Source organism: Mycobacterium malmoense (assembly GCF_019645855.1).
In the GTDB taxonomy this organism is placed as follows: Bacteria; Actinomycetota; Actinomycetes; order Mycobacteriales; family Mycobacteriaceae; genus Mycobacterium; species Mycobacterium malmoense.
The window spans coordinates 4,233,129-4,348,471 of record NZ_CP080999.1; the positions used below are offsets into that span (position 1 = coordinate 4,233,129).

Sequence of the window (115,343 nt, forward strand, 5' to 3'; positions counted from 1 at the left end):
CCGGGACAACTACCCGGACGGCAACATGGTCGTGGTCTCCCCCGACTCCGGCCGGGTGCGCATCGCGGAGAAATGGGCCGACGCCTTGGGCGGCGTCCCGCTGGCCTTCATTCACAAGACCCGCGACCCGCGTGTGCCCAACCAGGTGGTCTCCAACCGCGTCGTCGGCGAAGTCGCCGGGCGCACCTGTGTGCTGATCGACGACATGATCGACACCGGGGGCACCATCGCCGGCGCGGTGCAACTGCTGCGGGACGACGGCGCCGCCGACGTGATCATCGCGGCGACCCACGGCGTGCTGTCCAACCCAGCCGCCGAGCGGCTGGCCGCGTGCGGCGCCCGGGAAGTGATCGTCACCAATACCCTCCCGATCGGCGAGGAGAAGCGCTTCGCCCAGCTCACGGTCTTGTCCATCGCACCGCTGCTGGCCAGCACCATTCGCGCCGTCTTCGAAAACGGCTCCGTGACAGGGCTATTCGACGGGGACGCCTAGATGGCCGACACCGTCATCTACCACAACCCCAAATGCAGCACCTCTCGCAAAACGCTGGACCTGTTGCGGGACAGCGGTTTTGAACCGAAGATTGTCGAGTACCTGAAAACCCCGCCATCGCGGAGTGAACTGGCGCGGATGATCCGCGACGCGGGTATCGATGTGCGCGCCGCGGTGCGCAAGCGTGAATCACTGTATGCCGAACTAAATCTCGCCGACGCGACCGATGACCAACTGCTCGACGCCATGGCCGAACACCCGATCCTCATCGAACGACCGTTCGTCGTCACACCGAAGGGCACCCGACTGGCTCGGCCGATCGACGCGGTCCGCGAGATTCTGTGAGACCACTCGCCATCGCCGCCGTGATGGTCGCGCTGGCGACGTTCGCGGTCGGCTGTGGGCCGAAAGCCCCTGATTACCAGTCGATCTTGGGCACGAGCTCGACAACCACCACCTCCGCGGCGACGGGGAAGCCCGTCCCCTTGTCGCAGTATCTGAACGACATCGGCGTTACCGGGCAGCAGGTGGCGCCGGGTGCCCTGCCAGATTTGACGGTCTCGATTCCGACGCCGCCGGGCTGGTCGGCGTTCAATGATCCGAAAAAGATCGCGCCGGAGACGGTGATGATCTCCAAGGGCGGCAAGTATCCGACGGCCAGACTGGTGGTGTTCAAGCTGCGCGGGGACTTCGACCCGGCCCAGGTTGTCAAGCACGGCAACGACGATGCCCAGCTGTTCGAAAATTTCAAGCAGCTCGACGCCTCGACGGCGAACTACAACGGTTTTCCGTCGTCGATGATTCAGGGCAGCTACGACCTTGACGGCACGCGGCTGCACAGCTGGAACCGGATCGTCATCCCCACCGGATCGCCGCCCGCCAGCCAGCGATACCTGGTTCAACTGACCATCACCACGCTGGCCGACCAGGCAGCCGCGCAGGCATCCGACATCGAGGCGATCATCCACGGATTCGTCGTCGCCGCAAAGTAACTGGGCGGCTCGACGGGTTCTACGCCGCGTGAGCACGGTTCACGGTTCCGTTGCCCATCCCTGGACGTGGCTCCCCCACCTGACCGTGGTGAACGGTCTTCTCCCAGAGGAACGGGGCCGTGATCAGCTGGTGCAACGCCCGGCAGGCGGCCAGCCAGTGCAAAAACGGATAAGCCATGACCGCCGTCACGTAGCGGCCGCGAGGGCGCGGGCAGGCCGCGAAGGCGACCGTCAAGGAGGCGATGAAGGTGCCGATTTGCAGCGACGAGACGACTCCCGCATCCACGACAAGTGCGTCGAGAAAACCGTTGTGCCCCAAGGCCCCTGAGATGGCTACGGCAAGCACGACCGGCTGGATCAGGTACTGCAGCGGCGTGCCGAACACGATCACCAGCAGCGCCGCCAGACTCAGCGGCCCAAATCGGCGGGCATTGTTCACCGGGCGGCGGGTGTGAACCAACGCGGTGAGCAGGTATCCCTTGTGCCAGCGCGTGTGCTGTCCGAGCCAGTCGCGGAAGCGATCCGGCGCCTCGCCGTGCGTGATCGTGTCAACGACGTCGGTGCGGTAACCGAGTGCATGACAGCGCATGCCCAAGTCGGCGTCCTCGGATACGTTCCACGCGTCCCAGCCGCCAAGCTCGCGCAACACCTGGGTGCGGAAGTGGTTGCTGGTCCCGCCGAGCGGGAAAGCCGCACCAATCCTGGCCAGTCCTGGCACCGTCAGCCGGTAGCGCAGAACGTACTCCAGTGCGTTGCAGCGGGTAAACACGTTGGTCTGGGCATTACTTTGCAGCAACGTGGCCTGCACGCAGGCCAGGTCGTCGCCCCGCGCGGCGAACATCGCGGCGGCTCGCCTGAGCTGATCGGGCTCGGGGCGGTCCTCGGCGTCGAAAATCACCAGCAGCTCACCACGCGCCAACAGCAGCCCGGCATTGCAGGCACGCGGCTTGGTCTGCGGCGCGCCCGGCGGCAGATGCACCACACGCATGTGCGACGGGGGTTTCGCCGCGCGGATAGCCCGCTGCGTTGCCACGTCACGCCGTTCCACCAGGATCAGCACCTCCAGGCGATCGGTGGGATAGTCAATCCTCGCCAGGCAACGAATCAAATCCCCGATGACGCGCTCTTCGTGGTATGCGGGGATAAGCACCGTGTAGGTGGGAAGCCGCTCAGCGGGCAGTGGCAACGCCGCTCTGCGCCGCCGCGCCCACGGGCTGTGATGCCACAGCCCCGCCAGCACCAAAACCACGGAAATCACGGCGATCAGCGACGTGACGCCCGCCAGGACGATCACGAGCACCGACGGCACCAGCACCCCCATCGCAATTAGCACAACGGCGGCCACGACGGCGGCGCTCTTCTGCCATGCCGTCACCCCGTACCGTGCGGCCAGCGCCGGGTTGCGCTTCGCGAAACCATTCGCGATGTAATCGGCGACCTCGGACTCGCGCTGCAGCAGGACGCGGTCCTGTATGGCCGCCGGATACTCACACAAATCCTCCAGGGCCACAACAGATTCGGCGTGCCGCGGCGACGCCTCGCCGCCACCGATGACCCGTGCTTTTTTATCCACGGCCACGACGGTAACGGCGTGCCCCGAAGGGCAACATCCGCCGATCGGTGGCTTCTTCGGTGGAGACGCACTCCTGCATTTGGAGGAAGGTCCCTGTGGAGAAGGGCAAGATTGGCCGGAAGCGCTGACGGCCGCTCCAATTTCCGCTCCGAGGCGCAGATGCGCTAACCTGACCGGGCGTCACGGCGAGGGTGGCCGACCGTTTGGCCGGCACCGTTATCGACGGAGACCGACTCTTTTGTCGCGACCCTGGCCGTGCCCCCGAACGAGGTAGCGAGCACACAGGAGCGACACGATGGCCAAGTCCGCAGTCAACCAGCTCAAGGTCACGGTGCGAACCGAGACCGGCAAGGGCGCGTCCCGGCGGGCCCGGCGCGCCGGCAAGATTCCCGCCGTCCTCTATGGTCACGGCGCCGACCCGCAGCACCTGGAACTGCCCGGACACGACTTCGCGGCCGTCCTCCGCCACTCGGGCACCAACGCGGTGCTGACCCTCGACATCGCCGGTAAGGAGCAGCTCGCACTGACCAAAGCGCTCGACATCCACCCGATCCGCCGCACCATCCAGCATGCCGACCTGCTGGTCGTGCGTCGCGGCGAAAAGGTCGTCGTGGAAGTCACCGTGGTGGTCGAGGGCGACGCCGCGCCCGGCACCCTGGTCACCCAGGAGACCAACGCCATCGAGATCGAGGCCGAGGCGCTGTCGATTCCCGAGCAGTTGACGGTGTCCGTCGAGGACGCCGAACCCGGCACCCAGTTCAGCGCCGGACAGATCACCCTGCCGCCGGGCGTCAACCTGGTTTCCGACCCGGAGTTGCTGGTGGTCAACGTGGTGAACGCGCCGACGGCCGAGGAACTCGCCGAAGAGGGCGCGGGCGAGGTCGCCCCGAAGGAAGAGGCCCCCGCAGCCGAGGAAGAGCCCGGAGCCGAGGCCACGGCCGAAGAGTCCGAGTAGGCGGCCCGCGACGTGGCCGAACCGTTTTTGGTGATCGGCCTGGGCAACCCCGGAGACAACTACGCCCGCACCCGCCACAACCTCGGCTTCATGGTCGCCGACCTGCTCGCCGCGCGGCTAGGTTCGAAATTCAAGGCGCACAAGCGTTCTGGTGCCGAAGTTGCCAGCGGCCGGTTGGCCGGGCGCCCGGTGTTGTTGGCCAAGCCACGCTGCTTCATGAACGAGTCCGGCCGCCAGGTGGGCCCGCTGGCGAAGTTCTACTCGGTCGCGCCGGCCGACATCATCGTCATCCACGACGACCTCGACCTCGACTTCGGGCGCATCCGGCTCAAGATCGGCGGCGGCGAAGGCGGCCACAACGGGCTGCGGTCGGTGGCGGCGGCCCTGGGTACCAAGGATTTTCAGCGGGTGCGGATCGGGATCGGCCGCCCGCCCGGACGCAAAGACCCCGCGGCGTTCGTGCTGGAAAACTTCACCGCGGTCGAGCGCCCCGAAGTCCCCACCATCTGCGAGCAGGCCGCGGACGCCACCGAATTGCTCATCGAACTGGGGTTAGAGCCCGCGCAAAACCGCGTCCACGCCTGGTAGCCAGCGTCGCCGAGCGTGCGTGTTTGCACACCGACACGCCGCAAACCCTGGCAATCTGCGCACGCTCGCGGCAAGGGGCTGTGCACGCTCGCAGCCAGGAAGCTAGCTGACCAGGGCGACCGAGGTGGACCGCCGCAGCTTGCCCGACGGCGTCTTCGGAATGGTCCCGGGACCGAGCACCACAACGTTGCGCGGGCGCATATCGACCTCGGCCACCACCTCGTGGGCGACCTGATGCTCGATGCGGCGCACCTCGACCGGGTCCTGCCAGGCGTTGGACTCGACGGCCACGGCGAAACTCTCCCGCGAATGCCCGGCGTCGAGGCGCACGGCCACCGCGCAACCCGGCCGAACGCCCTCGACGCGGCAGGCGGCCCGCTCGATGTCGGTCGGGTAGATGTTGCGGCCGGCCATGATGATGACGTCCTTGACGCGGCCGCACACCACGACGTGGCCCTCCTCGGTGAGGTAGCCGAGGTCACCGGTGTCATACCAGCCGTGCTCGTCCTGGGCCGGGATGAAGCCGCCCATGGTGAGGTAGCCGGGCGTCAGCGACTCGCCGCGCAGCTCGATGACGCCGACGCCGCGCGCGGGCACCACGTTGCCGTCCTCGTCGACGACACGGGCCTCGAGGTCCCTCAGCAGGGGGCCGAGAGTGGCCAGCCTGCGGGTGTTGCCCTTGGCGGCGGGCACGGCCCGGCGCAGGGCCGCCAGCAGATCGGCGTCGACCTCGTCGACGACCAGGCCGGCGTTGCACTCCGAGAACGACACGGCCAGCGTCGTCTCGGCCATGCCGTAGGCCGGCAGGATCGCCGAGGGCTTGAGGCCGAACGGCTTGCCCGCGTCGAGCAGGTCCTCGACGTCGGCGGGTTCGACCGGCTCGGCGCCGGAAAGCGCGAAGCGCAGGGTCGACAGGTCGAAATCGCCGGGCTTGGCGTTGCGACGCAAACGCTTGGCGAGCAGTGCGTAGGCGAAGTTGGGCGCCGCCGTCATGGTGCCCTTGTACTTGTCGATGAGCTTGGCCCACAGCAGCGTGTCGCGCAGGAAGTCCATCGGCGTGACCTTGACCAGCTCCGCGCCGAAGTACATCGGGATGGTGAGGAAGCCGACCATGCCCATGTCGTGGAAGCAGGGCAACCAGCTGACCATGACGTCCTTGTCGACGTCGTACTCGGCGCCGATGAACATCGCTTCGGCGTTGGAGTAAATGTTGCGGTGCGTGATCTGAACCGCTTTGGGGGATCCGGTGGACCCGGATGTCAGCTGCATCAGCGCCAGGTCATCCTCGCCGACCTCGACGGGGTCGATCGGATCCGATGCCAGCAGGTCGGCGACGGTGAGGACCTTGATGCCCTTCTCCTCGAGCACCGGGATGGCCACGAGGAAGGGCTCGGAGACGATGACGGCCTTGGCCTCGATCATGCCGATGACGGTCATGGTGTCCTCGGCCCACACGGCCAGGTCGGTGCGCGGTGTGGGCTGGTGCAGCATGGTCAGGCTGGCTCCGCGCATCCACAGGGCCTGCGCCGTGGGGGCGATCTCCACCGGGAGGCCGGCGAGCACACCGATCGCGTCGCCCCGCCCGATGCCCGCCGCGGCCAGGCCGCCCGCGATACGACGGGCGCGCTCGTGGACCTCGCCCCAGGTGTGGCGGACGGGGTGGTGCGGTTCACCGGTGACCATGCCCGTCGTCGCGGTGCGGGCGTTGCGGTACATCTTCTCGGTAAACCTGCTCACAAAAACCTCCTCGGTTCCGGCACTTTACCCAAGGCCCGGGATCTCATGTTCCGCCCGCTGGGTGCCACTTTGTAGCAGGCACGCGAGCACAGTTGGGCAGCGGTTAGGTCTCGAATTGGCGACGAGTCAACGAGTCCGCCGGCATGCCCGGCGGACGATGAAATCGAGTGGTCCTGCTTACCGCTGCTCATCACCGCGAGTTATCTTAAACTCCTCTTAAGTAACTGCCAAACTATTGCACGATTTGAGTTAGATTTCACACCCCGTTCAGACTTCGCTTATCGGCGCCGGCACCACCCGGGCGCCCGGTACCGGCCCGCTGGCGACGCGAACGGTGCGGCAGACGCCCGCCCCCGACAGCTGCGTACCGACGTCGACCGCCGAGGCCGCCGAGGTGCACAGGAAGGCACACGTCGGACCCGAGCCAGACACGATGCCCGCCAGGGCGCCGGCCTCCACCCCGGCGCGCAGCGCCCGTCGCAGGGCCGGGTTCAGGCTCAGCGCGGCCGCTTGCATTTCGTTGCCCAGCAGCGGCGCCAGCCGCTTCGGATCGCCGGCGGCCAGAGCCGCCAGCACCGGCCCGGGCTCGGCCAGCCGCGGCGGAGCCACGCCCTTCCGGGGGCCTTTCCTGAGCCGGTCCAGCTCGGTGAACACCGCCGGGGTCAGCAGCTCACTGTCGGCGAACGCCAGCACCCAGTGAAAGCCGTTGCGGGACAACACGGTCGCCAGCTCCTCGCCGCGACCGGTTCCCAACGCCGTGCCGCCGTGCAGGGCGAACGGCACGTCGCTGCCCAGCCGCGCGGCGAGCATGCGCAGATCGCGGCGCGGCACGTTGAGCTCCCACAGCGAGTTCATCGCGACCAGCACCGCCGCCGCGTCCGCGCTGCCACCCGCCATGCCGCCGGCCACCGGAATGGATTTGTCGATCACGATCGAGACGTCGGGTGCCCGGCCCACGTGTTCGGCCATCAGCTCGGCCGCCCGCCAGGCGAGGTTGCGCTCGTCGGTGGGCAGCTTGCCGGCGCCCTCGCCGACGAGCTCGAGCGACAGCACGTCGGCGTTGCGAACCGTCACCTCGTCGAGCAGCGAGACGGCCTGAAACACCGTCGTCAGTTCGTGGTAGCCATCTTTGCGTCGATCGCCGACCGCCAGGTACAGGTTGACTTTGCCGGGCGCCCGCACGGTGACCGACCCGGTGGGCACCCACTGCGCGGCGGTGTTGCCGTCAGACATTGTCAGCCACCGCAGCAGACTATCGCCGCGACAGGCGAACCACACGCAGACACTTTCGTCAGCTCGCGGAAGCGTGCCCCGAAACCTGCCCCAGCGGTGCGTCCGGGCGGGTGGCGTCGTCTCGTTCGCTGGACCGTTGCAACAGCCGCACGAAGTCGTCGATGGACAGCGTCTCACCGCGACGGGCCGGATCGATGCTGGCGGCCAGCAGTCGATTCGCCGACTCGTTGCCCGAGCCCGCCCACTCGGCGAACGCGTTGCGAGATGTCTTGCGCCGCTGGGCGAAGGCGATGTCCACGAGTTCGAATACTTGCCGCCGGAAGGTGTCGTCGGTGGGCCACGGCGAGGTTGGGTACCGGTCGATGCGAACCAGCCCGGAGTAGACGCGCGGAATCGGCCAGAAGACGGTCGGCGAGACCAGGCCGCAACGACGGACCCGTCCGAAGAAACGGACCTTGACGCTAGGCACCCCGTAGTCCTTGCCGCCCGGCTCGGCGGCTAGCCGTTCGGCGACCTCGGCCTGCACCATCACCGTCATGGTCTGAATCGACGGAAATTCGGCGAGCAGGTGCAGCAGCGCGGGAACCGCGACGTTGTACGGCAGGTTGGCGACCATCGCGGTCGGCTCGCTGGTCAGCTCGTCGCGGCGCAGGGTCAACACGTCGCGGTTGTGCACGGCCAGCCGGTAGATTCCGCTATGCGAATACTTGGCGACGGTCCGCGGCAGCCGCCCGGCGAGCACCGGGTCGATTTCGACGGCGGTGACGGTGTCGGCCCGGTTGAGCAACGCCAGCGTGAGCGACCCGAGGCCCGGTCCGACCTCTAGGACGTGGTCCGACCGGTTGACCCCGGAGGCCGAAACCACCCGTCGCACCGTGTTGGCGTCGTGGACGAAATTCTGCCCCAGAGCCTTTCGTGGCCGAAGTTCGAGCTCTTTGGCCAGATGCCTGATCTCGGTGCGTCCGAGGAGCCGGATGGTCAGCTCGCACCAGCTCTTCCACTGCACACCGGCCACGCACCCCAGCCCTGGCGCTCCCGGGTCACCTCGGCGACGGCGATCTGCTCTTCCCGAGTAGCGAGGTCAGCGCGCGGGGCAAACCGCAGCCCGCCGTTGCGCTCCCAGGTGCCCTGGTCGAACTGCACACCGCCGTAATACCCGTTGCCGGTGTTGATCGCCCAGTTTCCACCGGCCTCGCAGCCCGCGATGGCGTCCCAGATCGATCCGTTGATCACCGAAGGCACATCGGTGCCGGGCTTGGTGCCCACGCGGACCACGGCTTCGCGGGCCGGCGTGATCACGGTGTTGGCGACGGGTATCCGGCCGGTCTCGACGCCGTTGACCGTGGCCACCGCGAACGTCACATCCTGCGTGCCCGGGCTACCCGGGTCTTCGACGACCTGGCGACTCATGTTCATCCCCGGGTCCTCGATCCGACGCGCGTTCGGCGTCAGCGGGATCCGCTCGGTGACCTGCTGAATCCGGTTGCGGGTCACCTGGATGTCCATTCCGTCGACGACCGGGGACGTCGCGCTGGGCACCACCTGGTCGCTCTCGAGCAGCGGCGCGCCGGCGGCGCTCAGCAGGCCCGCGACGTTGGGCGCCGGCAGGTGCACCGTGCGCGCCGCGCCGCCGTCGTTGATGTGGACCGTCTTGGCGCTGACGACCGGCAGCGCCATCCCCGCCAGCGGGACGCGACTGCCGCGGGAGGCCGCGGCCGGGGCGGTGTCGGTCATCGCGAGTTGGGCCAGCGCTTCGTCCACGGTGGACGCCGTCGTCCAAACCTGCTTGGCGTCGTGGCCGTCCAGCGAGATCTGCAACGGCCTGCTGCGCCGCAGCACGATGTTGGCGGCGTCGTGGACCTGCACGCCGGCGGCGGGGTACAGGTCGTCGCGCTCATCGACGGCGAAGCCGTTTTCCTGGACGATGTCGATCACCCGCGACTTCATGGTCGTCACCCGCATCGCGATTCCGTCGACGGTCAGCGTCACCGTCTTGCATGTCGAAACCGCAAACCCGCCGGCGAATCCCAGTACTAAAAGCAGCCCTCCGACTACGAGCCGCAACATCGGTGATGGAGTTTGATGAAGTTTTGTCAATACAGTCAACGCGCGTCTACCCCGACCTTAGCAATCACTTCACGAACTACTACCCAGCAGAAAATGACAAATGGGCCTAGTGGCCCACCCGTTCGATCACAAGACGGTAACGAACCGGCCAATGTTGAGCAACCTCCGGAGCGGCCGTGTTACGGAAGTCATTGCATAAGGACGCTAGTCAGGCGCCAGCCCGTAGACCCGGCGCGCATTGCTAGTGGTGACTAGCGCCAAGTCTTCGGGACGATGATCTAGCAGCTCAGCTAAGGCCCGTACGGTATAGGGCAGGCAGTACGGCTCGTTCGCTGAGCCGCGATAGGGATGCGGCGTCAAAAAGGGCGCATCCGTTTCGACCAGAAGCTGCTCCTGCGGTATCAACGGGACGGCTTCCCGCAGGGCGCGCGCGTTGCGGAAGCTCACCGTCCCGGAAAGGCTGAGCAGCCACCCGGCGTCCACGCAGCGGCGGGCCATCGCGCTGTCCGACGAAAAGCAGTGGAAGATCACGACGTCGGGGGCGCCCTCGGCCGCCAGCACGTCGAGCACCGCGGCGTCGGCCTCCCGGTTGTGGATCATCAGCGGTTTGCCGCACCGCTTGGCCAGGTCGATATGCCACGCGAAGGCATCACGCTGTACGTCCGGCCGCGCGCAGCCGTCCAGGCGCCCAGGCCAATACAGATCCATGCCCGTCTCGCCGACGGCCACCACCCGGGGATGGGCCGTCAGCCGCTCGATCTCGGCACGGGCGGCGTCGTCCAGCGCGTCCGCGCGCGTCGGGTGCAACGCCACCGCGGCATAGACCCGCCGATCCCACTCGGCGGCCCGCGTCACCCAGCGCGCCGATTCCAGGTCGTCGGCGACGGTGACCACCGCGCCCACTCCGACCGCCGCGGCGCGTTCGACGATGGCCCGCACTCCCTCGCTATCGCGGGCGCCGCACGCGTCGAGGTGGGTATGGGCGTCGACGAGGGGCGCCAGCGGCTCCGGGGCGGGCGGCGCTTCTCGTTTACCAGGTCGGTTGGAGCTCACGCGCACACAATAGGGTGGACTCTCGATGAAGCCTTACTACATCACCACCGCGATCGCGTATCCCAACGCCGCGCCACACGTGGGTCACGCGTACGAATACATCGCGACCGATGCGATCGCCCGGTTCAAGCGGCTCGACGGCTTCGACGTGCGTTTCCTGACCGGAACCGACGAGCACGGCCTCAAGGTGGCCCAGGCCGCGGCGGCCGAAGGGCTGCCCACCGCCGAACTGGCTCGCCGCAACTCCGACGTGTTCCAGCGGCTGCAGGAGAGGTTGAACATCTCCTTCGATCGCTTCATCCGCACCACCGATGCCGATCACCACGAGTCGTCGAAGGAAATCTGGCGGCGGATGTCGGCGGCCGGCGACATCTACCTCGACTCCTACTCGGGGTGGTACTCGGTGCGTGACGAGCGGTTCTTCGTCGAATCGGAGACCGCGGTGGCGGGCGAGACCCGGATCGCCGTCGAAACCGGCGCCGAGGTGACCTGGACCGAGGAGCAGACCTATTTCTTCCGGCTGTCGGCGTATACCGACAAGCTGCTGGCCCACTACAACGCCAATCCCGACTTCATCGCGCCCGAGGTGCGCCGCAACGAGGTGATCAGCTTCGTCTCGGGCGGGCTGCGGGATCTGTCCATCTCCCGCACCTCGTTCGACTGGGGAGTCCCGGTGCCCGACGATCCGGACCACGTCATGTACGTCTGGGTGGACGCGCTGACCAATTACCTGACCGGGGCCGGCTTCCCCGACACCGGCTCGGAGTTGTTCCGCCGCTACTGGCCCGCCGACCTGCACATGATCGGCAAGGACATCATTAGGTTTCACGCCGTCTACTGGCCGGCGTTTTTGATGTCGGCCGGAATCGAGCTGCCGCGAAGGGTTTTCGCCCACGGCTTCTTGCACAACCGCGGCGAGAAGATGAGCAAGTCGGTGGGCAACACCATCGATCCGATCGCCCTGGTCGACGCGTTCGGCGTGGACCAGCTCCGCTACTTCCTGCTGCGCGAGGTCCCGTTCGGCCAGGACGGCAACTACAGCGAAGAGGCCATCATCACCCGGATCAACACCGATCTGGCCAACGAGCTCGGCAACCTGGCCCAGCGGTCGTTGTCGATGGTGGCGAAGAACTTCGACGCGGTGGTCCCCGAACCCGGTGAGTTCACCGCCGCCGACACTGAGCTATTGACGACGGCCGACGGCTTGCTGGAGCGGGTGCGTGCCAGTTTTGACTCGCAGGCAATGCATTTGGCCCTCGAGGCGATCTGGCTGATGCTCGGGGAGGCGAACAAATACTTTTCGGCCGAGCAGCCGTGGGTGCTGCGCAAGAGCGAGTCCGAGGCGGACCAGGCCCGGTTCCGTACCGTGCTCTACACCACCTGCGAGGCGGTCCGCATCGCGGCGCTGTTGGTCGCGCCCGTCATGCCCGAGTCGGCCGCCAAGCTGCTGGACTTGCTCGGCCAGGCCGAGGACCAACGGGCGTTCACGGCCGTCGGCGCGCGGCTGGTCCCCGGCACGGTGCTGCCGCCACCGACGGGGGTGTTCCCCCGCTACCAGCCGCCGCCCACCGATTGAGCGACAGGAACACGATATCGACGTCGCCAGCTATCCGGCCCGGGTCGTCAGGGACCTCCGATTCCGCTGCGGCGTCGGCCACATTGGGGAAAAGCGTCCGGCATAGCCCCTGCTATGGGCCATAATCGGCCTGTGGACCGACGACGCAACCAGCAATACAGCCAGTCGCCGACGATGACCTTGAAGCAGCTGCCCGCACTGGTTGCGCTGGAGCGGATCCCGGTTCCCGTGCTGGCAATCGGGGATGACGGCAGCATCTTGTTCACGAACACCGCGTTCGCCGAGATGCTGGGCTACGAGCCCGACGAGGTCTTGACGCTCAGATTCCATCAGATTTTCCATCAGGCCCCGGCCTCGGAGTCCCTACTGTCGGTCGTCCACGCTCTCGCCAATATGGTCGTCGAACTGGCACACAAGGACGGCTCGGTCGTGCGGGCGCTGATGAGCAGGTCGGCGGTGATGCGGGCCGACGATCAATTTGCCCTCGCAGTCTTCCAGGATCTGACCGAGCAGTTGTGGAAAGAAGAGCGCTAGCGCTCAGGCTTTCGCCGCGGGGCCTTTTCACTGAGCCGCCGAGACTGCGGTGGCAGCGACGACGAAAAAGCTAGCGCTGAACGCAGATTCGACACCACAGTCATGTCAGCGGCGTGATCCGCGCCGGCTGCGCAGCACGATCACCCCTGCACCGACGACGGCCACGGCAAGCCACCCGCCGGCAAGCCACCATAGCCATCCCAGGTCCGAGTGGCTCTGGGATGTTGCAGCCGAGCTCCACGTGTTGGTGTGGTCGATGGTCACCGGGTCTTGCCCGGGCACGGACACCACCGCGACGCCTTGCAGCTTCGGCCAGCGCTTGTCGTCGCCGGTGAGCCATCTGAGCAGCTCGTCGAGCTGCGGTGGGGCGCCGTTGGACGTGGCGATCAGCAGCGTGCGGCCGCGGTTGAAGACCGTTTGCACGGATGCGAACCGCAGTGTCGGATCCAGCGTGAGTGTGGTGGGCTTGCCGTCGGACGACCCGGAGGCGTTGACGGTGATTGGCCCGCTGGGCCCCGCGGACACGGGAAGCACGATATCGCGGTGGTTCCACCCGCCGGCGGCGATCACTATCGCGGGATTTGGCGAATCGATCGCTTTTTGCGCGCTCGTCACAACGGTGGCGATCGGTATCGCGCTGAGTCGCTGCAGGATCACCATGATCTCGACGGCGCGCACCGTGTCGTCCAGCGAACGGGGTTCGATGCCCACCTGGACCTGGGGCATCAGCGCTTGCGGCACCGACCGCAGGCCATCCGGCACGGGCGGCGCGGCCGGGCTGGTCTGCACGATGGTGTCGCCGTCAATGGTCAACTTGAGCAGTTGATTTCCAGCGCCGGCGGTGTAGAAATCGCCGCAATGCCCGATGTTGCCCGCGACATCGAGCACTACGTCAAGGCTGGTGTACCGCTGCAGGAGCCGATCCGGGACGTCAACCCAGCGGTCGATGACGCCATGGGCGTCGGTGGGCCAGTGGTCGATGGTCTCGGTGCCGATTATCGCTTCGATCTGGCCGCCGATGTTGGCCGGCGTCGGAGAATACGATCCCTGCAGATGCACCCGCACCGAGTGGACGGATCTGCCAAACCGGGTCTGGTCCAGCCCGATCGACACCCGCGGTTGCAGCGCGCTGGCGCTGGCGAACGGCAGCCCCAGTTCGCGCAGCGTCGTGCTGTTGCCGGGGAATCGAACCTCGGGCGTGAGCGATCCCACAGTGACCTTGGAAGTAAAGGCCAGCGGGGCTATACCGCCGAATAGCAAGGCTATGTCCGATTCGTTGGTTTTCCCCAGCGGTCCCGAGATCAGCAGCCACGGCTCACCTGCGGTGCTTTGAACGGCAAGGCCATCATCGGGTCCCTCTTTGATGACGATCTGGCGTTCCAGCTGCCGCGGCGGCGTCGGCGGCGCCAGCTGTCCTTCCGGCAACGGGACGACGGCAATCTCGGGATTCTGCCTGCCGTAATGCGCGGCGGCGGAGGTGGCCAGCTGAACCGCGGTGTCGGACTCCGCTACCGACGGCGATTGCGGCACGAATATGGTCAGCTTCCGCAGCACCGGCGGCAGGAAATGGGCCACGGTGGTCGGCGGCTGCTCGACCCCGGTGTAGCTGATCGTTCCATCGACCAGACGCAGCGGGCTCCATGGGTAGAGGCAGTTTCCCTCTAATGGCATGAGAGTTGTGCGCATCGTCACGGTCACCGAGTTGCCGTTCACTTCCGCCCCGGCCAGCGGGATGACGATCGGCGCTTGGTCGGTGGCGGGCAGGTTCAGCCTCGCGATGGGGCGTTCGTCCTGCGTGACGGTGATGATCCCCGACCGCATGTTGAGCGGCAGTTGGACAACCGCGTTCAGAGCGTCCGGTACCAGCCCGGGTGGGACCGGCACGGTAAGACGGTGGGTGCTGTCTACGCCCCAAAAATCCAAGGTGGGGGTCGACCCGACGTCGGTCAACCCCACGGTCAGCGTGTCCGCCGCCGTGCCCGAGTCGGCGGGCGCGCCCCATGCGGCCGGGGCGCTCATGGCCAAAATTCCCACCACGCCGGCTAGTGCAACGATCCGGCCTGCGCGTTTACCAAACATCACCGCAATAGTATGCATTGCCGCAGACGCATCAGGGTGGATACCCGAATCACCGTGTTAGAGACCGTGAACGAGCCTATATACAGACCAATAAGGTCTATATATCGATAATTACATACTAAAGGTTGGAAAGGCCGATCGACCCGTCCAGCACGTCGCCACGAAAGGCTGATGAACCCCCACGCGCAGACTTAACCGGTTTCTGATACGCCAACGGCCTCGGTGCGCGCGACAGCGTCCCGGGCGTGGCGGATCGCTTCGCGACAAAGGAATTGCCGGAAATACGACAGCGACCCTTCCGATGCGATGCCGGGAAGCAGAAATTCCCATATCTGACTCAAGCGCCCAGTAAAGTCGCCGGCGATGCCCCCGTCTGTGCGATGACCGGATGCGTTGGATAGCAACCGCGTTCCGAACATGGCGCCGACGATCGACTCACTGAGCACTTCCGGATCCAGGTCATCTCGGAGGTCTCCCTCAGCGATTGCGCGCCGGGCCTCGGCGGCCATTTCCGCCACCAATATCGCGTAGAAGCGCGAGGCCGCTTCGTTGAACCCGCTCAGGGCAGCGGCCAGTTGCTCGGCCGTCCGGGCCAACTTGTCCGAGCCGAGCACGTGCACGACCGCAAACGTGCCGTGGACCATGTTCTCGAGTGCGGGCGAAGCCGATCCACACGCATTGCGCAGGGCGGCGAGGAGGTTGTCGGAGCCTTCTTCGATGATGGCGGCCGCCAATGGTTCCTTCGCTTCGAAGTGGTGGTACAGGGCGCCCTTGGTCATCCCCGTGCGCTCGACGATCGTGCCCCACCCGGCGCCCGTATACCCGACCTCGTCAAAGACGTCGACCGCGGCATCGATAATCTTCCGCCGGGTTACCTCGGATCGAACCTGGCGAGCCATCGCTCCTGCACCTCCGGAGTTCGGTCGATCGGATTAGATTCCGCGCCTCGGCTTCTCATACTTCCTGGGCAGGGGCGTCAAGCCTAACAACTGCCGCTACCGAGGTCCCGATTGTTCGCCTCCATTTTTCCAGGTCGGCGTCAATCGGAAGTCACGTGGGTGGACGTGGCGCTGATCGCAAGTGCTGTGCGCCGACTGATGAATTGCGTGAAGTAATCGGTTCGGTCCGGTTGCAGGATTCCAGCCAGCAGCAGGCTCCAGCTCTTCTCCAGATCGTGAAGAAAGCGCTCCGGATCGCCCAGATCGCTGGTTTGCCGCAGACCCATATAGACGGACACGACGAGGCGTGCGACGTCCTGCGGATCGCACCGTTCGGCGAGATCACCCTCGGCGATCGCATCCCGGACAGCGCTGGCGAGGGCTTCGATCCAGCCGCCCAACAGCTTCGCGTGTAACTCTTCCACCCGCCCGACCGCCTCGACCAGGTGCATGGCCGCCCTCGTCAGATCCTGGTTGATGTCCAGAACGGCTACCAAGAAGGAGGAGTCGACGAGGGTTTCCAGGCCCGAAAGCTCTCGCGCCAGCAGGTCTTGGAACGCGGCGTTACTGGTGACGATATGTTCGTCGATGATCGCCATCGCCAGCGCATGCTTCGAACGGAAGTGGAAATACATTGCGCCCTTGGTGAGTTCGGCCTCGGTGAGGATGTCGTCAAGGCCGACGTCGTGGTAGGCGCGTTGAGCAAACTGATGGGCCGCGGCACGCAGAATCTGTCTCCGAGTGGTATCCGCTCGTCCGCCGGTCGGAGGGTTCTTCATCGGACCTGGAGGGCCCTTTTGCCTCGCATTGAGTAATCGCGATCGCGGCGCGGCATCGCTACATCTGATTTCACCCTGCTCACAACTGGCAGCAGGAGCCCAGGGGCGCAAGGCACGGGCAGCCTAGCGCGATAGTGCATTCACGGAGACTACTGCGTGGACGCGGGCATGCCCTGTGCGGGTGGTCGTGTCGAGGTCGACACTTGTACATCGGGGGATCGCTTTACGTTCGCTATGCCTTCCCCGAGCCGATCGCGCGACGTCGGCGCGTGGGTGCGGTTAACAATCTTCGACCACCCAGCGGAGTTGGCGAGCTCCGAAATGTGAAATACCTGACATCACCAAGATATCGGATTTTCCGTATTAAAAGTATGTAGAATACCGCCCATGCTCATACTGGAGTATCGTACGGCGCCGGTTGGAACACCACAGGCCACCGGCTGTGCGATCACCATTGGGAGGGCGACCGGGGTCGCCTCCCCAACCAGACTGGTCATGCCTGCGCCCGACGCCGCACCGACGCTGACGGTGGGTGCTGCGACCGGCGCAGGTTCGGGCGCCGCCGCCGCGGCCAGCTGACGCGCAGGGGTTCCCAGCGATGGATTTTGGCGCCTTCCCCCCGGAGATCAACTCCGCGAGGATGTATGCCGGTCCCGGCCCCGGCTCGATGTCGGCCGCCGCTACGGCCTGGGACAATTTGGCCGCCGAATTGCATTCCGCCGCAAGCTCTTACCGGTCAGTGATCGCCGGATTGACCACCGGACGCTGGATGGGTTCCTCGTCGCTGGCCATGGCGTCCGCATTCGGTCCATACATGGCGTGGACGGCCGGGGCCGCCGCGCGCGCCGCCGAGGCGGCCGGCCAAGCCAGGCTTGCCGTGGAGATCTACGAGGCTGCCTTCGCGGTGACCGTCCCACCGCCCGCGGTCACCGCCAACCGAGTTCAGCTTGCGTCGCTGATCGCCACCAACTTTTTCGGCCAGAATTCGGCGGCGATCGCGGCTAACGAGGCCGAATACGGTGAGATGTGGGCGCAGGACGCCGTGGCGATGTATCAGTACGCCGCAAATTCGGCGGCCGCTTGCGGCGTGACGCCGTTCGCCTCACCCCCGCAGGTCGACAACCCGGCCGGGATAGCCGCCCAGACCACCGCGGTCGCGCAGGCGGTGACCACCTCGGGAACACAACAATCGTCGCTGGCGGGCCTCGTGTCCTCGGTGCCCGCCGCGCTGCAGGCGCTCGCGTCGCCCGCTTCGGTCACCTCGGGCCTCTCAAGCCTCGGGACGACCCTTGCGAGCTACGAACCCGGCCTGCTTACAAGCATTGAAAACTCGCTGCCCTACGCACTTCCCAACTATCTGATGCTGGGACCGACCCCGCTGTATGGATTATCCGCCGTGCTGTCCATGGCCCAGACGACGCAGGGCTTGATCAATAGCGCAGCCTCGGCCGCGCAAGGGGCGGCGTCGGGGGCGGCGAGCGCGGCCAGCTCGGCGGCGGGTGCGCTCGGATCGCTCGGAAGGGGCGTGTTGGGCAGCCTTGGCAGCGCGTCGGCGCTGGGTCCGATGTCGGTGCCGGCGGGCTGGACCAGCGTGATCCCGGCGGCGCAGGTGAGCGCCGCGGCGTTACCGAACGCCGCTTTCGGTGGCGCAAACGGGTCGCCGAGCCTGTTGAGCGCGCTGCCGCGGGCCGCTTTGGCCGGGTCGGGCAGAACTCTTGGACCGCGATACGGGGTTGTCCCCACCATCATGACGCGCCCGCCGTCGGGCGGATACGCGTAGGACGGCCAGCATGACCTTGTTGCATCGCGGTCGAGCCAGTGGTTCACCAGTAACCGCGCATCCGGTGCCCTTGCCCGGCGGCAGGACGGTACAGCGGTGGGAATACGAGTATTCACACGGCCTGCGGATCAGTGATTCGATGATCGTCTTCGCGTCGGTAATTCTCGCGCAGTACGTCCGATTCGGTGAGGTCCAGAACACGTCCGGTTATTCGGACCCGGTGATGACGCTGTTCTCGTTTCTCTTCGCGGCGCTGTGGCTGTCTTCCCTCGCGATATTTCAAACGAGATCGGCGCGGGTCGTCGGAGCGGGGATCGACGAATACCGGCGGATCGCCAGCGCGTCATTCTGGACGTTCGGAATCATCGCGATGGTCACGTTGCTCGCCAAGGTTGACCTGGCCCGCGGCTATCTGGCGATCGCGCTTCCCGTCGGCACCGTCGGATTGCTGACGAGCCGCCACCTGTGGCGCAAACATATCTGCCGAAAGCGAGCACAAGGCGAATGCCAGACAACGGTATTGGCGATCGGTGACCGACAGGCGGTTTCACACCTCGCGCACGAACTTACCCGCGATCCGGCGGACGGCTGCGTCGTTGTCGGCGTCTGCATTCCGGGATATGGGCCACCCCGCGGCGAAACCCTGACGGTCGAAGGCCGCGAAGTCCCGATTCTTGGTGATGAAACCCACACGGCGGCCGCGATTGACAGCTGCGGCGCCGGCACCGTGGCGGTGACGCAGACGGAGCATTTCGGCGTCCGGGCGATCCGAGAACTGATGTGGCAGTTGGAGACGACGGACGTCGACCTGGTGGTCGCGCCGGGCGTGATGGACGTGACGGAAGCGCGACTGAGCCTGCGGCTGATCGCCGGATTGCCTCTGCTGCATGTCGAAAAACCGCAATACGAAGGGACTCAGCGCTTTCAGAAGCAGGCCTTCGATTTCTGCTTCTCGCTGGCAGCCCTCATCGGGATATCGCCACTTCTCGTCGCGGCCGCCATCGCTATCAAGCTGACCAGCAAGGGGCCCGTCTTCTACCTATCGGAACGTATCGGCATCGATGGAAACCCGTTCACGATGGTCAAGTTTCGAACGATGACGGACAATGCCGACACACAAATCCACCGTCTGTTGTCGCTGAATGAAAGCGCGGGCGGGATGCTCTTCAAGATACGGGAAGACCCTCGGGTCACGCCCGTCGGCAGAATACTCCGCAGATTCAGCATTGATGAGTTGCCACAATTCATCAACGTGATCAAGGGAGAGATGAGCGTCGTCGGGCCGCGGCCCCCATTGCGGCGAGAGGTCGAGAACTACAACGGTGACGTCAAGCGGCGGTTGTTGGTGAAGCCGGGCATCAGCGGGTTATGGCAAGTGAGCGGCCGTTCGGACCTTTCGTGGGAAGAGTCGGTCCGGCTGGATCTGTCCTATGTCGATAACTGGTCGATGGCGGGCGATCTCGTGATCATCGCCAAGACCTTGAAGGCCGTCTTAACCAGCCACGGAGCCTACTAGGTGGCCGCGAGCCATGACTGAGCCGACGGCACAGGTTGGAGTCGTCCCATCGGTGCCGGTCGCGCGGATAGCCCGCGCGTTCTCGATCCAGTTGATCTGCCGGGCGCTGGGGATGCTGGCTTCGGTGGTTTCGGTGGCGATGACCGCTCGCTATCTGGGTCCCGGGCGCTACGGCCAGCTCACCATCGCGATCGCGTTCGTCGGGATGTGGACCAGCCTGGCCGATCTCGGCATCGCCACCGTGATCGTGCGCCGCGTGAGCTCCGGCCGCGGTGACCTTGAGCGCCTGGTGCGCGTCAACAGCGGCCTCGCCCTGGTCTACTGCGTTCCGCTGGCGGCGCTGGCGGCCGGGTCGGGGTTGCTCATCTATCACGACCTCGACGTGCGGGTGATGCTCGTGGTGCTGTCCGGGGGGCTGCTCATCCAGACCATGACGACGCGCTTCGAGCCGGTGTTTCTTACCACCGTCCGGTTCTCCGCGGTGGCAATCTCCGATGTCACGGCTCGGACGGGCACATTGATCATGGTCGCCTGCCTGGTCTCGGCGCACGCGGACGTCGTCTGGTTCGCCGTCGCGCAACTCATCCCGCCCGCCGTGCACCTGCTGATCCAGGGCACCGCGGCAACGCGGCACGTCTCGGTGCGCCCGATCTTCGCGCCGCGGGAGGCCGCCGATCTGGTGCGCGAAACCCTGCCGCTCATCGGATTCATGGTGGTCGGGCTCCTGTACACCCGCGCCGACGGGGTGATCCTCTCCCTGCTGAGCGCCCACGCCGAGGTGGGCGTGTACGGGTTGGCCCTGACGATCGCGTTCAACACCATCGTGGTGTCGCTGATCTTCCACAAGTCGACGCTGTCGACGGCCACCGCGCTATTTGCGCGTGACGTCGCCGCGTTCGCCGGCTTCCTGCGCCGCAGCGTCGAGCTGATGTCCTTCGTGGCGGTCCCGGTCGCCGTTGTCGGCGCGCTGCTGGCCGGACTGTTGATCGCGCTCTTCGGCGACCAGGCGTTCGTCGCCCGCGGCACACCGACGCTGGCGTTGTTGTTCGTCGCGGCAGCTCTGCGATTCGTCAGTGGCACCCTCGGCCAAGGTTTGGTCGCCGCCCATCTTCAGCACGTCCTGTTCTGGTTGACGGTCGCGACCCTCGCGCTCAACATCGCACTAAATCTGGCCCTGGACGGGCGGTTCGGTGCCGTCGGACCCGGCGTCGCGCTGGTGTGCACGGAGTTGTTCCACATGGCAATTTCCAGCCTGTGGCTGCGTCGCAGGTGCGGTTATCGCACGCCAGTGATGTTCATGCTGCGGCTGCTGGTCCCGACGGCGGTGAGTGTCGTTGTGACACTGCTGCTCTCGGATCATCGCGTGGTTGTCATTCTGGTGTGCGCGGCAGTCGCCTACCTGGCCACCAGTGCGGCGATCGGCCCGCTCCGCTGGTCGGCCTTGGGCTCTTTGCGGGCCTCGTTGCGCCGAAGCGAACAGATGCCGTGACCCGTCAAGCGGACCGCGGATATCCGACCCGTCGGGATCGGGCGACCACGAAGCGTCGAATGGACCGCGCATATCTGAAGCTTCCGGCCGGCGACACAGCCGCCGTGCCGTCCACCAGATCGCTTGCGGTGCTGATCGTCAGCCACCAGAGCCACGACCTGCTCGAAATGTGCCTCGGCAGCGTAGCTGAGCATTCGCCTGAGCTGCCCGTTTTTGTCTACCAGGACGGCGACGAGCCAGGTCCGAGCCGCGGGGAACTCGCCGCCCGGCATCCAGCGGTCAACTGGGTGTTGGGGCCGGCGAACGTCGGCTACGCCGCCGCCTTCAACGTGCTGGCCGAACATACGCCGAGCGATGCGGACCTGCTGTTGTTGAGTGCCAATGCCCAGCTGCGCGGACCGTTGAAGCGCACCAGGCAGCTACTCGGCCAGCCAGGTGTCGCGGCGGTTTCGCCGATGGCGGGTGACGCCGCCAAACCCGATCACGCCCCGTGGGACATCGCGACCCGCCAACTGACATTGATCCGGGCGCTGGCCGCGGCCGCCGGCTATTCCAACTCACGACGCGGCACGCCGACCTCACGCCTCTATGCTCGCCAACCTCGCGAGTCACAAAGCATCGACGGCTATTTCGGCGTCGCATGCCTGGCAATCAACCGCGTGGCCTGGAACTCCATTGGCGGCTTCGACGAGGAGTTCTTCCGCTACGGCGGGGAAGCCGACTGGCAGGCCCGTGCCCAGGCAGCTGGCTGGCGCATTCTGCTGGCCGACGAAATCGGCGTCAACCTCGGCAATCCGGTGCCGAACGAATCCGTCTCGACGGCCGAGCGCTGCCGTGATCGGGACTTGGTGCGCGCCAACACCTCTCTGCTTCTCGAACATCAGCACACTGTTCACCACGCGAACGCGTATCTCGTCGGCACGACGCTGTTGGAACGCCTGAAGCGGTCGAACCGCAGTGCACGGAAGAGCGCCGGAGCGCGACGCCGCGACGACTTGCCGGCGATTGTGATCACCACCAACCGCCTGGTCTACGGGGGTGTCGAGCGGCAAAAGGCGTTGTTGGCAACGGAATTGGATCGCCGCGGCTACTCGGTCACCATCGTATGCATGCAACGGCTCGGTCCAATCATCACCGAAATTCCGCAGACCGTGCGCGTGGTGCGCCAGCCCTGGTGGACGCCGATCCTCGACATTCCCCGGGGCCCGGCGGTGCTCATCACCGGCGACACGAACACCGAGACGGGATTTGGAACGTTGTGGCGCGCCGCCGCAGCCGGCCGGCGCTGGCTAGTCGCGCCGCATGTTCCGCCGGAGGAGGACCGGCCGATCTACTCTCGGCCGCTGACCGCCGCGATGAGCCGCGCGGACGGTTTTATTGTGCTGGCGCAACGACATTGGGCGATGCTGAGCGCGCAGCATCGGCTCCGGGTACGACGATTCGTTGCACCCAACGGCATAGCAGTAGCCGATGACCCGACCCCTTCGATCCGGACCGCCGGTGAACCGCTGCACTTGGTGATACTCTCGCGCATCGTCGAGCACAAGAACCCGCATCTGCTGATCGAGGCACTCAACGACTTGGTCGATCTGCCGTGGCGGCTGTCGATTTTCGGTGATGGCCCCGACCGGGAAAAGCTGCAAGCACGAACGCCACTTGCGTTGCGCGATCGGGTGCAGTGGCGCGGCTGGTCAGCCGGCCCCGGGCCCGCGCTGGCGGATGCGGATCTGCTGTGTGTTCCGAGCCGTTCCGAGGCCTTCCCGCTGGTCATTCTCGAGGCGATGGCTCGGGCGATACCCGTTGCGGCATCGGCGATCTGCGCTGTCCCTGAGATGCTCGATTTCGGCAGAGCGGGGTTCCTCGTCGAGCCCGTCTCCGTAGCCGGATGGCGCGACCACTTGGCCCCGATCCTGGCTGACCCCGATGCGCTGCCGTCTGTCGGTCAACGCGGCTACCAACGCCTTCGCAAGCTTTACTCGGTGGAGGCAATGACCGACGCCTACCTCGACGCGATCGGATCCGTGCTGTGAATTCTCCTCGGGTACTGTGGCTTTCACCGTGGACACGGCCGGCGGTGCGGGTGCAGACCGAGGCGCTATTGCGGCACGGGGCCGACGTGTTGCTGGTCACCTCCGATCAACACCCGGAGTCGGACGCGGCCCGTGACTATGAGCTGGTGCTCGATCCGCGGTTTAAAACGGCGCGGAGCTGGCTCCCGACCCTCAAGGCCTGGCAGCACATTCGCCGCTACCGGCCCGACGTCGTGATCGCCGAGATCGTGCGCGATCCACGCTGGATCGTGCTGGCCGGGCGGGGTCCGCGCATTCAGGTGGTGCACGACGACCGGCCACACGACCCCGACGAGCAGCGGCCGGGGTACGAACGTGCGGTATTCGACCGCTGGGGAGCCCGCTCGGCCGCCACCATCACCTACAGCGACTTTGTCGCGACCGCGGTCGCCGCCAACCGCGACGTCGCGGGCACGCCGGTGCACGTGGTACCGCTCGCCAGCGACCTTGACCTGGACCGGGTTCCGCCGTTCATGGGCCCCGAAGGGCGCCGCGACTTCGTGATGTTCGGTCGGCTCAACCCCTACAAGAACGTCGACGTGGTGCTCGAGGCTTGGCGGCGACATGTCGCCGGCGGCGGCTGGCGCGGTGACAACCTGGTGCTCATCGGCGCCGGGGGACTGGACGCCGGCACCCTGCCCGAACACACCGTGTGGCGCTCCGGCAGCTTCCGCTATTCCGACGTCGTCCCCACGCTGGCGGCCGCGAAGGGTTCGATCGCCCACTATCGGCGCGCCTCACAAAGCGGCGTGCAGGTCCTCTCGATGCAGCTGGGCGTCATGCCGATCGTGTCCACCGCCGGTGCGCTACCCGAATACCAGCCGCCGGGCCGCCCGCCGGTCGGCGTCGACGACGTCGCCGGGCTCACAGCCGCCTTCGACGCCCTGGCCGACCCGGTCGCCGCGGCGCAGCAGGGGGCCGACGCGGCGCGGCATTACGCGAACCGATGCGCCGTCGACCTCGTCGCGGAGCGTTTCCTGGACGTTATCGCGGGGGTGCTGGCGCGTCGGCGCTGAGCGGACGGTCGGGCTGTGCGTTTGAATGCGGTCGTCGACGAAAATCGGTGTAGCCATAGGCCTTTCGAGACGTGCGAAAGGTCGAGGCTAGTTCAAGAAACTGTCGGTGCGTTCAAACCCGGCATAACGCAGCCATTCCCCGGCGGCAGCCATCAGTTTGGGAAATTCCTGAAGCTGCAACTCCGGGTAGCGTTCCTTGAATGCGCCCGACGGCAATTTCCGCGCCGTCCCTTGAGTCCACCACAACACCTTCTCGACCGATGGCGTCGGTTCGATTGGCTCAGCGTCGCGTGCCGGCGGATGGATCCGGTTGCGCAGGTTCAGCTTTATCCGGAGCTTGGCCTCGTCCGCCATGCGCCTCTTGATTGCCTTGGCGGGAGGCAACTGTCCAAGCTTGAGGAGCTTTTGCGTCCAGCCCTCTTGGAAATCGGGCTCCGGCAGTCGCTGTATGGTCGATGGGTCCACGCCTATCTCCCGGCAGATTGCACCGTAATACCCTGCCCAGGAATGCGTTTCGACATCGGAAACATTGAACACACCCGACTCAACGTGCTCGGAGCGCGCCAGTTCCACGACGTGTCGGATCACATTGTCCACATGAACGAGATTGCATATCCCTCGGCCTTCGTTGAAAAGGTAGGCGGTACCGTCCACCAAGGCCTGGGCAGGCCCCACCAGCCAACCGGATCCCGGCCCCCAAATCAGCCCGGGCCGCAGGATCACGACCTTCACGGGACCATTGAACTGCGACCGCAACCATGCCTCGGCAGCCGCCTTCTGCCGGCCATACTCGATCCAGTGATCCCCATCCGGCACGCTATCTTCTTGCAGATCAAGCGCTTCGGCTCTGCCGAAAACCTCGCACGAGCTGAAGTGCACGAACAGCGGCACTTCCGCTTCCCGGCACGCCTGGTAGATCGACTGCACATCCCCGACGATGCGCGTGTCATCTCCATTGGTCAGGTTTACCGCCATGCCGCATCCGCGCAACAGCGGGACTAGCGAAGCGGGGTCACTTGCATCGCCGCGCACTGTACGAACGCCGTACCTCGCAAGACGCCCCTGGCTTCGACTCGACCGAACGACCGACACAAGCTGCAGCTCGGCTCGCAACTCTGCCTGTTCAATAAGGCGTGCACCGACATAGCTGCCCGCGCCAATCAGTGCGATGGGCTTCACCCGGCTCTCCAATATTTCGCCCGCGCCGCCTCTTCCTCAGAGTGGGCCAGCCACGGGCAGGCCATCGGTTGCGTGAGCTGATAAGCCTTGTCGATCACCGCTTGGACGCCTGCAGCCTGCACGCCGGTGACAAGGTAGGGCTCGCCATAGGTGATGCGCCGGAGCATGCCGATCACAAGAAGCTCGATGGATTCGAACTCGAAATCGGGCCGTCGCCGCTTCCCTCCACTTCGCTTCAAGTCCGCTGGCCATGTCGTGGTGGCCGGAACGCGCATCCAGCCTTCCCGCGTCTTGCGCCGGTAGGTTCGAATCTCTCCGCACTCAAGCATGATCTCGCCTGAGCTTCCCTGGATCCGCAATCCGTTGTTCAGTGGGTATTCCCAACTGACATGCAGCGTGCCGCGGGCATTGGGAAAAGCCAGTTCCAATTGCGAGTTTGTCTCGACGCCGCCCGCAAGACTATCGTCCACGGCGCTCAGCACCACCGGATCGCCAAAAATCCAGTTCAATTGGTCCAGTAGGTGCACACCTTTGTCGATGAGTGCACCGCCGCCCGCCGTCTCGCGAGAAAACACCGCGCCGCTAGCGGACGGCCAGTCGAAGGCGCCCCCCTCGCGGTACGTGAACCGAAGGTCATCACCGAGGTCACCATTCGCTACCAACTTCGCGACATCGGCAACACTCGAATAGAACCTTCGCGGAAAGACGACGCCGAGTGCTCGCCCCGCATTTTCCGCGGCAGCATTCATCCGGTGCGCATCGGCGGCCGTTGTGGTCATGGGCTTTTCGCAAAGCACATGGCAACCGTGTTCGAGCGCGGCACACGCATGATCGGCATGCAAACTTGGCGGCGACGCAATCAAGGCAAGATCATACGAACCGTTCTCGAGGGCGGAATCGAAGTCGGGATAGGGGCAAGCCTGCTTGAATCTGGCGGCAATCTGCCGGGCGCGCAACATGTTTGGGTCGGCCACACTGACGATCCGTAGTGCATCGGCTTTCTCGAGACGGCGCAGCGCGTAGAGATAATTCCCTTCGACTACTGCCCCAGCCCCAACCAACAGCACCTTGATCATCGACTGCCTTTCAAGGGAATTGAACCGAGTTGGGTCGCGACCAGCTCCGGACCGCAGTTGACGTGGTTTTGGCTCGTATCCTGAGCCCTACCTCGCAGTCCGGCAAACCCCATCGCCGATCCCAGGGCCAGGCCCAGCCCTAAGGCGTCCATCGGCATCTCCGGTAACGGCCAAACGGCTGATACCGCGAGGAGACCGGCCGCGACCGCTGCACTGATCCTCGCCGGTGCCGACGCACAACGCAGCGCCAGGATCACCGGCGTGAGCGCGAACAGCGCGAACACCGCCATGCCCACCGCCCCGGCCTTAGCCAACCACCACAGATAGAACTGTTCTGAATAGGCGGGGTGGAACGTCGAATGGAACTCATCGTCCCCGTCTGGTGGCTGATACGGGTAACCCAGGCCATGGCCGAACACCGGGGCCTGGGCGATAGTCTCTTTAAGTAGGTTGATTTCCCGCAGCCGGTCCTGCGCCGAAACATCCACGGCGAGCGCGCTCGACGAAACCCCGCCGAGCACCCGTTGACTGAAAGCGGCGAACTGATCGCCCAGCCATGCCGCGGCCTTCGATTGCTGTAGCACAAACAGCAACCCGGACACTGTCACCCCAATGACGGCCGCACCGAGCGCGGCGGCGGTGACCGTCCGGCGCACGGTTGCCCAGCTCAAGCTGGCAACGAAAGCAACGCCGCCGGCCACCGCCATAGCGATCAGCGTGTTGCGAGAGAAGGACAGCAGCGAAATGATCGCCGCTGGCGGACCCAACGCGAGATACATTACGGGCCTGGCCCGGCCGACGATCGCGGCGGCGACCAGTGCGCTCAGCACCGCGGTGGCTGGAGTTTGGGTGGACAGGATGAACCGCAGGGCCTGGGCGGCACCCGTCGTGTTTTCCAGGCTTTCCGCCCGGCCAGCCAGCCGGATGGCATGCAACGAACTTGCAATGGCCATGCCCGCCGAAAACCACAGAGTCACGACCATCACACGGATCGACCAGGTGACATGATTGCCGTAGACAATCAACAAGGCCAACACAAATCCGATCACCATTTCGAGCATGGCGGTCGATTCCCGCATCACCACCTTGGCCATGTGTCCAGCCGCGAAACCAGTGATGGTGGAGGACACCACCGTGAGCACCAAGATCCCCGGCAACAGGCAATCGCGGAACCGTGGTCGCACGGTTGGGAGTAGGTAGCAGATCGCCAGCACCGCGGCCACCTGGTACACGTAGATCGTCACCGGGCCAATGACTTTGCCGACCTGCAGGGCTTGTGGCAGTGCAGCGAACGCACCGAACAGCGCGACGGCCACCATGCCTTCGGGTTTCACCCAGTACACGACCACGCAGAACAACGCGCCGGTCAGCACCACTCCCTCGGTGGTCCTGCGCACCGAGAGCACGCCGAACACGAAGCACCCGAACACGAATACCGCCAGCAATACTCCGGTAATCGCCAGGCGATGGCGCTCCGCGAGGTAGGGAATCACGCCGGCTGTCCCGGCGCGGGCGCGTCGGTAGGCTGGACGGGGGTCGCAGGGGCGTCGCCCGGCCGCGGAGAGCCACCCAGCGTCGAGACGATGGCGCCAAAGGCCAGCAACGCGGTCACGGCAAGTTTCCAGTCTGCCCATTCCGGGCAAAGGTACGGAAATCCATTTACCAACCTCTCCCAGCCCACGCCATGCCAAGAGTATCGATTCGCTTTAGTGCATACTCGCGCCCAACACCCAATGCATAGTATGCGGCATCGTCGCATGTCACCGGGATCGCCCTATTCACCTTCTGCCAACAAGGCCGAACGCTGTGCCGGCACCGCGCAGCGGTTTCGCGGGTGAAAGTGTCGGCGGACGGTCAGATACGTCTCCTTCACCCGCAATCGGTGGCGGCGCAGACGGTGTCGGTATACCGCGAGATCGTTTCCGAGGTTTCCGCGCACGGTAGGGCCGCGCCTGCGCGTGCCTGACCGACACCGCCATCCACACCTGGACATACCGAGGATGCGTTTGGCCGTAAAATGGCCGTACGCTAGACGTACGCAAGCCGGGGAAGTGGTGTTATGGACGTGAAGTCTCGCCGGAGAGACCGGCGTATGGAGTTGCGGACGACGGCCGAGGAGCGGGAACTGATTGATCGCGCGGTAAAAGTCAGCGGGACCGATTTGACGGATTTTGTGATCACGCATGCGTCTGCAGCTGCTCGCCGGCTCCTTGCGGACCGAGACCACTTCGGTCTTGACTCCTCGACGTTGACACAATGGGAGAAGATCAACGCTCGGCCGGCTCGGGACTTGCCGGGCCTGCGGCGATTGATGCAGCGCCCTTCGCCTTTTAGCGAGTGAGAACCTACCGGCCGCCCGAACCGCTTTCCGGCCGTCATGATCTGACCCAATTCCGTTGCCGTTCAACCGAGCAGACCGAGTGGTTACGCAGGTATTCCCGGCAGTCAGCGGCGACCGGCACGACACGGGTCTTTGTCGTCACCGAACAGCAGAGAACGCAAGTCGTCGCCTACTACGCCTGGTGCATGGCGCAGTTGCATGGAGATGCGGCCCCCAGCCGGATCCGTCGGGGCGCCGGGCGCTACCCCCAACCGGTGGCTCTGCTTGCCCGATTGGGCGTCGACGCCGGCCACGAACGCGCGGGACTTGGAGCCGGACTGCTCCGGGACGTCTTCGCGCGACTCGCGGAGCTTTCAGACGACATCGGCTGTCGTGGACTGCTCGTTCACGCGGAATCGGCGGACGCACGTAACTTCTATCTTCATCTCATACCTGAGTTCGAGCCCAGCCCCACCGACAACCTGCATCTGGTGTTACTGATGAAGGACATACGCCGAACACTTCGGGACGCGGTCGAGGGCGGAATCAGCTGAGCGAGGATGCTCAACGACGGCGCCGGTGGCCCGCGCGCCCACCGGCAACACCCTGCCAATACTCCTCCAGCCACCCCGTCAGCTCGCGGGCCCCGCCCAGCGCGTCGGCCGGGGCGGACCGGGACCGGGCCGCCGCGATGGCCGCCGGCAGCTCCTCCATTTCTCGCACCACGGTCGCCAGCCCGGCCGCCCCCAGCTTTTCGGCAAGCGGCAGCTGGTGCTCGTCGACGTGCTCTCCAAGCCGCGAGCGGCGGGGGACCACTACCGGATGCTTCCCCTGCTCGACGCACAACAGCGCCGACCCGGCGCCCGCATGGGTGATGACCACGGAGGCGCGCCGAATCTGGTCGCGGACGTTGCCGAAGGACAGGAAACGCTCGAACGAGGCGTGGAGCGGCTCGTACCTGCAAGTTCCGAGCTGCACGAAAAAGTCCTCGCCCACCGCGCTGGTCCGGGCCAGCTCGTCGACCGCGCGCGCCAGCCGGTCGAAGGGATGCACCTCCATCCCCGTGATCACGAAGATCACACGATCCTCCCGTGGTATTCGGTGCGGGGGATCCGGTCGGCCAACTCGGGCCATTGCACCAGGAAGCGTGAGGCGAAGGGCTTGACCATCCGGGCGGTGAGCGAGAGCTCGGTGATGCGGGTGATGGATTCGACGAAGACGGTGGGGATCCGCAGCGGCCAGGCCAGCCAGAGAAAGGGGGCGGCCACGCCCGAACCGGTGGTCACGATCATGGCGGGCCGGTGGCGGATCAGGAGCCGCAGTGCCAGCGCCAGATTGCGCAGAAGGTTAGGCACGTTGCGGACGGTCGGGTGCGCCGCCCAGTAAACCTCCTTCTCGTCACGCAGCAGGTAACGAGCGTCGGCGGTCCCGAAGCTCACCCAGTACCGATCCTTGTCCTGCCAGAACTCTCGCAGGCAAAACATCTGGTAGATATGCCCGCCGGAGGACGCGACGAGAAGCAGGCGGAGCCGATGAGGGTTGCCCACACCTACCACCTGTCCCACCACCTCCGGTGCATCGAGCATGGTCGGCAGGTTGATGGTAGCGAGACCTCTTCTAGAGACGTGCCGACGGCGCAGGAATCGACGAAATCATCGGAATCATCAACAAGCCGGATGCTAACGTACTCGCTGTCGGCCGGAATGTACTAAAACAATAGCTTCTGGACCACTGCGCACGAAAACAAGGGTGTCCGGTATGTCGGCGGCAAGGGATGGGTGAATCGCCGATGCGGAACCTGGCGGGTGAGTGAGAGGCGCAGACCATGATTCGAACGGCCCTCGTCGGCCTCGGAAAGATGGGTCTGTCGCACCTTGCGATCCTTTGTGCGCACCCGGACCTCGACGTGGTCGGCATCTGCGATTCGGCCGGCTATGTGCGCGACGTCCTCGCCAAGTACACCGGTCTGCCCTGCTACGACGACTTCGATCGGATGCTGGCCGAGACGAAAGCCGAAGCGGTTGTCGTCGCCGTACCGTCGAGGCTGCACGCACCGATGGTCGAGAAGGCCCTCATGCGCGGGACGCATGTCTTCTGCGAGAAGCCGTTCGTCCTTGATGTCAGGGATGGTGAACGCCTGGCGGCCTTGGCGGAGAGCGCTCAACTCGTTACCCAGGTCGGCTACCACTGCCGCTTCATCGGCGCCTTCCAGGAGGCGGCACGAATCGTCGCGTCGGGCGCCCTCGGGCGGCTGCACCACGTCCGTGGGGAGGCATACGGCCCGGTTGTGCTCCGCGAAAAAGGCGGCACGTGGCGCGGGGTGAAGGCCGAAGGCGGTGGCGCGCTCTACGACTATGCGTGCCACGCCATCGACCTGATGAACTTCATCGCCGGCGTCCCCCATTCGATCGACGGAATAGTCCGCCACAGCATTTTCTCGCGCGACGTCGACGACGAGGTCTACTGCACGATGCGCTATGCCGACGGCGCAAGCGGTCAGCTGTGCGTGAACTGGAGCGACGAGAGCTTCCGCAAGATGTCGACAAAGGTGTCGGTGTGGGGAACAAACGGCCGCATCACCGCCGATCGGCAGGAGTGCCAAATCTATCTGCGCGAAACGCACCCCAAGCTCCCCGAGCTGACGCAGGGATGGACGATCCGGTACACCACAGACCTCACCGAGGAAGTCTGGTATTACCTGCGCGGCGAGGAATATTCGGCGCAGATCGACTATTTCGCCAAGAGCGTGGAGAACAACCGGGTGAACGGCGAGAACACATTTCGCTCGGCGCTCGACGTCGATCGTGTGGTCAACATGATGACCGGTGCCGCGCCGCCATCGCGGCCCGCGGCGAACGGGTCGCCTCGCGCATTCCGCCGCGGCGTCATTGCGCGCATCAGGAAATCCGCAACCTCAACGGCATCGTGACCATGGACCGTGTGCTCTTCGGGGACAACCAATTTTTCGGCGTCAACCACATGTCCGAGGAGAAGGCGCGCGCCCAGGCGATACGCTTCCAGCACCTCCCGGCTGTGCTCGCGACGCTGGACGACGCCTATCGGGAAGGCATCCGCACGTTCGTCTGCACGACCCACGATCGCGTTGGCGAAATCTGTGATCACTTCCGCGCCAACAAGGTTGAATACCCCGATTACATCTTTTATCCCTGCATGCCCTATGCGCACAAATATGCTAATGCCGTGACCGAGGACGGGATGGTCGAGGCGCTCCGGAAGTTCTTGCCGGACGACGGGATTGTCAGGTCGATGTTCAAGGGCGGCGTCGCAATCGCCAGCAAGGACGTCGAACCGCTGATGCAACTGTTGGTCGATGCCGAGATGAAGATGTTCGCGGGGCTTTCGACGCCCGTCATCTTCATTCAAAACGTCGTCACCGACTTGCTCCTCGGACTCGGCATGGATGAGATCTTCCGGCTGTTCGCCGACCACGTGAAGCGTCAGTACGATGCGGAGCCCGGCTTCATCACGATGAACCTCCCGCGGCTGCTCGATGCGCTCGATAGGCAAGGGATCGAGAACCCCATCGTGTGCGCCAACGTCAACAAGATCGGCTTCCGGATGTGCGGGGGCATAGAGCTTTACGAGAAAACAATCCGCGAACGCCGCTGCCGGCTGATCGCGATGTCGGTCTTCGCCTCGGGCGCAATTGCGCCACGCGAGGCGATCGAATACGTCTGCGGACAACCGCAGATCCAGTCGATCGTGTTTGGCGCGTCCAGCCGTGCGAACATCCGGCAGACAAAGTCCCTGATCGACGAACTCTGGAAAGTTCGGACATGATTCCTGGGCATGCGTGACATGGACCGTCGACGTTCACCCGGTGTCAACTTGCTCAACGGCACACCGGTTCCGGAAGAACAAGCCCGACATGGCAATTCGGGTATGCAAACGGTTGGTTTAGCGTCCGCTCACTGGTATAACCTTGTGCCCGGCGGCATCCGGTCGTGGGGCCTCGAACACAACAGCGGGTGGAAAGCGTTGGTTACGCTGGTCTCCGCCCGTACCCATACCGCATTGCGTTGCTCGGCCCGCTCGACGCGAGACGAGAATGCCGGCACTGCGGCCGCTACGCGACGGAACGGCTGAGCGGGTTTCTGATGTGTGGCATCTGTGGCATCTGGACTGGTGCTGATCCGACAGCCACGCACGGGCGAATCGACCGCATGTTGGACACCATCGTCCACCGCGGCCCGGACACCTCAGGACGATTCGAACGACCCGGGCTCGCCCTCGGGATGTGTCGACTAGCAATCATCGATCTCGCGGGCGGCGACCAGCCGATCTTTAACGAGGACAGATCGGTCGCCGTCGTCTTCAACGGCGAAATCTACAACTTTCGTGATCTACGTGCCGAACTTGAGCGTAGCGGCCACCGTTTCACTACACGTTGTGACACAGAGGTTCTCGTGCACGGCTACGAGCAATGGGGCGACGAGATGCTTCACCGCCTCGTGGGCATGTTCGTCTTTGCTCTCTGGGATGAGAACCGCCGCCGGTTGCTCCTCGCCCGAGACCGTTTTGGTAAGAAGCCCCTCTACTACTCACGTCGTGGCCGCGAGATTGTATTCGGGTCCGAGATCAAAGCCCTGCTGGCTGCGGGTGTGTCTGCGGATCTTGATGACGGCGCTCTCGAGGATTACCTGGCGCTACGCTATGTCCCCGCCCCCCGGACGCTCTTTCGGTCCGTATATCAGCTCCCCGCTGGCCACAAGATGGTCATCAGCGAGGACCACGTCGAGATCCAGCGCTGGTGGCGATTGCGTTACCACCCGAAACTGGCGCTCACGCTGGCCCAAGCGGCCGACAACATCGAGGACCTTACGCGCACGGCCGTGGAGCGACGCCTCGTGAGCGACGTACCGCTCGGCTGCTTTCTATCGGGAGGCCTCGACTCGAGCACCGTACTCTCCTTCATGGCGGAGCTGAGTGGCGAGCCAGTACGCACGTTCTCGGTCGGCTTCGACGAGAGCTGGGTAAGCGATGAGCTGACAGCCGCGCGCTCGACAGCGCGGGCCTTCGGTACGCGCCACCATGAGATACGCCTCGGACCCGACGAGTTCCTGCAACTGATACCGGTGGCGGTCTGGCACCGAGACGAACCACTTGCTGAGCCGTCGGAAATCCCGCTTCTGGCAATGTCGCGGATGGCACGCGAGCATGTCAAGGTCGTTCTCTCGGGCGAGGGGGGCGACGAGCTATTCGGCGGTTACCCGAAATACCGCGCGGACGCTGTGCTGGCCCGCGCGGGTCGAGTCGGGCGGGCCGTCGTAGGTGAGCAGCAGCTGCGTCGCCTGGCCGGCTGGCACCGGTTACCGCGGCGAGCCCGGATGGCTGTTGCAGCACTCGCGACCGCAGCCCCGGCCGAACGCTGGCCAGCCTGGTTCGGTGCCGACCCTCAGGCGGAGCTATCCCCTGACGGCCTGCGGCCGCTCGACTCGGTGCTTGCAGACATCGACGCCGGTCTTGGCGCGCTCGACCGCATGCTCGCGTTGGATGTGGGGAGCTATTTGGTTGACAACCTGCTCGTACGCGGCGACAAGATGACGATGGCGGCATCGATCGAAGGCCGGATGCCGCTGCTCGACCACAATCTGGCGGAGTTTGCGGCCCGGCTGCCGGAAGAGTTCAAGGCCTCCCCCTGGCGCACGAAGATCGTCATCCGCGAGGTCGCTCGTCGACGTCTTCCCCAGTCACTTCTATCCCGCAAGAAAATCGGCTTTGCCGTCCCAGTGGCATCGTGGTTCCGGGGCAGCCTTGGGGACGCTTTGGAGCATCTCGTCGGGCGCGACGCGCGCTCCGAACCCTTGGTAGACCCGGAGCGGGTCCGCAGGGCGCTCGCACTGCACCGGCTCGGTCGCCACGACTTTGGCAAAGAGCTCTGGAGCATACTGACGCTCGACATCTGGGCTCGAGTGTTTCTTGACGGCGCCGAACCGGCCAGCCTCACGTTCAGCATTGAGCGTTGACCGCGCAATCACCCATCCCGTTCCCGAGGCTGGCCACTTCACCATCACCGGCGGCACTTGGTGGCCGCTGACGGCGAGCGAGCAGGTCCTGCCAGCCTGCTGAGTGCCCAAGGGGTTGCATTCCGCGACTCCCGCCGAACGGAGCGTGACAGTCTCCCGTAACTCCGCTCTTGTCATCCAATCCGTCAGAACGCCGTCGTCTACGCCCAGTGAACGAACATCGCTGGGCTCTCTCGACCTTAGACCTGACTTTTATCAAGCGATCGCGGAGTGCAAGGCTAATCCCATGACTGCTGTAGATGCATCGGACCTAGTAGGTCAGGTTCAGTCCAGGAACATTGGCCTGGTCCCACTGGTCAACATCGCGGGCGGGCTCTACCCGAATTTGCTCGTCAGCTCGGGCTTCGACGCCGCGACGTCGCTCGACTCAAGCGGAGCGTGGTCGTGGGACGGCACGGTCGGATATACCCGTGTGGGGTCGGCGACCGCGAGTGCGGACGGAACCGACCAGCCGCTGTACTCCAACCTCATCGAAGTCACCGAAGGCCAGGAGCTGGCCATGTCAATGCACTTCATGTGGACAGGTCTGACAGCGGCGGCCGATACCAACCCGATCCAGATCAGCGCAGCAGCCTATGACACCAACAACAATCAGCTGACCACCGCGATGCTCGCAAGCGTGACATCGCCGGCCTCTTCGTCGGAATGGGTCGAACTATCTGGGATATATACGGTCCCTGCCGGCGTTGCCTACGTTGCGTGCTTGATCGAGCTGACCGCGGATGCAACCGCGGGCCAGGTCTGGGCAGACGACGGCGCGATCGCGCGCCAGGGCACACCAGAGTGGTATCTGAGTCTTCTCACCGACATCCAGAGCAACGCCAACAATCTCCTGTCGCTGTTACAGAGCCTCGGCGCAGACGCGAACTACGCCATAGAGCAAGCGATTTCCTACGTCGAATCGGCACTAACCGGCGTCATTCCGGCGATTGTTGACCTCGGCGACGGTACCGGCAAACTTGTCGGTGACATCATCGACAACGCCGACGGCACAGCAACACTGGTCGAAGGCGCGGCCAATGTGCTAATCGATAACGCTGATGGCACCCTGACGTCGATCGGCCAAACGTTGCAGAACGCGGCCAATGCGGCTGCAGTCACGGCCGCCCGTAACTTGTCCGGCGCAGTGTTAAATGTGCAAGCCACCGTCGACACGCTGATGAACTCCTGGGGAGTCGCTGGCACCAATTTCGTGCAGTCCCAACTGCAAGCGCTAGCCCAGTCCATCCCTTACCCAAACATTCAAGGCGTGCTCGGCCCAGGGGATCTGGGCTCGGCAGTACGTGCTGTGGTCAACGGCGCCTACGCGGGACTGACAGGTATCGCGGATGCCGCCGATATCGGTATCGAGACCCTGCAAAGCCAGCTCAGCGGATTAGTCATGCTGCTCGGATACCGGCCCGACGGGTCGATAGCCGGGGGATCAACGGCAGCGATCGCACAAACGAATAGTGCCAACACCGCCAATCGCGCTGTCACGAAACCAAGTTGGCAAAGCATCGAATCAAGCACTGACTGGGTCTTCCCGCCTGCCCTGATTCAATCACAGTCGCCATTACCCACAGTCGCTGTGACACAAGCGTCCACGTCGATAGGTTTCCTCACCGTGACCGATGCGGGTGTACAGGAAAGCTGCGACTGGTTGGGTTATCCCACCGGCGGTTCGATGAGCACGTTCACAGCGTTCTACCTGAACATTTATCAGCTGAACGTTGCGAACGCGGTGAATTACCCGAACGACTCAGCCAACAACAACCCCAGCAACTTGCCATTCCCGGCTTCTCCTGTGGGAGAGTTGGTTTGGCTGCGCTCGACACCTAATATCGTCGAACTCATAGCGGGCGGCTCAACCCCGGTGTGGAACGCCTACGACTTCGGCGTCACCGACACCGATATCGTCAACTCGGACATCACCACCCGCGGCGTGCCGGGCAGCGGCGACACCGTTCAGGGAGCCACATTCATCAATGCCAACCAGGGCGACGTGTTCGCGGTGGAACTGCAGGTTTACGGCAGTGGCACCTACAACGTTCTTGGCATGAGCAATTACATTCCGTCACATCCCACGGCAATACCCGCCAAAGACGGTGCCTCACGGTCAAACCCGGCGAGCTTCGCCCCAGCGTCGCTTCCCGCTCCTGTAGCGGACCCGACAGAGAGCTCGCCGGTGGGCTATGTAAATAGCACTCCAAATTTCGGTCTGAGTGGCACCACCTCTCAAACTCTGTACCCATCCGTGTTGCAATCGTTCACCTCCAGCGGCACCTACGACCCACCAGAATGGGCCAACTATTTCGACATCGTTATTTGTGGTGGCGGTGGCGGCGGTGTCGCGGGCGCCGCTTTTGTCGGCGGCGTCGGCGGAAACGCCGGCGGGTGGAACCAGCAGCGGCTGACGAAATCCCAAATCTCGGGCGCCGCGTGGACGGTCACGCTCGGCGGCGGTGGAGGAAACGGCCCCGCCGGTAGCTCGGCTGGCAACGGCGGCGCCACCACCGTCGTGGTACCCGGGTGGGGAACGCTATCCGCGTACGGGGGCGCTGGCGGGGTCGGTAACGAAGGCTTGGGAGACGCCTTCGGTGGGCCTGGATGGGGGCCAGGGAACGACTCTTTCCCCAATTACTACGGCGACCCAAACGTCTACTACGGCGGTGCACAGGAAAACTCCCCTCAGGGCAACGGCAACCAACCGGGCGGCGGCGGTGCAGGCGGGAACGCGTTTTTCGCTGTTGGCTCTTATATCTACGGCGGCTTCGGAGCCCCCGGAGGCGCGTTTATCCTGGCATACCAATAGGAGCCTTCATGACAACTAAAGTGATCACCTCTAAACCCCTGATCCGATAACCGGGTTGACCAAATCATTTCTGGGGTGGCAGTTTTCCGGCTCAACGGTTCAAGACGCTTTCGAAGGCTGCAACATTATCTGGACGGCCGCGGCTGGAGCTGGCAGATATCACCTGTTCCCGGTACGGTGACGTGACGACAACACCACCAACGCCGCAATTATGGGCTGCAACGTTCGCGAAAGCCGGGATTACTTCTCTTCAGGTCAAAGACCCTGACTGGATCGCATTCGACGGCACATTCGTGTGGTGCTTGCCGAACAGTGAGATCGGTAATTACATCGTCACCGACCAACAGACAGGAGAGTAGCCCCGTGGCTAGCATCCCGCAGATGGTGTACCAGGGTACGCCGACGATAACAACGAACACCGCACCGCTGTTCGGGGTCATCAACAAATACGATGCGTCGAGCGGACCGCTCTCAGTGGCTCTTCCGGCGCTGTCCAGTCTCAACCCCGGCGTCTCCTGCATTTTGCAGAAGTCGCCCAGTGATCTGACGTCGAACACGATTACGTTCACCCCCAACGGAACTGACGGATTCGACAACGGGGCGTCCGCCGTCTACCTCACGCAGCCCGGTGAAATCAAAGTGCTCCAAAAAATTACCATTTCTGGTGCGAACGTATGGATGATCACGAACACTGTCTCCGACAGCTCGCCCTACTGGGCGTTACAGCCGGCCGGTCAGATCTGCACCCTACCGCGCATCCAACTGAACACTTCCCTCCCGCTTGCCAGTGGCACGCTGCATCTCGCGTATTTTCAGGCCCCAGCCGGAGTTAGCGCCCTGACGATTTCCAATGTGGCCGTCTCGACCGGAGACGTGGCAGCCGCAGGAGTCACCCTGGCGCTGATAGGCATTTTCTCCGTCGATCCCGTCACGGGTGACCTCACGCTTGTCGCTGTATCCAACAGCGCCGCAACTATTTTAGAAGCAGGAACCTACAACAACGATTCGGTGTCACTGACGTCGCCTGTTTCACTGGTCCCAGGCGGCACCTATGCTGTCGGGATCTTGGTCATAGCCTCCACCATGCCGGAAATGGTCGGCGAGTATGTTGTCGGCGACGCGAATAGCGTCGCACCCCGGCTCGTCGGATTCGTCACTAGTTTGACGGAAATGCCGACAACCGTCGCCGCCGCCAGCATCTACAACGAATACCGCCTGCTGTACTTCAGGATGTTCTGACCATGACCATCTGGGTCTACGAAATGGGCGGCACCGGGATAATTATCAGGGGGTACGACTTCGGTAACTGGCCGTGGACTCCTGAGTCTCTCGAGCCCGGTCAGGTGACGCTCGTCACGAATCTGGGCTTTAACATGAATTTCGAATGCGGTCTGGTCTGGTATCCGGCCCAGGCACTTCCGATGGGGCCAAGCGTCGATGAGGGGATTAGCCTCCTGACGGAGGCTGTCAACACCTATTCTCCAAATCCTGGTGACCAGTTCGTGCTGATGGGAATCAGCCAGGGGGCGATGGTGTGCTCAAAGTTTTACGATTCATGGCGCACTGGACCGCGTGCGGATGATCTGGTCGCCGGCATCATGTTCGGCAACCCTGCCCGCGAAGCCGGCCACACGTTCCCCGGCTGCCCCGACCCAGGCGGACACGGGATATGGGAATGGCGCCTCACCGACACCGAAGACAAATGGTGGGAATTCGCGCTTCCTGGGGACCCCGCGACAACACAGGGTGATGATATCGTGGGGCAGGTCTCCACGGATATTTTTGAGTGGATGCAGGCCGATTGGGCTGGCGGCCTTGAATACCTGGACCAGGTCGTTTTAACACACCCGCTAGAAGACATCAGCTTGCTCGACCCTTTCTTCGATATCGTATCGCTCGCCGAAATCTTGTATAAAGATATATACGAGCTTGCTACTGTCCACCTGACCTACGGAAGTCCGACCAGAACGATCATCCCGGGAGATCCGCGCAGCTGTTACGAAATCGCTGTCGACTACATCAACTCGCTCGCACCAGCCGATGATTCAACCGCAATCAACCCAACAGTTCCAATGCCCGTCGCGACGGGCTGGTCAAGTCAACCAGTCCATTAAATAATTAAATTGGAGCAAGGACAAAGGCCAGCAAGACAAGCGGCCCGACAGGAATCAAAATCGGACTGAATAGCGCCAAGGCCCCGACGCTCTCTACCAGAAACAGCAACGTCTCGACGTTCTCGGTGAACGACGCCGCGCTCGACACGTCCGTGTTGGCGTAGCCGTTGGCCGCAGATGTCAGATGCTGCGCAAACTGCTGGATGCCGATCATCCCAGTTTGCTCGACTGCCATGTGAAACTGTTCGGCGTAGGTCGAGAACAGATTCACCAGATTTTGGGACAGCTCGTCACCCGCAGCTGGGGTGATTCCGGTTGTCGACGTAGCTACGGTGAGGTTCGCGACGGCGATGTCGGACCCCACAGTCGCGAGCCGCTGCGCTGCGGTAATCAGCTCATCGGGGGAGACCAGCATAAGAACAAATCCAACCATCTACCCGAGCGTCGCGGGTCAGAATACGCGATTCGGCTCGCGTCTGGTGTCAGGTCGCGGTGCAGTTCCCGAAATGGGTCTGGGTCATGAAGGAGCCAGAGCCATTACATTATTGCTCACTCAAAGCGGTATTGCTTTGAATGAGCAATCGAAAATGATGGACCTCGCCACGATACGCCGATCAACAGGTATGACCCAGACCGAACTCGCCGCCAACCTCGGTGACGGCGCAGATCGAGATCAACCAGCGGGCAGAAATCAGGCTGGTTGAGCGCGGCGGCGAACGGGATGGCGGCAAGCAGTCGCTTTCATCAGAGGATTGGCGCTGGCCGTCCACAATCGAACCGATAAGCGCTTGTCGGAATTACCAGAGCCAACTTTCTGACCAACGGATTAACCTCAGAACCAACACAGCGTTTAATAACAATCGCCAGGAAAAGCGGACTTAAAATCCGCCCAGTGTCGGTTCGAATCCGACTGGGGGCACGCCCCTGGTCCGCGCAAGTCGATACTGGTCGACGAGGCCAACGCCACGCTGAACCGTCACTCAATACACTGACCCATCGTGGGCATGGTGTTTGGCTTGGCGCCGTGGATCGTCTATTGGGTGCTCGTCGGTAACGTCCCCTTCACCACGGCAGCACTGGTCGCGCTCGCGATCGCCGTTGCCGCGTTCGTGATCGAGCGCGTCTTACCTGACTTTTATCAGGCTAGACGGTGATTCTGGACTGAATGCGCCAGGTTGGGAGCACGCTCAGATCGTCGGCAATCTCGTGCACTGCAACAGATTTCAGGACGTTCTCAGTGCAATCCATTAGCAGATTAGGACGCTGCGACGGGTGCAGTGGCCGCCCGAAATCCCCTGAGCAGCGTATTACTGTATTACTGCCCCTTGCTAATTGTTGTTCCGTTGGAGGAGGGCGCGCCTCGACCAAAAGCATGGACCATCCATCCGGCGTTCCGCCAATTGTCCAGATCGATCACGTTACGGGTGTCGAGTAGCCGAGGCATTCGCACATAGGCCCGCAACACCAGCGGGTCGATCATGCGGTACTCGTCCCACTCAGTGGCCAGTACTACCAGGTCAACACCTCGGCAGGCATCTTCGAGGTTTTCGCAGTAGGTCAAGGTCGGAAACTTCGCCCGAGCGTTGGTGATCGCCTTCGGGTCGTGCACCCGTACGTCGGCACCCCGAAGATGCATCGACGCAGCGACATTCAATGCCGGTGAGTCACGAACATCGTCACTATTGGGTTTGAAAGCGGCCCCCAACACCGCAATTCGTTTGTCTAGAAAATCGCCTCCGAGCAACGTGCCAGCCGCGGACACTGCCTTTGCCCGCCGCCGCACATTGATCTTGTCGACCTCGCGCAAGAACGTGAGAGCATCGGCGGCACCCAGTTCGCCGGCCCGGGCGCTAAATGCGCGAATGTCCTTCGGTAGACATCCGCCACCAAAACCTAAGCCCGCGTGCAGAAATTTACCACCGATACGCTCGTCGTAAGATAGTGCCCTACTGAGCACGACCACGTCAGCATTGCTGAATTCGCATACCTCGGCCATCGCATTGATGAACGAGATCTTAGTAGCCAGGAACGAGTTGGCTGCGACCTTGACCAACTCCGATGTTGCGAAATCCATTGTAAGATACGGAATGCCGGCATCGATCAAGGTCGCATAAACCTCCAGCAGCACTTTCTCGGCCGTTTCGGAGGCCACTCCGAATACCAAACGATCAGGATGCAAAGTGTCGTATACGGCTCTGCCTTCCCGGAGGAATTCCGGATTCCAAGCCACCTCAAGCCAATTCGGCTCGTTGAGCCGCGTGAACTGATCCGCCAACCGTTGCGCAGTACCCACCGGCACCGTCGATTTACCGACGATCAGACTCGGCAGGTTCGCATATTCGGCAACCAGTCGGAAAGCACTGTCGACGTACTGCAGATCCGCGGCACTCGAACCGGCCGACTGTGGCGTACCGACACAAATGAAGTGCACCGTTGCGCCCGAAATCGCTTCCTCCGGCAGTGAGGTGAACCGGAGTCTGCCTGAGCTGACCTCGGCCAACAAGAGTTCGACGAGACCCGGTTCGTAGAACGGCGGCCTCCCCGTCGACAACGCAGCGATTTTGTCGGCATCGGTGTCAAAGGCGACTACCTCGTGCCCGAGTCGGGCCATACTGGCGGCGTGCACCGCGCCCAGGTAACCGGTGCCCAGCACACTGATCCGCATTTGTCGCACTTTACGCCTAAACAGTATGGGTAGGCTGGGTCCTCGCTGAATTGTGTGGTGGTACATCGGTGACGACCTGTATTCCGCACCTCATGGTGAGTTCATGACAATCACGGTCTCGCACAATTGGGAAAACACCAGTCTGACAGGCGCTCACAAATATCCACAGCGCTGATTTCTAGCGGCTCTGTCAATGAGTTGTCCAGCCATGTGGCTGTATTCAGCGGACTCCATATTGATATTGGCGGTCGTCCCTACTCCATCGACCCGTTCACCTTTCCGGCAACGCCGGGCACCGTCGACTTAGGCGCCATTGCCGATGTTTCGCTTCGGGTAATCGACCTTCCCCCATTTAATCCGTCCAAGTTTCCGGCCCGAGCGCATCGTTACCGCGATAGTGGGCCTTGAACGCAAAGGACTCCGAGCCATCCGAGCTTCCGCGAGGCGCTCAGCAAGCCGGACCCCCAGGGCGATCCCGAGCAGCGTCGGGTTGGCCTGGCTGGACGTCGGCAGCACGGATGTGCTGGCGACGTACAGCCCGCGCACCCCGTGGACCTGCAGGTGTGGGTCCACGACGCCGCCTTCCGGCGACTCCGACATCCGTGTGGTTCCGGCCTGATGGAAACCCGCCTTCTTTTCCATGTACGCGCGCACCGAGCCCTCGACATCGTCGGTCAGCCACTCCACATACCCCACGCCGTGGCGGCGAAGGTGCTCGTCGATTGCGGCGACGGCCCTGCGCACGCTCTGGTAATCGGCGTCGGAGTAGTGCATGCGGGTGCGAATCCGCCGCATGCCCAGGGCATCTCGCTCGTCGGCCAGCTCGACCCGGCTCTCCCAGTGCGGAAGGTGTTCGCCGTGGTACTGGAGCAGGTATTGATTGTCGGCGCTCTTCACGAAAAAACCCGGCGCCTTCCTGCCCCTGCGGAGGAACCGGGCGTAGTAGAACGCGACCGCGAACCGGATCGACGGGGACAGGTCGCGCACGATATTGCGAAGATGCGCGAGGATTCGAGGCGGGCCGTCCGTTTGGGTGTGTACCTCACGAATCGCCCCCGCGAGCAGGAAGCGGCCGATCGGGGAGATCAGGGTGAGGTAGACGCCCGACAGGATCCCACTTCTGTGACCGGGGTCGCTGATCGGCGGGTTCACCAGCCAGACGGCGGCATTCGGCATCCCGAGTTCTCGCTGTCGGCGGGCATCGATGGTGAAGCGTCGGCGAACGTAGACCCCGTCGTTGTCCCGCTCATACCCGTAGATGATGTCGTCCGTGGTGAAATGCACGCGCGCGACCCGGCCCTCGACGTGGGCCATGTACCAGCGTCCCAGGTGCCCCCCGGCGTTTCCCAGCCCCGCGGGATGGTGGCGGTCCGATGCCAGCAGCAGGCGGGTCGCCTCCAAACCGCCGGTCGCGATGACGTAGTCGGCCGCGACGACCCTCCCCTCCCGTCTATCGAGTGTCTTGACGACTAGGTGGTCGACGGCGTCGCCGGCGTCGGTCGTCACGATTTCGGTGCAGGTGAGGCCGGTCCACACGGTGAGACCGGGGGTATCCCGCAACGCGGCGCGGTACTCGCGCCCGAAACGCGTCGGCAAGGCCCACCGCTCGAGATCGGTCGTGCGCACCTCGCCGTCGGGGAGCCCGGCGATCATGTCCCGGTGGGCGAGCCCCGGGATATCGCGCGCGTTGAATGCTGCCCGACCGCACGCCGCCCACTCACAGGCCCGCTGGAGGTACGGTTCGACATCCTCATATCCAATCGGCCAGGGCGCCTGCTCGGTGATGGGCCGGTCTTCGAAATCGATGGGGTCGAACGCGACGCAGCGCCCACCCCAGAGCGCCGTCGTCCCGCCGACCTGCCGGCGGACGGTCAGCTCACTGCGCGCATGGAAATAGTCATCCTGCCGCGAATCGAAGGTCGCGAGGTCCTGCGCCGCCCGGTTCATTCGCTCCAGGCCACTGTCGATCAGCGCGACCCGCACACCCGCGCCGGCGAGTTCCAGCGCGGTCGCGATGCCGATCGCGCCGGCTCCGACAACCACCACATCGGTCTCGATCGTCGTGCCGGTGGCGAATTTCTCGGGGCCACGGATCACCCGGAGGCACCCGCTCGAAACTCCTTAACGAGAGCGAGGAACCGCGTCAAGATGTCGGCGTCCAGCGGCGCCGAGACCGCGCTCGCCGCTTCGGCGACCCGTCGCGGTTTAGTGGTGCTGTACAGAATCGCCCGGCAACCCGTTGCCGTAGCGGCGGACCCGAGGATCAGTTTCGGGAGCACGCCGGGAGCGAGCGGATCGATCTGGAGGGCCTCGCGCCAACGGCTGGCCAGCCGCGGGTCCGCCCGCAATGCCCGCGAGAGCGTCATAAGCGGCCTGTTCAACACGCCGAACGCGAGGTCCGCGGGGCGCGGCGAAGGGCTGAGCACGTCACTGCGCAGTTGACTCACGCCCTCGGGGGCGAATGCCCGGGCGAAATCCACTTCGAGGCCCTCGTCTTGAGAGACTCCCCAGGCGCGAATCTTGCCCTGCTGCTTGGCGCGGTCGAAGAATTGGCGGAGTTCACCGCCGGCAACCGTGTCCCCGGGCCTCGGGGCGTGAACAAACAGGATGTCGACGTAGTCGACTCCCAGCGCCGCGAGGCTCTGGTCAAGGCTGCGCGCGGCGACGGCCGCGTCATACAACCGGACCGTCTTGACGGCGCCCTGTCGCCGTTTGACAGCCCGTCGGAGCGTCGGCGCTTTTCGGAGCACCGCCCGCGCCGGGGCCTGAAACCGGGCGACGCGCCGAGTCACGCCGCCAACTTCGATGCCGAACTTGGTTGCAACGGTCACGGCGTCGCGGTCGATCGTGCGCAAGAACGCCCCTAACTCCGCCTCCGCCATTCCCAGGCCATACATCCGCGCGGTGTCGAAGTGCGTCATCCCGCCGTCCACCGCGTCGGCTAGGACGGCCATCCGCTCTTTCCGGGACGGCGACCGCATCAAACCGGCACAGCCAAATCCGACCGCGCTCACCGTCAGTTTCGGTCCCGGAAGCTCAACCCGGTCCACCACCACCACAGCCCTCGTAGATTCGGCGAAGCTGCACACCGATGACTTCGGGGCTGCGTGTCGCCGCAATGTGCGCCTGGCCCTTCAACCCGTCACGCTCGGCCAGCTCCGGATCGCGCAGGTAGCGGCCGATCGCCGCCGCCAAGGCGGGAGCGTCATCGACGGGCACGAGCATCCCCGGGTCGGACACAATCCCCGGCGTGCCGGAAATCGGGGTCGACACGGCCGGTCGCGCGCCGGCGAGGGCCTCGGCCACGACCAACGGCATCCCCTCGGCGCGCGACGGAAGCGCGACCACCCGGGCCGACCGGATCAATTCGGGGACCACGTCGGGTTCCACCGGGCCTTCAACCGACAGGCGCTCCGTCGGCGGCGGGGTGTAATCCTCGATGGGACCGACTATCCGACAGCGCCATTCGGGTCCTGCAGCGCCCTCGGCGAGAAGTAACCGCCAGGCCGCGACGAGCGTGTCGACTCCCTTGCGGAGGCCGATGGCGCCCGCGAAAAGCACCACCGGTGGCGTCGAACTGGCCCCGGGCGCGTCTCGATCGATCACGGTCGGGTTCGCGACGATGCCGGTCGACACCGAAGGCGCCACCTCGGCGACGGCGGCGCGCGCGTCCTCCGACAGGACGATCACATAGTCCGCGCGGCTCAACGTGGCACCGACAAAGCGGGGGTGCGACCGGGCGAACTCGGGGAAATCGAAACCATGGACGGTGACGATCACCCTGAGGCCGCGAGCTCTCGCCAGTCGGATCAACGCTCCCTTGCGCAGCCACGCCCCGCCATTGGTGATGTGGAAGTGCGCGATGGTGGTTCGTGGGGCCCGTGCGAGCACCGCCGCGGCGCGCGCGGTCAGAATGAGGTTCCTCGCGTGGTGGTGCCCGTTCCACGTCGAAAGGACTCGGATGGCGTCCGCGCCGATCTTGTTGTCGTGGATGACCCGGATCACGGACTGCGTGCCGCCGACGCTGTGCATGTTGGGTCCTACGTGTGTGACCGCGATCATTGTCGGCCAAGGGCGGGTCGGCGCGCCCGCACGTGGCGGGTGTTCGCGGAGACGTCGACGGTTAACACCGGGCTGGGTACCACAGCAAACTGGACATCCGGTCAAGATAGACCAGGCCGGCCGCGATCCGCTCGACACACGCGCAACGACCGCCAAGCGATAACGCTCCCCCAGGTAGGGGGTCACGCCGGTCCTCTGATCTTTGCCCGGTAGCTCCGGGCGGCGGCCCTGGTGCGCAAGGACGGCCGGGCGTCTGTCAGCACGGTCCCGACGATCTCCGCGTTGGCCGCGCGCAGGGCGGTCAACGCGTCCTTGAGTTCGTCGGCGGTGGTGCGCCTGGCCCGCACCACAAGCACCGTGGCCTGGACGGCGCCGGCCAAGAGGCCGGTGTCGACCGCCGCCAAAATCGGCGGACCGTCGACCACCACCCGGTCAAAGCGTGACGACAGGTCCGCCAGGACGTTGTCGATCACTTGCGGCGGGTACGCGCTGCACGGCAGCGTCTCGCGGCGGGCGGACCGCGATGCGAGGACGAACAGCTTCGGCATCGGTGTCGCCTTCACAGCGGCCATAGCGATGTCGGGGTTGGCCAGCGCGTTGGCCAGCCCCTCCCCCGATTCGACGTTGAGCAAACCGGCGATCACGGGCCGGCGGGTATCGCCCTCGACCAGCAGCACGTCCTCGCCGGACTCGGCGAATGCCCGCGACAGGTTCAGCACCGTCGTTGTGGTTCCTTCGCCGCCGAACGGCGCCGCTACCAGCACGCGGCGGGCTTCGGGCCCCATCACCCTGCGCAGCCGCGCGCGCAGGCCGCGCACGGCGTCGTCGAACGCGACGTCGGCGCCGAACCGCGGCGTGCCGCCGCGCGTTCCAGGCAGCTCGGCCAACGTCGGCAAACCCGAAAGTTCTTCCAGCTTCTCGCGGGTGCGCACGGTGCGATCGCTCGCCTCGCGGGTCAGCGACACCGCGATGCCAAGGAGCACACCCGCGACAAGCCCGATCGCCATGTTGCGCATCGGGACCGGCGACACCGGTCTGCTGGGTACTCGGGGTGGCTCCACCACCCTGGCGTGGGCCACCGGTGTCTTAGCCGTTGGCTGCGCGGGGGCCTCCGGCGGCTGGCCCTGCGTCGGGGTTGTGTCAGCCGGCCGTGGGGTCGCACCGAGCGTCGCGACCATCACGCCGAACTGATCGGCCATCGCGCCCGCCAGTGCCGCGGCCCGCGACGGATCGGTGTCCTTGACGCTGATCGTGAAGAGCATCGATTTCGCGGCGTATTTCACCTGGGTCTGGTTCACCAGGTCATCGGCGCTCATCGGGACCTGGAGCTGGCTGATCGCGCGCTCCGCTATGGTGTGTCCGCCGGCGATCTGGGCGTATGACGACAGCCGTTCTTGTGCGGCCATCGTGCCGCTGTACAACTCGTTGAGGTCGGTAGCGCCGGAAAACGAGACCAGGACCGTGGCCGACGACTGGTAGTGCTTCGTCTGCACTGCCGTGACGAATGCGGCACCGACCGTACACGCCAGCAGGGCGGTCGTGGCGAGTTTCCAGTGCGCCCCGAGAATCCGGACAAAGGTGCGGAAATCCATCCACTAGCCTTCCTGAGCGTACGCTGAACGGATATCGTCGATCCGATTTACTGCGCATCCGCGCGCAAAGCCCAATGCATAGTATGCAACATCGTCATCCGGCAGCATCAAAATCACGATGCCCGGGCAGTCAAAAGCTTTGCCGGCGCCTCTTCCGCGCCCGCTGTTCATTGCCGGGCGGCGGTCAGTACATCGCGCGGGACGTTGAGCGTTGCGAGCGGATACCACCCGGAGCCGTCGCGTCCATCCCGCGCCAAGTGCATGGGGGGATAGTTGACCACGTGCGACGCGCCGGGCTTGTGCTGTTCCCAGTCGACGGACGCGGTGAGCGTGTAGTGCCCCGGCGCCAAGCCCGCGACGTCGACGACGACGGACTCGGTCGACGACACCGGTACCGGTTCCTTATCGGAATTGTCACCGGATTGGCCCTGGACCAGGGCCTTCAATACCACCGTTGCGGGCAGCGTGCGGATCACCGCTCCCGAGAAGTCCACCAGCCGGTAGCTGGGGACCCATTTTTCGGTTGCGGCGGCGGAACCGTAGTTGGTCCAGGTGACACCGACCGTCGCCTTGCCGTCGCGTATCGATTGCGATCCCGGCCGCGCCTCGACCGAATACCGATAGCCGGCGACAACGTTGGTTTGCGCCCACAGCAGATACAACGCGGGATCCATCGGGGTGGTCGAGGCCGCGTCCTCGAAGTTGTGGCTCGATGTCATCGACACGTGGTATTTGATGACGTCGTGCAGGCCCTTTTCGTAGTACTGGCGCCGATCGGCTCCCTTGGGCAACGTGCACCACTCGGTGATCACCGGCGCCGTGACAAGCCGATCCTTCACTTCGGCGACGAGCGGATCCTTCGCCTGCACATAATGTGAGTCAGCCGCTTCGGCCCACGTGTGCAAAACTCCCATCACACCGATGCAATCCGACCGGATGCCGACCGGCGCGGACAGCCTCTTCGTGACATCGTCGGCGAGCAGTTGGCGGGTGATCTCGGGGTTCACCACCGTCGTTATCAATTGTGTGTGAGGGAAGGCGTTGACGTTCGCCGCAACCAGCTGCCGAATGGACGCGGCGGTGATGCTCTGATCGCGATACTGGCTGTAATACCCCAGCTTCGCGACGCTGTCGTCGGGCGCCGGACCCGGCGCGCCCAGCGTGTCACGCAGATACGAGATGTGGTTCTCGCTCCAATCCCCGTAGCCGGAGAACTCGAAAACGCTGAGCCGCTCGTCACCGTCATAGCGGCGGCCCAGCGCGGCGAGCAGCTGACCGAAAGCGTCCAGGTAATGGGGGTCGTTCCAGTTCGGCACCACCTGCGTGATACCGGGCCCCCACCAATAGTGTTGTGGCCCAGGGTAATCGGTGGCCGTCGAACGCATCCAGTCGGGAATCGAGATGTTCGTGTTGTTCGGATAGGTAGTGTCGCAGCAGGAGCTGTAGGCGTGGACACGAAGGGTCATCCGCATGTTTCGGCCGGCCAGTTTCGCCAGCGCGTCGTCGATCACGCTGAAGTCGAACTTGCGGTCGTCGGGAGCGTCGGGTGGCAGCGTGCCCGGGTCGGTGGGCTGCAACTGCCGCCACGAGACACGCAAACTGGCGTCATCGGACGCGGGCCACGCGGGATACCGCTTCTGCGCTGGGTTGCCCTGCGGGAAGAGCGGCACCAAAAGAGATTCGTACTGGCCGCGTAGCGGATTGGGGATCTCCTGCACGGTCAACGGTATGGGCGGACTGCTCACCACGGCCAGCGGCTCGGGGTTACCCCGACCACCACATCCGTTCAGCACCAGCGCCGCGCACGCGGCAACGACCGCCGCGGCCTTCCTCGGCGTTCGGTGGCGCTGCGACACGTTACTGACCATTGGCCTCCGTCATTGAATCGCGCGGGATGTCGAGCGTGGCAATCGGATACAGGCCCGAGCCGTCACGGCCGTCACGGGCCAGCGCCATGGGCGCATAGTTCACCACGTGCGAGGCGCCCGGCTTGTGCTGTTGCCAGTCCACGGAGGCCCGCAGCGTGTAGTGCCCCGGCGCCAGGCCCGTCAGGTCGACGTGCACCGATTCCGTCGATGACGCCGGGACCGCCTCCTCGCGTGACTGGCTGGAGTCGTCGTGGACCAGCGTCTTGAGGTTGACCGTCGCCGGCAGGGTCCGAACCACCGCTCCGGAGAAATCCACCAGCTTGTAGCCGGGCGCCCACTGTTCGGTCGCGGCCGCGGAGCCGTAATTGGTCCACACCACAGAAATGCTCGCCACCTTGCCCCGTATCGACTGCGAACCCGGCCGCGCTTCGACCGAGTAGCGATAGCCGGCGGACGCATTGGCTTGGGCCCACAGCAGATAGAGCTTGGTGTCCATCGCCGACGTCGAATCCCGGTCCGGGAAGTTGGTGCTCGACGTCATCGACACGTGATACCTGATGACGTCGTGCAGGCCCTTTTCGTAGTAGGAATGCGGGTCGGTTCCGTTGGGCAATTGGCACCACTCGGTGATCACCGGCGCCGAGGCGAGCCGCCGCTTGACCGCGTCGACGACCGCATCGTCGGTCCGCACGTACCGCGAGTCGCTGGACTCGGCCCATGCCGGCAGCGGTGACTGAACGCCGAGGCAATCCGAGCGGATCCCCACCGGCGCGGACAGTTTCTTGGTGATGTCGTCGGCGAGCAGCTCACGCACAATCTCCGGGTTCTGCGGGGTCACCACCAATTGCGTGTGCGGAAAGGCGCTTACGTTCGCCGCAACCAGCTGCCGAATGGACGCGGCGGTGATGCTCTGATCACGATACTGGCTGTAGTACCCCAGTTTCGCGACGCTGTCGTCGGGCGCCGGACCCGGCGCGCCAAGCTTGTCACGCAGATACGCGATGTGGTTCGCGCTGAAATCCCCGTAGCCGGAGAACTCGAAAACGCTGAGCCGCTCGTCACCGTCGTAGCGGCGCCCGAGCGCGGCGAGCAGCTGCCCGAAGGCGTCCAGGTATGCCGGGTCGTTCCAGTTCGGCACCACCTGTGTCACCCCGGGTGCGGAGCCATTCGGCGGGCTGGAGTAGCTGGTGGTGGCGCTGGGAATGGCACGCACCCAGTCGGGAACCGCGGTGTTCGTGTTGTTCGGGTAGACAGTGTCGCAACAGGAGTTGTAGGCGACCACCCGAAGGGTCAGCCGCATGTTTCGGCTGGCCAGCTTGGTCAGCGCGTCGTCGATCACGCTGAAGTCGAACCTGCGATCGTCGGGAGCATCGGGTGGCAGCGTGCCCGGATCGGTGGGCTGTAGCTGCCGCCACGAGACACGCAGGCTCGCGTCGTAGGAGGCCGGCCACGGCGGATACCGCTTCTGCGCCGGATTACCTTGTGGGAAAAGCGGGTTCAAGAGATCTTCGTATTGGCCGCGCAGCGGATTGGGTATCTCCTGGGCCGAAGCGGGTATGGCCGGACTGACCATCGCGTTCAGCGGCCCCGGGTTGGTGTGGCTGCTACATCCATTCATCGCCAGCGCCGTGCATGCGACAACGACCAGCCTGCTTTTTCTGAAAGTGTGAGACATCGGGGCGTCAGATCGCACCGAGCGACAACGCCTCGCGGTCGGCGAGGAACGGCATCGGCATCCAGCGCGCGGACAGCAACGCTTCCATGGCATTGCCCGGGACGGGGCGCGATAGCAAGAATCCCTGCGCCCGGTGGCAGCCGTGTTGCATCAAAGTCAGTGCGGCGGCGGGTGTTTCGACTCCCTCGGCGACCAGCTGCAGACCAAAGGCCTCGGCCAGCCCGATGATCGCCCGGACGATGGCAAGGTCGCCGGCGTTGGTGCCCAGATCACGGACGAACCCGGTGTCGATCTTGAGCACGTCGACCGGCAGCGATTTCAGGTGCGACAAAACCGCATAGCCGGTGCCGAAATCGTCGATGGCGATCTGGACCCCGACCTCCTTGAGCTCCGTCAGGGTTTTGCGGGTGGTTTCGATGTCGTGCACCACAGCCCGCTCGGTGATCTCCAGGCATACCGACCCGCTGTCGATGCCGAACTCCTCGATGGTGTCGGCAACGCTACGAACGAAACCTCGGGTGATCAGCTGCACGGGTGACACATTGATGCGCAATATGGCGCCTTGTCCGACGCCGTTGGATCGCCACCGGCTGAATTCGGCACAGGCGCTTCGCATTACCCACCGGCCCAGCTCGCCGGCGAGATTGGTCGATTCGGCGACCCCGATGAACGAGTCCGGCAGCAGCAGTCCCCATATCGGGTGACGCCAGCGGACCAGCGCCTCCGCCGCCACGATGGCGCCGGTCCACAGGTCGACCTCGGGCAGGTAGTGCAGCAGCAGCGCTTCGCTGTCGATATCGCCCTGGAGATGGAGTTCGATGTCGTTGCGGAAGGCGCTTTTCAGCGACATGTCGTCGGTGGACAGCGCGACCTGGTTGCCCTGGCCGCGCTTGGCGGTCAGCACGGCCTCGTCGGCCCGGCGCAGCAGATCGGTGGTGTTGTCGCGCCCGGGCATGCCCACCGCCAGCCCGATACTCACGGTGCGGGTGATCATGTAGCCGCCGATGGCCAGGCGCTCACGCAACATCGCCACGAGGCGACGGGCGAAAAACTCCGCGGTCTCGGCCGACATCGGCTGGTCGGGCACGACGACGAACTCGTCCCCACCCAGCCGGGCGATCATGCTGTGGCTTCCCACGCACACCCGGATGCGTTGGGCGAACACCCTGATGAACCAGTCGCCGGCGGTGTGGCCGAGGTAATCGTTGATCGGCTTGAGCCGGTCGAGGTCGAGGTACAAGACCGCCACAGGTCCGGGGCTTCCCGTCGCGAGCCGTTCGGACAGATGCGCCACCAGCGCCCGGCGGTTGTACAGGCCGGTCAGGTCGTCGTGCTCGGCCAGATACCGCAGCTTTTCTTCGGCCACGATGCGGGCTTGAAGCTGCGCAAACAGGGCGGCAACGGCCTCGAGCGTGTTGATCTCTTCTTGCTTCCACTTCCGGGCGCCGAACTTGACGAAGCCAAGTACCCCGGTGGTGATCTCACCCGAGACCAGCGGTGCGGCGGCCACCGAGGGCGAGACGGGTTGTTTGGCCCTGCCTATCCAGCGCCAGAAGGAGCGGCTGGGCCGATCCGGCCGTATCACCACCGGTTTCCGGCCGTGTTCGCACTGTGCGAGCACCGGATCGGCGCTGGTGAAGTGGACGACGGCCATCGGATCGGGGTCGGGAACGGCGGTTCGCGGTGGCCATTCGGCAACCAACACCGAGGCCCGGATGTCGTGGTCGTGGTGGCGCAGGAAGCTGGCGTCCACATCGAACTGCTCGACGAGCTGGGCGAGTACCTTTTCACTCACCTGGGTCGCGGTGGATCCCGTGGCCTCCATCAGCTGGGTGGCCACAGAGGTGACGACGAGATCCAGGCTGCGCGGCACGGGCTCCTCCGATGTCGGGCACATGTCCCATCTGGGCGCCTGGCCCAATCAGGGGGATGGTCGTCTTCTAATTTGCTTGTCCCAATGCGCAGTTACGCGCATCGAAAAGCCCCGTACTTCGGCGTTGTCTGCTGAGTGTATTCGGCACGGGGCAGGTTACAAATTAGTACAGCGAAGCGTATCATGGGCGGCCCGCCGCGCCCGGCCCCGCGAAGCTTACTTCTTTGCCGAAAGCCTCTAGCGCCATTTCGAGGGTCGCGTCCATGTCCGCCGCCCCGTGGCGTCGAACACCATCTGGGGCAACTGACTGCGCTTGATTCGCTGAACCCCCAAGTGGAACGACGCCGGCATGAGCGCCTGGAGTTCGCTGGAAAAGCGTCTCGGCGGAAAGACTGCGGCGATAAACAGGTTGGGATTCATCGTGCGGGCGACGCGTACTGCGGGTGCCAGATCGCTGTCGGCTGAGACGATCAAAGCTGCGTCGGACATCTTCAGTGCCGCATCCGCGACAAGATGCGCTGCGATGTTTACATCGGTTTCCTTCTCCTCGTATTCGGTCCAGGAGTGGTTGCAGCGACGACACGCCTTTGGCTTCGCTTGGTAGCGGCCGTTGATGATGTCGATCAGACCAGGGTTCTGGTCTGTCAGTGCGGCGAGATAATCGCTCTGACTTGCCAAGGCGACGAGATCCAGCCATAGATGCCTACGGCCCGACACCTCGTGCAGTCCGTAGTAAAGGTTGAACCCGTCGACGTAAACGGCCAACGTTTCAGACAAGGTCGCCTCCCGGACAGAAAAAGTCCACATCGGGAACGTTTTGCACCTGTTGATGAGCTATAGTGCTTGTGTAACCCCGCCTCCGTCTCCGGACGGATGGCCCGACGGCCCCTTCCCTAGGGGCCGTTTTTGTTTTGTCCGGTCGCGCCGCTCGATTCTCTCCAGGTCGAACAACACCAACGCCAACGTGCCTCGAAATCCGTGCCGATATCGACATACCCCGACAACGTCGGCGTCCCATCAGGTTTCGGTGCGCCGGCAAGCTGCGCACCACCGACCAATTGGAACGACCGTGGCCGCTTGCTTGCGCGTGCGCAGCTCCGCCTCGAGGTGTTCCACCGAAGGGGGCCAATCGATCCCAGTGCACAACAATCACCTTCGCATCCGGGTCCGACAAAACGCGGCGCAGCTTACGGCTGCGCGCGCAACCAGCCAACAATTCTGGTGGAAGCCGAAGAACGCCATCACCCCCAACGCCATCGCCGCGGTCACCAAATTGTTGACCGGGCACGGCTACGCGGACTACGTCGACGTGCCTGACTCCCGGCGATCAATCGAAGAGTTCGACAGGGCCGAGCATCAGCACCCGGCGAACGTCGGCAGCCGCAATAACGGCTGGGCGGCCAACAGCGTCTATGTCAACGACTTCGTCTTCATCCCGACGGCTGCCCTCGAGTGAGACGGCTCACAATCGCGGCACAAACTGTCACGCCGGGCCGACCCGCGGTGTCTCAAGGGCACAAGTCCCGTGAGAACCCGTGAGAATAGGAGACAGCCATGACCGAGCCGGCCACCCCACGAACCCACGTCGTCGTTGTCGGCGGCGGATACGCCGGAACGCTGGCCGCCAATCACCTGCGGCAGAATCCGGACGTCGACATCACCGTGGTGAACTCCCGTCCAGTGTTCGTCGAACGAATCCGCTTGCACCAGTTGGTCGCCGACACCGGCGCCGCGACCGCCGATTACGCCACGCTGCTCGGCGACGGCATCCGGCTGATTGTCGACACGGTCGACCGCATCGACGCCACGGACCGGCGCATCCTGCTGGGCTCGGGTCGCGAGGTGGATTACGACTACCTGATCTATGCCGTCGGCAGTACCGGAGCGATGCCGTTGACGGTGCCCGGGGCGGGCGAATATGCCTACTCGGTGGCCGATCTGGAAAGCGCGCAGCGGCTGCGGTACGCGCTCGCCGACCTGGCGCTGACTGCGCCGATCACCGTGGTCGGCGGCGGACTGACCGGCATCGAAACGGCTTCCGAGCTGGCCGAGCGGGACCGCCGGGTGACCCTGGTCTGCGGCGGCGCCCTGGGGCCGTCGCTGAGCAACCGGGGCCGGCGTTCGGTGACCAAGCGGCTGCGCAAGCTCGGTGTAGACGTGTTGGAAACCGTTGCCGCAAGCGAGGTTCGCTGGGACGCGGTGTTGCTTACCGACGGTGCCGTGCTGCCCAGCGCGGTGACGGTGTGGACGGCCGGATTCGCCGTGCCGGATCTGGCCGCGCGCAGCGGTTTTCGCACCGACGCACTGGGCCGGCTGCTCACCGACGAAACATTGACCAGCATCGACGACCAACGCGTCGTCGCCGCGGGCGACGCCGCCGCGCCGTCGGGCCAGCCGTTGCGGATGAGCTGCCAGGCCGCAGGGCCGTTGGGCGCCCAAGCCGCCAACACGGTGCTGAGCCGCATCGCCGGAAGCGCGCCCGCGGTGCTGAACCAGGCGTTCGTCGGGCAGTGCATCAGCCTGGGCCGCTCGCGCGCCGCATTCCAGCTCGCCCACACCGATGACACCCCGGTGAACGTGGTCGTCGGAGGCCGGTTCGCGGCCTCCATCAAGGAGGCGGTGTGCAAGGGCACGCTGTGGGCCATCCGGCGCGAGGCCACCAAACCCGGTTCCTACTTCTGGCTCAAGGGCGGCACGCGGCCCGCACGGTTGGCGATCGACGAGCCGGTCGCGCTCCAATGATCGCCGGCGGTGGACACGCCGAACGGTTCACCCCGCTGCGGCCGTTGCTGTTCACCATCGCCTACGAGATCCTGGGCTCGGCAACCGAGGCCGACGACGTGTTGCAGGACAGCTACCTGCGGTGGGCGGCCGTCGACCCGTCGACCGTACGCGACGCCAAGTCCTATCTGGCCCAGCTGGTCACCCGGCAAGCGCTCAACGCGCTGCGGGCCGACGCGCGTCGCCGCGAGGAGTACGTGGGACCCTGGCTGCCGGAGCCACTGCTGCTCGACGACCAGGACCCGTCGGCCGATGTCGTTCTGGCCGAATCGGTTTCGATGGCGATGCTGGTTCTGCTGGAAACGCTGAGCCCCGACGAACGGGCGGTGTTCGTGCTCCGCGAGGTGTTCGGTTTCGACTACGGCGAAATCGCCCAGGCGGTAGGCAAACCGGCGCCGACCGTGCGACAGGTCGCCCACCGCGCACGCGAACACGTACGGGCGCGGCGGAGAAGATTCGACGCGGTCGACCCGCAACGGAACGCGGAGATCACCGCCCAGTTTCTGGCCACGGCGGCCAGCGGTGACGTGGAAGCGCTGATGACGATGCTCGCCCCGGGCGCCACCTGGACGGCCGACAGCGGCGGCATCGTCAGCGCCGCCCGCAGGCCGGTCGTCGGCGCCGAGCGGGTGGCCAGGGCGATCACCGGGCTGATGCGCAAGATGCGTGAGATGTGGGCGACGCTGCGCGTGGAGATGGTGACCTGTAACAGCGCCCCGGCGGTGTTGGTCTACCACGACGAACGCCTCGAGATGGTGGCCACGCTGGAAATCGCCGACGGGAAGATCACCAACTTCTACGTGATGCGCAATCCGGAGAAGCTGGCGGCCCTGGCGACCGCGCGCGACATCAGCCGCGGCTGAGCGACAGACGCCCGGGGTGCGAAAATCCACCACTCTGTCAAGCTAGGTCGGTGCGAATCGACCGGCTCGGTGACCTTGGCGCCGCACCCCGTGTGCTGCGCGCCGTCGGTGACGCCACCGGTCGGCTCGGGTTGCCGCCGCCCGCCGCGCTGAGCGGCGACTGGTTCGGTGCGCTGGCGGTGATCGCGCCGAGCGTTGCGGTGCGGCCGGTGGGCGCCGGCGACGTTTTCGCGGTCGCGCCGGGTCCCCAGTCGCCCGATTGCGCGGCGGTGGGCGGCGGCTGGGTCGGTTACCTGTCCTATCCCGATCCCGGCGCCGACGGGCGGCCCCACCGGATTCCGGAGGCCGCCGGTGGCTGGACCGACTGCGTGCTGCGCCGCGACCGGGACGGGCAGTGGTGGTACGAAAGCCTGTCCGGTGCGCCGATGCCGGGCTGGCTGGCCGCCGCACTGGCGGCAACGCCGGCGCCGGCGCGCGATTGCCGGATCGCCTGGGACACCCCCGACCGGGCGGCACACCGCGGCGGGGTGCTGGCCTGCCTGGACGCGATCGGCGCCGGCGAGGTCTATCAGGCGTGCGTGTGCACGCAATTCATCGGCACGGTCACCGGGGCCGCGCTGGACTTCTTCATCGACGGCGTCGCACGCACCTCTCCCGCCCGGGCGGCCTACGTTGCCGGACCGTGGGGTGCGGTGGCGTCGCTGTCCCCGGAGCTTTTCCTTCAGCGCCGTGGCGCGGTCGTGACGTCCAGCCCGATCAAGGGCACCCTGCCACTGGATGCCTGGCCGTCGGCGCTGCGAACTTCGGCGAAAGACGTGGCCGAAAACATCATGATCGTGGACCTGGTCCGCAATGACCTTGGCCGGGTGGCGATCGTCGGCACGGTCACCGTGCCCGAACTGTTGGTCGTGCGGCGTGCGCCTGGGGTGTGGCACCTGGTGTCCACCGTGTCGGCGCGGGTTCCCGTCGAGCTGCCGACGTCGGCGCTGCTGGACGCCGCCTTTCCCCCGGCCTCGGTCACCGGAACCCCCAAACACCGTGCCCGCCAACTGATTTCCCAATGGGAACAGAACCGTCGTGGAATATATTGCGGCACAATCGGTTTGGCATCCCCAATCGCCGGATGCGAGCTGAACGTCGCGATCCGTACCGTCGAATTCGACGCCGCGAGCAACGCCGTGCTTGGCGTCGGCGGCGGGATCACCGCCGACTCGGATCCCGACGCCGAATGGGAGGAATGCCTGCACAAGGCGGCCCCGATCGTCGGGCTGCCGTCCATCGCGACCGCGGCGCCGGTCGGCTAGTTGAAATGCGCACGAATTTCGGATAACACTCCGCATGGGAGACCGCGCGCGCCTAAGCTCCATACATCGGCCCGCGCCGATCGCGAGTCGACTGCTGGAGGGGTCAGTCATGAGAATCGCTGTTCTCGGCGCCGCAGCCTCTGCCCTGATGGGTGGGACGCTGGCGGTGACGCCGCTGACCTCGGTCAGCACTCCGCTGCCGGCCGCGGGAGGATGCGGCACAGGCGGGGCGGTATGCGAGAAAGTCGCGTCGGTCCTCATGCCCGAGACGCCGAAATCATCGGGAGCGGCCGCCGATGCGGTAGCGCCACACGCAGCGCCGTTTTCGGAAGCGAGCAATGTGATCGCGCCCGGTGTGCCTGCAGAACCCGGTGTGCCGTCGGCCGCCGCCGCGGTGCCCGGGGTGGGGGGACCGGGGGTCGGCGTGGGCGGGGGCGTACCGGCCGTGGCGGGAGGAGTCGGCCTGCCCGATATCGCGGGTATGGGCGTGCCCGACGTCGCAGGGCTCGTGCCCGGCTTGGCGAACCCGGCCGCCCTGCTGCCCGGCTTGGCCGGCCTTGCCGGCGTGCCCAGCGGGGCGGCGGTGGCCTTGTCGGTCGTGCAGGGGGTCGTGGGCGTGGGAGGCACCGTCGTGGGTGTCGGGTCCGGCCTCGTGGGCACCGTGACCAGTGCCGCGATAGCGCTGACTTACCTCCACAACTTGGGCGTCCTGCCGAACCTGAGCCTCCCGTCGCTGCCGGGGATCAGCCTCCCCACCGCCGCGGCGGCAATCCCGGGGGCAGCGGCGGCTATCCCGGCGGTGGCCGCGGCCGTCCCGCAGGTGGGTCTCCCGGCCGCACCCGCGCTCCCGGCGCTCCCGGCATTGCCCGCGGCCCCCGCGCTCCCGGGGCTACCTGCGGCCCCCGCGCTCCCGGCCCTGCCCGCGCTGCCGGCGCCGCCCCCGCTGCCGGGTCCGCCGGCCATCCCGCACCCGCAGTTGTGCACCCCCGGATTCGGCCCCATCGGGATCTGCACGCCCTGATCCGGCGGGCGGCTACCGCATCGAATCACTCGCGGCGTAATCGCAGAACCGCGTCATAGAGCTGGCGCGAGCGCACGTCTGGATGCGCCGCGGCCACCTGGCTGCACGCGTCTTTGACGCGCACCCCTCCCGCGACCAGGTTCTCGACTTCTGCCACCAAAGACGGCAGGTGAGCGCGCGGGACCGCCCCGGCGAGCACGACGGTGATCTCGCCGAGCACACCGTCGGCGGCCCACGCCACCAGCTCGTCGAGCGACCCGCGCACCACTTCCTCGTGCACCTTGGTCAGCTCCCGGCACACCGCCGCCCGCCGCGCACCGCCGAGTTCCTCGACGGCGTCGAGCAGGCACGCGGCCAATCGGCGCGGCGATTCAAAGAACACGCAGGTGCGCCGCTCGTCGGCCAGCGAGGCCAACCATGTCCGGCGCGCCGACTGTTTGCGCGGAGCGAATCCCTCGAAGCAAAACTTCTCCGACGGCAGACCGGACACCGCCAGAGCCGTCGTCACCGCCGACGGCCCGGGGAGACAGGTCAGCGGGAGCCCGGCGTCGATGCACGCCACCACCAGCCGGTAGCCGGGGTCGCTGATCACCGGCATCCCGGCGTCGCTGACCACCAACACCGTCGCCCCCGCCTTGATCTCGTCGAGCAGGGCGGGCACCCGCGCCGCCTCGACCTGGTCGAACAGGCTGATCACCCGGCCTGTGATCCCGGCGTCGAGCGCCTTGGCCAGGATTCGCACCCGCCGCGTGTCCTCGGCGGCCACCACGTCGGCGTGGGTCAGCGCGTGGATCAGGCGCGGCGAGGCGTCCGACGGCCGGCCCAGGGGGGTCGCGCCCAGCAACAGGCGACCAGAGGACATGACGGACAGCCTACGATCGACACCGATGACCGCCCCGCCCCGCGAAGCCCCCTTGAACGCGAAGGGTGCCGTCCAGGAGCGTGTGGTACCCGTCGTCAGCCCGGGCCCGCTGGTCCCGGTCGCCGACTTCGGGCCGGTGGACACCGTGCGCGGCTGGATCGTGACGGGCGTGATCGCGGTGCTGGCAACCGTGACCCGGTTCCTCAACCTGGGCTCGCCGACCGATGCCGGCACGCCCATCTTCGACGAGAAGCATTACGCTCCCCAGGCCTGGCAGGTGCTGCACAACCACGGGGTGGAAGACAACCCCGGGTTCGGTCTGGTCGTCCACCCGCCCGTCGGCAAGCAACTGATCGCGATCGGCGAGGCGATTTTCGGCTATAACGGCGTGGGCTGGCGGTTCACCGGCGCGCTGCTTGGCGTGGTCATGGTGGCGCTGGTGATGCGGATCGCCCGGCGGATCAGCCGCTCGACCCTGGTCGGCGCCATCGCCGGCGTGCTGGTCATCTGCGACGGCGTCAGCTTCGTCAGCGCGCGGACCGCGTTGCTCGACGGCTTGCTCACCTTCTTTGTGGTCGCGGCGTTCGGCGCGCTCATCGTCGACCGCGACCAGGTGCGCCGACGAATGCACGTCGCGCTGCTGGAGGGTCGCAGCGCCGAAACGGTGTGGGGTCCGCGGCTGGGTGTGCGCTGGTGGCGGTTCCTGGCGGGGGTCCTGCTCGGATTGGCTTGCGGGACAAAGTGGTCCGGGCTGTACTTCGTGCTGTTCTTCGGTGCGATGTCGTTGGCGTTCGACGTCGCGGCGCGGCGTCAGTACCAGGTAACCAGGCCCTGGCTTGGGGTGCTGCGGCGTGACGTGATCCCCACCGGATATGCGCTGGCGCTCATCCCGTTTGGGGTCTACCTGGCCAGCTATGCACCGTGGTTCGCGTCCGAGACCGCAATCGACCGTCACGAGGTGGGCCTGTCGATCGGTCCGCACTCGCTTGTGCCGCTGCCCGACGCCATCCGGTCGCTGTGGCACTACACCGCCAAGGCCTTCCAATTCCATGCGAGCCTGACGAATTCCGCCGGCAATTACCACCCGTGGGAATCCAAACCGTGGAGCTGGCCCATGTCGTTGCGCCCGGTTCTCTATGCCATCGACCAGCAGAACGTTCCCGGTTGCGGCGCGCAATCGTGCGTCAAGGCGGAGATGCTGGTGGGCACGCCGGCCCTGTGGTGGCTGGCGGCGCCGGTGCTGATCTATGCGCTCTGGCGAATGCTGGTTCGCCGCGACTGGCGCTACGCCGCCGTCCTGGTCGGTTACTGCGCCGGGTGGCTGCCCTGGTTCGCCGACATCGACCGGCAGATGTACTTCTTCTACGCCGCCACGATGGCGCCATTCCTGGTCATGGCCATCGCGCTGATCTGCGGCAACATCCTCTACGCCCGCGGCCGAGGGCCCGTTCAAAACCCCGAACGACGCACGCTGGGACTGATCGCCGTGAGCGCTTACGTTGCCTTAGTGGTGACCAACTTCGCCTGGCTGTTCCCGGTGCTCACCGGTCTGCCCATCTCCCAACAGACCTGGAACATGGAGATCTGGCTGCCCAGCTGGCGCTGAGGTCTTTGCCGCGAAACTGCAACTAGCGACGGCACTACTCGGGAAACGCGTTGCCAGTTGCAGTTTCGCGGTGCTGTCACAACGAATCCCGGGCAATGGGACAGGACATGCAGCGGGGGCCGCCGCGGCCGGTGCCCAATTCGGATCCCGCGATGGTCAGCACTTCGATACCCGCGTCCTGCAGGCGGGTGTTGGTCTGCACGTTGCGCTCGTAGGCAACCACGACACCCGGCGCCAAGGCCAACGTGTTGTTGCCGTCGTCCCACTGCTCGCGTTCGGCGATGACGGGATCGAGACCGGTGTCTATCACACGCAGCTTGTCGATGCCCATCGCCTTGGCCGCGGCGTCCAGAAACGGGGTCTCGTCGCCGATGGTGACGCCGTCGGGAGTGCGCTGGATCGTGAACGCCGAGAGCGTGTCGACGACGTTGGCGTACATCACCACGGTGTCGGTGTCGACCATCGTGCACACCGTGTCCAGGTGCATTTGCGCGCGCTTCTGGGCGATCGGCACGGCGAGCACCGTGTGCGCCAGATCGTCGTCAAAGAGGCTGCGCGCCAAGGCTTCCGCGCCGGCCGGGCCGGTCCGCTCCCCGACACCGACCGCGACCGCGCCGGGGGCAAGCAGCAGCACGTCACCGCCCTCGACGGGAGCGGTGCGCGACTCGTAGGCGCGGCGCACCCCGGTGAATCGCGGGTGATGGGCGTAGATGAGATCGGTCAACGACGCCTCGCGAACCCGGGCCCGCAGTGCCAGCGTCGGGATCACCACCCGCGGCCCGATCCATATCGACGAGTCCCGGGTGAACACCAGGTTCGGCAACGGGTCGATGACGAAATCCGCCCCATGGTGCATGCGCAGCACCAGCGACACGTCGGTGCCGGTGCTCGACGGCAGCTCGTTGAAGGTCATGCCGGCCATCAGCACCTGCGCCAGCCGGACCGGGTCCAGGCCCCGCAGATGGGCCGAAAGCTCTTGTGCCAGCGGCACTCCCAGCCGGCGCGCGTCGACCGCGGCGGCGACCCCCTGCATCCTGGCGGCCCCGCTGTGGTGCAGCGCCTCGATCAGCAGATCGGACAGCAGCAGCACTTCCACGCCGCGGGAACGCAACAGCTCGGCGAACCCGTCATGCTCCTCCTGCGCCCGCGCGACCCAGGGCAAACCGTCGAACAACAGCTGGTCATTGTTGCGCGGATTGAGTCGCGCCAGCTCGGCACCGGGGCGGTGCAGGATGGCGACCCGCAGCGCGCCCACTTCGGAATTGGTGCCCAGCTCAACAACACCCACGGCTAAACCGTAGCCGCAGCCGATCCCGTCGAACTAATGTGCGATAAACTGGGCGGCGTGGGGATCGCGGTCCAAGGCTCGCTGTTCGAGCACACCGAGCGCAGGCAGCTTGGGGACGGCGCCTTCATCGAGATCCGCGCCGGCTGGCTGCAGGGCGCCTCATCGGGTGGAGAAGGACTGCTCGACACCCTGCTGTCGACGGTGCCGTGGCGGACCGAACGCCGCCAGATGTACGAGCGGGTGGTCGACGTGCCGCGGCTGGTGAGCTTTCACGACCTGACGGTCGAAGATCCTCCGCATCCGCTGCTGGCGCGGCTGCGCCGGCGGCTCAACGACATCTACGCGGGGGAGATGGGCGAGCCCTTCACCACCGTCGGCTTGTGTTGTTATCGCGACGGCTCCGACAGCGTCGCCTGGCACGGCGACACTATCGGCCGCAGCAGCACCGAGGACACCATGGTGGCGATCGTCAGCCTCGGCGCCACCCGTACCTTCGCGTTGCGGCGCCGCGGCGGCGGCCCGTCGCTCAGGCTGCCGCAGGCGCACGGCGACCTGCTGGTGATGGGCGGATCATGCCAACGCACCTGGGAGCACGCGGTTCCCAAGACGTCGGCCCCCACGGGTCCGCGCGTCAGCATCCAGTTCCGGCCGCGCGACGTGCGCTAGCTTCGGATGGCGGCCACCGCCTTGACGAGCAGATCGCGGGCGCGCTGGGTGTCCACCTTGGCGACCGGCTGGTCCGGGATCACCAGCGGATTGGCGATGACGATCACCTGATAGTCGCCGAACTGCGCGGAGTAGTCGTAAAGCTCGCCCGTGCGCGGCGCCGCACCGACCAGCGCCTGCAGGACGCGGTGCACGCCCAGCGTGTGCGTCCCGTCGATGTGCGGCGCGTCGATGACCTCGATGCCACCCCGCACCTGGGGCCCGGTGAACGCCACCTTGGTGCAGTCGCGCCCCGGGTCGGTGACCGGCATGGGCTTGGAGGTCTCCACGGCGATGACGACATACCGCGTGCCGTTACCCTCGGCCGAGACCGCGGCCATATTGCCCTGCAGATCCGGTGGCATGTCCGGTCCCGCCGCCACTTTCGCGCATTGCGCCGGATCGAAGCTCAGCCCGTCGGGCAGCTTCCGGGCGGACAGCAGCTTCGGATCGATGGCCCTTTCGCTGATGTCGCTGACTTTGTACTCGGGCCCGAAGCTCGACTTCACCTCGGCGACCCTGCCGATTTCCACCCTCGTCGAGGAGGCATCGGTGCCCGATGAGCAGCCGGCGAGCAGGCATACGGACGCGAGCGCGAACACCACCTTCACCATCGTGGCTAATCTACCCAAACCGGACGCTCAGCTGCGTAACGTGGACACCGTTTTGACAAGCAGATCGGCGGCGAATTGGGGCGGCAGCGCGGGCAGCGCCGAACCCGGATCGGTGGTCAGCGTGGTAAACGCATAGTAGTCGCCCAGGTATGCGGTGAATGTATATGCCCGCGAATCGATTTCGGCACCCGACTCAACCGATGACCTGATGTCGACCGTCATGGCGAGCGTGTCGGCGCCGTCGATGTGCGGGGCGTCGGCGAGGCGAACACTGGCCGTCGTGTGTGTGTCGGTCATGGTCCAACGGCCACATGCCGCGACCAGGTTGTGGTCGAGGTCGACGGGACCTGGCAAAGCAACGACGACCGCGTCGACGATGCCGCCGTCGCCCGATCCGGACACGCCCTGTGCGGATTGGCCGCGCCCATCGCCCGGGTCGGCGAGTGTGGCACATTGGGGGGGCTTTGCGGTCGCGGCCGCTTCGAGGGTCCAGATCACCCTGGGTGAGGCTCCGCCGGGAATGCCGGTGGTGACTTCATCGTGGGGCGGCAGCTCGCGAACGATCCGCTTGATGTTGGCGGGGTGGACGGTCAGGCCATGGGTCGACGGCGTGGGCGCGGCGGACGGCGCGTGCGCGGGCGGATGAGCGCACGCGGTCACCAGCAGGAGGAGCACCAGGCCAATCCGGAACGGCCGCATGCCCGTTCATATCATGCCGGGCGGCCCCGGGGATTCATCCGACCGCTTCGATCACCTGGCGGGCGACGCGCTCGATCTGGTTGGCCGTGTCGCGCCCGAAGGTGCGCCGCCGGGGCACGTCGATGACGGTGGTGATGACGCCGACGTCTTCGCGCTGCCACACCGCGCCGTAGTGGTCCATGATCGCGCGCATCGGCACATTGTCGGAAAGCATTCGCGCGGAAAACCTTTCGACCCCGTTGACCTCGGCTGCGATGGACAGCGCGCCGATCAGGAAGCTGCCGATCCCCCGACCCTGGTAGGCGTCGGCGACGGTGAACGCGATCTCGGCGATCGTCGGATCGCTCTCGTCACGAACAAAGCGCGCGTCGGCCACCGGGTCGCTCCCGTCGGTCACCACCCAGACGAAGTGGTCGACGTAGTCGACCTCGGACAGGTAGTGCATCAACGCCGGCGTGGGAAGGCGGGCCGTCATGAACCGCCGATACAGGGTCTCGCTGGAGAATTGGATGTGCCCGTGCACGGTCCGCTCGCTGTCGCCGGGCAGGACCGGGCGCAGCATCAGGCGGGTTCCGTCGCGAACCCGTATCGGGATCGGGGTGATGAACGCGGCGAGACGCTGCCGCACCGTGCGCAACAGCCGCGGCATGATCCCGGGAATGTGCACCATCCGGGTGAAGGCGTCGTTGTCACCGATCCACCCGGTCAGCGGTTCGGCCGCGGTGACCGTCGCGATCCGCGGGATGTCGCGCAACAGGGCGATCTCTCCGACGATCATGCCGGCGGATACGTGCTCGACGGCCACCGCGCCGTCGGCGCCGACGTGTTTGATCTCGGCGGTGCCCGACGAAATGAGCAGGAACGAGACGGCCCGCTCGCCCTGCTGCATCAGCACCTGGCCGGCCGCGGCGCGTAGCGGCTGAACGCACGCCGCCAAGGGCACCAAATCCTCGGTGGGGCATCCCTCGAAGATGTCCATCGCCGCGAGTTCTTCCGCTCGCGCGCCGGTCAGCTTGGCCACTGAGATGTCCGACGGATTCCGCAGTTTAGGCACGGGACTCGCGGTGCCCGCACAGCCATGAACCCGCCGCCCTGTTCTCGTCCCTTCCGCGACAGGCGCACGGCCCATCTCGCGGTCCGATCCGACTCAGGTTAGGGCGTCCGCCGCCGATGCAGCAACAACTCACACCGCGCTCGCGTCGGTGGCTCGGTCGGCAACCCAGCGTTTCACGCGAAGGTAGTGCGCGATTCCCTGGCGCTCAAGATGAGCTCGACGGCGGCGGCGAGGTCGTCGACCACGACGTCGGCACCGGCGGCTTCTTCGGTGCCGGGGCGCAGCAGGACGGTCGCAGCGCCGACGGCTCGGCCCGCCATCACATCGGCGTCGCTGTCACCGATCACGACCGACTCGGCCAAGTCCACGCCGTGCTCCCGCGCCGCGCGCAACAACATGCCGGCGCCGGGCTTGCGGCAGTCACACGTATCCGCGGCATGCGGGCAGTGATAGGCGGCATCGAGCCGGGCGCCTTCGTCCGCCAGGAGTTGTTCCAGACGGTCGTGGATGGCGGCGAAACGTGCCGGATCTGCCGACGGATCCGACAGCCAACGCTGGTTGGTCACCAGAACGGTACGCAGGCCGGCCGCGTTCAGGGCGGCCACCGCCTTGGCCGCGCCGGGCAACAGAATCACCTCCGCGGGCGAGGTGATGTACTCGCCCGGGGCGGCCTTGACGTTGATCGTCCCGTCTCGGTCCAGGAAGACGGTGCGCACGTTCCGCAGATCGGGTGCGGCCATGGTCAAGACGTTCTGGGAAACAAGGCCGCTTCGACCATCTCGCAAATCGTGTGGCCCAGATGCAGGCACGCCTCCTGGATCCGCCCGGTGTCGTCGCTTGGCACCCGGATGCAGGTTCCGGCCAGCCCGGCCACCTTCCCGCCGCGTGTGCCGGTGAGCGCCACGGTCGTCATCCCGGCCTGGCCGGCCGCCTCGAGCGCGCGGACGACGTTGGGTGAGTTGCCCGACGTGCTGAGGCCGACCACGACGTCTCCCGGGCGGCCGACGGCGAGCACCTGGCGGGCGAACACCTCGTCGTAGGAATAATCATTGCCTATCGCCGTCATCGCCGCCGTGGCGTCTGGGAGGCTGATCGCGGCGAGACCCGGACGGTCGAAAGCGAAGCGGCCCATCAGCTCGGCGGCCAGGTGTCCCGCGTCCTGCGCGGACCCGCCGTTGCCGAAGAAGATCACCTTTCCACCGGAGCGCAGGGAGCCGATCATCTGACGCGCCACCTCGACGGCCTGCGCCGCACAAGGGCCGGCCAGCATCTGCTGCTTGACCGCGATCGTGTCCGCCAATCTTTCCTGGACCAGCTCCACGCTCGGGGGGACGACATCCGACGCGCTCATGCCAGCCATGTGGTCAATCCCTTGCTCTCGAAGGCGAATTCGGTGACGGTGGCCCCGGCGGACTCAAGGGATTCGATGAGGCGGTGCTTTTTCGTGAAGTCGCAGAACAGCAGGATGTAGCCGCCACCACCCGCTCCGGTGAGTTTGCCACCCAGCGCGCCGTTGGTCAGGGCGAGGTCGTAGAGCTCATCGATGCGTTCGTTGGTGATGTATGGCGACATGCGTTTCTTCTGGGTCCACGCTTCGCCCAGCAGTGCCCCGAAGTCGTTGAGCTTGCCCGTGAGGAGTGCGGCCTTCATGGCAACCGCAAGTTCCTTCTGGGCTCGTAGTCCCGCGAGGGTGTCTCCCGAACCCGTTGCGGCGCGGCGTGTTTGGTCCTCGATCACTCGTGCGGAGTCCCGCGTGATACCCGTGAAGCAGAGCAGCAGGCTGAGCTCGAGCTCGAACGCGATCTCCTCACGGATGCGCAGCGGGTTGACAATCACACGGTCGGTGAACTCGATGAAGTTGAATCCGCCGAACGTCGCCGCGTAGAGGTCCTGCATGCCGCCCGTGATGCCCAGGTCCTCGCGTTCGATGGCGCAAGCCAGCTGGGCGGTTTCGTATTCGCCCATGGGCACCCCGTAGTGCTCCGCGAGCAGGCCCGTGAGCGCGACCATCATCGTCGACGACGAGCCCAGCCCCGAGCCCGGCGGAGCGCTCGAACGCAGGACAAGGTCGTAGCCGTCCGTGCCGTCACGGCCGAACCTGCGCACGGCCGCCTTGATCAGATCAAGGCTGCCGTCATAGAGGATCTCGCTGTCGAGCGTCATCTCGGTGGTGGTCTTGAAGTCCACCGACTCGATCGTGACGATGCGATCGGTGCGCGGGGCGAGGGAGCCCTGAGCGTAGCGGTCGATGGTCGCCGACAGGACACAGCCGCCCTCGGTCGACGGGAAAGGCGGTACGTCGGTGCCGCCTCCCGCGAACGAAATCCGCAGCGGCGCACGTGCGCGGATTCGTGGGCGTGTCATGGCGATGCTCTTTCGACGTGGTCCGCTCAGCTGACCGACGCGCGTCGCGCGATGGCGATCATCGGCGACTTCCAAGAGACCACGTGCTAACCCCATCGTTGCTGTGAGTCACGATCCATGAGGCACGCCTATCCACGGCGCGAGCCTCACGGAGGGTAACCGGGCTAGCGTAGCAGGCTAACCAGCAGGGTTGTTATTCATCTGTCTAACTCCTGGGCCCGGCATGGCCTGGAGGAAACGCTTACCCGTGGGGCCATTCTTGGGGGTTTGCCAGCGAGTCGGCGGGCGTTTTACCTTTTGCGCCCTATTTGGGCATTGCCCAATTGTGCAAACTGGGTGCCAAATCGAATTGAGGCATCTGTACTCTTTCGCCGTGATCGGCAAGCAGGTTGGCCTCAACTCCCATTGCCGTCAGCAATGCGCTGAAACGAGCAGGCGTGACGCTACGCAACCTCCATCTATAGCCGGCACCGTTGACACGCGGCGATGATCGAGCGGTCTTGGCGGATCGGCTACTCCGAACCAGTCTCCCGGTCACTTAGAGCGGCCTCGTAGTCACGGCCGCCGTGGAAGATGCCGACAATCACCACAGTCCAGCACAGCAAACGCAATAACCACTCGCCGCCTGAAGCCGATCATGCGGAGTCCTGTCCTGATGTCATCGCGTGCTCTGCCTCGATGCGGGAAAGCGGCCAGTTCCTCGCAGAACGCCACGATCTCCTCCGTGTAGCGCGTCGCGACCTCCGCCGACCCCGACTCCGCAGTATATCGGTATAGCTCGACGAGCTGATCTTCCGCCTCAGGCGCAAAGACGACGCTGAGACTCACGCGCTCCCGGCCTGCTCGGCAGCCAGTCGCGCACGCACTGACTGCGCAGTGACAGCACGCGAATGGTCGGCGACTACCGCGTCATACGCTGTGGCAACCCCCTCACGAAGCCAAGCCTCAACAGCCTGATCACGGGCGAACAACGCCCGCAGTCCCTCGCGGATCACTTCGCTTTCGCTGGCGTACTCGCCCGAGCGCACCCGTTGGCGCAGCGCATCGGCCATATCGTTCGGGAGCGTGATGCTCAGTTGCCGCGTCGTTCGCATGGCCGACCCCCATCCGAGCGATAGGACTAAATCCTACCCTTGGGCGCGATGCGGTGCATGCGTGGCCGGCAGCTTGCAGTTCGGGCAGACCTCGGCGCCGCGCGACTGGCGCACGTGCGTGCACTTCTCGCAGGCGCGCCCGTATTCGAAGAGGATCTCTTGACGGTGCTCCTAGACGACATACGGAATGGCCTACCCAGCGGCGTTTGAGTCGCGATGCATCTTCCGGCAGTCTGCTGAACTGCTCAAACTCTGTGGAGCTAAGGGGATTCGAACCCCTGACCTACTCGATGCGAACGAGTCGCGCTACCAACTGCGCCATAGCCCCTGATCGCTAGCAGGCTACCAGCCGCCGAAACGCCAGCACTACTCGCCAACGGCGCGCGGCAGGTCCCTGGGCCAACCGAAGGTCGGCATCGCCATCGCGTTGTCCAAATGCTCGAAGATCGGGTCCTCGTCGTCGATTTCCAAGACCACCGCGCCGGGGCGCCGCAGCCGCGACGGCACCACGTCGTATCCGCGGTCGTAGGCGTTCTCCACGCCGAGCCGCGCGCGTGCCATCCGCTGCATCCGGCGACGACGGACCCTTTCCTCGATCCGGGTCTGCCTGCGCAAATAGGCCAGGTAGAGCACGGTCGTGGCGGTGGCGGTTCCGCACAGCCACCAGGCGCTCGGCGACACCTCGAACGCGGCCGTGGCCGAGCCAACCAGGACGACCGCCATCACCATCAGCACGCGCTTGCGGAAGGCGTACTTCCGGGCGCTGACCGCGGCGGCGGTCTGGGTGTCGAATCGGCGCCGCCGTGAGCTGCCCGGCGCGACGGACGCCCGCGGATTCGCGTCCTCGTCGCGGTCCTCTTCGGGCTCCAAACCGGATGAGTCCTCGACATATTCGTATCCGTCGCCCAGATCGTCGTCGGCGTCTGCGTCGGCCTCGTCCCCAGCCTCTTCGTCGGCCTCGTCCTCATCGACGCCGTCGGCGACGGGCTCGGCCACCTCGGCTCCTGCTCCCGCCGGAAGGGCCCCGGAATCCTCGACGACCTCGACGTCGAGGTAGTCGGGATCGGTGTGCTCGGCCGCCGCGACCTTCATGACGACCGGACGGGTGTCCTCCCGGTCGGCATCGGAAGCATCGGAGGCCTCGGCTTCCTGGGCGGACTCGGCGAAGTCCTCCTCGACCGGGTCTTCCTCCGGCGTCCAGTGCGGATCGCTGCGATGACCCGCAGCGGGGCCACCGCGCTTGACCAGCCGGGAACCGGCACCCCCGTTGAGTACCCGGGTCGCCAGGGCCACGTCGCTGGTGCGCCGCACGGCATCGCGTTTGCTGATGAGCATCGGAACCAGCACGAATAGCCAGAGCACCACCAGCGAAATCCACAACAACGACTGCGGGATGCTTGGCATGATGACTTGCTCCTAACTGGTCCGGATCCCCCGCGAGGCCCGACGATGGCCTGCGCAGCCGAATCACAGTGACCAGGACAATTACACACCTGTAATTTCCCTCTCACAAGCACCACGTGTCACTCGTGTCGCGCTAGCCACAGCTCGCCGAGCGCGGTTTTTCCGGATGTGTGGGCAAAGCGCCAAGTGAACCGCACTGCAGGCCGGCTCGGGCCCGGCATCCCGCGACGTGCGGTCAAGCCCAGCTCGCGTGACCGGCGCGGACCAGGCTCGCCGCCACCGATCCCTGAACCTCTTCGACCGTGATGGCCATCAACAAGTGGTCGCGCCAGGCCCGGTCAACCTCGAGGTAGCGGCGCAGGAGGCCTTCTTCTCGGAACCCGACCTTTGCCAGCACGGCCCGGCTTGCGGCGTTTTCCGGACGCACGGTGGCCTCCACGCGATGCAGCATGACCGGACCGAAGCAGTGATCGAGGCCCAGCGCCAACGCCGCGGTGGCCACCCCGCCGCCGGTCGCCGACCGTGGCACCCAGTAGCCGATCCACGCCGATCGCAGCGCCCCATGGGTGACGTTGCCGATGGTCAACTGGCCGCAGAACCGCCCGTCGAGCTCGATGACGTACGGCAGCATGTGCCCCTTGCGGGCCTCCGCTCGCAGACCGGAACACAACGCCGGCCATGCGGCAACCGTGTGCCGTAGCGTCCAATCGCCATCCGCGCTGGGCTCCCAGGGTTCGAGATGCGCGCGGTCGGCCAACCGGATCCGGCTCCACTGCGCGCCGTCGCGCATCCGCACCGCCCGCAACCGGACGACGCCCGCCTGGACCCGCAGCGGCCCCACATCCAAGGGCCAACCGGGATGACGAGAACTGGTGCGCAACAGGTTCATCAGAGGTCGGTCTGGCTAGCCGCGCTGAGCCAGGAAGGCGACGTCGACGATCTCGCCGGTGCGGATCTGCTCGGCGCCGCTGGGAACCACCACCAGGCAGTTCGCTTCGGCGAGGGTCGCCAGCAAGTGCGACGAAGCCCCGGGCGCCCCACCCAGTGCCTGCACCAAATACTCACCGGTGTCCTGGTCACGCATCAGCTGACCGCGAAGGTAGCCCTTGCGCCCGGCGACCGACGTGATCGGCGACAGCGCACGGGCCTGCACGATCCGACGCATCGGCTGGCGCTTGCCCAACGACAGCCGGATCAGCGGCCGGACCATCACCTCGAAGACCACCAGCGCGCTGACCGGGTTGGCCGGCAGCAGAAATGTCGGAACGCCCTCGCGCCCCAGCTGCCCAAAGCCCTGGACGGATCCCGGATGCATGGCCACCCGGACGACCTCCATCTCGCCGAGCTCGGAAAGCGCCGTCCGCACGGCCTCGGCCGCGGCGCCCCCGACCGCGCCGGCGATCACCACGACCTCGGCGCGATTGATCTGGCCTTCCACGAGCTCGCGGAGCTCCTTGGGGTCGTTGCTGACGATGCCGACGCGGTTGACCTCCGCGCCGGCGTCCCGGCCCGCGGCCGCCAACGCATAGGAGTTGACGTCGTACACCTGCCCGTTGCCCGGGTTGCGCGAGATGTCGACCAGCTCGCCACCGACGGCCATGACCGACAACCGCGGGCGCGGATGCACCAACACCCGCTCGCGGCCGACCGCCGCCAGCAGCCCGACCTGTGCCGCGCCGATGATCGTTCCGGCGCGCACGGCAACGTCGCCGGGCTGGACGTCGTCGCCGGCGCGGCGCACATAGGCGCCCGACGGCGCCCCGCGCAGAATCCGCACGCGCGACGTCCCGCCGTCCGTCCACCGCAGCGGCAGGACCGCATCGGCCAGCGTGGGCAACGGGGCCCCGGTCTGCACCCGGACGGCCTGTCGCGGCTGCAGCCGGCTGGGCGTGCGCGAACCGGCCTCGATGGTTCCCATCACCGGCAGCACCAATCCGTCGCCGGCTGACTCGTCGGCTGACTCGTCGGACGCTTCGCCGAAGCCTTCGCCACCCACCTCGCCGACGCCCAGCACGTCGACGCTGCGCACCGCATAGCCGTCGATCGCGGCCTGATCGAAGCCCGGCATGGGCCGCTCGGTCACCACTTCCTCGGCGCACATCAATCCCTGCGCCTCGGCAATCGCGACACGTATCGGCCGCGGGGCCACCGCGGCGGCCGTTATCCGGGCCTGCTGCTCCTCCACAGAACGCACAGCGCGCCTCTCTGCCCTAACGGGCGCCCCTGGCCCGCCCCGCACACCGGCACTATCGCCCGGCTACTGCTCGGTCAGGCCCAATCGCGCCACCAACCATCGCCGCAAATCCGGGCCATAGTCGTCACGATCCAATGCAAAGTCAACCGCAGCCTTGAGGTAGCCGCCAGGATTTCCCAAGTCGTGTCGAGATCCGCGATGCACCACGACATGCACCGGGTGACCCTCCTTGATCAGCAGCGCGATCGCGTCGGTGAGCTGCACTTCGCCGCCCGCCCCACGGTCGATGCGTCGCAACGCGTCGAAGACGGCGCGGTCGAGCACGTAGCGGCCCGCCGCGGCATACATCGACGGGGCATCTTCGGCCTTCGGCTTTTCGACCATGCCCTTGACCCTCAGCACGTCGGGATTGTCGGGAAACCCGGGGACCGGCTCGACGTCGAAAACCCCGTAGGCGCTGATCTCTTCGGGCGGCACCTCGATGGCACACAACACCGTGCCGCCGTGACGGGCCCGCACCTTCGACATCGTCTCCAAGACGCCGGTCGGCAGCACCAGGTCGTCGGGCAGCAGCACCATGACGGCGTCCTCGTCGGCCGCCAGCGTGGGTTCCACACAGCCGATGGCATGGCCCAGTCCGAGCGGTTCCGCCTGGACGACGGACTCGACCTTGATCAGCTGCGGCGCGCGGCGCACCTTGTCGAGCATCGCCTTCTTGCCCCGCGCCTCGAGCGTGCCCTCCAGCACCAGGTCTTCGACGAAGTGCGCGACGACCCCGTCCTTGCCCTCGGAGGTGACGATCACCAGGCGTTCCGCGCCGGCCGCGGCCGCCTCTTCGGCGACAAGCTCGATGCCGGGAGTGTCGACGACCGGCAGCAGCTCCTTGGGCACCGTCTTGGTCGCGGGCAGGAAACGAGTACCCAGGCCGGCCGCGGGGACGATCGCCGTAAAGGGGATCGGAACTTCTGGGCGTGACATCGTTCACACGATAACCCTCACGAGGTTTGCCCACGCGGTGTGGCGGGGCGAAAGCCGCGGCTGTCATGGTTAGGGCATGGCAACCGCGAGCAAGGCCGCGTTGCGCGAACGACTGCTGGCCGCCCGGCGCAGTGTTGCCGACGACGTTCGCGCCGCCGAGGCCCGCATGCTCAGCGAGCGGCTGGAGCTCGTGGCGACCAGCGGCAGCACCGTCTGCGCGTATGTGCCGGTGGCCACCGAGCCGGGGTCCATCGAGATGCTGGACGTATTGCTGCGCCGGTCGGGGCGGGTGCTGCTGCCGGTGGCGCGCACCACGGGCGACCTGCCGTTGCCGCTGAGGTGGGGCGAATACCGGCCGGGCGCGCTTGCCCGCGGGCCGTGGGGGCTGCTCGAGCCGCTCGAGCCGTGGCTGCCGGAGTCGGCGCTGGCCGAGGCGGGCCTGGTGATCGTCCCGGCGCTGGCGGTCGACCGTCGGGGCGTGCGGCTGGGCCGGGGGCGCGGCTTCTACGACCGCTCGCTGGACGACCGGAACCCGCGGGCGAGCCTCATCGCGGTGGTGCGTGATGTGGAGTTCGTTGACGAGCTGCCGTCGGAGCCGCACGACGTACCGATGACCCACGCGCTCACGCCCGGGCGCGGCCTGATCGCGCTCCCGGCCCGGGAATGATCGCGATCACGTGGCGGTTCTAGCACTTGAGACGGTAGAGTGCTAATGCAGCCCGACATGATTCGGAGGTTTTTGTGCCGACATATAGCTACGCGTGCACCCAGTGCGCCAACCGCTTCGACGTGGTGCAAGCCTTCACCGACGACGCGCTGACCACATGTGAGAAGTGCTCCGGGCGGCTACGCAAGCTGTTCAACTCCGTTGGCATCGTGTTCAAGGGCAGCGGCTTTTACCGCACCGACAGCCGCGAATCGGCCAAGGCGTCGAACGGTTCGACCAACGGGTCCTCGACGAGCGAGTCGGGGACCGGTTCGGGTTCGAGCGAAAGCAAGACGCCGAGCCCGGCGGAGAAGTCGACCAGCAGCGCCACGCCGGCCGCCGCGGCCGCCTCGACCTAAGCAGTTATCCACAGGGCGATTCCCCACCGACATTGCCCGCGTCGCGCTGCGCTTACCGTTGCGACGTGGGGGAACCGTCTCTGAACCCAAGCCTGTTCGGCCGACTGTGGACGTCATTGCGCCCGGATTGGGCTCGCACCGTGCTGGCCCGGCGGGTAGCCGCGGGCGGTCTCATCGTGTTGGCCGGCGTCGCGACGCTGCGGTCGAACCCCGACGGTGATCGCGCCGACGTGGTGGTGGCCGCGCGTGACCTGCGTCCCGGCACCGCGTTGACCCCCGACGACGTTCGGCTCGAAAAGCGTTTGGCTACAACGGTTCCCGACGGGTCGCAGGCCGATCTGGGTGTCGTGGTCGGTGCGATGCTGGCCAGCCCGACGAGGCGCGGCGAGGTGCTCACCGACGTCCGGTTACTCGGGAGCCGGCTGGCCGAGGCCGTGGTCGGACCGAAGGCCGGGCCCGGCGCCCGCATCGTGCCGTTGCATCTGGCGGACAGCGCTCTGATCGACCTTGTTCGCATCGGCGACGTCGTTGACGTGCTGGCCGCGCCGGCCAACGATGCGCAGCCGGCTGCGCCCGCCGCCAGCAGGGTGCTGGCCACCGACGCCGTCGTGGTGCTCGTGTCGGCCAAGCAAAAAGTCCAGGGCGCCGACGGCGACCGCGTAGTCTTGGTTGCGCTGCCGGCTCACGTGGCGAACACGGTGGCAGGCTTGGCGCTGGGTCAGACGGTGACGCTCACCCTGCACTGAGTGCCGCGCCGCTGTTCGGCACGTGATCGATGGCAAACTCTGTCCAGTCCCAGAAAGGCCATCCCATGCTCAAAGGGTTCAAGGAGTTTCTCTCGCGGGGCAATATCGTCGACCTGGCCGTCGCGGTGGTCATCGGCACGGCGTTCACGGCCTTGGTCACCAAGTTCACCGACAGCATCATCACGCCGTTGATCAACCGGATCGGTGTCAACCAGCAATCCGATGTCGGCGCCCTGCGGATCGGCATCGGCGGCGGCCAGACGATCGACTTGAACATCCTGCTGTCGGCGGCGATCAACTTTCTCCTGGTCGCATTAGTGGTGTACTTCTTCGTCGTGCTCCCCTACAACACGCTGCGCAAGCGTGGTGAGGTCGAGCAGGCCGACGACGCCCAGATCGTCCTGCTCACCGAAATCCGCGACCTTCTCGCCCAGAGCAATGGGGACTCGTCCGGCCGGCACGGCGCTGGAGTTGCCGAGACGCCTACCCCGAGCCACGGCCCTCGCGCGGACGCGGAAACCGGCCGGCAGTGAATCAGATTTCCAGGCTGGACAACTGCCCGATGATCTGAGCGGCCAGCGGGTTCAGCGTCGCCATTCCGTCGCGCACCGCGTAACGGGAACCAGCCAGGTTGACCACCAACGTGCTACCCGATACGCCGGCGAGACCGCGGGACAGTCCGGCGTCGATGATTCCGGCGGCCAACCCCGAGGCGCGGATGGCTTCCGCGATGCCCAGGATTTCCCGATCCAGAATGTCGCGGGTCGCCTCCGGGGTGACATCGCGCGGCGTGACGCCCGTCCCGCCGACCGAGACCACCAGGTCCACCCCGCCGATCACCGCGGTGTTCAGCGCGTTGCGGATCTCGACCTCGTCGGCCGCGACCGCCACCACACCGTCGACGACGAACCCCGCCTCGGTCAGCAGCTCGGTGACCAGCGGCCCACTGTGGTCCTCGTCCCCGTGAGCGGTGCGATCGTCGACCACCACGACCAGAGCCCGGCCGACCACCAACTCCGCACCAGTTTGCATGGGTGCCACCGTATATCCGAGTTCCGACAATCCCGCCACCGAGGGCTCATCGACTCTCATCACTGATCCGCCTTGCCGAGGGTGACCTGCACGGTGCGGCTCCCGCCGGCGGGATCCTGGAAGGTCAGCGATACCTTGTCGCCGGGTGCTTTGGACCGCACGGCGGCAACCAATGCGTCGGCGCTGTTGATCGGCCGGTCGTCGACCTTGGTGACCACCACGCCCTTGGGCACTCCCGCGGCGGCGGCCGCGCCGCCCTGCACCACGTCAACAACCTTGGCGCCCGGGGTGCTCTTGTCGCTGGTCACCTGCACGCCGAGCGAGGCGTGCGTCGCCTTGCCGGTACTGATCAATTCGTCGGCGATGCGCTTGGCCTGATCGACCGGGATCGCGAAGCCGAGGCCTATCGAGCCGCTCTGCGCGTCCTGGGAATCGGCGCCCAGGGTGGCGATCGCCGAGTTGACGCCCACCAGCTGGCCGTTCATGTTGACCAACGCGCCACCCGAGTTACCCGGGTTGATCGCGGCGTCGGTCTGAATCGCGTCCAAGACGGTGTTTTGGTTACCCGACTCTCCGGTCGTGGACACCGGCCGGTTCAGCGCGCTGATGATTCCGGTGGTCACCGTGCCCGACAGACCCAGCGGCGACCCGATCGCCACCACCGGCTGGCCGACCCGCAGGTCCGCCGAGGAGCCCAGCGAAATGGGCGTGAGCCCCGACACGCCCTGCACGCGAATCACGGCGATATCACTGGTCGGGTCGGCACCGACGACCGTGAACGGTGCCGTGCGGCCGTCGGCAAAGGTCACCGTCGTTTTTGGAGGCGGGCCGGCGGGCCCAGGCGGGCCGCCGTTGCCCGGCTTGGCCGCGGCCGCGACGACGTGGTTGTTGGTCAGGATCAGCCCGTCGGCCGACAGGATGATGCCGGAGCCCTCTTCGGACTGGCGCCCCAGATCGGTCTCCAACATCACGACGCTGGGCACCACCTTGGAGGCGACCTGTTCGACGCTGCCCGGCGGCATGTTCGCCGCCGGGACACTGGGAGCGGCCCCCGCGATTGTCCCGTGGCCGTTGCCGCCCGCGGAGTGCGTGCCCAGCTCGACGGCCGTCGCCGCGGCGCCGCCGATACCGGCCGAGACCACCGCGATTGCCAGCGCGCCTACGGCCAACACGCCTGCGCGGGAACGTTTTTGGTGTACCGGCGCCGGCGGCATCGGCGGCAGCATCCCAGGGATTGGGCCCGGCCCGGTGCTCCCAGGCATCCGACCCGGCCCGGCACCACCGAACGGCTCGTAGGGCCGGCGGTACTGGCCCGACTGCGACGGCTGCTGCGGCTGATAGCGCCAGTCGAACGGCTGGTTGTACGGTTGCTGCTGCCCCTGGGCATAGGCGGGGGGCACAGGCTGATTAGGCCCCGTACGGTATCCCGGCTGCTGCGGCGGTGGCGAATACCTCGGGTCATTCGTCATGTCGCTACGTCGCTCTTCCTCTATTAGCTCGCCCGATGTCGGCTCTGACTTGGCTCGATTCCAACAGTAACTGCAGAACTACCTTGCCCGCGCGGACTGAGAGTCCACTGAGATAACGTTCGCCGATTCCCGAGAGTTCGCCTCGTTGCCAACCGCGGGTACGACGGGGCCGGTGTTGGCTTCCTCCTCGAAGGCTTCGGCGTCGGCAGCGGGCATCGGATACGCCGAAACCGGCATGGGCCGGCCGGGAAGCAGCAGGTAAATGGAGGTTCCCGGGGGCTGCCCCCCCGGGACGGTGTCCTCGACGCGAAGCAACCCGCCGTGGTTGAGCACCACCTTTTTGACGATCGCGAGTCCAAGTCCCGAACCCGGCAGCGCCCGGGCCGTCGTCGATCGGTAGAACCGCTCGAACACCAGGCGGCGCTCGTGCGGCGGAATGCCCGGGCCATAGTCGGAGACCACCAGCTCGGCATGCGACGGGTCGAGTTGCCTCATCCTGATCCCAACCCGCCCGCCCGGCGGGCTCCACTTGGCGGCGTTGTCCATGAGGTTGAGCACCGCGCGCGACAGCCCGGCGGCGTCGCCGTAGACCTGCCATCCAATCACCTCGACATCGAAGTGAATGTCGTTGCGCCGCCGCCTAACTCGCTCCAGGCTGCGATCAACCACCTCGGACATCTCGACCGGCTCGTGCACCACCTGTCCGGCGTCGTCGCGAGTGAGGTCCACCAAATCGCCTACCAGAGTGGACAATTCCTCGATCTGCGCGAGCACGTCGGCGCGCAGGTCGACCATTTCCTGCTCGGGCAGCCGCGGCGCTCCCGGTTCCATCGAGGCCATCAGCAGTTCGACGTTGGTGCGCAGCGACGTCAGCGGGGTGCGCAATTCATGCCCGGCATCGGTGACCAACCGCGCCTGCCGCTCGCGCGACTCGGCCAGCGCGCGCAGCATCAAGTTGAAAGCCTCGGTGAGCCTGGCCAATTCGTCGCTGCCGAAAACCGGGATGGGCCGCAGGTCGTCGGTGCGCGCCACCCGCTCGGCCGCCTCGGTCAGCCGGGCCACCGGACGCAACCCCGCCCGGGTCACCATGCCACCGGCCACCGCGGCGACCGCGACGCCGACGCCGCCGACGATCAGCAGCACCCAGCGCAGCTTGGTCATGACGGCTTCGGTCGGCTTCAGGCTCTTGGAGATCAGCAGTGAGCTGCCGTTGGGTAGGTGGATGGCAAGGATTCGCTGATCGGACGCGGTGCGCCGCGACATGAACAGCTCGCCGCGGATCACGGCCTTCTCCGGCGCACCGACCGGCAGGATCTGACCGGGCTGGTTGGCCGTGTAGACCGAGTGGCCGGGGTTCACCAGCATCGCGTTGACGTCCGAATAGGCGGTGCCCTCGATGGCCTTTCCCGGGTCGGCGGCCAGCGAACCGCTGGCGATCAGCAGCTGCGCCCGGCTCTGCAGTTGGTCGTCGATATCGCTGTACAGCGCGGCCGAAATCACCGCGTAGACCGCGAAGGCCATCAGCACGACGACCATCGCCACCATCGACATTGCCAGCAGCATTACCCGCCATCGCAGGGACAACGAGCTGGTGGCTCCCAGCGGTGCGCGCCGGCGCCGATGGAACCGGATCATCAGGGCGGTGTCTCCCGAAGGACGTAACCGACCCCGCGCACCGTGTGGATCAGTCGCGGCTCACCGTCGGCTTCGGTTTTGCGGCGCAGGTACCCCACGTAGACCTCCAGCGCATTGCCCGAGGTGGGAAAGTCGAATCCCCACACCTCCTCGAGGATGCGGCTGCGGGTGAGCACCCGGCGCGGATTGGCGATCAACATTTCCAGCAACGCGAATTCGGTGCGGGTCAGGCTGATCCGGCGTTGCCCGCGGGTGACCTCGCGGGTTACCGGGTCCAGGGTCAGGTCCAAGAACTTCATGGCCACCGACTCGGCGGCATCGTCGATCTTGGTGCGGCGCAGCAGCGCCCGCATCCGCGCCAGGAGCTCTTCGAGGGCGAATGGCTTCGGCAGGTAATCGTCGGCGCCCGCGTCGAGCCCGGCGACTCGCTCGGAAACCGAATCGCGGGCGGTAAGCACCAGGATCGGCAGGTCGTCGCCCGTGCTGCGGAGCTGACGACACACCTCGAGACCGTCCAGACGCGGCATCATCACGTCCAGGACGAGCGCGTCGGGCCGGTCGCTGGCAATCATTTCGAGGGCCTCGATGCCGTCGTGAGCCAACTCGACCGAGTAGCCGTTGAAGGAAAGCGACCTGCGCAGCGATTCGCGCACCGCGCGATCGTCGTCGACGACAAGTATGCGCACGGCCACTAGTTTCGTCCTAGCGCCTGAGAGCGGCCTGAGAGGCGCGCCGGGGTATTCGCGGCCGAATTATGCGGCCGCGCCGTGACGGCCACCCCGATGCGGCGATCGAGATTAGCGGCGGTCGAGGTCGATGAGACCAAGGCGGGCCGCCTTGAGCAGCCGGCGGGGCACCTTGTGCTTCTGGCCTGCCACCGTCACACCGACGAGCTCGGTCTTCGTGGCCTTCCACTGCGCGCGACGGCTCCGGGTATTCGCGCGCGACATCCTGCGCTTGGGTACGGCCATGGTCGGGCCTAACTCCTCATCGGGGCTTCGGGTCGGGGCTTGTCGCGCGGCATGGCCGGTCGGGCCGAACGTGCGACGATTGGATATCAGGATAGTCGGTGGCCCGCCGGTCACCAAAACGGACACTCCCCGCCGACCAGGCATCCTTGACGTGACACCGGCGGTACCCGTTAACCTACCGGGTGGTTGGTTGGTTCGCGCTCGCCGGCAATTCCACGAATGGAGGACGCGCATGGCCTCTGCTCCCGGTCGTCTCGGCGCCGTCCGGATCGCGAACTGCTCCGGGTTCTACGGCGACCGGCTATCGGCCATGCGCGAGATGCTCACCGGCGGCGAGCTGGACTATCTCACCGGCGACTACCTCGCCGAGCTCACCATGCTCATCCTGGGCCGCGGCCGGATGAAGCACCCCGACCGCGGCTACGCCAAGACCTTCCTGACGCAACTCGAGGACTGCCTGGGCGAGGCCCAAGACCGCGGGGTGCGCATCGTCGCCAATGCCGGCGGGCTCAACCCTGCCGGGCTGGCCGACGCGATCCGCGCCCTGGCCGAGCGGCTGGGCGTCCCGGCCCGGATCGCCCACGTCGAGGGCGACGACCTGTTGCCGCGCGCGGCGGAACTTGGCCTGGGGACGCCGCTGACGGCGAACGCCTACCTGGGCGCGTGGGGCATTGTCGATTGCCTCCACGACGGCGCCGACGTCGTCGTCACCGGCCGGGTCACCGACGCCTCGGTGATCGTCGGGGCCGCGGCCGCGCACTTCGGTTGGGGCCGTGCGGATTACGACCGACTCGCCGGAGCCGTGGTCGCCGGCCATGTGATCGAGTGCGGCGTCCAGGCCAGCGGCGGCAACTACTCTTTTTTCACCGAGGTCTCTGACCTGACCCACGCCGGTTTCCCACTGGCCGAGGTGCATTCCGACGGCTCGTCGGTGATCACCAAGCACCCCGGCACCGGCGGCCTGGTCAGCGTCGACACCGTCACCGCGCAGCTGCTCTACGAGATCACCGGCGCCCGTTACGCCAACCCCGACGTCACCGCCCGGATGGACAGCATCGAGCTGTCCGCGGACGGCCCCGACCGGGTCCGCCTCAGCGGCGTGCTCGGCGAACCGCCGCCGCCCACGCTGAAGGTGTCGCTGAACAGCATCGGCGGCTTCCGCAACGCCATGACGTTCGTGCTGACCGGCCTGGACATCGAGGCCAAGGCCGACTTGGTGCGCCGGCAGCTGGAAGCCGCTTTGACGGTGAAGCCCGCGGAGCTGCAATGGTCCCTGGCCCGCACCGACCACACCGACGCCGACACCGAAGAGGCCGCTAGCGCGCTGCTGCACTGCGTCGTCCGCGACCCCGACCCGGCCAACGTCGGACGCCAATTCTCCTCGGCCGCCGTGGAATTGGCGCTGGCCAGTTATCCGGGCTTCCACGTGACCGCCCCGCCGGGCGAAGGCCAGGTGTACGGCGTGTTCACCGCCGGCTACGTCGACGCCGCCCAGGTGCCGCACATCGCGGTGCACGCAGACGGAACCCGCGTCGACATCCCTTGCGCCACCGACACTGTGGAGTTGGCACCCGCTCCCGACCCGCCGTTGCCCGAGCCGTTGCCGGCCGGTCCGGCGCGCAGGGTGCCGCTGGGCCGGATCGTCGGCGCCCGCAGCGGCGACAAGGGCGGCTCCGCCAACGTCGGGGTGTGGGTCCGCACCGACGAACGATGGCGCTGGCTCGCCAACACGCTGACCGTCGACCTGCTCAAGGAGCTGCTGCCCGAGGCGGCGGACCTCGACGTCACCCGCCACCTGCTGCCCAACCTACGGGCGGTGAACTTCGTCATCGACGGCATCCTCGGCCAGGGCGTCGCCTACCAGGCACGATTCGACCCCCAGGCCAAGGGGCTGGGCGAATGGCTGCGCGGCCGCTACGTCGACATCCCGGAAAGGCTCTTATGAATCTTTGGACCACTCCCGAGCGCGAGCAACTGCGAAAGACGGTGCGCTCCTTCACCGAACGCGAGATCCTGCCGCATATCGACGAGTGGGAGCGCACCGGAGACCTGCCGCGCGAGTTGCACCGGCGCGCGGGAGCGGCCGGGCTGTTGGGCGCGGGGTTTCCCGAAGCGGTCGGCGGGGGCGGCGGGGACGGCGCCGACTCGGTGATCATCTGCGAAGAGATGCATCAGGCCGGCGCACCGGGCGGGGTCTTCGCGTCGTTGTTCACGTGCGGCATCGCGGTGCCGCACATGATCGCCTCGGGCGACGCGCGGCTGATCGACACGTTCGTGCGGCCGACGCTGGCCGGCGAGAAGATCGGCGCGCTCGCCATCACCGAGCCCGGCGGCGGTTCCGACGTCGGGCACCTGCGCACCACCGCGGTGTTGGACGGCAATCACTATGTGGTCAACGGCGCCAAGACCTACATCACCTCGGGAGTGCGCGCCGACTACGTGGTCACGGCGGTGCGCACGGGCGGCCCTGGCGCCGCGGGGGTTTCGCTGCTGGTGGTCGAGAAGGGTGCACCGGGCTTTGAGGTCAGCCGCAAGCTGGACAAGATGGGCTGGCGGTCCTCCGACACCGCCGAGCTCTCCTTCACCGAGGCGCGGGTGCCGGCTGTCAACCTCGTCGGCGCCGAGAACAGCGGGTTCGCCCAGATCGCCGCGGCTTTCGTCGCCGAGCGGATCGGCCTTGCCGCGCAGGCGTATTCGAGCGCGCAGCGGTGCCTGGACCTGAGCGTTCAGTGGTGCCGCGACCGGGAGACGTTCGGTCGCCCGTTGATATCCCGGCAGTCGGTGCAGAACACCCTGGCCGAGATGGCCCGCCGCATTGACGTCGCGCGGGTGTATGCGCGCAGCGTGGTGGAGCGCCAACTGGCCGGGGAGACGAACCTGATCGCGGCGGTGTGCTTCGCCAAGAACACCGCCGTCGAGGCCGGGGAATGGGTTGCCAACCAAGCCGTCCAGTTATTTGGGGGGATGGGCTATATGGCCGAATCCGAAGTCGAACGCCAATATCGAGACATGCGGATCCTGGGCATCGGCGGCGGGACCACCGAAATCCTGACCGCGCTGGCCGCCAAGACCCTTGGGTATCAATCATGACCGTGCTGCAGTCCGCCCTCGACCCGAACTCCGCCGCCTACACCGACGCGGCGTCGACGGCGGCCACCAGGCTCGAAGAGATCGACGCCGAACTCGCCAAAGCGCTTGCGGGTGGGGGCCCGAAGTATGTCGAGCGCCACCATGCGCGGGGCAAGCTGACGCCCCGGGAGCGCATCGAGCTGCTCGTCGACCCGGATTCTCCGTTCCTGGAGCTGAGTCCGCTCGCGGCCTATGGCAGCGCCTTCCAGATCGGCGCCAGCCTGGTGACCGGCATCGGCGCGGTCTCGGGTGTGGAATGCATGATCGTCGCCAACGATCCCACCGTCAAAGGCGGCACCAGCAACCCGTGGACACTGCGAAAGATCCTGCGGGCCAACCAGATCGCGTTTCAGAACCGGCTCCCGGTCATTTCCCTGGTGGAATCCGGCGGGGCGGACCTGCCCACCCAGAAGGAGATCTTCATTCCCGGCGGGCAGATGTTCCGCGACCTGACCCGCCTGTCAGCGGCCGGAATCCCTACCATCGCCCTGGTTTTCGGCAACTCCACCGCGGGCGGGGCCTATGTTCCCGGGATGTCGGACCACGTGGTGATGATCAAGGAACGCTCGAAGGTGTTCCTGGCCGGTCCCCCGCTGGTGAAGATGGCCACCGGCGAGGAATCCGACGACGAATCCCTGGGTGGCGCCGAAATGCATGCCCGCACCTCGGGTTTGGCCGACTACTTCGCGCTCGACGAGCTCGACGCGATCCGGATCGGACGCCGCATCGTCGCCCGGCTGAACTGGGTCAAGCGGGGGCCCTCCCCGGGGCCTGTGACCGAGCCGCTGCTCGATGCCGAGGAGCTGATCGGCATCGTGCCCGCGGATCTGCGGATCCCGTTCGACCCGCGGGAGGTGATCGCCCGCATCGTCGACGGCTCCGACTTCGATGAGTTCAAAGCCTTGTACGGATCGTCGCTGGTGACCGGCTGGGCCCGGTTGCATGGCTACCCGCTCGGCATCCTGGCCAACGCGCGCGGCGTGCTGTTCAGCGAGGAGTCGCAGAAGGCCGCGCAGTTCATCCAACTGGCCAACCGCTCCGACACGCCACTGTTGTTCCTGCACAACACCACCGGATACATGGTGGGCAAGGACTACGAAGAAGGCGGCATGATCAAGCACGGGGCGATGATGATCAACGCCGTGTCCAACTCGACCGTCCCGCACATCTCGCTGCTGATCGGCGCGTCGTATGGCGCGGGCCACTACGGCATGTGCGGGCGCGCCTACGACCCCCGATTCCTGTTCGCCTGGCCCAGCGCCAAATCCGCGGTGATGGGCGGCGCCCAGCTGGCGGGCGTGCTCTCGATCGTGGCCCGCGCGGCCGCCGAAGCCCGCGGGCAGCAGGTCGACGAGGAGGCCGACGCCGCGATGCGAGCCGCCGTCGAGGGCCAGATCGAGGCCGAGTCGCTGCCGCTGGTGTTGTCCGGGATGCTCTACGACGACGGGGTGATCGACCCGCGCGACACCCGAACCGTGCTGGGAATGTGTTTGTCCGCCATCGCCAATGGCCCGATCAAGGGGACGTCGAACTTCGGCGTCTTCCGGATGTGATGCTGATGTCGATCACTCGAGTGCTGGTGGCGAACCGGGGCGAGATCGCCCGCCGGGTGTTTGCGACCTGCCGGCGGCTGGGCCTGGGCACCGTCGCCGTCTACACCGACCCGGACGCCGGGGCGGCGCACGTCGCTGAGGCCGACGCGCGCGTGCGGCTGCCGAATACCTCTGGCTATCTGAATGCCGAGGCGATCATCGCGGCGGCCCGCGCCGCCGGCGCCGACGCGGTGCACCCCGGCTACGGATTCCTTTCGGAGAACGCCACCTTCGCGGCCGCCGTCCACGAGGCGGGCCTGACCTGGGTCGGCCCACCGGTGGACGCGGTGCGGGCGATGGGCTCCAAGATCGAGTCCAAGAAGCTCATGGCCGCGGCCGGAGTGCCGGTGCTCGACGAACTCGACCCCGACACGGTCACCGCGGCGCAGCTGCCGGTGCTGGTCAAGGCGTCCGCGGGCGGCGGTGGCCGCGGCATGCGGGTGGTGCGCGAATTGTCCGCGCTGCCGGCCGAAGTCGAGGCCGCACGGCGCGAGGCACAGTCAGCCTTCGGCGACCCGACCGTGTTCTGCGAGCGCTACCTACCCACCGGACACCATGTCGAGGTCCAGGTCCTCACCGATACCCACGGCACGGTGTGGGCCGTTGGGGAACGGGAATGCTCGATTCAGCGCCGCCACCAGAAGATCATCGAGGAGGCCCCCTCGCCGCTGGTCGAGCGCACACCGGGCATGCGCGCCAAGCTGTTCGACGCGGCCCGGCTGGCCGCCGCGGCAATCGGCTACACCGGGGCCGGGACGGTGGAGTTCCTCGCCGATGGTGACGGCGAATTCTACTTCCTGGAGATGAACACCCGGCTGCAGGTCGAGCACCCGGTCACCGAGGAGACCACCGGCCTCGACCTCGTCGAGCTGCAGCTCGCCATCGCCGACGGCGGCCGGCTCGATGCCGAACCGCCCGCCACGCGGGGGCGTTCGATCGAGGCCCGGCTCTACGCCGAAGATCCCGCGCACGGCTGGCAACCGCAGGCCGGCGCGGTGCACACGTTCGAAGTGCCGGCGGCTCGGGCGCAGTTCCGCACGCTGGGACACCGCACCGGGATCCGGCTGGACTCCGGCATTATTGACGGCTCCACGGTATCCATCCACTACGACCCGATGTTGGCCAAGGTCATCTCGTACGCCCCCACGCGCCGGCAATCGGCGCTGGTGCTCGCCGACGCGCTGGCCCGCGCCCGCCTGCACGGGATGCGCACCAACCGCGAGCTGCTCGTGAACGTGCTGCGGCATCCGGCGTTTCTTGACGGGGCCACGGACACCGCGTTTTTCGACACCCACGACCTGGCGCGGCTGTCCGCGCCGCTGACCGACGCCACCACGGTCCGCTTATCGGCGATCGCCGCCGCGCTCGCGGACGCCGCGCACAACCGCTCAACAGCCGGGGTGTTCGGCTCGATCCCCAGTGGCTGGCGCAACCTGCCGTCCGGCTATCAAGTCAAGAGCTACCGTGACGACGAGGACAACGAACTCCGGATCGAATATCGATTCACCAGAAACGGATTGGTGCTTCCAGGCGACGAGTCGGTGCGGCTGGTCTCGGGCACGGCGAGCGAGGTGGTGCTGGCCGACGGCGACGGGGTGGCCTACAGTTTCGCGGTTGCCCGCTACGGCCAGGACATCTATGTCGATTCGGCGCGCGGGCCCGTTCACCTGGTCGCGCTGCCGCGGTTCCCGGAGCCGGGCTCGACCCTCGAAAAGGGTTCATTGGTTGCGCCCATGCCCGGCAACGTCATCCGGCTTGGCGCTGCGATCGGCGAGACCGTCACCGCCGGCCAGCCGCTGATCTGGCTGGAGGCGATGAAGATGGAACACACCATCACCGCGCCGTCCGACGGCGTGCTCACCCAGCTCAACGTCGACACCGGTCAGCAAGTCGAAGTGGGCGCCGTCCTCGCGAGAGTGGAAGCGCCTCAAAATGCTCGAGCAAAAGGAGATCCACAGTGACCGATACCAGCTTCGTCGAAAGCGAGGAACGCCGGGCCCTGCGCAAGGCGGTGGCCGAATGGGCGTCCAACTACGGCAGCGAGTACTACCTCGAAAAGGCGCGGGCACACGAACACACCACCGAATTATGGTCCGAAGCAGGAAAACTCGGCTTTCTCGGGGTGAACCTGCCCGAGGAGTACGGCGGTGGCGGCGCCGGAATGTACGAGCTGTCGCTGGTGATGGAGGAAATGGCGGCCGCGGGTAGCGCGCTGCTGCTGATGGTGGTATCGCCCGCCATCAACGGCACCATCATCAGCAAGTTCGGCACCGACGAGCAGAAGAAGCGCTGGATTCCGGCCATCGCCGACGGCTCCCTGACGATGGCTTTCGCGATCACCGAGCCGGACGCCGGATCCAACTCGCACAAGATCGTCACCACCGCCCGGCGCGACGGCGGCGACTGGATCCTGAAGGGCCAGAAGGTCTTTATCTCCGGCGTCGACCAGGCGCAGGCGGTGCTGGTGGTGGGTCGCACGTACAAAGACACGGGGGCCAAGTCCGAATCGCTCAGGCCGGCGTTGTTCGTGGTGCCCACCGACGCGCCCGGCTTCACCTACACGCCGATCGAGATGGAGCTGATCAGCCCCGAGCGCCAATTTCAGGTTTTCCTCGACGATGTCCGGCTTCCTGCCGACGCGCTGGTCGGAGCCGAGGACGCCGCCATCGCACAGCTTTTCGCCGGCCTGAACCCCGAGCGCATCATGGGCGCGGCCAGCTCGGTCGGCATGGGCCGGTTCGCGCTGAAAAAGGCCGTCGATTACGTCAAGACCCGCCAGGTCTGGTCCACGCCCATCGGCGCCCACCAAGGGCTGTCACATCCGTTGGCGCAGTGCCACATTGAGATCGAACTCGCGAAGCTGATGATGCAGAAGGCCGCGACGCTCTACGACGCCGGCGACGACGCGGGCGCGGCCGAGGCCGCCAACATGGCCAAGTACGCCGCCGCCGAGGCAGCCACCCGCTCGGTCGACCAGGCCGTGCAGTCTTTGGGTGGCAACGGGCTGACCAAAGAATATGGCGTCGCCGCCATGCTGGCCTCGGCGCGGCTCGGTCGGATCGCCCCGATCAGTCGCGAGATGGTGCTGAACTTCGTCGCGCAGACGTCGCTGGGCCTGCCTCGAAGCTACTGAAGCCGTACTGATGGAAAATCGTCTCGTCGAGTATGCCGGCCCCGCCGACGCCGGCGGCCCGTTCGCGCGGCTGACGCTGAACTCCCCGCACAACCGCAATGCGCTGTCTGGCGCGCTCGTCGGCCAGTTGCATCAGGGACTGCGTGACGCCGCGGCCGACCCGGCGGTGCGGGTGGTGGTGCTGGGCCATACCGGCGGCACCTTCTGTGCCGGCGCGGATTTGAGTGAGGCCAGCGGCGGCGACCCTTTCGACGTGGCCGTCTCTCGGGCCCGCGAACTGACGGCGCTGTTGCGTGCCATCGTCGAATCGCCGCTGCCGGTGATCGCCGCCGTCAACGGGCATGTCCGCGCCGGCGGGTTCGGCCTGATCGGTGCCTGCGACATCGCGGTCGCCGGCCCGCGCAGCACCTTCGCGCTCACCGAGGCGCGGATCGGCGTTGCCCCGGCGATCATCTCGCTGACCCTGCTGCCGAAGATGTCGGCGCGGGCCGCGGCGCGCTACTACCTGACGGGCGAGACGTTCGATGCGGCGCAGGCCACCGAAATTGGCTTGGTCACAATGGCGATCGACGACGTGGACGCCGCGGTGGGGAAGCTGGTCGCCGACGTGAGCCGCGGTTCTCCCCAGGGTCTTGCCGCGTCGAAGGCGCTGACCACAGCCGTCGTGCTCGAAGGGTTCGACCGCGATGCCGAACGGCTCACCGAGGAGTCGGCCCGGTTGTTCGTCTCCGACGAAGCCCGCGAGGGCATGCTGGCGTTCTTGCAGAAACGCCCGCCTAGTTGGGTGCCGCTCGGCTGAGCCTTAGGGACGGACCGAAAGGGGTACGCCTGTGCAGGAGATGGCGAGGTAGGACGGCGACCGACTTCATACGTCGACGTCATCGATGAACGTGGTCGAGTGTCATGCCGGCTGGCATTGGTCGCCTCGTCGTGGACCGTTCCACGCCCGGTCGAGAAGCACACCAGCAAAAGCAGATTGAGATGTTGATCGCGTTGGGAGCGACGATTGAATTCGTGATATTAAGCAGGCCGGTGCCATTCCTGACAAAAGCCGGACTGCTGAGCAAGCCAAACCTGGAGCCGAAACCGTTGAGGAAGGTGTTCGTCACCGCACCGGGGGTATTGACCAGGTTGGTCAGCGCCCCCAATGTGTTCCCGGCATTCCACGCGTTGTAAACCGCTTGAAGACCAGGACCGAGCCCTTCTTGGATCTGGTTGCCCAGCTGGACGATCCCATCGCTTCCAATAGCGGTTACACCGTTGAGTGCCAGATACTTGGTCGCGTTCGCGAGGTTCTGCGTGATGTATTCGGGAATATTCAGAATTTTGGCGAGCGGCAATCCGATTGTGATAAGTGGTTCCGCGTAAAGCGCCTCGTAAAAGTCCGTCACCATGCCCGTTACGTTGCCTGATATAAGGGCGGTTAACGCTTTTTGGATCCACCCCTGAAATTGAGTAGCAGCGGTTCCGGTGAAGTAGTTAACAGCAGTCTTCGCAGCTGTCTGCCAGGTTGAGACGTAGAGATCGCCGTATGAGACCCCATTTGCGGCGACCTGCTGCAAATCCGCTCACTGTTGCGCTGCGGCAACGTCATTCACCCGATCGGCGCACTCTACATCCGGAAGATCCTCAAAACCGCGGCGGTGAAGGTCGGTGAAGGTCGGTGAAGGGCTTGGCGGTCGCTCATCAAATTGTCCTCAAGGCAGGACGGTCTTTTAGCCCGTGTTCTTCGCGTGTAGAACGGAGCACCCGTGGTTGCGCGAGGCGCCCGGCATGGGCGTGGGTGCAGCCGGTCAACGATGCCCGGAAACTTCTTCGATCCTCGATCGGGCACGTGGGCCGGGCGCCGTGTCGGCCGTCCCCGGTTCACGTCACGCAAGGCGATCACCGGCAGTGGCAACGGATTCCAACGGGTGGTTGGTCGTGGCGAAAGCAAAGTCCCGATAGGTCCTCCCCGTCGGGAGGGGCGCAACGAAGCGGCAAGGGCCCAGCGTCGCCAGAGCCGCGCGGGAAGCCCCCGCATTTCTGCCGTCGAGCACGTCAAACTTAAGCGCTTCCTAGGAGGAAGGTTTCAGTTTAGCCAACCCTCTTGCAGCAAAACCTGTACGTCGTAGGCTCGTGAATGATGAGCAACTCAGCGCAACGCGATGCGAGGGACACACGCGACGAAGCGTCGCGTGCGGCCGACACCGATCGCATCCAGATTGCGCAGTTGCTGGCGTACGCAGCGGAGCAGGGGCGCCTGCAGCTGAAAGACTATGAAGACCGCCTAACCAGGGCGTATGCGGCGACCACGTACGAAGAGCTGGATCAGCTCAGGGCCGACCTGCCGGGCGCGCCGGTAAGCCCACGCAGGGGCGGCAAACCCAATCCGGCGCCGTCCACGTTGCTGCTTGCCCTGATGAGCGGGTTCGAGCGGCGCGGCCGATGGAACGTGCCGAAGAAGCTCACCACCTTCAGCTTCTGCGGGGGCGGGGTGGTGGATCTGCGCTACGCCGACTTCACCTCGACCGAGGTCGACATTCACGCGATCTCGATCATGGGCGTGCAGAACATCTTGCTGCCTCCCGAAGTCAACGTCGAAATCCACGGTCGCGGCCTGATGGGCGGCTTCGACCGCAACGTCGTGGGCAAGGGCACGCCCGGCGCGCCGAAGGTGAACATTCACGGCTTCTCGTTGTGGGGCGGTGTGGGCATCAAGCGCAAATCCCGCAAGCCTCGCCCGTAACAGTTCGACCGATCAACCCACCGCGGATGCTTGGTCATAGCGGTAGCGGTGAATGACTTCTCCCCAACGCTGCGTGACGATCGCGCGCTGTTCAGCCGTCAGTTTGTAGGTGTTCGTTTCGTAATCCACATGGTCGGCAAGGTACTGTCGCAGGCGCGGTCGGTATTGCTCGAAGCCGTCAAGACCCAGATGTTCGTACAGTTGGCGCAATTGCCCCTCGGGATCGCTGACCAGGTCTTCATAGCGCAATTCGTAGAAGCGTGACGGATCAACGAGTTCTCGCCCTTCGTCCAACTTTCGATACAGATCGACGTAGGTAGACAGAACCCTCTCGTCCAATCCCTCGAACGTCGGTCGTTGCAAGCTGTGTACGCGGGACAACCTCTTAAGAAGATGGATGCTCGATGGATAAACGAGGTACGGATCTCGGACGATGTGGATGAACTTCGCTTGCGGAAATATGTCCAACAGCACCTTGATTCGGAAACTGTGATTCGGGTTTTTGAGGATCACTGTCTTGCGATGGCGGAAATACACCTGCTGAACGAACCTGAAGAGGATGCGTTTCCATGCTTCCAGCTCTCGCGATGTCAACTGCTCCAAATCCAAATACCGCTCATGCTGATTCGGCCGGTTCGGAAACGCGAGGGTCAGGTACGGCGACGGCTGCCCTTGCATGCACCATATGAACTCGTCTTCTTGCGGGTGACGCAAGCTCAAATCCATGTTGTCCATGGCGCGGTGCTTCGACACCAGAAATCCCAGCAACGGCGCAATCCGCTCGGTCAGTAGAAAATGTTGTGGCGCAACGCATTCGAAGCCCGTGGGACCGGTGTGACGATCGTCGAGGACCAAAAGTTCGTGCAGCAAGGTGGTGCCGGTACGCCAGTGCCCAACGATGAAGATCGGCGGATCGGCGATCACCGTTTTGGCCAGTCGCCTGTCGAACAAGATCTTCTGCCACAACCCCAGGAAGGAGTTGACGACGCTGACAAGCGTGAAAAGGACGGCGAAGTGCCAGCGGCTGGGGTGCACGGCGAAACGGTTGCGGATCAGCAGGCGCGCCCATGCCGAGAAACTGCAACCGATCCACACCGGCGCGGCCCACTCATGCCACCGGGAAAATCGAGACGTCAAACGGGGGGTCTTCATCGCGCGTGGTGCACGCTCTATGCGGTCGCGCGGGGGGTGACGGCGACCCGTAACCGGGTCAGGCCGCGTAGGTTGGCATTTGTCGTCCACGACGGCGGCTCGACCACGTCAATCCGGTCGATGTTGGCGACGATCTCGCGCAGGATCGCCTGGCCTTCCATCCGCGCCAGCTGCGTCCCGGGACACGAGTGGATGCCGGAGCCGAACGCGAGATGCCCGGCTGGGTTGCGGTCGGCGCGAAAGACGTCCGGGTCATCGAATTGGCGCGGGTCACGATTGGCCGCCCCCCACGCCAGCAGCACCAGAGAGCCCGCAGGGATGACGGCGTCGCCGACGGGATAGTCGACGCGCGCTGTGCGGCAGATGTTTTGGACCGGCGACATAAAGCGAAGTTGCTCCTCAATCGCCGACGGGATCAGATCTGGTCGCTGCGCGAGGAGCTTGAACTGATCCGGATAGTCGGCCAGCGTGAGGAATAAGGTGCTGATCATATTCGCGGTGGTTTCATAGCCCGCAACCAGCAGCAACACCGCGAACAAGAACAATTCGTCATCGCTGATCCGGCTCTGCTCGGCATGCGCGGCAAGCTGCCCGAGGATGGTGGACTCCCCCAGCAGCCCGTTGTCGCGTCTGTGAGTGAAGAGCTTGCGCAACCGCCGAAATCCGGTGAAGCCCTGCACCAGCGAAACCAGCCCCGGCACCGACAGCTTGACGTCGGTGATGCGAATCGCCTGGTTGGACAGGCGGCAGAAGGCGGCCTCGTCGGGTCCCGCTACGCCGAGAACATTGGTGATGGTGCGCATCGGCATCGGTGCGGCCACGGTGGAGACGACGTCCGCGGTTGCCCGGCCCAGCAGCCCGCCAACCAATTCACGGGCAAGTTCGTCGATCATCGGACGCCAGGACTCCAACGCGCCGCGCGCCATACCCGGCGCCAGTTGCTTGCGCATCCGAGTGTGTACAGGCGGATCAGACGTGGGAAGGAAAGGGGGCGCCCCCCGTGACAAGGTGACTCCACCGGCGCTGGACAACGCGTCGTGGTTGCGCGCGGCCTCGCGGACGTCGGAGTACCTGCTCAAGATGTAGACGTCGCGCTTGGGGTTGTAGTGCACGCGCTCGCCCGCCAAAAGCTCCCGGTAATACGGGTAGGGGTCGCGGGCTATCGCGGGTTTCAACGGGTCAAAGTCGGTGATCTGCACATGCTTTGGGTCATGGTTGTCGATCAGTTTCGACCGCACTTTCCTGGCTGCGGTAAGTGCGAGCACTTTTGCCAGCATGGGCGCGCACGCCCGCACAAGCTGGGTATCGCGCCTCATCGTTGCGGTCACAGGAAAGTCAAGGCGAGCTGGCATACGCCAACTCGCCATGTTGCCAATCAACGCGATCACGCCTTGCGTGATCGGCGCGGAGCACAAGGTGCCGCGCTCGCACGGGCATCCGCCCGCGGCACCCGACCCTGTGCTGCATCGGTACCGGATAGCGTCGCTGTCATGGCCCCCAGGTCTCAGGCAGGTGAGGTTTCCGAACAGTGCATAGAGTACCGACGCGTGTCGAACCGCACGCGATTTCCGGCCGTAATCGCCTATTTGACAGGTGTCAACAAACCTGACCTGCCGGCGGACCCGCCCGGTTCGAAGCGAGGTGACGCCGTGGCGCTGACGGAGGTTCGGTTCTCGATGTCCGACGATGGGAGCTGGGCCACAGTCGCGGGCATGAGGCTATCCACGCCTGGTCAGCACCAGGTGGCGGTGGCAAGCTAGAGACCGGCCGTGGCCGGGCTGGACCGCCACAATGCTGCAACTCCCGTGAAAGGCGACGTGTGTGAACCAGGTCCGAGTCGGCCTCAGCACTCAGCTCCTCAATTCTCGATATTCCCCGACCGCGCTCACTCACGCCAACGTGCTGATGGCCACGGCGAGTGGCGTCGACTCCTACTGGGTGGCCGACCACCTCAATTCGCTGTTCCCGCGCTCGATCGCCACGCCGGACTACCTTGGTGTCGCCAAACTCGTCCCTAAGATCGACGCCCAATTCGAACCGTGGACGATGCTCGGATATCTCGCCTCCCGCAACCGCTTTGCACGCCTGCGGCTTGGCATCGGCGTCACGGACGCCAACCGGCGTCATCCGGCGGTCACCGCGCAGGGCGCGGCCACGTTGCACCTCATCACCCGCGGCCGTGCCATCCTCGGCATCGGCGTCGGGGAGCGGGAGGGCAATGAGCCCTACGGGGTGGACTGGACCAAACCCGTGGCGCGCTTCGAAGAGGCGATCGCCACAATCCGCGCGCTGTGGAACTCCCGCGGCGAACCCATCTCGCGTGAGTCGCCGTACTTCCCTTTGCGTAACGCGGTGTTTGACCTGCCGCCCTACCGTGGCAAATGGCCCGAGATATGGATCGCCGCCAAGGGCCCGCGGATGCTGCGAGCCACCGGACGCTACGCCGACGCCTGGTTCCCCGGGCTGGTTTCGGGGCCCGAAGCCTACGCATCCGGCCTTGAAGCTGTGCACACGGCGGCGTCCAACGCCGGGCGGGATCCGGGTTCGATCACGCCGGCGCTCTCGATCTTCGTCGTCACCGGGCGAAGCCGCGACGAGGTCGAGCAGACGCTGAACTCCGATGCCGCGAAAGCCTTCGCGCTCATCATTCCGGGCCAGATGTGGGCCGACCACGGCGTGCAACACCCGCTTGGGCATGACTTCGCCGGCGCCCAGGACCTGATCCCGCAAACGTTAGACGAGCAGACGGTGCTGTCCTACGTCAAAGACGTCCCGGTATCGCTGCTCAAAGATGCGCTGCTGGCCGGGACGCCCGACGAGGTCATCGATCAGGCTGCGCAGTGGCGCGACCACGGGGTGCGCTATCTCGTTGTCAACAATCTCAGCCACCTGCAGCCGACCCTATGGAAAGGCCTCGCATCTAGCGCACCCTTCTTCAAGATCCTGCGCGGGCTCAAGGGACTGTGAATTCGGCCCACCGCGTGCGCGCTGGTGGTCCGGGGGCTGTTATCAGACGCCGCTGCCGCCGAGTCTGCGCTGGTGGCATCGAGCCTGCGTTCACGGCCGGCTTTTCGCCTTGGGCGCCGCTACCACCGCAGTCTCGACACCCCAGCGAACACCCGTGCCCGCTAGCGACGGCGCCGCGACCGCAGGTAGTCGCCCACCACGGCCGCGCCCAGGCCGTCGAGGTCGGGCACCACGACCCGCCCCTCGACGCGGCGGGCGACCTGGTCGATGAACCGCGCCAGCCCGGGGTCGCTGCCGAGCCGGAAGATCGTCACCTGCGCGCCGAGCCGGGCCATGTCGTCGAATCCGCGCACGGTGTGGGCGATGGTCCGCGGATGCGGCGGGTAATCAAAGAACACCGCCGTGCCGTCGCCGTCGAAGTCCTCCAGGTGCGCGGTCGGCTCACCGTCGGTCACCACCAGCACGACGGGCTGCGCGTTGGGGTGCCGGCGCAGGTGGCGACCCGCCAGCGCCAGCGCGTGATGCAGGTTGGTGCCCTGCTCGTAGACGCCCTCGAGACCGGTGAGCTCGGCGGCCGTCACCGTCCGGGCGTAGCGGCCAAACGCGATGATCTGCAAGGCATCCGCGCGAAAGCGCGTGCACACCAGGTGGTTGAGCGCGAGCGCCGTCTGCTTCATCGGCAGCCAGCGATTCTCCATTACCATCGAAAACGAGGTGTCGACCAACAGCGCCACCGCGGCCTGCGTGCGGGTCTCGGTCTCGGAGACCTCGACGTCGTCGACGGTGATGCGAATCGGGCCGTCAATAGTCGACGTCCCCGCCTGCCGCAGCACCGCGTTGGTCAACGTGCGGGGGATGTTCCACGGCTCGGTGTCCCCGAACTGCCAGGGCCGGGTCGCACCGGTCAGCTCACCGGCGGCCCCCGCGCGCCGATGGTCGCGTTCGCCGCGTCGGCCGGAAAGCTGTTGCGCCACATCGCGTAACGCCGTCTCGCCGAGCCTGCGCATCGCCTTCGGCGAGAGCCGCCACTGGCCGTCGGAACCACGATCCAGGAAACCCTGATTGACCAGGGCGCGCTCCAACTCGGCGAGCGTTCGGGCGTCGATGGCGGCCTGGTCGCCGAGCTGGCGTGCCAGCGCGTCGAGATCGACGTCGTCCATGGTGGCGCCCGGATAGCTCTGCGAGAGCTGCTCGGCCAGCTGCTCCAGCTCGGCGATGTCGGACAGCGCCTGGGCGCCCTCGCCCATGCCGAACGGGTTATCGCCGGAGAACTCCTGCGACCCGGTCCAATCCTCACCCGGCCGCGCGGCCTGCAGATGCGCGTCGAGCCGATTCAACGCCTGCATCAACGCCGGGGAACCAAATGCCTGCTGCGCCAAGGCATCCAGCTCGGCACGCTGCTCCGGGCTCAGGCTGTTGCGGAAACGTTGCGCGGCGGCGGCGCGCTTGGCCAGCGAGTCCAGCAGCTCCTCGACATTGCGCGGGTTCTCCGGGAAGAACTCGCCATGCTTGTCCATGAAATCTTGAAAGTCCTGCTGCGTGTCCTCGCCGCGGGCGTGCTTGTCCAGCAGCTCGTTGAGGTCGTCCAGCATCTCGCTGACGCGCTGGCGGTCCTCGTCGGTGGCGCCCTGAAGCGCCTGTTTCATGCCGGCGAAGCGCTGGTCCAGCATCTCGCGGCCGAGCAAATCCTTGATCTGGTCGTACTTTTGGCGCGCCTCCGCGCTGCGCCAGTCGTAGTCGGACAGCTCCTGGACGGCCTTGGCCGGTGACGCGGGCAGCGCGTCGAGCTGCAGTTCGCCGAAGCGGGCGTCGTCGTCCAGCGCGCGGGCCAGCTCCTTGCGTTCGGCCAGCACGGCCTCGTCGAGCAGCTTCTTGACCTCCTGCAAGGTGCCATCTAAGTTATTGCGGCGCAGCAGATCCCGTCGACGCCGATTGGCCTCGGCCGCCAGCCGATCGGCCCCGGGCATATTCTTGGTGCCGCGCCGCAGCAGCTCGGACAGCGCACGCCGTGGCGAGGTGCCCGCCATGACGTCCTGGCCGATCTGTTCGAGAGCCTCGCGCAGATCCACCGGCGGGGCCAGCGGATCGGGCCCGCCGGTGTACGCCGAATAGCGCAGTGAGTGGCCCTTAACCGGTTCAGCCATAGACGGTTTGGCCTTCCCCGGACACCTTGTCGATGCGCTTGGCCAGATACAACGCCTCCAGCGCCAGTTCCAGCGCCGCGGCGCGCTCTCCCTCGGATTCCGCGCCCAGCTTTCTGGCAATGGCGTCCACGACGGGCAGCCCCGGGACCGCGGCCAGCACGTCCTTGGCCGACACCCGCTCCCCCGTCGTCACCGCCGCACCGCCCTCGACGGCCGCCACCAAAGAACCGACGTCGAGGCCGCCCAGCACTCTGGCCGCGGTGTCGGCGGTCGCGCGGCGCAACAAGTGCTCGAGCACCGCCTGTTCGCGGCCTTCCTCACCGGACTCGAATTCCAGCTTGCCGCGCAGCACGTCGATCACCGTGCCCAGGTCGACCACCCGGGCCACCGGGTCGGTCTCCCCCAGCACCGCGCCCCGGTGGCGCGCGGCGGCCGCGACGGTCTCGGCGGCCGCGATCGCGAACCGCGCCGACACCCCGGACCGCTGGTCGACCGAGTTGGACTCGCGCAGGTATCGGGCGAACCGCGCGATCACCTGCATGAGATAGGCGGGCACCTGGGCGCTCAGGTGCGCTTCCTGCACGATCACGCCCACCTCCGCGTCCAGCTCCAGCGGGTAGTGCGTCCGGATCTCGGCGCCGAACCGGTCCTTGAGCGGGGTGATGATGCGGCCGCGGTTGGTGTAGTCCTCGGGGTTGGCGCTGGCCACCACCAACACGTCCAGCGGCAGCCGCAGCGTGTAGCCGCGGACCTGGATGTCGCGCTCCTCCATGACGTTGAGCATCGACACCTGGATGCGCTCGGCGAGGTCGGGCAGCTCGTTGACCGCGACGATGCCGCGGTGCGCGCGCGGAATGAGGCCGTAGGCGATGGTCTCCGGATCCCCGAGGCTACGGCCCTCGGCGACCTTGATCGGATCGATGTCACCGACCAGGTCGGCGACGCTGGTGTCCGGGGTGGCCAGCTTCTCGGTGTAGCGCTCGCTGCGGTGCTTCCACTCCACGGGCAGATCGTCGCCGAGCTCGTAGGCCCGCCGGATCGACTCCGGCGTGATCGGCCGGTACGGATGCTCGCCGAGTTCGGCCCCGCCGATCACCGGGGTCCACTCATCGAGCAGCCCGACCAGCGCGCGCAGCAGCCGGGTCTTGCCCTGGCCGCGTTCGCCCAGCAGCACGAAGTCGTGACCCGCGATCAGCGCCCGCTCCAGCTGGGGCAACACGGTGTCGTCGAAGCCCAGGATGCCCGGCCAAATGGCTGCGCTATCCGGCCCGTCGGCTAATGCGGTCAGCAGATTTTCGCGGATTTCCTGCTTGACTCCCCGTTCGCGGTGACCGGCGGCACGCAGTTCGCCGACGGTGCGGGGCAGATTGCTCGGTGATGTCACCACTCCACGCTACGTCGCATGGCGGGATGGCGTTTGCGCACCGGCGACCACAGTGAATTTCACGACGCGCGTTCGGCGTGTCGCGTCGTGAAATTCACCCTCGCGCCCGTCAACGCGCGGCGCGGCCGGTGAGATCAATGCTCACCGACGAGCGAAGGTCGGGCAATCGGATCGATTGCCCGACCTTCGGCTAGGGGATGTTGCGCTGGGCCGAAGACGGTCAGCTGAACGTGGCGGTGGCCTCGGTGTCACCCGGTTTCCAGGTGATCGTGCCGTGCTCGAACGTCGACTTCTTCAGGCCGTCGGGGGTATCCACCTCGTCGCTCGTGGGATAACCCAACTTGCCCTGTGAACCGCCGAGTTGGTTCCACTTATCGCGGATCTTGCCCCACACGACGTAGGCCTGCGTCTTATAAACAATCACGCCGCCGTCGAACTGTTGATAAATGCCGCCGTCCGGGTTCGTTTGCTGGTTGCCCGTCGGGGCGCCCAGGTCTTTCCGCGCCTTCTCGTCAAGGGAGTTGTACTTGTCGAGAATCGGCCCCTGAACCGTGTACGCCGTGCCGTTGGCCCCCGTGATCTGGGTCGACGGCGCGGCCGCGCTCGCGCTCGTGGTCGCGGAGGAACCGGCGCTTGCGGAGGTCGTCACCGACGACGTCACGGAGGAACCCGTTGTCTCGTTGGATTTGTTCGCGTGGCCACACCCGGCGCCGATCAGCGCAAACCCTACGATTGCCGCCGAGAATGCCGCTGCTCGTGTTGTTATCGCACGCATCTCATTTCCTCTCGAATTCGGCTAGGACCCGTAGTCGCGAGCCCAAATTCGGATGCTATTGGGGTGTGCGACCGCGTAGCAAGGGTCGGCCCGGGCCCGCCTAATGGGCGAAGTGACGGGCCCCGGTCAGGTACACGGTGACGCCGGCGTTGGCCGCCGCCGCGGTCACCTCGTCGTCGCGGACCGACCCGCCCGGATGCACTATCGCCTTCACCCCGGCGGCGGCCAGCGTTTCAAGTCCGTCGGGGAACGGGAAGAACGCATCGGAGGCCGCGACCGCGCCGCGCACCCGCTCCCCGCCGCGTTCGACGGCCAGCCGGGCGGCGTCGACCCGGTTGACCTGACCCATGCCGACGCCGATGGTGGCGCCGTCGGCGGCGATCACGATCGCATTCGACTTGACCGCGCGGCAGGCTCGCCACGCAAAGACCAGGTCGCTCAACGTCGCCGGGTCGGCCGGTGATCCCGTCGCCAGCGTCCAATTCGCCGGGTTGTCGCCGTGCGCGTCGAGCTGGTCGCGTTGCTGCGCCAAAAGCCCGCCGCTGATCGGTCGCAGCTCGGTGCCGCCGGTCAGCGGCTCGGAGGCCAGCAGCACCCGGATGTTCTTCTTGCGCGTCAGTGCGTCCAGGGCGCCCGGGGCGTAGGCGGGTGCGACGATCACTTCGGTGAAGATGGTGCTGACGTACTCGGCCATCTCGACGCTGACTTCGGTGTTCGCCGCGATCACTCCGCCAAAGGCGCTCAGCGGGTCGCATTCGTGCGCCTTGCGGTGGGCGTCGGCGACCGATACCGACGAGATCGCGATCCCACATGGGTTGGCGTGCTTGACGATTGCCACGCACGTCTGCTCGTGGTCGAAGGCGGCGCGCCAGGCCGCATCCGCGTCGGTGAAGTTGTTGTAGGACATCTCTTTTCCGTGCAGCTGCTCGGCCTGCGCCAGTCCCGGCCAGGCGCCGGGGTCGCTGTAAAGCGCGGCCTGCTGGTGCGGGTTCTCGCCGTAGCGCAGCATCGTCGTGCGGCGCCAGCTGCGGGCCAGCCACTGCGGGAACGCCGTGGGCGGATGCTCGGGCGCCAGCGTCGACTCCATCCAGCCGGCGACGGCGACGTCGTACTCCGCGGTGTGCTGAAACGCCAACGACGCCAGCCTTTTACGCTCGGCGAGGGTAAATCCGCCGCTTCGCACCGCGGCAAGCACTCCGTCATACCCGAGGGGGTCGGTGACCACCGCCACGCTGGGATGGTTTTTCGCGGCCGCCCGGATCATCGACGGCCCGCCGATGTCGATCTGCTCGACACACTCGTCGATGCCTGCGCCCGAGTCGACGGTCTCGCTGAACGGATACAGGTTGACGACGACCAGTTCGAACGCCGCGATTCCGAGCCGCTCGAGCGCCGCGGCGTGATCGGGTTTGCGCAGATCGGCCAGCAGACCGGCATGCACTCGCGGATGCAGCGTCTTGACCCGGCCGTCGAGCACCTCGGGGAAGCCGGTCAGCTCCTCCACGCGTGTCACCGAAATCCCTTTGTCGGCAATGGACTTCGCCGTCGATCCGGTCGAGACGATCTCCACGCCCTCCGCGGTCAGCCCCCGGGCGAGGTCTATCAGGCCGGTCTTGTCGTAGACGCTGATCAACGCGCGGCGAATGGTCCTTCTTGACTCGTCGGTGCTCATCGTATGGTCGCCTTTCGTCCGATCGTCGCTTTTCGTCCGATCAACGTCACGCCGCCGGTTGCGATCGCGGCCACCACGTCCACCAACAGCTTCCGTTCGGTGACCTTGATGCGTTCGTGCAGGGTCTCCTCGTTGTCGCCGTCGAGCACCGGGACGGATTGCTGCGCCAGTATCGGCCCGGTGTCCGTGCCGGCATCTACCAGGTGCACGGTACAGCCCGTGACCTTCACACCGTAGGCCAGCGCGTCGGCCACGCCGTGTGCACCCGGGAACGCGGGCAACAGCGCGGGATGGGTGTTGAGGATGCGGCCGTAGAATCGTGAAAGAAACTGTGGTCCAAGGATTTTCATGAACCCAGCGGACACCACCAGGTCGGGCGAGTGCGCGGCGGTGACCTCGGTGATGGCGGCGTCCCAAGCGTCGCGGTTGGGATAATCGGCGAGCCGGACGGTGAAGGTGGGCACCGCTGCGGCCTCGGCGATCTCTTTGGCCAGGCAGTCGCGGTCGGCGCCGACGGCCACCACGCGGGCCGGGTAGTCGCCGACGGCGGCGTCGAGCAGCGAGGCCAGCAGCGAACCGGTGCCCGAGGCCAGCACCACCACCCGCGCCGGCGCACTGGGGGACACATGCAGCGGTTCGGCCACATGGCGAGCGTAGTCGGGCGACGACACGGGCCGGAACGGCACGCTGAGAAGCCCGACAATCAGATCCAGTCGGGCGCACCGCCGCGTTGATTCTGCGTGCACCAGGCAAAAGTGCGAGTAGAGGCCCTGGTCAGCGCAGAGTCATCAACGTCGTCACCGGCTCCAGCGGCTCACTCGGACTGCGACTCGGGTTCCTCGGGCGGCGACTCGTCGTCGTCCGCCACCTCCGCCGAGGCCTCATCCGCGGCGGAGTCACCCGTGGGCTCGTCGTCCGCCTCGCCGTCGGGCTCGTCGAAAAGCCCCGCGAAGTCCGCCGGCTCGTCGGCCGGTGAGGCGGGCGCGGGTTTGGGCCGCCTGGGCTCATGCCTGATCCCGCCGGCCAGCACCACCGTGACCCAGCCGACGACCGCGAACCAGAAGAACACGCCGACCAGCAAAGCCCCCTGGTCGACACCGACATCGCCGAAGTTGCCCAGCCGGCCGCTCCCGCCGTACGCCAGCAATGACATCACCAGCGCCCCGGCGACCGACGCAACCAGCAGTTTGGCCATCGCCGGCCGCAGCGGCAACGCATGCCGCGCGCATTGCTGGCCCACCGCCACACCGGACGACGCACCGACGATGAGCAGCGCCACCCACACCGGCCCCAGCGGCGGCGTGGGGACCGCGGCCAGGATCGGCAGAGCGGGAATGTCGCCGCCGAAAACGGTGAACGGACTGAACGTCGCGAAGCCCAGATGGGCGCTGGACCCGACGGCGATCGCCGAAGTGCCGACGATCACGTTGGGCGCGTACAACACGGACAGCACGGTGAGGCTGAACTGGCCGAAGATCGAATCGGTGATCCCGTAGAGCTCTTGCATCGTCGCCCAGTGCACAACCAGCGACCCCGCCGTCACCAGGCCGGAGAGCCCGACCAACGCCAACACGCCGGCGACGGCGGCGCGCAGGGAATCGCCGAGCCAGTCGGGCAGCGACGATGCCGCCAACGCCCGTCGCCCCACCCGGGACCACACGCCGATCGCGGCGCCGATGGCGTGCACCACCAGCACGCTGGCGAACGCGCGCAGAGCATTGGGCGTCTGCAGCTCGGTGATCACCGACGACGCGTCGTGGATGACCGCCAGCGCGATCGCCGCCACCAGCAGGGGACCGCCCAGCGCCGACGCGACAACCCAGCGGACCACCAGCCACGACGAGGACGCGGAGGTGGCCCGTGCGGTGCTGCGCGCGGTGGCCCACACCATCAACAGGACCGGCAGCAGCGGCAGTACGCCCAGTTCCCGGCCACCGATCGAGATCGGCACCTGGTGCACGCCGAGCCACATGCTGGCGATGGCGCCCAACGCGCCGGTCATGTCGCTGTTGGCGATCAGCAACTGCAGCAACGTGATCGCGGCAATGATGCCCAATGCCACCACGGCCGGACCGAACGCGACCCGAACCAGGTCGCGCGCCTGGCGAGCGCCCGCCGCCCGGTTGTCCGCGCTTTCTGACACCCTTTTCATTCTTGGCGCACGCATCCGAACTACGCGCGAGGGCGCATGGTTAGACCGGTGCCGGCCCAGACGGCGACTGCTGCTGTTCCTGGCCGTGGGACTGCTGGCCCCCGGTCTGGCTGGAGTAATCGACCGGAGCCGAACCCGCCTGAGAGTCCGTGCCGGCCGATGGCGGCGGACCGAAGCTGGGGAAGCCGGTGGGCGGCGTGGACGGTCCCTGCGGCTGCGGCGCAGGCTGGGCACCGAATCCACCGGTCGACGAAGCCTGGGCCGGCGCCTGGCTCGACGGATAACCGCCGTACTGCGACCCATACCCGGACGGCTGCGGCGACTGGTGTCCCGCGTGCTGCTGGGTGCCGGGCTGACCGTAATACGGCTGTTGTCCGTATTGCCCATATTGGCCGTACTGCCCGTACTGGCCATACTGCGCGTAAGGGTCGTACTTGGGCCGCGGTGCGGGCGCGGTGATGACACCGGCGTCCAGCAGGAGCGCCGCAACGGCGGCAAGCGCCTGGAAGATGCTGCAACCCACCAGCGGCCACATCGCCCAGCCGATCGAAAAACCGGCGGGCGTGTTGACTGTCTCGGTGATCGCCAGCAACGCGCCCAGCACCGCGACCACCGCGACGATTCCCACGTAATTCTTCGCCTTGGGCAGCAGGCCCAGCGCGGCGAGCAGCGCGGCCAGCACCGCAACGACGACGGCGATGCCGGCGTCGCCGGCGCGCCCACCGCCCGGACCGAGGTCGGCACTGATGATGAACGTCGGCGCGAAATTCAGGAGATACACGGCCAGGCCGAGCACCACCACCGCGATGTTCAAGACCAGCGGAAGCTTGCTCTCCCCGTCGTCGGTTTTGGCGAACGACGGTGTGGCGCCTGCATAGGAGCCGCCGGGCTGCGCGGGTTGATATCCGGGACTACCGGGCGAGTAGGTCATGGCCCCTCCTATTGCTTCCAGTGCCTTCAAGACCCTCAGCGACGCCGCATTTGCGGCGCGACGCTGCACTTCCAGGCGCGCCGCCTTTGAAAACACCTTCGAGATCTTGCGTTGCGACGCGATCGATCACCCACGCTAGCGCACGTTCGGCCGCCCGTGCCGGGCCGACCGACCTGTCGGCGCGCCCGGCGCCGACCAGTGTTGTGGGTCCGAGTCGAGATCCTCGGCGGCGCAGCGGCTTGCCCACCGCCGGTAGAACACGTTCTAATTCTGTCCATGGATTACGGGCTTGTACTTTTCACCAGCGACCGCGGCATCTCCCCGGCGGCAGCCGCCAAACTTGCCGACGACCACGGCTTCCAGACGTTCTACGTGCCGGAACACACCCATATCCCGGTCAAGCGCGAGGCGGCCCATCCGACGACGGGTGACGCGTCGCTGCCGGACGACCGCTATATGCGCACGCTAGACCCGTGGGTGAGCCTGGGCGCGGCGTGCGCCGTGACGTCGCGGGTGCGGCTGTCTACCGCGGTGGCGCTGCCCGTCGAGCACGACCCGATCACGCTGGCGAAAAGTATTGCCACCTTGGACCACCTGTCCGGCGGCCGGGTCAGCCTCGGCGTTGGGTTCGGCTGGAACACCGACGAGCTCGCCGACCACGGCGTGCCGGCCGGGCGCCGTCGCACCATGCTGCGTGAATACATCGAGGCAATGCGGGCGCTGTGGACCCAGGAGGAAGCGGCCTACGACGGCGAATTCGTCAAGTTCGGGCCCAGCTGGGCCTGGCCCAAGCCGGCGCAGTCGCACATTCCGGTGCTGGTGGGCGCGGCCGGGAACGAGAAGAACTTCAAGTGGATCGCCCGCAGCGCCGACGGCTGGATCACCACTCCCCGCGACTTCGACATCGACGAGCCGGTGAAGTTGCTGCAGGACACCTGGGCGGCCGCCGGCCGCGACGGCGCACCCCAGATCGTGGCGCTGGACTTCAAGCCGGTGCCCGAGAAGCTGGCACGCTGGGCCGAGCTCGGGGTGACGGAGGTGCTGTTCGGCCTGCCGGACCGTTCCGACGACGAGGTCGCCGCCTACGTGGAGCGGCTGGCCGGCAAGCTGGCCGCTTGCGTTTGACCCGCGAGCAGACGCAGAGTCGCACGAATCCGCTTCGCGGGCGTGCGACTCTGCGTCTGCTCGCGCTAGCGAGACCTACAGGCTGTTCAGGATCTCCCGGGCCAGCGCCGCCGTCTCCGACGGCGTCTTGCCGACCTTGACCCCGGCCGCCTCCAACGCGTCCTTCTTGGCGGCCGCGGTGCCCGAGGAGCCGGACACGATCGCGCCCGCGTGGCCCATCGTCTTGCCCTCCGGGGCGGTGAATCCCGCGACATAGCCGACGACCGGCTTGGACACGTTGGCCTTGATGTAGTCGGCCGCACGCTCCTCGGCGTCGCCGCCGATCTCACCGATCATCACGATGAGCTTGGTCTCGGGGTCCTTCTCGAAGGCCTCGATGGCGTCGATGTGGGTGGTGCCGATCACCGGGTCGCCGCCGATGCCGATGGACGTGGAGAACCCAAAATCGCGGAGCTCGTACATCATTTGGTAGGTCAGCGTGCCGGACTTGGATACCAGCCCGACGGGCCCCGCACCGGTGATGTTGGCGGGGGTGATGCCGACCAGCGCCTGGCCCGGGGTGATGATGCCGGGACAGTTCGGCCCGATGATCCGGGTCTTGCCCCCGTTGTCCAGGTTGTAGGCCCACGCATATGCGGTGTCCTGCACCGGAATTCCCTCGGTGATGACCACCAACAGCGGAATCTCGGCATCGATGGCCTCGACGATGGCGTCCTTGGCGAACCTGGGCGGGACGAAGACGATCGACACGTCGGCGCCGGTCTTCTCGATCGCCTCAACCACGCTGCCGAACACCGGCAGCTCGATGTCGTTGCCGTCGGCGTCCTTGTGCGAGACGGTGGTGCCGGCCTTGCGTGCGTTCACACCGCCCACAATTTGGGTGCCCGCCTTAAGCATCCGGGCGGTGTGGACGGTGGCCTCGCTGCCGGTGATGCCCTGGACGATGACCTTGTTGTCCTTGTTCAGAAAGATCGACATATTGGGAAAGTCCTTTCGTAGTGTCGACCCGCTGCGACCGGCTGCGCCGCTCTTGCGATCGCCACGTCAGGCGCTCGCCAGCTCGGCGGCCTTGTCGGCGGCCTCGTCCATCGTCGGCACCAGCGTCACCAGCGGGTGGTTGGCCTCGGCCAGGATGCGTCGGCCTTCCTCGACATTGTTGCCGTCGAGGCGCACCACCAGCGGCTTGTTGGCCTCGTCGCCCAGGATCTCCAGCGCCTTGACGATCCCGGTGGCGACGGCGTCGCACGCGGTGATGCCGCCGAAGACATTCACAAACACGGCTTTGACCTGCTCGTCGCTCAAAACCACGTCCAATCCGGCGGCCATCACCTCCGCGGAGGCACCGCCACCGATGTCGAGGAAGTTGGCCGGCTTCACCCCCCGGTGCTTCTCACCGGCGTAGGCCACGACGTCGAGCGTGGACATCACCAGACCCGCGCCGTTACCGATGATGCCGACCTGGCCGTCGAGCTTGACGTAGTTGAGGTCGTGCTCCTTGGCTTTCAATTCCAGCGGATCGGTGGCCGCGCGGTCCTCGAACTCCGCGTGATCGGGATGGCGGAAGTCGGCGTTGGCGTCCAGCGTGACCTTGCCGTCCAGCGCCAGGATCCGGCCGTCGGGGGTGCGCACCAGCGGATTCACCTCGACCAGGGTGGCGTCCTCACCGACGAAGAGGTCCCACAGCTTGGCGATGGTGACCGCGGCGGCGTCGAGCACCTCGGCCGGCAGGTGTCCCCGCTCGGCAATGGAACGCGCGGTCGCCAAATCGACGCCCTTGACGGCGTCCACGGGAACCTTGGCGAGCCGGTGGGCCCTGGCGGCGGCCACCTCTTCGATCTCCATGCCGCCCTCGACCGAGCACATGGCGAGGTAGGTGCGGTTGGCGCGGTCGAGCAAGAAGGAGATGTAGTACTCCTCGGCGATGTCGCTGGCCTCGGCGACCAGCAGTTTCTTGACGACGTGGCCCTTGATGTCCAGGCCGAGGATCTTCTTGGCGTGTTCATAGGCGTCGTCGGGGGTCGCGGCGTATTTGACGCCACCGGCCTTACCGCGTCCGCCGACCTTGACCTGCGCCTTGACCATCACCGGGCGACCGATTTCTTCGGCGATGGCGCGAGCGCCCTCGGCGGTGTCGGTCACCCGACCGGGTGTGCTGGGCACGTTGTGCTTGGCGAACAATTCTTTTGCTTGATACTCGAAAAGGTCCATGGGCTCACTGTCTTCGCTCGGCTTAACTGCTGGGCCTATTGGCTTGCGGTGCCGGATTCGGCGACTCGCACGCTGGCACTGTATCCACCCATCGAACGGCTGCTATCGTCGCGTCCACCTATGTGGCAAACGTCACGGCATACCGGCGGCCCTCAAACGTGATCCAAATCACAATTTTGGTCGGGTTTCTGCCCCAAGGTTGCCAGCTCCGTAGGTCAGCGGATACCTTCCTAGGGTCCAGATAACGTTATGGTCACGATATGAGGACATTTCAGGTTGTCCCAGCACCGTTTCTCTCGTTCTTCTGCCGTAACAACGGGCATGGTGAGGGTGGGTCGCGCGGCAGGCGGCCGGTGGATGGAGCCCCAGCGAAACCGGTGGACGGAGCCCCACCGAAACGAAGTCACCGAGATCCTGCCGCTGGACGGCTTCGACTTCGATGACCTGGACTTCGCCGACGACTTCGGCGAACTGAACGACCTGGATTTCAGCAACGACTCGAGCTTCGACAACGAGGCGCAAGTGCTGCTGGCACCCGAGCTTGACGATCTGCACGACGTAGACGATTTGGGCCCGCTGCTGCTGGCCGCCCCCACCGCCGTACCCGTCCCCGCGCGACTCCAGCCCGACACCGACGTCATCCCCGTGGTACGGCGCGGCGGTCAGCATCGCAAGCAGCCGACCAGCGCGGCCAGGGGACGCCTGCTGATCTCGGCGATGGCCGCCGGGGCGGCGGCCGCGGCGGCCCACACGGCGACCAGCCATACCGATACCCCCAGGACCGAGCCTGTGCTGACCGCCAATGCCTCGGCGCTCACCGGCGGGGCGAGCAGCAACCCGATCCGTGGCGCCCAGGTGATCGCGGTCGAGCCAGCGGCGAATGCCGCGGTGCACAACGAGGAGCTCGCCAAGGGAATGGCCTTCGCGAACGATCGCGCCCAGCGCGAGGCGCGATTGCAGCAGCCGCTCTATGTCATGCCGACGAAGGGCATATTCACCTCCAACTTTGGCTACCGGTGGGGTGTGCTGCACGCCGGTATCGACCTCGCCAACTCGATCGGAACGCCGATCGTTGCCGTCTCCGACGGCGTGGTTATTGAGGCCGGGCCGGCCGCCGGCTACGGGATGTTGGTCAAGCTGCGCCATGCCGACGGCACGGTCACGCTCTACGGCCACATCAACACCGCGCTGGTCAGCGTCGGTGAGCGGGTGATGGCCGGTGACCAGATAGCCACCATGGGCAACCGGGGCAATTCCACCGGTCCGCACCTGCATTTCGAGGTGCTACAGGGCGGCACCGAAAGGATCGACCCCGTGCCGTGGTTGGCTAAGCGAGGACTCAGAATCGGCAACTACGCTGGTTGAGGTGACCGCGCCGAACGACCCTTCTGCTTCCCCGCAGCCGCCCGAGCCCGCTGCGCGGCCCTCGGAATCGCGGACGCGGATCATCCGGCGGGTGCCGACGGGACCGATGCCCATAGTGCCGGAGTCGCCGACCGCCCAGATCCCCCAACGGCCGCCTCCCCACCGGGGCGAGGCCCGACGGGAAGGCGCTACGGGCCTGCCGAGCGACGAGCCGAGCGGTCGAACGGCCGTCGCCGCCTGCGCGGTCAGCATCGTCAGCGGGTGGGCCACCTCGGTGGTGGCCACCGACCTGATCGCCGGGTGGTGGAGAACCGACCGCCTGTTCTGCATCGCGATCGCCTTTCTCGCCCTGGTGTTCGCGACCACCACCGTTTCCGGGGTGATCATGTTGCTGCAACATCGGCCACTCGGGCGTCACCTCATCGTGGCCGGCGCGGTGGTCGCGGTGCTGACCTACGGTGGCGTGTTCATCGCGGGCGCACGCGTCGGGTGGATCGTGTACACCCTTTGGCTGCTGCCGATCGCCAGCATCGTGCTGGCGCTGCACCCGCAAACCAAACGCTGGCTGCAGGCCTGACGAGACCCCTCCTGCGCCGAACGTGCTTTCAGGGCGAAAATCTCACCGTGGGTTCACGTTCGGCGGATTAAAGCTTGCTGAGCGGGGCGTGGTTGTGCATCAGCTTCACCCGTCCGGAGCTGCCGAAGTCGATCAGCGACATCGCCGATTCGCCGACGCCCGAGACTTCCTCGACCCGGCCCAGCCCGTACTTGTCGTGGGTCACCCGATCGCCGGGCTGCAGCACCAGCAGCGGGCGTTTGCCCGCCCCCGAGCGGGTCGGGGCCGTGCGCGGCGTACCAAACCGGCCCGCACCGCTGACCGGCGCGCTGAACGACGGCGCGGGTGCACTGCGCCGCCAGTCGATGAGCTCCTGCGGGATCTCGCGCAGGAACCGCGATTCCGGGTTGAGCATCGGCTGCCCCCAAGACGACCGGACCATGGCCCTGCTCACATACAGCCGCTGACGGGCCCGGGTGATGCCGACGTAGGCCAGCCGCCGCTCCTCCGAGAGTTCGGTGGGATTGTCGAGCGACCGCATGTGCGGGAACATCCCGTCCTCCCAGCCGGTGACGAACACCACCGGAAACTCCAAACCCTTCGCGGTGTGCAGCGTCATCAGCGTGACCACACCGGCACCATGCTCGGGGATCTCGTCGGCGTCGGCGACCAGCGACACCCGCTCCAGAAACGCCGCCAGCGCACCGGTGTCCGGCACGTCTTCGTCGTCCGGGGTCTGCAAAGCGGCCGCGTTGGCCTGATCGGTGCTGAATTCGTGTGCGACACTGACTAATTCGTTGAGGTTGTCCAGCCGGGCCAACTCCTGTGGATCGCTTGACGACTCCAGCTCCCTGCGGTATCCGCTGCGTTCCAGCACCGACTCGACCAGATCGCCCAGGTCGTCATCGAGGCGTCCCCTCAGGTCGTCGAGCAGCTCGACGAAGCCCGCGATCGCCTTCTCCGCGCGGCTGTTTAGCATCGGCACTTTGCCTTCGGCCGCGGCCACCAGGGCATCGGCGAAGCTGGCGCCGGTGTTCTCGGCGTACACCGCCACGCACGCCTCGGCCCGATCGCCGATGCCCCGGCGGGGCGTGTTGAGGATGCGCCGCATGCTGACCGCGTCGCCGGGGTTGTCCAGCACCCGCAGGTAGGCGACGATGTCGCGGATCTCCTTGCGCTCGTAAAAGCGCACTCCTCCAACGACTTTGTACGGAATTCCGGCGCGGATGAACACCTCTTCCAGCGACCGCGACGAGTTGTTGGTGCGATAGAAGACGGCCACGTCGTTGTAGGTGATCTCGCCGCGATCGACGAGCGCGTCGATCTCCTCGGCGACGAACCTGGCCTCGTCGTGCTCGTTGTCGGCGACGTAGCCGACGATCAGCTCGCCGGCGCCCGCGTCGGTCCACAGCCGTTTCTCACGCCGTCCGGTGTTGCGGGCGATCACGGAGTTGGCCGCCGACAAGATATTTTGCGTCGAGCGGTAATTCTGTTCCAGCAGAATCGTTTTCGCGTCCGGATAGTCGCGTTCGAAGTCCTCGATGTTGCGGATGGTGGCGCCGCGGAACGCATAGATCGACTGGTCGGCATCGCCGACCACGCACAACTCCGCCGGCGGCACGTCCTGCGTCTCTTGGCCTTCCGGGGCGCCGCGACCGACCAATTCCCGCACCAGCACGTACTGCGCGTGGTTGGTGTCCTGGTACTCGTCGACCAGCACGTGGCGGAACCGCCGCCGGTAGTACCCGGCGATCTCCGGGAAGGTCTGTAGCACCGCCACGGTTTCCCCGATCAGGTCGTCGAAGTCCAACGCGTTGGCCGCCCGCAGCCGTCGCTGGTATTCGCCGTAGACGCCGGCCACGGTGCGGGTCAGGTCGTCGGAATCATCCGACAGGTTGGCTAAATTTGTCAGAGCCTGGTCGGGGTCGATCAACTCGTTCTTCAAATTGGAGATGGCGTTGGCCAGCAGACGCGGCGAGTAGCGCTTGATGTCGAGGCCCATGTCGCGGCCGATCATCTGCAACAGACGCCGCGAATCGTCGGCGTCGTAGATCGAAAAGTTGGAATTGAGTCCGTGGATCAGTGACGCCTGGTTGCGCAGGATGCGCACGCAAGTGGAGTGGAACGTCGACACCCACATGTAGCGGGCCCGATCCCCGACCAGTCGCACCACGCGTTCGCGCATCTCCGCGGCGGCCTTGTTGGTGAACGTGATGGCCAGCACCTGACCGACCCCGACGCCGCGCGCCGCGATCAGGTAGGCGATGCGCCGGGTTAACACCGCCGTCTTACCCGAGCCCGCCCCGGCCACGATCAGCAGCGGCGAACCCTCGTGTACCACCGCTTGGCGCTGTTGCGGGTTGAGGCCGTCGAGCAGCTGGTCTGCTTCGGGGGCGGGCTTGGCTTCGGAGTTACTGGTCGCGTGCACACTCATGTCGGTCCAAATTTACCGCCGCCGACCGACTACCCCGCCGGGCAGGCCACCGGGCGCGGCAGGCGCCTGGGGAGACGCCCAGTCGGCTTGCGGGGCCGGGTTCGCGGCCCTTCGCCCGCCGCATGGACGGCGCAGCCGAGTCCGATTGCTGGACAGAAGGATTAATGCCAGCGCGCGACCACGAACCGCGACGTCGTAAACCCGGCGGCCTCACCCGGCTTTGCCGGGCCTTTGCGCGCGCATGGCCCTTAGTGGCACACTCGGTTGGTGCTCAACGCGCAGTGCCATCGGCAGCTCTCGACCAGCGAGTGGCCCCGAGAGTGGATTGGCCGATTTTTCTACGGGTACCGACCAGCGGTGCCCGTGGTCTAGCTGCTTTCGCAGAGCCCCGTGGTCCGCTTCCGGATTCGGGGCTCGTCTCTTTTGTGAGGCCCGATAACGGATGAGACCAGAACCCCCACATCAAGAGAACGCGGAGTTAGCAGAGATGAACATCGAGACGGCCGAGGCCGAACAGCCCACCGACATCGAAGAGTTGCGCCAAGAGATCGACCGATTGGACGCCCAGATCCTTGCCGCGGTGAAACGGCGCGCCCAAGTGTCCCAGGCGATCGGCAAGGTCCGGATGGCATCCGGCGGCACCCGGCTGGTTCACAGCCGCGAGATGAAGGTCATCGAGCGCTACAGCGAGCTCGGTCCCGAGGGTAAGGATCTGGCGATGCTGCTGTTGCGGTTGGGCAGGGGCCGGCTCGGCCACTAATGCCTTCGGCTTGACCTGGCTCCGTCGCGTCGGACCGCACTAGTCCGACGGTGACGGCCCGCAGCGCCCGACTACGCCACGCTCGCGACCGTCACTACTCCGATGGTGACGGCCCGCAGCGCCCGACTACGCCACGCTCGCGACCGTCACTACTCCGATGGTGACGGCCCGCAGCGCCCGACTACGCCACGCTCGCGACCGTCACTACTCCGATGGTGACGGCCCGCAGCGCCCGACTACGCCACGCTCGCGACCGTCACTACTCCGATGGTGACGGCCCGCAGCGCCCGGCTACGCCACGCTCGCGACCGTCACTAGGCTCGAACCATGACCTCCGTGCAAACCATCCCCGACATCACCGCCACCCCGGCGTGGGAAGCCCTGCGCAGGCATCACGAACAAATCGGCGAAACCCACCTACGCCAGTTCTTCGCCGACGATCCCGATCGCGGCCGCGAGCTCACCGTCACCGTCGGTGACCTCTACATCGACTACAGCAAACACCGCATCACCCGAGAGACGCTGCGGCTGCTGGTCGATCTGGCGCGCGCGGCTAACCTCGAGGAGCGCCGCGACCAGATGTTCTCCGGCGTGCACATCAACACGTCGGAGGATCGCGCGGTGTTGCACACCGCGCTGCGGCTGCCCCGCGACACCGAGCTGATCGTCGACGGCCAAAACGTCGTCGAGGAGGTGCACGCTGTGCTCGACGCCATGGGTGACTTCACCGACCGGTTGCGCAGCGGTGAATGGACGGGGGCCACCGGGAAACGGATCAGCACCGTCGTCAACATCGGGATCGGTGGGTCGGACCTGGGTCCGGTGATGGTCTACCAGGCCCTGCGCCACTATGCAGATGCGGGCATTTCGGCGCGCTTCGTCTCCAACGTCGATCCGGCCGACCTGATCGCGAAGCTGGCCGACTTGGATCCTGCCACAACGCTTTTCATCGTCGCCTCCAAGACTTTCTCCACGCTGGAGACGCTGACCAACGCGACCGCGGCGCGCCGCTGGCTGACCGACGCGCTCGGCGACTCCGCGGTGTCCCGGCATTTCGTGGCCGTCTCCACCAACAGGCGCCTGGTCGACGACTTCGGCATCAACACCGACAACATGTTCGGGTTCTGGGATTGGGTCGGCGGGCGGTATTCGGTCGATTCGGCGATCGGGCTGTCGCTGATGGCCGTCATCGGCCGGGAGGCCTTCGCCGATTTCCTGTCCGGATTCCACATCGTCGACCAACATTTCAAGACCGCCCCGCTAGAGTCCAACGCGCCCGTCCTGCTGGGGCTGATCGGGTTGTGGTACTCCAACTTCATGGCGGCGCAATCGCGTGCCGTGCTGCCGTATTCCAACGACCTGGCGCGCTTTGCCGCCTACCTGCAACAGCTGACCATGGAATCCAACGGCAAGTCGACACGCGCCGACGGCACGCCGGTCACCAGCGACACCGGCGAAATCTTTTGGGGCGAACCGGGAACCAACGGCCAGCACGCCTTCTATCAGTTGCTGCACCAGGGCACCCGCTTGGTGCCGGCCGATTTCATCGGCTTCAGCCAACCCACCGACGACCTCGCCACCGTCGAGGGCACGGGCAGCATGCACGACCTGCTAATGAGCAACTTCTTCGCCCAAACCCAGGTGCTGGCGTTCGG

General features: G+C 66.1%; 101 protein-coding genes, 1 tRNA gene and 4 pseudogenes (2 of these 106 cut by a window edge). 47 read left to right on the plus strand and 59 right to left on the minus strand.

Translation table 11 applies throughout. The features are described 5' to 3' along the window. The 3 genes in view from K3U93_RS19390 to K3U93_RS19400 are tightly spaced (at most 23 nt apart) and all read left to right on the plus strand, a layout consistent with a single transcriptional unit that may run on beyond the window. Positions 1-493, plus strand: partial view of a ribose-phosphate diphosphokinase gene (locus K3U93_RS19390; protein WP_071512445.1) — the 3' portion only. It extends 488 nt beyond the left edge of the window; 493 of the gene's 981 nt are visible here — the last part of the coding sequence; its start codon lies off the left edge, out of view; the stop codon is at positions 491-493. After that, positions 494-838, plus strand: coding sequence for an arsenate reductase (glutaredoxin) (gene arsC / locus K3U93_RS19395; RefSeq protein ID WP_071512446.1), 345 nt, complete (start codon positions 494-496; stop codon positions 836-838). 23 nt (positions 839-861) lie between these two features. Further along, the gene (locus tag K3U93_RS19400; RefSeq protein ID WP_071512459.1) at positions 862-1,485 is read left to right on the plus strand and encodes an LpqN/LpqT family lipoprotein; all 624 of its coding nucleotides are present in this window, start codon (positions 862-864) and stop codon (positions 1,483-1,485) included. A gap of 19 nt (positions 1,486-1,504) precedes the next feature. Here K3U93_RS19400 and K3U93_RS19405 read toward each other — a convergent pair whose 3' ends face one another. After that, a complete protein-coding gene (locus K3U93_RS19405; RefSeq protein ID WP_139797118.1) occupies positions 1,505-3,058 on the minus strand; it encodes a glycosyltransferase in 1,554 nt (517 codons plus the stop codon). 295 nt (positions 3,059-3,353) lie between these two features. On the opposite strand from K3U93_RS19405, the gene K3U93_RS19410 reads away from it, so the two are divergent. Both K3U93_RS19410 and pth read left to right on the plus strand, forming a co-directional pair. Continuing rightward, the gene (locus tag K3U93_RS19410; protein WP_071512448.1) at positions 3,354-4,013 is read left to right on the plus strand and encodes a 50S ribosomal protein L25/general stress protein Ctc; all 660 of its coding nucleotides are present in this window, start codon (positions 3,354-3,356) and stop codon (positions 4,011-4,013) included. 12 nt (positions 4,014-4,025) lie between these two features. Continuing rightward, positions 4,026-4,601 carry an aminoacyl-tRNA hydrolase gene (gene pth / locus K3U93_RS19415; protein ID WP_071512449.1) on the plus strand — a complete coding sequence of 192 codons (576 nt, stop codon included), beginning with the start codon at positions 4,026-4,028 and terminating at the stop codon, positions 4,599-4,601. Between the two features lie 102 nt (positions 4,602-4,703). Here pth and K3U93_RS19420 read toward each other — a convergent pair whose 3' ends face one another. The 5 genes from K3U93_RS19420 to K3U93_RS19440 all read right to left on the minus strand — a co-directional run bounded on the left by K3U93_RS19420 (position 4,704) and on the right by K3U93_RS19440 (position 10,697). Beyond that, positions 4,704-6,338 carry a fatty acyl-AMP ligase gene (locus K3U93_RS19420; protein ID WP_071512450.1) on the minus strand — a complete coding sequence of 545 codons (1,635 nt, stop codon included), beginning with the start codon at positions 6,336-6,338 and terminating at the stop codon, positions 4,704-4,706. Positions 6,339-6,605: 267 nt separating this feature from the next. Next, on the minus strand, positions 6,606-7,577 hold the full coding sequence (locus K3U93_RS19425) for a 4-(cytidine 5'-diphospho)-2-C-methyl-D-erythritol kinase (protein ID WP_217808444.1): 972 nt from the start codon (positions 7,575-7,577) through the stop codon (positions 6,606-6,608). A gap of 52 nt (positions 7,578-7,629) precedes the next feature. Further along, positions 7,630-8,577 (minus strand): 16S rRNA (adenine(1518)-N(6)/adenine(1519)-N(6))-dimethyltransferase RsmA, encoded by a 948-nt coding sequence (gene rsmA / locus K3U93_RS19430; protein WP_420915424.1) that lies wholly within the window; start codon positions 8,575-8,577, stop codon positions 7,630-7,632. Beyond that, the gene (locus tag K3U93_RS19435; protein ID WP_217808441.1) at positions 8,550-9,677 is read right to left on the minus strand and encodes a resuscitation-promoting factor; all 1,128 of its coding nucleotides are present in this window, start codon (positions 9,675-9,677) and stop codon (positions 8,550-8,552) included. The genes rsmA and K3U93_RS19435 overlap by 28 nt, the downstream gene beginning before the upstream one ends. Before the next feature lie 165 nt (positions 9,678-9,842). Further along, positions 9,843-10,697 carry a TatD family hydrolase gene (locus K3U93_RS19440; protein WP_083011541.1) on the minus strand — a complete coding sequence of 285 codons (855 nt, stop codon included), beginning with the start codon at positions 10,695-10,697 and terminating at the stop codon, positions 9,843-9,845. Between the two features lie 19 nt (positions 10,698-10,716). Between K3U93_RS19440 and metG the strand changes: the two genes are divergently transcribed. After that, entirely contained in the window at positions 10,717-12,267 is a 1,551-nt protein-coding gene (metG, locus tag K3U93_RS19445) for a methionine--tRNA ligase (RefSeq protein ID WP_071512454.1), read from the plus strand. A gap of 174 nt (positions 12,268-12,441) precedes the next feature. Then, on the plus strand, positions 12,442-12,801 hold the full coding sequence (locus K3U93_RS19450) for a PAS domain S-box protein (protein WP_139797128.1): 360 nt from the start codon (positions 12,442-12,444) through the stop codon (positions 12,799-12,801). Between the two features lie 105 nt (positions 12,802-12,906). Here K3U93_RS19450 and K3U93_RS19455 read toward each other — a convergent pair whose 3' ends face one another. From K3U93_RS19455 to K3U93_RS19465, 3 genes are all read right to left on the minus strand, one after another. Next, a complete protein-coding gene (locus tag K3U93_RS19455) occupies positions 12,907-14,898 on the minus strand; it encodes a hypothetical protein (protein ID WP_083011543.1) in 1,992 nt (663 codons plus the stop codon). A gap of 173 nt (positions 14,899-15,071) precedes the next feature. Beyond that, positions 15,072-15,779 (minus strand): TetR/AcrR family transcriptional regulator, encoded by a 708-nt coding sequence (locus K3U93_RS19460; RefSeq protein ID WP_083011544.1) that lies wholly within the window; start codon positions 15,777-15,779, stop codon positions 15,072-15,074. 140 nt (positions 15,780-15,919) lie between these two features. Continuing rightward, a complete protein-coding gene (locus K3U93_RS19465; protein WP_071512565.1) occupies positions 15,920-16,597 on the minus strand; it encodes a TetR/AcrR family transcriptional regulator in 678 nt (225 codons plus the stop codon). A 598-nt stretch (positions 16,598-17,195) separates the two neighbouring features. Between K3U93_RS19465 and K3U93_RS19470 the strand changes: the two genes are divergently transcribed. From K3U93_RS19470 to K3U93_RS19490, 5 genes are all read left to right on the plus strand, one after another. Further along, complete coding sequence (locus K3U93_RS19470) at positions 17,196-18,377, plus strand: PPE family protein (RefSeq protein ID WP_083011545.1); 1,182 nt, start codon at positions 17,196-17,198, stop codon at positions 18,375-18,377. Positions 18,378-18,387: 10 nt separating this feature from the next. Beyond that, complete coding sequence (locus K3U93_RS19475; protein WP_083011546.1) at positions 18,388-19,893, plus strand: sugar transferase; 1,506 nt, start codon at positions 18,388-18,390, stop codon at positions 19,891-19,893. Between the two features lie 13 nt (positions 19,894-19,906). Next, on the plus strand, positions 19,907-21,382 hold the full coding sequence (locus K3U93_RS19480) for an oligosaccharide flippase family protein (RefSeq protein WP_083011547.1): 1,476 nt from the start codon (positions 19,907-19,909) through the stop codon (positions 21,380-21,382). 167 nt (positions 21,383-21,549) lie between these two features. Further along, on the plus strand, positions 21,550-23,412 hold the full coding sequence (locus tag K3U93_RS19485; protein WP_420915425.1) for a glycosyltransferase: 1,863 nt from the start codon (positions 21,550-21,552) through the stop codon (positions 23,410-23,412). Continuing rightward, a complete protein-coding gene (locus K3U93_RS19490) occupies positions 23,409-24,467 on the plus strand; it encodes a glycosyltransferase family 4 protein (protein ID WP_083011549.1) in 1,059 nt (352 codons plus the stop codon). Before K3U93_RS19485 ends, K3U93_RS19490 begins: the two co-directional genes overlap by 4 nt. 87 nt (positions 24,468-24,554) lie before the next feature. Here the strand turns inward: K3U93_RS19490 and K3U93_RS19495 are convergent, their stop codons facing one another. The 3 genes from K3U93_RS19495 to K3U93_RS19505 are packed head-to-tail and all read right to left on the minus strand — an operon-like array spanning position 24,555 to position 28,215. Next, positions 24,555-25,646 carry an NAD-dependent epimerase/dehydratase family protein gene (locus tag K3U93_RS19495; protein ID WP_176220036.1) on the minus strand — a complete coding sequence of 364 codons (1,092 nt, stop codon included), beginning with the start codon at positions 25,644-25,646 and terminating at the stop codon, positions 24,555-24,557. Next, a complete protein-coding gene (locus K3U93_RS19500) occupies positions 25,643-26,722 on the minus strand; it encodes a Gfo/Idh/MocA family protein (RefSeq protein WP_083011551.1) in 1,080 nt (359 codons plus the stop codon). The genes K3U93_RS19495 and K3U93_RS19500 overlap by 4 nt, the downstream gene beginning before the upstream one ends. Next, complete coding sequence (locus tag K3U93_RS19505) at positions 26,719-28,215, minus strand: O-antigen ligase family protein (protein WP_083011552.1); 1,497 nt, start codon at positions 28,213-28,215, stop codon at positions 26,719-26,721. The genes K3U93_RS19500 and K3U93_RS19505 overlap by 4 nt, the downstream gene beginning before the upstream one ends. A 599-nt stretch (positions 28,216-28,814) precedes the next feature. On the opposite strand from K3U93_RS19505, the gene K3U93_RS25530 reads away from it, so the two are divergent. Continuing rightward, positions 28,815-29,063 (plus strand): type II toxin-antitoxin system TacA family antitoxin, encoded by a 249-nt coding sequence (locus tag K3U93_RS25530; RefSeq protein ID WP_217808442.1) that lies wholly within the window; start codon positions 28,815-28,817, stop codon positions 29,061-29,063. A 254-nt stretch (positions 29,064-29,317) separates the two neighbouring features. Next, the gene (locus K3U93_RS19515; RefSeq protein ID WP_220688555.1) at positions 29,318-29,596 is read left to right on the plus strand and encodes an N-acetyltransferase; all 279 of its coding nucleotides are present in this window, start codon (positions 29,318-29,320) and stop codon (positions 29,594-29,596) included. 10 nt (positions 29,597-29,606) lie between these two features. Here K3U93_RS19515 and K3U93_RS19520 read toward each other — a convergent pair whose 3' ends face one another. Together K3U93_RS19520 and K3U93_RS19525 are read right to left on the minus strand one after the other, a co-directional pair. Continuing rightward, positions 29,607-30,122 carry a glycosyltransferase gene (locus tag K3U93_RS19520; RefSeq protein ID WP_083011554.1) on the minus strand — a complete coding sequence of 172 codons (516 nt, stop codon included), beginning with the start codon at positions 30,120-30,122 and terminating at the stop codon, positions 29,607-29,609. Then, a complete protein-coding gene (locus K3U93_RS19525) occupies positions 30,119-30,628 on the minus strand; it encodes a UDP-N-acetylglucosamine--LPS N-acetylglucosamine transferase (RefSeq protein ID WP_083011555.1) in 510 nt (169 codons plus the stop codon). Before K3U93_RS19525 ends, K3U93_RS19520 begins: the two co-directional genes overlap by 4 nt. 239 nt (positions 30,629-30,867) lie before the next feature. Here K3U93_RS19525 and K3U93_RS19530 point away from each other — a divergent pair, with 239 nt between their 5' ends. The 7 genes from K3U93_RS19530 to K3U93_RS19560 all read left to right on the plus strand — a co-directional run bounded on the left by K3U93_RS19530 (position 30,868) and on the right by K3U93_RS19560 (position 39,997). After that, the gene (locus K3U93_RS19530) at positions 30,868-31,971 is read left to right on the plus strand and encodes a Gfo/Idh/MocA family protein (RefSeq protein ID WP_083011556.1); all 1,104 of its coding nucleotides are present in this window, start codon (positions 30,868-30,870) and stop codon (positions 31,969-31,971) included. After that, positions 31,968-32,843 (plus strand): hypothetical protein, encoded by an 876-nt coding sequence (locus tag K3U93_RS19535; RefSeq protein ID WP_083011557.1) that lies wholly within the window; start codon positions 31,968-31,970, stop codon positions 32,841-32,843. Before K3U93_RS19530 ends, K3U93_RS19535 begins: the two co-directional genes overlap by 4 nt. 317 nt (positions 32,844-33,160) lie before the next feature. Continuing rightward, positions 33,161-35,029: an asparagine synthase (glutamine-hydrolyzing) gene (gene asnB, locus K3U93_RS19540; protein WP_083011558.1), complete on the plus strand. Its 1,869-nt coding sequence runs from the start codon at positions 33,161-33,163 to the stop codon at positions 35,027-35,029. Positions 35,030-35,315: 286 nt separating this feature from the next. Then, positions 35,316-37,883 carry a glycine-rich domain-containing protein gene (locus K3U93_RS19545; RefSeq protein ID WP_139797120.1) on the plus strand — a complete coding sequence of 856 codons (2,568 nt, stop codon included), beginning with the start codon at positions 35,316-35,318 and terminating at the stop codon, positions 37,881-37,883. 182 nt (positions 37,884-38,065) lie between these two features. Further along, entirely contained in the window at positions 38,066-38,242 is a 177-nt protein-coding gene (locus tag K3U93_RS19550) for a hypothetical protein (protein ID WP_217808443.1), read from the plus strand. A gap of 22 nt (positions 38,243-38,264) precedes the next feature. Continuing rightward, positions 38,265-39,122 (plus strand): hypothetical protein, encoded by an 858-nt coding sequence (locus tag K3U93_RS19555; protein ID WP_139797121.1) that lies wholly within the window; start codon positions 38,265-38,267, stop codon positions 39,120-39,122. Positions 39,123-39,124: 2 nt separating this feature from the next. Continuing rightward, positions 39,125-39,997, plus strand: coding sequence for an alpha/beta hydrolase family protein (locus K3U93_RS19560; RefSeq protein WP_071512383.1), 873 nt, complete (start codon positions 39,125-39,127; stop codon positions 39,995-39,997). 4 nt (positions 39,998-40,001) lie between these two features. On the opposite strand, the gene K3U93_RS19565 is transcribed toward K3U93_RS19560, so the two are convergent. Continuing rightward, positions 40,002-40,412: a PE family protein gene (locus tag K3U93_RS19565; RefSeq protein ID WP_071512382.1), complete on the minus strand. Its 411-nt coding sequence runs from the start codon at positions 40,410-40,412 to the stop codon at positions 40,002-40,004. 91 nt (positions 40,413-40,503) lie between these two features. Between K3U93_RS19565 and K3U93_RS19570 the strand changes: the two genes are divergently transcribed. After that, the gene (locus K3U93_RS19570) at positions 40,504-40,701 is read left to right on the plus strand and encodes a hypothetical protein (protein WP_139797122.1); all 198 of its coding nucleotides are present in this window, start codon (positions 40,504-40,506) and stop codon (positions 40,699-40,701) included. Positions 40,702-40,995: 294 nt separating this feature from the next. Beyond that, positions 40,996-41,151 (plus strand): hypothetical protein, encoded by a 156-nt coding sequence (locus K3U93_RS19575; RefSeq protein ID WP_176220035.1) that lies wholly within the window; start codon positions 40,996-40,998, stop codon positions 41,149-41,151. A gap of 161 nt (positions 41,152-41,312) precedes the next feature. Here the strand turns inward: K3U93_RS19575 and K3U93_RS19580 are convergent, their stop codons facing one another. The 11 genes and pseudogenes from K3U93_RS19580 to K3U93_RS25740 form a co-directional block, all read right to left on the minus strand. Beyond that, entirely contained in the window at positions 41,313-42,662 is a 1,350-nt protein-coding gene (locus K3U93_RS19580) for a UDP-glucose dehydrogenase family protein (RefSeq protein WP_071512381.1), read from the minus strand. Positions 42,663-43,091: 429 nt separating this feature from the next. After that, a pseudogene (locus K3U93_RS19585) lies at positions 43,092-44,759 on the minus strand (GMC oxidoreductase); the annotation flags it as partial. Beyond that, entirely contained in the window at positions 44,756-45,682 is a 927-nt protein-coding gene (locus K3U93_RS19590) for an aldo/keto reductase (protein WP_071512401.1), read from the minus strand. The gene K3U93_RS19590 and the pseudogene K3U93_RS19585, both read right to left, overlap by 4 nt. A gap of 16 nt (positions 45,683-45,698) precedes the next feature. Continuing rightward, positions 45,699-46,724, minus strand: coding sequence for a glycosyltransferase family 4 protein (locus tag K3U93_RS19595; RefSeq protein WP_071512380.1), 1,026 nt, complete (start codon positions 46,722-46,724; stop codon positions 45,699-45,701). A 182-nt stretch (positions 46,725-46,906) separates the two neighbouring features. Then, the gene (locus tag K3U93_RS19600; RefSeq protein ID WP_071512379.1) at positions 46,907-48,316 is read right to left on the minus strand and encodes a tyrosine-protein kinase domain-containing protein; all 1,410 of its coding nucleotides are present in this window, start codon (positions 48,314-48,316) and stop codon (positions 46,907-46,909) included. A 167-nt stretch (positions 48,317-48,483) separates the two neighbouring features. Next, on the minus strand, positions 48,484-50,184 hold the full coding sequence (locus tag K3U93_RS19605; RefSeq protein WP_230981439.1) for a hypothetical protein: 1,701 nt from the start codon (positions 50,182-50,184) through the stop codon (positions 48,484-48,486). After that, positions 50,174-51,802 carry a hypothetical protein gene (locus K3U93_RS19610; protein WP_139797123.1) on the minus strand — a complete coding sequence of 543 codons (1,629 nt, stop codon included), beginning with the start codon at positions 51,800-51,802 and terminating at the stop codon, positions 50,174-50,176. The genes K3U93_RS19605 and K3U93_RS19610 overlap by 11 nt, the downstream gene beginning before the upstream one ends. Before the next feature lie 64 nt (positions 51,803-51,866). Continuing rightward, positions 51,867-53,732 carry a putative bifunctional diguanylate cyclase/phosphodiesterase gene (locus K3U93_RS19615; protein ID WP_083011567.1) on the minus strand — a complete coding sequence of 622 codons (1,866 nt, stop codon included), beginning with the start codon at positions 53,730-53,732 and terminating at the stop codon, positions 51,867-51,869. 237 nt (positions 53,733-53,969) lie between these two features. Continuing rightward, positions 53,970-54,509 (minus strand): NYN domain-containing protein, encoded by a 540-nt coding sequence (locus tag K3U93_RS19620; protein WP_230981441.1) that lies wholly within the window; start codon positions 54,507-54,509, stop codon positions 53,970-53,972. Between the two features lie 188 nt (positions 54,510-54,697). Continuing rightward, positions 54,698-54,790, minus strand: a pseudogene (locus tag K3U93_RS25535) (hypothetical protein); the annotation flags it as partial. After that, positions 54,786-54,921, minus strand: a pseudogene (locus K3U93_RS25740) (IS607 family transposase); the annotation flags it as partial. The pseudogenes K3U93_RS25535 and K3U93_RS25740, both read right to left, overlap by 5 nt. Here K3U93_RS25740 and K3U93_RS25745 point away from each other — a divergent pair. From K3U93_RS25745 to K3U93_RS19645, 5 genes are all read left to right on the plus strand, one after another. Continuing rightward, positions 54,871-55,188: a hypothetical protein gene (locus K3U93_RS25745; RefSeq protein ID WP_083011564.1), complete on the plus strand. Its 318-nt coding sequence runs from the start codon at positions 54,871-54,873 to the stop codon at positions 55,186-55,188. The pseudogene K3U93_RS25740 and the gene K3U93_RS25745 sit on opposite strands and share 51 nt — an antisense overlap. Positions 55,189-55,286: 98 nt before the next feature. Then, positions 55,287-56,474, plus strand: a complete 1,188-nt coding sequence (locus tag K3U93_RS19630) for an NAD(P)/FAD-dependent oxidoreductase (protein WP_083011565.1) — start codon at positions 55,287-55,289, stop codon at positions 56,472-56,474. Next, complete coding sequence (locus K3U93_RS19635) at positions 56,471-57,376, plus strand: RNA polymerase sigma-70 factor (RefSeq protein WP_071510782.1); 906 nt, start codon at positions 56,471-56,473, stop codon at positions 57,374-57,376. The genes K3U93_RS19630 and K3U93_RS19635 overlap by 4 nt, the downstream gene beginning before the upstream one ends. A 50-nt stretch (positions 57,377-57,426) precedes the next feature. Further along, positions 57,427-58,680 (plus strand): aminodeoxychorismate synthase component I, encoded by a 1,254-nt coding sequence (locus tag K3U93_RS19640; RefSeq protein WP_083011566.1) that lies wholly within the window; start codon positions 57,427-57,429, stop codon positions 58,678-58,680. A 109-nt stretch (positions 58,681-58,789) separates the two neighbouring features. Beyond that, positions 58,790-59,701, plus strand: a complete 912-nt coding sequence (locus K3U93_RS19645) for a hypothetical protein (RefSeq protein WP_230981460.1) — start codon at positions 58,790-58,792, stop codon at positions 59,699-59,701. A 25-nt stretch (positions 59,702-59,726) separates the two neighbouring features. On the opposite strand, the gene rsmI is transcribed toward K3U93_RS19645, so the two are convergent. Next, on the minus strand, positions 59,727-60,563 hold the full coding sequence (gene rsmI, locus K3U93_RS19650; RefSeq protein ID WP_083011458.1) for a 16S rRNA (cytidine(1402)-2'-O)-methyltransferase: 837 nt from the start codon (positions 60,561-60,563) through the stop codon (positions 59,727-59,729). A gap of 82 nt (positions 60,564-60,645) precedes the next feature. Here rsmI and K3U93_RS19655 point away from each other — a divergent pair, with 82 nt between their 5' ends. Continuing rightward, positions 60,646-62,169, plus strand: a complete 1,524-nt coding sequence (locus K3U93_RS19655) for a dolichyl-phosphate-mannose--protein mannosyltransferase (RefSeq protein ID WP_176220031.1) — start codon at positions 60,646-60,648, stop codon at positions 62,167-62,169. A gap of 76 nt (positions 62,170-62,245) precedes the next feature. Here K3U93_RS19655 and arcA read toward each other — a convergent pair whose 3' ends face one another. Further along, positions 62,246-63,457: an arginine deiminase gene (gene arcA, locus K3U93_RS19660; protein WP_083011456.1), complete on the minus strand. Its 1,212-nt coding sequence runs from the start codon at positions 63,455-63,457 to the stop codon at positions 62,246-62,248. Positions 63,458-63,514: 57 nt separating this feature from the next. On the opposite strand from arcA, the gene K3U93_RS19665 reads away from it, so the two are divergent. Continuing rightward, the gene (locus K3U93_RS19665; protein WP_177246920.1) at positions 63,515-64,123 is read left to right on the plus strand and encodes an alpha-ketoglutarate-dependent dioxygenase AlkB; all 609 of its coding nucleotides are present in this window, start codon (positions 63,515-63,517) and stop codon (positions 64,121-64,123) included. On the opposite strand, the gene K3U93_RS19670 is transcribed toward K3U93_RS19665, so the two are convergent. The 13 genes from K3U93_RS19670 to K3U93_RS19730 all read right to left on the minus strand — a co-directional run bounded on the left by K3U93_RS19670 (position 64,120) and on the right by K3U93_RS19730 (position 74,563). Then, positions 64,120-64,776 (minus strand): DUF5642 family protein, encoded by a 657-nt coding sequence (locus tag K3U93_RS19670; RefSeq protein ID WP_071512087.1) that lies wholly within the window; start codon positions 64,774-64,776, stop codon positions 64,120-64,122. The genes K3U93_RS19665 and K3U93_RS19670 overlap by 4 nt on opposite strands. Before the next feature lie 27 nt (positions 64,777-64,803). Continuing rightward, positions 64,804-65,475 carry a DUF5642 family protein gene (locus K3U93_RS19675; RefSeq protein ID WP_083011455.1) on the minus strand — a complete coding sequence of 224 codons (672 nt, stop codon included), beginning with the start codon at positions 65,473-65,475 and terminating at the stop codon, positions 64,804-64,806. A 34-nt stretch (positions 65,476-65,509) separates the two neighbouring features. Beyond that, positions 65,510-66,454: an acetyltransferase Pat gene (pat, locus tag K3U93_RS19680; RefSeq protein ID WP_230981696.1), complete on the minus strand. Its 945-nt coding sequence runs from the start codon at positions 66,452-66,454 to the stop codon at positions 65,510-65,512. Positions 66,455-66,702: 248 nt separating this feature from the next. Next, the gene (locus tag K3U93_RS19685; protein ID WP_083011453.1) at positions 66,703-67,269 is read right to left on the minus strand and encodes a D-glycero-alpha-D-manno-heptose-1,7-bisphosphate 7-phosphatase; all 567 of its coding nucleotides are present in this window, start codon (positions 67,267-67,269) and stop codon (positions 66,703-66,705) included. Positions 67,270-67,271: 2 nt separating this feature from the next. Further along, positions 67,272-67,889, minus strand: a complete 618-nt coding sequence (locus K3U93_RS19690; RefSeq protein WP_176220029.1) for a D-sedoheptulose-7-phosphate isomerase — start codon at positions 67,887-67,889, stop codon at positions 67,272-67,274. Then, entirely contained in the window at positions 67,877-68,893 is a 1,017-nt protein-coding gene (locus K3U93_RS19695) for a GHMP family kinase ATP-binding protein (RefSeq protein WP_071512082.1), read from the minus strand. Before K3U93_RS19695 ends, K3U93_RS19690 begins: the two co-directional genes overlap by 13 nt. A 555-nt stretch (positions 68,894-69,448) precedes the next feature. Next, the gene (locus K3U93_RS25540) at positions 69,449-69,721 is read right to left on the minus strand and encodes a type II toxin-antitoxin system RelE/ParE family toxin (RefSeq protein ID WP_217808438.1); all 273 of its coding nucleotides are present in this window, start codon (positions 69,719-69,721) and stop codon (positions 69,449-69,451) included. Beyond that, positions 69,718-69,987: a ribbon-helix-helix domain-containing protein gene (locus K3U93_RS19705; RefSeq protein WP_083011451.1), complete on the minus strand. Its 270-nt coding sequence runs from the start codon at positions 69,985-69,987 to the stop codon at positions 69,718-69,720. The genes K3U93_RS25540 and K3U93_RS19705 overlap by 4 nt, the downstream gene beginning before the upstream one ends. 255 nt (positions 69,988-70,242) lie before the next feature. Next, a tRNA-Ala gene (locus K3U93_RS19710) sits at positions 70,243-70,315 on the minus strand. A gap of 38 nt (positions 70,316-70,353) precedes the next feature. Then, positions 70,354-71,391, minus strand: coding sequence for a divisome protein SepX/GlpR (sepX, locus tag K3U93_RS19715; protein ID WP_083011450.1), 1,038 nt, complete (start codon positions 71,389-71,391; stop codon positions 70,354-70,356). A gap of 235 nt (positions 71,392-71,626) precedes the next feature. Beyond that, complete coding sequence (locus K3U93_RS19720) at positions 71,627-72,280, minus strand: GNAT family N-acetyltransferase (protein WP_071511443.1); 654 nt, start codon at positions 72,278-72,280, stop codon at positions 71,627-71,629. Positions 72,281-72,295: 15 nt separating this feature from the next. Further along, a complete protein-coding gene (glp, locus tag K3U93_RS19725) occupies positions 72,296-73,585 on the minus strand; it encodes a molybdotransferase-like divisome protein Glp (RefSeq protein ID WP_083011449.1) in 1,290 nt (429 codons plus the stop codon). Positions 73,586-73,648: 63 nt separating this feature from the next. Then, positions 73,649-74,563: a UTP--glucose-1-phosphate uridylyltransferase gene (locus K3U93_RS19730; protein ID WP_071511445.1), complete on the minus strand. Its 915-nt coding sequence runs from the start codon at positions 74,561-74,563 to the stop codon at positions 73,649-73,651. 76 nt (positions 74,564-74,639) lie between these two features. On the opposite strand from K3U93_RS19730, the gene K3U93_RS19735 reads away from it, so the two are divergent. The 4 genes from K3U93_RS19735 to mscL all read left to right on the plus strand — a co-directional run bounded on the left by K3U93_RS19735 (position 74,640) and on the right by mscL (position 76,907). Continuing rightward, on the plus strand, positions 74,640-75,230 hold the full coding sequence (locus K3U93_RS19735) for a 5-formyltetrahydrofolate cyclo-ligase (protein WP_083011448.1): 591 nt from the start codon (positions 74,640-74,642) through the stop codon (positions 75,228-75,230). A gap of 74 nt (positions 75,231-75,304) precedes the next feature. Then, positions 75,305-75,628 (plus strand): FmdB family zinc ribbon protein, encoded by a 324-nt coding sequence (locus tag K3U93_RS19740; RefSeq protein WP_071511447.1) that lies wholly within the window; start codon positions 75,305-75,307, stop codon positions 75,626-75,628. Between the two features lie 65 nt (positions 75,629-75,693). Next, entirely contained in the window at positions 75,694-76,374 is a 681-nt protein-coding gene (locus K3U93_RS19745) for an SAF domain-containing protein (protein ID WP_083011447.1), read from the plus strand. A 65-nt stretch (positions 76,375-76,439) separates the two neighbouring features. Then, the gene (gene mscL, locus K3U93_RS19750; protein ID WP_071511449.1) at positions 76,440-76,907 is read left to right on the plus strand and encodes a large-conductance mechanosensitive channel protein MscL; all 468 of its coding nucleotides are present in this window, start codon (positions 76,440-76,442) and stop codon (positions 76,905-76,907) included. 1 nt (position 76,908) lies between these two features. Here mscL and K3U93_RS19755 read toward each other — a convergent pair whose 3' ends face one another. The 5 genes from K3U93_RS19755 to rpmF all read right to left on the minus strand — a co-directional run bounded on the left by K3U93_RS19755 (position 76,909) and on the right by rpmF (position 81,481). Beyond that, complete coding sequence (locus tag K3U93_RS19755; RefSeq protein WP_071511450.1) at positions 76,909-77,466, minus strand: MogA/MoaB family molybdenum cofactor biosynthesis protein; 558 nt, start codon at positions 77,464-77,466, stop codon at positions 76,909-76,911. After that, positions 77,466-78,875, minus strand: coding sequence for a S1C family serine protease (locus tag K3U93_RS19760; RefSeq protein ID WP_083011446.1), 1,410 nt, complete (start codon positions 78,873-78,875; stop codon positions 77,466-77,468). The genes K3U93_RS19755 and K3U93_RS19760 overlap by 1 nt, the downstream gene beginning before the upstream one ends. 78 nt (positions 78,876-78,953) lie before the next feature. Then, positions 78,954-80,510: a HAMP domain-containing sensor histidine kinase gene (locus K3U93_RS19765; protein WP_083011445.1), complete on the minus strand. Its 1,557-nt coding sequence runs from the start codon at positions 80,508-80,510 to the stop codon at positions 78,954-78,956. Then, entirely contained in the window at positions 80,510-81,196 is a 687-nt protein-coding gene (mprA, locus tag K3U93_RS19770; protein ID WP_071511462.1) for a two-component system response regulator MprA, read from the minus strand. The genes K3U93_RS19765 and mprA overlap by 1 nt, the downstream gene beginning before the upstream one ends. Positions 81,197-81,307: 111 nt before the next feature. Next, positions 81,308-81,481 carry a 50S ribosomal protein L32 gene (gene rpmF, locus K3U93_RS19775; RefSeq protein WP_007168835.1) on the minus strand — a complete coding sequence of 58 codons (174 nt, stop codon included), beginning with the start codon at positions 81,479-81,481 and terminating at the stop codon, positions 81,308-81,310. 232 nt (positions 81,482-81,713) lie between these two features. Here rpmF and K3U93_RS19780 point away from each other — a divergent pair, with 232 nt between their 5' ends. Genes K3U93_RS19780 through K3U93_RS19805 form a run of 6 tightly spaced genes read left to right on the plus strand, consistent with a single transcriptional unit; the run spans position 81,714 to position 90,134 of the window. Then, positions 81,714-83,426 carry an acyclic terpene utilization AtuA family protein gene (locus K3U93_RS19780; RefSeq protein ID WP_083011444.1) on the plus strand — a complete coding sequence of 571 codons (1,713 nt, stop codon included), beginning with the start codon at positions 81,714-81,716 and terminating at the stop codon, positions 83,424-83,426. Next, entirely contained in the window at positions 83,423-84,571 is a 1,149-nt protein-coding gene (locus K3U93_RS19785) for an acyl-CoA dehydrogenase family protein (RefSeq protein WP_083011443.1), read from the plus strand. Before K3U93_RS19780 ends, K3U93_RS19785 begins: the two co-directional genes overlap by 4 nt. 2 nt (positions 84,572-84,573) lie before the next feature. Continuing rightward, complete coding sequence (locus tag K3U93_RS19790) at positions 84,574-86,163, plus strand: acyl-CoA carboxylase subunit beta (RefSeq protein WP_139797105.1); 1,590 nt, start codon at positions 84,574-84,576, stop codon at positions 86,161-86,163. Positions 86,164-86,168: 5 nt separating this feature from the next. Continuing rightward, the gene (locus K3U93_RS19795; RefSeq protein ID WP_083011473.1) at positions 86,169-88,163 is read left to right on the plus strand and encodes an acetyl/propionyl/methylcrotonyl-CoA carboxylase subunit alpha; all 1,995 of its coding nucleotides are present in this window, start codon (positions 86,169-86,171) and stop codon (positions 88,161-88,163) included. Continuing rightward, positions 88,160-89,335, plus strand: a complete 1,176-nt coding sequence (locus K3U93_RS19800) for an acyl-CoA dehydrogenase family protein (protein WP_071511456.1) — start codon at positions 88,160-88,162, stop codon at positions 89,333-89,335. The genes K3U93_RS19795 and K3U93_RS19800 overlap by 4 nt, the downstream gene beginning before the upstream one ends. Positions 89,336-89,345: 10 nt before the next feature. Beyond that, the gene (locus tag K3U93_RS19805) at positions 89,346-90,134 is read left to right on the plus strand and encodes an enoyl-CoA hydratase family protein (RefSeq protein ID WP_083011441.1); all 789 of its coding nucleotides are present in this window, start codon (positions 89,346-89,348) and stop codon (positions 90,132-90,134) included. A 79-nt stretch (positions 90,135-90,213) separates the two neighbouring features. On the opposite strand, the gene K3U93_RS19810 is transcribed toward K3U93_RS19805, so the two are convergent. After that, on the minus strand, positions 90,214-90,897 hold the full coding sequence (locus K3U93_RS19810; protein ID WP_139797100.1) for a hypothetical protein: 684 nt from the start codon (positions 90,895-90,897) through the stop codon (positions 90,214-90,216). A gap of 563 nt (positions 90,898-91,460) precedes the next feature. Between K3U93_RS19810 and K3U93_RS19815 the strand changes: the two genes are divergently transcribed. Continuing rightward, positions 91,461-92,063: a DUF1707 SHOCT-like domain-containing protein gene (locus K3U93_RS19815; RefSeq protein WP_083011439.1), complete on the plus strand. Its 603-nt coding sequence runs from the start codon at positions 91,461-91,463 to the stop codon at positions 92,061-92,063. Between the two features lie 12 nt (positions 92,064-92,075). Here the strand turns inward: K3U93_RS19815 and K3U93_RS19820 are convergent, their stop codons facing one another. Together K3U93_RS19820 and K3U93_RS19825 are read right to left on the minus strand one after the other, a co-directional pair. Then, a complete protein-coding gene (locus K3U93_RS19820; RefSeq protein WP_083011438.1) occupies positions 92,076-93,215 on the minus strand; it encodes a sulfotransferase family protein in 1,140 nt (379 codons plus the stop codon). 17 nt (positions 93,216-93,232) lie between these two features. After that, a pseudogene (locus K3U93_RS19825) lies at positions 93,233-94,546 on the minus strand (cytochrome P450); the annotation flags it as partial. A 490-nt stretch (positions 94,547-95,036) separates the two neighbouring features. Between K3U93_RS19825 and K3U93_RS19830 the strand changes: the two are divergent. Continuing rightward, positions 95,037-96,182, plus strand: a complete 1,146-nt coding sequence (locus tag K3U93_RS19830; RefSeq protein WP_230981465.1) for an LLM class flavin-dependent oxidoreductase — start codon at positions 95,037-95,039, stop codon at positions 96,180-96,182. 161 nt (positions 96,183-96,343) lie between these two features. On the opposite strand, the gene K3U93_RS19835 is transcribed toward K3U93_RS19830, so the two are convergent. The 7 genes from K3U93_RS19835 to K3U93_RS19865 all read right to left on the minus strand — a co-directional run bounded on the left by K3U93_RS19835 (position 96,344) and on the right by K3U93_RS19865 (position 105,240). Next, the gene (locus K3U93_RS19835) at positions 96,344-98,326 is read right to left on the minus strand and encodes a vWA domain-containing protein (RefSeq protein WP_083011437.1); all 1,983 of its coding nucleotides are present in this window, start codon (positions 98,324-98,326) and stop codon (positions 96,344-96,346) included. Beyond that, entirely contained in the window at positions 98,319-99,713 is a 1,395-nt protein-coding gene (locus K3U93_RS19840) for a sigma 54-interacting transcriptional regulator (RefSeq protein WP_071510472.1), read from the minus strand. The genes K3U93_RS19835 and K3U93_RS19840 overlap by 8 nt, the downstream gene beginning before the upstream one ends. Before the next feature lie 217 nt (positions 99,714-99,930). Beyond that, a complete protein-coding gene (locus K3U93_RS19845; protein WP_230981468.1) occupies positions 99,931-100,359 on the minus strand; it encodes an LGFP repeat-containing protein in 429 nt (142 codons plus the stop codon). Positions 100,360-100,585: 226 nt separating this feature from the next. After that, positions 100,586-102,157 (minus strand): bifunctional phosphoribosylaminoimidazolecarboxamide formyltransferase/IMP cyclohydrolase, encoded by a 1,572-nt coding sequence (purH, locus tag K3U93_RS19850; RefSeq protein WP_083011436.1) that lies wholly within the window; start codon positions 102,155-102,157, stop codon positions 100,586-100,588. Further along, positions 102,154-102,801 (minus strand): phosphoribosylglycinamide formyltransferase, encoded by a 648-nt coding sequence (gene purN / locus K3U93_RS19855; RefSeq protein ID WP_083011470.1) that lies wholly within the window; start codon positions 102,799-102,801, stop codon positions 102,154-102,156. Before purN ends, purH begins: the two co-directional genes overlap by 4 nt. Positions 102,802-102,971: 170 nt before the next feature. Continuing rightward, positions 102,972-104,309: a cell division protein PerM gene (locus tag K3U93_RS19860; RefSeq protein ID WP_083011435.1), complete on the minus strand. Its 1,338-nt coding sequence runs from the start codon at positions 104,307-104,309 to the stop codon at positions 102,972-102,974. A 40-nt stretch (positions 104,310-104,349) separates the two neighbouring features. After that, positions 104,350-105,240, minus strand: a complete 891-nt coding sequence (locus K3U93_RS19865) for a DUF5336 domain-containing protein (protein WP_083011434.1) — start codon at positions 105,238-105,240, stop codon at positions 104,350-104,352. A 276-nt stretch (positions 105,241-105,516) separates the two neighbouring features. Here K3U93_RS19865 and K3U93_RS19870 point away from each other — a divergent pair, with 276 nt between their 5' ends. Then, a complete protein-coding gene (locus K3U93_RS19870) occupies positions 105,517-106,365 on the plus strand; it encodes an LLM class F420-dependent oxidoreductase (protein ID WP_083011433.1) in 849 nt (282 codons plus the stop codon). Between the two features lie 75 nt (positions 106,366-106,440). Here the strand turns inward: K3U93_RS19870 and sucD are convergent, their stop codons facing one another. Both sucD and sucC read right to left on the minus strand, forming a co-directional pair. Next, positions 106,441-107,343 (minus strand): succinate--CoA ligase subunit alpha, encoded by a 903-nt coding sequence (gene sucD / locus K3U93_RS19875; protein WP_071510478.1) that lies wholly within the window; start codon positions 107,341-107,343, stop codon positions 106,441-106,443. A 66-nt stretch (positions 107,344-107,409) separates the two neighbouring features. Continuing rightward, on the minus strand, positions 107,410-108,573 hold the full coding sequence (sucC, locus tag K3U93_RS19880; RefSeq protein ID WP_071510479.1) for an ADP-forming succinate--CoA ligase subunit beta: 1,164 nt from the start codon (positions 108,571-108,573) through the stop codon (positions 107,410-107,412). A 357-nt stretch (positions 108,574-108,930) separates the two neighbouring features. Between sucC and K3U93_RS19885 the strand changes: the two genes are divergently transcribed. Beyond that, positions 108,931-109,938, plus strand: a complete 1,008-nt coding sequence (locus K3U93_RS19885; protein ID WP_139797098.1) for a M23 family metallopeptidase — start codon at positions 108,931-108,933, stop codon at positions 109,936-109,938. 1 nt (position 109,939) lies between these two features. Then, positions 109,940-110,515 carry a hypothetical protein gene (locus tag K3U93_RS19890; RefSeq protein WP_176220027.1) on the plus strand — a complete coding sequence of 192 codons (576 nt, stop codon included), beginning with the start codon at positions 109,940-109,942 and terminating at the stop codon, positions 110,513-110,515. 67 nt (positions 110,516-110,582) lie between these two features. Here K3U93_RS19890 and pcrA read toward each other — a convergent pair whose 3' ends face one another. Further along, positions 110,583-112,928: a DNA helicase PcrA gene (gene pcrA, locus K3U93_RS19895; RefSeq protein WP_083011431.1), complete on the minus strand. Its 2,346-nt coding sequence runs from the start codon at positions 112,926-112,928 to the stop codon at positions 110,583-110,585. A 442-nt stretch (positions 112,929-113,370) separates the two neighbouring features. Between pcrA and K3U93_RS19900 the strand changes: the two genes are divergently transcribed. Both K3U93_RS19900 and pgi read left to right on the plus strand, forming a co-directional pair. Continuing rightward, complete coding sequence (locus K3U93_RS19900) at positions 113,371-113,688, plus strand: chorismate mutase (RefSeq protein ID WP_083011430.1); 318 nt, start codon at positions 113,371-113,373, stop codon at positions 113,686-113,688. A gap of 327 nt (positions 113,689-114,015) precedes the next feature. After that, positions 114,016-115,343, plus strand: partial view of a glucose-6-phosphate isomerase gene (gene pgi / locus K3U93_RS19905; protein WP_083011429.1) — the 5' portion only. 337 nt of this gene lie beyond the right edge of the window; the window shows 1,328 of its 1,665 coding nt (coding positions 1-1,328); the start codon lies at positions 114,016-114,018; the stop codon falls past the right edge of the window.

Bases quoted from the DNA above. Each gene is read 5' to 3' on its own strand.
- pat (WP_230981696.1), bottom strand. From the start codon at position 66,454: ATGGACATCTTCGAGGGATGCCCCACCGAGGATTTGGTGCCCTTGGCG.
- K3U93_RS19695 (WP_071512082.1), bottom strand. From the start codon at position 68,893: ATGACACGCCCACGAATCCGCGCACGTGCGCCGCTGCGGATTTCGTTC.
- K3U93_RS19605 (WP_230981439.1), bottom strand. From the start codon at position 50,184: ATGGTCAGTAACGTGTCGCAGCGCCACCGAACGCCGAGGAAGGCCGCG.
- K3U93_RS19500 (WP_083011551.1), bottom strand. From the start codon at position 26,722: ATGATCAAGGTGCTGTTGGTTGGGGCTGGGGCAGTAGTCGAAGGGAAT.
- K3U93_RS19555 (WP_139797121.1), top strand. From the start codon at position 38,265: ATGGTGTACCAGGGTACGCCGACGATAACAACGAACACCGCACCGCTG.
- arsC (WP_071512446.1), top strand. From the start codon at position 494: ATGGCCGACACCGTCATCTACCACAACCCCAAATGCAGCACCTCTCGC.
- K3U93_RS19545 (WP_139797120.1), top strand. From the start codon at position 35,316: ATGACTGCTGTAGATGCATCGGACCTAGTAGGTCAGGTTCAGTCCAGG.
- sucC (WP_071510479.1), bottom strand. From the start codon at position 108,573: ATGGACCTTTTCGAGTATCAAGCAAAAGAATTGTTCGCCAAGCACAAC.
- K3U93_RS19645 (WP_230981460.1), top strand. From the start codon at position 58,790: ATGAGAATCGCTGTTCTCGGCGCCGCAGCCTCTGCCCTGATGGGTGGG.
- sepX (WP_083011450.1), bottom strand. From the start codon at position 71,391: ATGCCAAGCATCCCGCAGTCGTTGTTGTGGATTTCGCTGGTGGTGCTC.
- K3U93_RS19560 (WP_071512383.1), top strand. From the start codon at position 39,125: ATGACCATCTGGGTCTACGAAATGGGCGGCACCGGGATAATTATCAGG.
- K3U93_RS19815 (WP_083011439.1), top strand. From the start codon at position 91,461: ATGAGCAACTCAGCGCAACGCGATGCGAGGGACACACGCGACGAAGCG.
- K3U93_RS19670 (WP_071512087.1), bottom strand. From the start codon at position 64,776: ATGGTGAAGGTGGTGTTCGCGCTCGCGTCCGTATGCCTGCTCGCCGGC.
- K3U93_RS19460 (WP_083011544.1), bottom strand. From the start codon at position 15,779: ATGGCTCGCCAGGTTCGATCCGAGGTAACCCGGCGGAAGATTATCGAT.
- K3U93_RS19485 (WP_420915425.1), top strand. From the start codon at position 21,550: ATGTGCCTCGGCAGCGTAGCTGAGCATTCGCCTGAGCTGCCCGTTTTT.
- K3U93_RS19470 (WP_083011545.1), top strand. From the start codon at position 17,196: ATGGATTTTGGCGCCTTCCCCCCGGAGATCAACTCCGCGAGGATGTAT.
- purH (WP_083011436.1), bottom strand. From the start codon at position 102,157: ATGAGCACCGACGAGTCAAGAAGGACCATTCGCCGCGCGTTGATCAGC.
- K3U93_RS19635 (WP_071510782.1), top strand. From the start codon at position 56,471: ATGATCGCCGGCGGTGGACACGCCGAACGGTTCACCCCGCTGCGGCCG.
- K3U93_RS19530 (WP_083011556.1), top strand. From the start codon at position 30,868: ATGATTCGAACGGCCCTCGTCGGCCTCGGAAAGATGGGTCTGTCGCAC.
- K3U93_RS19450 (WP_139797128.1), top strand. From the start codon at position 12,442: ATGACCTTGAAGCAGCTGCCCGCACTGGTTGCGCTGGAGCGGATCCCG.
- K3U93_RS19805 (WP_083011441.1), top strand. From the start codon at position 89,346: ATGGAAAATCGTCTCGTCGAGTATGCCGGCCCCGCCGACGCCGGCGGC.
- K3U93_RS19730 (WP_071511445.1), bottom strand. From the start codon at position 74,563: ATGTCACGCCCAGAAGTTCCGATCCCCTTTACGGCGATCGTCCCCGCG.
- K3U93_RS19835 (WP_083011437.1), bottom strand. From the start codon at position 98,326: ATGGCTGAACCGGTTAAGGGCCACTCACTGCGCTATTCGGCGTACACC.
- K3U93_RS19525 (WP_083011555.1), bottom strand. From the start codon at position 30,628: ATGCTCGATGCACCGGAGGTGGTGGGACAGGTGGTAGGTGTGGGCAAC.
- K3U93_RS19475 (WP_083011546.1), top strand. From the start codon at position 18,388: ATGACCTTGTTGCATCGCGGTCGAGCCAGTGGTTCACCAGTAACCGCG.
- pcrA (WP_083011431.1), bottom strand. From the start codon at position 112,928: ATGAGTGTGCACGCGACCAGTAACTCCGAAGCCAAGCCCGCCCCCGAA.
- mscL (WP_071511449.1), top strand. From the start codon at position 76,440: ATGCTCAAAGGGTTCAAGGAGTTTCTCTCGCGGGGCAATATCGTCGAC.
- K3U93_RS19755 (WP_071511450.1), bottom strand. From the start codon at position 77,466: ATGAGAGTCGATGAGCCCTCGGTGGCGGGATTGTCGGAACTCGGATAT.
- K3U93_RS19570 (WP_139797122.1), top strand. From the start codon at position 40,504: ATGGGTCTGGGTCATGAAGGAGCCAGAGCCATTACATTATTGCTCACT.
- K3U93_RS19865 (WP_083011434.1), bottom strand. From the start codon at position 105,240: ATGACCTACTCGCCCGGTAGTCCCGGATATCAACCCGCGCAGCCCGGC.
- K3U93_RS19720 (WP_071511443.1), bottom strand. From the start codon at position 72,280: ATGAACCTGTTGCGCACCAGTTCTCGTCATCCCGGTTGGCCCTTGGAT.
- K3U93_RS19705 (WP_083011451.1), bottom strand. From the start codon at position 69,987: ATGCGAACGACGCGGCAACTGAGCATCACGCTCCCGAACGATATGGCC.
- K3U93_RS19860 (WP_083011435.1), bottom strand. From the start codon at position 104,309: ATGAAAAGGGTGTCAGAAAGCGCGGACAACCGGGCGGCGGGCGCTCGC.
- rpmF (WP_007168835.1), bottom strand. From the start codon at position 81,481: ATGGCCGTACCCAAGCGCAGGATGTCGCGCGCGAATACCCGGAGCCGT.
- sucD (WP_071510478.1), bottom strand. From the start codon at position 107,343: ATGTCGATCTTTCTGAACAAGGACAACAAGGTCATCGTCCAGGGCATC.
- K3U93_RS19610 (WP_139797123.1), bottom strand. From the start codon at position 51,802: ATGAATGGATGTAGCAGCCACACCAACCCGGGGCCGCTGAACGCGATG.
- K3U93_RS19735 (WP_083011448.1), top strand. From the start codon at position 74,640: ATGGCAACCGCGAGCAAGGCCGCGTTGCGCGAACGACTGCTGGCCGCC.
- K3U93_RS19780 (WP_083011444.1), top strand. From the start codon at position 81,714: ATGGCCTCTGCTCCCGGTCGTCTCGGCGCCGTCCGGATCGCGAACTGC.
- K3U93_RS19795 (WP_083011473.1), top strand. From the start codon at position 86,169: ATGTCGATCACTCGAGTGCTGGTGGCGAACCGGGGCGAGATCGCCCGC.
- K3U93_RS19675 (WP_083011455.1), bottom strand. From the start codon at position 65,475: ATGCGGCCGTTCCGGATTGGCCTGGTGCTCCTCCTGCTGGTGACCGCG.
- K3U93_RS19765 (WP_083011445.1), bottom strand. From the start codon at position 80,510: ATGATCCGGTTCCATCGGCGCCGGCGCGCACCGCTGGGAGCCACCAGC.
- rsmI (WP_083011458.1), bottom strand. From the start codon at position 60,563: ATGTCCTCTGGTCGCCTGTTGCTGGGCGCGACCCCCCTGGGCCGGCCG.
- K3U93_RS19595 (WP_071512380.1), bottom strand. From the start codon at position 46,724: ATGATCGCGGTCACACACGTAGGACCCAACATGCACAGCGTCGGCGGC.
- K3U93_RS19465 (WP_071512565.1), bottom strand. From the start codon at position 16,597: ATGAAGAACCCTCCGACCGGCGGACGAGCGGATACCACTCGGAGACAG.
- K3U93_RS19785 (WP_083011443.1), top strand. From the start codon at position 83,423: ATGAATCTTTGGACCACTCCCGAGCGCGAGCAACTGCGAAAGACGGTG.
- K3U93_RS19400 (WP_071512459.1), top strand. From the start codon at position 862: ATGGTCGCGCTGGCGACGTTCGCGGTCGGCTGTGGGCCGAAAGCCCCT.
- K3U93_RS19580 (WP_071512381.1), bottom strand. From the start codon at position 42,662: ATGCGGATCAGTGTGCTGGGCACCGGTTACCTGGGCGCGGTGCACGCC.
- K3U93_RS19690 (WP_176220029.1), bottom strand. From the start codon at position 67,889: ATGGCTGGCATGAGCGCGTCGGATGTCGTCCCCCCGAGCGTGGAGCTG.
- K3U93_RS19820 (WP_083011438.1), bottom strand. From the start codon at position 93,215: ATGAAGACCCCCCGTTTGACGTCTCGATTTTCCCGGTGGCATGAGTGG.
- K3U93_RS19410 (WP_071512448.1), top strand. From the start codon at position 3,354: ATGGCCAAGTCCGCAGTCAACCAGCTCAAGGTCACGGTGCGAACCGAG.
- metG (WP_071512454.1), top strand. From the start codon at position 10,717: ATGAAGCCTTACTACATCACCACCGCGATCGCGTATCCCAACGCCGCG.
- K3U93_RS19630 (WP_083011565.1), top strand. From the start codon at position 55,287: ATGACCGAGCCGGCCACCCCACGAACCCACGTCGTCGTTGTCGGCGGC.
- K3U93_RS19885 (WP_139797098.1), top strand. From the start codon at position 108,931: ATGGAGCCCCAGCGAAACCGGTGGACGGAGCCCCACCGAAACGAAGTC.
- asnB (WP_083011558.1), top strand. From the start codon at position 33,161: ATGTGTGGCATCTGTGGCATCTGGACTGGTGCTGATCCGACAGCCACG.
- K3U93_RS19760 (WP_083011446.1), bottom strand. From the start codon at position 78,875: ATGACGAATGACCCGAGGTATTCGCCACCGCCGCAGCAGCCGGGATAC.
- K3U93_RS19455 (WP_083011543.1), bottom strand. From the start codon at position 14,898: ATGCATACTATTGCGGTGATGTTTGGTAAACGCGCAGGCCGGATCGTT.
- K3U93_RS19685 (WP_083011453.1), bottom strand. From the start codon at position 67,269: ATGGCCGCACCCGATCTGCGGAACGTGCGCACCGTCTTCCTGGACCGA.
- K3U93_RS19900 (WP_083011430.1), top strand. From the start codon at position 113,371: ATGAGACCAGAACCCCCACATCAAGAGAACGCGGAGTTAGCAGAGATG.
- K3U93_RS25530 (WP_217808442.1), top strand. From the start codon at position 28,815: ATGGAGTTGCGGACGACGGCCGAGGAGCGGGAACTGATTGATCGCGCG.
- K3U93_RS19870 (WP_083011433.1), top strand. From the start codon at position 105,517: ATGGATTACGGGCTTGTACTTTTCACCAGCGACCGCGGCATCTCCCCG.
- K3U93_RS19565 (WP_071512382.1), bottom strand. From the start codon at position 40,412: ATGCTGGTCTCCCCCGATGAGCTGATTACCGCAGCGCAGCGGCTCGCG.
- K3U93_RS19600 (WP_071512379.1), bottom strand. From the start codon at position 48,316: ATGGATTTCCGCACCTTTGTCCGGATTCTCGGGGCGCACTGGAAACTC.
- K3U93_RS19480 (WP_083011547.1), top strand. From the start codon at position 19,907: ATGACTGAGCCGACGGCACAGGTTGGAGTCGTCCCATCGGTGCCGGTC.